At 72.6% G+C, this 111576-nt stretch carries 110 protein-coding genes and 4 pseudogenes (1 of these 114 only partly in view); 69 read left to right on the top strand and 45 right to left on the bottom strand.

The genetic code is table 11. The features are described from left to right. Both ACFYPJ_RS24025 and ACFYPJ_RS24030 read right to left on the bottom strand, forming a co-directional pair. The coding region (locus ACFYPJ_RS24025; protein ID WP_389020701.1) for a maltotransferase domain-containing protein at nt 1-782 on the bottom strand (782 nt) is incomplete at its 3' end. A gap of 69 nt (nt 783-851) precedes the next feature. After that, nucleotides 852-1151: a DUF5133 domain-containing protein gene (locus ACFYPJ_RS24030; RefSeq protein WP_389020704.1), complete on the bottom strand. Its 300-nt coding sequence runs from the start codon at nt 1149-1151 to the stop codon at nt 852-854. 303 nt (nt 1152-1454) lie between these two features. Here ACFYPJ_RS24030 and ACFYPJ_RS24035 point away from each other — a divergent pair, with 303 nt between their 5' ends. Then, nucleotides 1455-1970, top strand: coding sequence for a pep a2 (locus ACFYPJ_RS24035; RefSeq protein WP_389020707.1), 516 nt, complete (start codon nt 1455-1457; stop codon nt 1968-1970). Then, nucleotides 1967-4114, top strand: a complete 2148-nt coding sequence (gene glgX / locus ACFYPJ_RS24040) for a glycogen debranching protein GlgX (protein ID WP_389020710.1) — start codon at nt 1967-1969, stop codon at nt 4112-4114. The genes ACFYPJ_RS24035 and glgX overlap by 4 nt, the downstream gene beginning before the upstream one ends. A gap of 217 nt (nt 4115-4331) precedes the next feature. On the opposite strand, the gene ACFYPJ_RS24045 is transcribed toward glgX, so the two are convergent. Further along, nucleotides 4332-5141, bottom strand: coding sequence for a VOC family protein (locus ACFYPJ_RS24045; protein ID WP_389020713.1), 810 nt, complete (start codon nt 5139-5141; stop codon nt 4332-4334). A 128-nt stretch (nt 5142-5269) separates the two neighbouring features. Between ACFYPJ_RS24045 and ACFYPJ_RS24050 the strand changes: the two genes are divergently transcribed. Then, a complete protein-coding gene (locus ACFYPJ_RS24050) occupies nt 5270-5584 on the top strand; it encodes an ANTAR domain-containing protein (protein WP_389020716.1) in 315 nt (104 codons plus the stop codon). A gap of 47 nt (nt 5585-5631) precedes the next feature. On the opposite strand, the gene ACFYPJ_RS24055 is transcribed toward ACFYPJ_RS24050, so the two are convergent. Next, nucleotides 5632-6420 (bottom strand): RNA polymerase sigma factor SigF, encoded by a 789-nt coding sequence (locus tag ACFYPJ_RS24055; protein ID WP_389020719.1) that lies wholly within the window; start codon nt 6418-6420, stop codon nt 5632-5634. 262 nt (nt 6421-6682) lie between these two features. Between ACFYPJ_RS24055 and ACFYPJ_RS24060 the strand changes: the two genes are divergently transcribed. From ACFYPJ_RS24060 to ACFYPJ_RS24080, 5 genes and pseudogenes are all read left to right on the top strand, one after another. After that, nucleotides 6683-7183, top strand: a complete 501-nt coding sequence (locus ACFYPJ_RS24060; protein WP_389020722.1) for a MarR family winged helix-turn-helix transcriptional regulator — start codon at nt 6683-6685, stop codon at nt 7181-7183. Nucleotides 7184-7212: 29 nt separating this feature from the next. After that, nucleotides 7213-7406 (top strand): annotated as a pseudogene (locus ACFYPJ_RS24065) (ATP-binding cassette domain-containing protein); the annotation flags it as partial. Next, the gene (locus tag ACFYPJ_RS24070; protein ID WP_389021202.1) at nt 7375-7542 is read left to right on the top strand and encodes a hypothetical protein; all 168 of its coding nucleotides are present in this window, start codon (nt 7375-7377) and stop codon (nt 7540-7542) included. The pseudogene ACFYPJ_RS24065 and the gene ACFYPJ_RS24070, both read left to right, overlap by 32 nt. Beyond that, nucleotides 7502-8355, top strand: a pseudogene (locus tag ACFYPJ_RS24075) (ABC transporter permease). Before ACFYPJ_RS24070 ends, ACFYPJ_RS24075 begins: the two are co-directional and overlap by 41 nt. Before the next feature lie 210 nt (nt 8356-8565). Further along, complete coding sequence (locus ACFYPJ_RS24080) at nt 8566-9090, top strand: hypothetical protein (protein ID WP_389020725.1); 525 nt, start codon at nt 8566-8568, stop codon at nt 9088-9090. Between the two features lie 30 nt (nt 9091-9120). Here ACFYPJ_RS24080 and hemC read toward each other — a convergent pair whose 3' ends face one another. From hemC to ACFYPJ_RS24105, 5 genes are all read right to left on the bottom strand, one after another. Then, nucleotides 9121-10056, bottom strand: a complete 936-nt coding sequence (hemC, locus tag ACFYPJ_RS24085) for a hydroxymethylbilane synthase (RefSeq protein ID WP_389020728.1) — start codon at nt 10054-10056, stop codon at nt 9121-9123. 154 nt (nt 10057-10210) lie between these two features. Then, a complete protein-coding gene (locus ACFYPJ_RS24090; protein WP_389020730.1) occupies nt 10211-10987 on the bottom strand; it encodes an NPP1 family protein in 777 nt (258 codons plus the stop codon). Between the two features lie 169 nt (nt 10988-11156). Next, nucleotides 11157-12110 (bottom strand): ATP-dependent DNA ligase, encoded by a 954-nt coding sequence (locus ACFYPJ_RS24095; RefSeq protein WP_389021175.1) that lies wholly within the window; start codon nt 12108-12110, stop codon nt 11157-11159. Nucleotides 12111-12300: 190 nt separating this feature from the next. Then, nucleotides 12301-13107, bottom strand: coding sequence for a DUF2690 domain-containing protein (locus ACFYPJ_RS24100; RefSeq protein ID WP_389020733.1), 807 nt, complete (start codon nt 13105-13107; stop codon nt 12301-12303). Between the two features lie 192 nt (nt 13108-13299). After that, the gene (locus ACFYPJ_RS24105) at nt 13300-13773 is read right to left on the bottom strand and encodes an SH3 domain-containing protein (RefSeq protein ID WP_389020736.1); all 474 of its coding nucleotides are present in this window, start codon (nt 13771-13773) and stop codon (nt 13300-13302) included. Between the two features lie 233 nt (nt 13774-14006). On the opposite strand from ACFYPJ_RS24105, the gene ACFYPJ_RS24110 reads away from it, so the two are divergent. From ACFYPJ_RS24110 to ACFYPJ_RS24120, 3 genes are all read left to right on the top strand, one after another. Beyond that, a complete protein-coding gene (locus tag ACFYPJ_RS24110; protein ID WP_389020739.1) occupies nt 14007-14531 on the top strand; it encodes a MarR family winged helix-turn-helix transcriptional regulator in 525 nt (174 codons plus the stop codon). A gap of 164 nt (nt 14532-14695) precedes the next feature. Further along, the gene (locus tag ACFYPJ_RS24115; protein ID WP_389020742.1) at nt 14696-15163 is read left to right on the top strand and encodes a peroxiredoxin; all 468 of its coding nucleotides are present in this window, start codon (nt 14696-14698) and stop codon (nt 15161-15163) included. A 54-nt stretch (nt 15164-15217) separates the two neighbouring features. Further along, the gene (locus ACFYPJ_RS24120; protein WP_389020744.1) at nt 15218-17560 is read left to right on the top strand and encodes a SpoIIE family protein phosphatase; all 2343 of its coding nucleotides are present in this window, start codon (nt 15218-15220) and stop codon (nt 17558-17560) included. Here the strand turns inward: ACFYPJ_RS24120 and ACFYPJ_RS24125 are convergent, their stop codons facing one another. Further along, entirely contained in the window at nt 17561-18172 is a 612-nt protein-coding gene (locus ACFYPJ_RS24125; RefSeq protein ID WP_389020746.1) for a DNA polymerase ligase N-terminal domain-containing protein, read from the bottom strand. A gap of 195 nt (nt 18173-18367) precedes the next feature. After that, nucleotides 18368-19201 (bottom strand): aldo/keto reductase, encoded by an 834-nt coding sequence (locus tag ACFYPJ_RS24130; RefSeq protein ID WP_389020749.1) that lies wholly within the window; start codon nt 19199-19201, stop codon nt 18368-18370. Nucleotides 19202-19285: 84 nt separating this feature from the next. On the opposite strand from ACFYPJ_RS24130, the gene ACFYPJ_RS24135 reads away from it, so the two are divergent. Beyond that, nucleotides 19286-20260, top strand: coding sequence for a TauD/TfdA dioxygenase family protein (locus tag ACFYPJ_RS24135; RefSeq protein ID WP_389020751.1), 975 nt, complete (start codon nt 19286-19288; stop codon nt 20258-20260). Nucleotides 20261-20400: 140 nt separating this feature from the next. On the opposite strand, the gene ACFYPJ_RS24140 is transcribed toward ACFYPJ_RS24135, so the two are convergent. Then, complete coding sequence (locus ACFYPJ_RS24140) at nt 20401-20787, bottom strand: DUF4440 domain-containing protein (RefSeq protein ID WP_389020754.1); 387 nt, start codon at nt 20785-20787, stop codon at nt 20401-20403. A 261-nt stretch (nt 20788-21048) separates the two neighbouring features. Here ACFYPJ_RS24140 and ACFYPJ_RS24145 point away from each other — a divergent pair, with 261 nt between their 5' ends. Further along, nucleotides 21049-23442, top strand: a complete 2394-nt coding sequence (locus ACFYPJ_RS24145) for a M4 family metallopeptidase (protein ID WP_389020756.1) — start codon at nt 21049-21051, stop codon at nt 23440-23442. Nucleotides 23443-23515: 73 nt separating this feature from the next. Here the strand turns inward: ACFYPJ_RS24145 and ACFYPJ_RS24150 are convergent, their stop codons facing one another. The 3 genes from ACFYPJ_RS24150 to ACFYPJ_RS24160 form a co-directional block, all read right to left on the bottom strand. Next, nucleotides 23516-24715 (bottom strand): glycoside hydrolase family 64 protein, encoded by a 1200-nt coding sequence (locus tag ACFYPJ_RS24150; protein ID WP_389020759.1) that lies wholly within the window; start codon nt 24713-24715, stop codon nt 23516-23518. A gap of 153 nt (nt 24716-24868) precedes the next feature. Continuing rightward, nucleotides 24869-25624, bottom strand: a complete 756-nt coding sequence (locus ACFYPJ_RS24155; RefSeq protein WP_389020761.1) for a dienelactone hydrolase family protein — start codon at nt 25622-25624, stop codon at nt 24869-24871. Nucleotides 25625-25747: 123 nt separating this feature from the next. After that, nucleotides 25748-26368 (bottom strand): L-threonylcarbamoyladenylate synthase, encoded by a 621-nt coding sequence (locus ACFYPJ_RS24160; protein ID WP_389020764.1) that lies wholly within the window; start codon nt 26366-26368, stop codon nt 25748-25750. Between the two features lie 384 nt (nt 26369-26752). On the opposite strand from ACFYPJ_RS24160, the gene ACFYPJ_RS24165 reads away from it, so the two are divergent. From ACFYPJ_RS24165 to hypE, 16 genes are all read left to right on the top strand, one after another. Then, complete coding sequence (locus ACFYPJ_RS24165; RefSeq protein WP_389021178.1) at nt 26753-28279, top strand: helix-turn-helix domain-containing protein; 1527 nt, start codon at nt 26753-26755, stop codon at nt 28277-28279. Nucleotides 28280-28648: 369 nt separating this feature from the next. Further along, a complete protein-coding gene (locus tag ACFYPJ_RS24170) occupies nt 28649-30418 on the top strand; it encodes a hydrogenase maturation protein (RefSeq protein WP_389020766.1) in 1770 nt (589 codons plus the stop codon). Nucleotides 30419-30488: 70 nt separating this feature from the next. Further along, nucleotides 30489-31577, top strand: a complete 1089-nt coding sequence (locus ACFYPJ_RS24175; protein WP_389020769.1) for a hydrogenase expression protein HypE — start codon at nt 30489-30491, stop codon at nt 31575-31577. A 69-nt stretch (nt 31578-31646) separates the two neighbouring features. Then, nucleotides 31647-33431, top strand: a complete 1785-nt coding sequence (locus ACFYPJ_RS24180) for a nickel-dependent hydrogenase large subunit (RefSeq protein ID WP_389020772.1) — start codon at nt 31647-31649, stop codon at nt 33429-33431. Next, a complete protein-coding gene (locus tag ACFYPJ_RS24185) occupies nt 33428-33970 on the top strand; it encodes a hypothetical protein (protein WP_389020774.1) in 543 nt (180 codons plus the stop codon). Before ACFYPJ_RS24180 ends, ACFYPJ_RS24185 begins: the two co-directional genes overlap by 4 nt. Then, complete coding sequence (locus ACFYPJ_RS24190) at nt 33967-34620, top strand: DUF5947 family protein (RefSeq protein ID WP_389020777.1); 654 nt, start codon at nt 33967-33969, stop codon at nt 34618-34620. The genes ACFYPJ_RS24185 and ACFYPJ_RS24190 overlap by 4 nt, the downstream gene beginning before the upstream one ends. Then, complete coding sequence (locus tag ACFYPJ_RS24195; protein WP_389020780.1) at nt 34617-35297, top strand: DUF6084 family protein; 681 nt, start codon at nt 34617-34619, stop codon at nt 35295-35297. The genes ACFYPJ_RS24190 and ACFYPJ_RS24195 overlap by 4 nt, the downstream gene beginning before the upstream one ends. Beyond that, nucleotides 35294-36715, top strand: a complete 1422-nt coding sequence (locus ACFYPJ_RS24200) for a hypothetical protein (protein ID WP_389020782.1) — start codon at nt 35294-35296, stop codon at nt 36713-36715. Before ACFYPJ_RS24195 ends, ACFYPJ_RS24200 begins: the two co-directional genes overlap by 4 nt. Beyond that, nucleotides 36715-37251, top strand: a complete 537-nt coding sequence (locus tag ACFYPJ_RS24205; RefSeq protein ID WP_389020785.1) for a hydrogenase maturation protease — start codon at nt 36715-36717, stop codon at nt 37249-37251. Before ACFYPJ_RS24200 ends, ACFYPJ_RS24205 begins: the two co-directional genes overlap by 1 nt. Nucleotides 37252-37287: 36 nt before the next feature. Next, complete coding sequence (locus ACFYPJ_RS24210; RefSeq protein WP_389020788.1) at nt 37288-37389, top strand: DUF6893 family small protein; 102 nt, start codon at nt 37288-37290, stop codon at nt 37387-37389. A 178-nt stretch (nt 37390-37567) separates the two neighbouring features. After that, on the top strand, nt 37568-37963 hold the full coding sequence (locus ACFYPJ_RS24215) for a hydrogenase maturation nickel metallochaperone HypA (RefSeq protein WP_389020791.1): 396 nt from the start codon (nt 37568-37570) through the stop codon (nt 37961-37963). A 3-nt stretch (nt 37964-37966) separates the two neighbouring features. After that, nucleotides 37967-38719 carry a hydrogenase nickel incorporation protein HypB gene (gene hypB / locus ACFYPJ_RS24220; RefSeq protein WP_389020794.1) on the top strand — a complete coding sequence of 251 codons (753 nt, stop codon included), beginning with the start codon at nt 37967-37969 and terminating at the stop codon, nt 38717-38719. Next, nucleotides 38716-41112 carry a carbamoyltransferase HypF gene (hypF, locus tag ACFYPJ_RS24225; protein WP_389020797.1) on the top strand — a complete coding sequence of 799 codons (2397 nt, stop codon included), beginning with the start codon at nt 38716-38718 and terminating at the stop codon, nt 41110-41112. The genes hypB and hypF overlap by 4 nt, the downstream gene beginning before the upstream one ends. A 35-nt stretch (nt 41113-41147) precedes the next feature. After that, entirely contained in the window at nt 41148-41450 is a 303-nt protein-coding gene (locus ACFYPJ_RS24230; protein ID WP_389020799.1) for a HypC/HybG/HupF family hydrogenase formation chaperone, read from the top strand. After that, nucleotides 41447-42571, top strand: a complete 1125-nt coding sequence (gene hypD / locus ACFYPJ_RS24235) for a hydrogenase formation protein HypD (protein WP_389020801.1) — start codon at nt 41447-41449, stop codon at nt 42569-42571. Before ACFYPJ_RS24230 ends, hypD begins: the two co-directional genes overlap by 4 nt. Next, a complete protein-coding gene (gene hypE / locus ACFYPJ_RS24240) occupies nt 42564-43631 on the top strand; it encodes a hydrogenase expression/formation protein HypE (RefSeq protein WP_389020803.1) in 1068 nt (355 codons plus the stop codon). The genes hypD and hypE overlap by 8 nt, the downstream gene beginning before the upstream one ends. A gap of 19 nt (nt 43632-43650) precedes the next feature. On the opposite strand, the gene ACFYPJ_RS24245 is transcribed toward hypE, so the two are convergent. Next, the gene (locus tag ACFYPJ_RS24245) at nt 43651-44118 is read right to left on the bottom strand and encodes a hypothetical protein (RefSeq protein WP_389021181.1); all 468 of its coding nucleotides are present in this window, start codon (nt 44116-44118) and stop codon (nt 43651-43653) included. A 485-nt stretch (nt 44119-44603) separates the two neighbouring features. Between ACFYPJ_RS24245 and ACFYPJ_RS24250 the strand changes: the two genes are divergently transcribed. The 3 genes from ACFYPJ_RS24250 to ACFYPJ_RS24260 all read left to right on the top strand — a co-directional run bounded on the left by ACFYPJ_RS24250 (nt 44604) and on the right by ACFYPJ_RS24260 (nt 46698). Continuing rightward, a complete protein-coding gene (locus ACFYPJ_RS24250; RefSeq protein ID WP_389020806.1) occupies nt 44604-45044 on the top strand; it encodes an Lrp/AsnC family transcriptional regulator in 441 nt (146 codons plus the stop codon). A 356-nt stretch (nt 45045-45400) separates the two neighbouring features. Beyond that, complete coding sequence (locus ACFYPJ_RS24255; protein ID WP_389020808.1) at nt 45401-46315, top strand: GNAT family N-acetyltransferase; 915 nt, start codon at nt 45401-45403, stop codon at nt 46313-46315. Nucleotides 46316-46359: 44 nt separating this feature from the next. After that, nucleotides 46360-46698: a hypothetical protein gene (locus ACFYPJ_RS24260; RefSeq protein ID WP_389020811.1), complete on the top strand. Its 339-nt coding sequence runs from the start codon at nt 46360-46362 to the stop codon at nt 46696-46698. Nucleotides 46699-46714: 16 nt separating this feature from the next. Here ACFYPJ_RS24260 and ACFYPJ_RS24265 read toward each other — a convergent pair whose 3' ends face one another. After that, the gene (locus ACFYPJ_RS24265) at nt 46715-47602 is read right to left on the bottom strand and encodes a Gfo/Idh/MocA family protein (protein ID WP_389020814.1); all 888 of its coding nucleotides are present in this window, start codon (nt 47600-47602) and stop codon (nt 46715-46717) included. A gap of 167 nt (nt 47603-47769) precedes the next feature. Here ACFYPJ_RS24265 and ACFYPJ_RS24270 point away from each other — a divergent pair, with 167 nt between their 5' ends. Beyond that, nucleotides 47770-48588 (top strand): SAM-dependent methyltransferase, encoded by an 819-nt coding sequence (locus ACFYPJ_RS24270; protein WP_389020817.1) that lies wholly within the window; start codon nt 47770-47772, stop codon nt 48586-48588. Between the two features lie 52 nt (nt 48589-48640). Here ACFYPJ_RS24270 and ACFYPJ_RS24275 read toward each other — a convergent pair whose 3' ends face one another. After that, the gene (locus ACFYPJ_RS24275; RefSeq protein WP_389020819.1) at nt 48641-49561 is read right to left on the bottom strand and encodes a helix-turn-helix domain-containing protein; all 921 of its coding nucleotides are present in this window, start codon (nt 49559-49561) and stop codon (nt 48641-48643) included. Nucleotides 49562-49681: 120 nt separating this feature from the next. After that, nucleotides 49682-49912 (bottom strand): DUF397 domain-containing protein, encoded by a 231-nt coding sequence (locus tag ACFYPJ_RS24280; RefSeq protein WP_389020821.1) that lies wholly within the window; start codon nt 49910-49912, stop codon nt 49682-49684. 311 nt (nt 49913-50223) lie between these two features. On the opposite strand from ACFYPJ_RS24280, the gene ACFYPJ_RS24285 reads away from it, so the two are divergent. The 3 genes from ACFYPJ_RS24285 to ACFYPJ_RS24295 all read left to right on the top strand — a co-directional run bounded on the left by ACFYPJ_RS24285 (nt 50224) and on the right by ACFYPJ_RS24295 (nt 51591). After that, a complete protein-coding gene (locus tag ACFYPJ_RS24285; RefSeq protein ID WP_389020824.1) occupies nt 50224-50667 on the top strand; it encodes a hypothetical protein in 444 nt (147 codons plus the stop codon). A 324-nt stretch (nt 50668-50991) separates the two neighbouring features. Next, a complete protein-coding gene (locus tag ACFYPJ_RS24290) occupies nt 50992-51228 on the top strand; it encodes a DUF5133 domain-containing protein (RefSeq protein ID WP_389020826.1) in 237 nt (78 codons plus the stop codon). Nucleotides 51229-51372: 144 nt separating this feature from the next. Beyond that, complete coding sequence (locus ACFYPJ_RS24295; RefSeq protein ID WP_389020828.1) at nt 51373-51591, top strand: hypothetical protein; 219 nt, start codon at nt 51373-51375, stop codon at nt 51589-51591. A 68-nt stretch (nt 51592-51659) separates the two neighbouring features. Here ACFYPJ_RS24295 and tgmB read toward each other — a convergent pair whose 3' ends face one another. The 3 genes from tgmB to ACFYPJ_RS24310 all read right to left on the bottom strand — a co-directional run bounded on the left by tgmB (nt 51660) and on the right by ACFYPJ_RS24310 (nt 53870). After that, entirely contained in the window at nt 51660-52643 is a 984-nt protein-coding gene (gene tgmB / locus ACFYPJ_RS24300) for an ATP-grasp ribosomal peptide maturase (protein WP_389020831.1), read from the bottom strand. A gap of 15 nt (nt 52644-52658) precedes the next feature. After that, nucleotides 52659-52850, bottom strand: coding sequence for a putative ATP-grasp-modified RiPP (gene tgmA, locus ACFYPJ_RS24305; RefSeq protein WP_389020833.1), 192 nt, complete (start codon nt 52848-52850; stop codon nt 52659-52661). A gap of 543 nt (nt 52851-53393) precedes the next feature. After that, nucleotides 53394-53870, bottom strand: coding sequence for a hypothetical protein (locus tag ACFYPJ_RS24310; protein ID WP_389020836.1), 477 nt, complete (start codon nt 53868-53870; stop codon nt 53394-53396). Nucleotides 53871-54105: 235 nt separating this feature from the next. Between ACFYPJ_RS24310 and ACFYPJ_RS24315 the strand changes: the two genes are divergently transcribed. Further along, nucleotides 54106-55095 carry an alpha/beta fold hydrolase gene (locus tag ACFYPJ_RS24315; RefSeq protein ID WP_389020839.1) on the top strand — a complete coding sequence of 330 codons (990 nt, stop codon included), beginning with the start codon at nt 54106-54108 and terminating at the stop codon, nt 55093-55095. 220 nt (nt 55096-55315) lie between these two features. Here the strand turns inward: ACFYPJ_RS24315 and ACFYPJ_RS24320 are convergent, their stop codons facing one another. Further along, the gene (locus tag ACFYPJ_RS24320; RefSeq protein ID WP_389020842.1) at nt 55316-56047 is read right to left on the bottom strand and encodes an ATP-binding protein; all 732 of its coding nucleotides are present in this window, start codon (nt 56045-56047) and stop codon (nt 55316-55318) included. A gap of 323 nt (nt 56048-56370) precedes the next feature. On the opposite strand from ACFYPJ_RS24320, the gene ACFYPJ_RS24325 reads away from it, so the two are divergent. The 3 genes from ACFYPJ_RS24325 to ACFYPJ_RS24335 all read left to right on the top strand — a co-directional run bounded on the left by ACFYPJ_RS24325 (nt 56371) and on the right by ACFYPJ_RS24335 (nt 58367). Continuing rightward, nucleotides 56371-57246, top strand: a complete 876-nt coding sequence (locus tag ACFYPJ_RS24325; protein WP_389020845.1) for a helix-turn-helix domain-containing protein — start codon at nt 56371-56373, stop codon at nt 57244-57246. A gap of 25 nt (nt 57247-57271) precedes the next feature. Then, nucleotides 57272-57484, top strand: a complete 213-nt coding sequence (locus tag ACFYPJ_RS24330) for a DUF397 domain-containing protein (protein ID WP_389021184.1) — start codon at nt 57272-57274, stop codon at nt 57482-57484. A gap of 67 nt (nt 57485-57551) precedes the next feature. Then, on the top strand, nt 57552-58367 hold the full coding sequence (locus ACFYPJ_RS24335; RefSeq protein ID WP_389020848.1) for an SAM-dependent methyltransferase: 816 nt from the start codon (nt 57552-57554) through the stop codon (nt 58365-58367). An 86-nt stretch (nt 58368-58453) separates the two neighbouring features. Here ACFYPJ_RS24335 and ACFYPJ_RS24340 read toward each other — a convergent pair whose 3' ends face one another. Next, nucleotides 58454-59638, bottom strand: a complete 1185-nt coding sequence (locus tag ACFYPJ_RS24340; protein WP_389020851.1) for a PP2C family protein-serine/threonine phosphatase — start codon at nt 59636-59638, stop codon at nt 58454-58456. Between the two features lie 259 nt (nt 59639-59897). On the opposite strand from ACFYPJ_RS24340, the gene ACFYPJ_RS24345 reads away from it, so the two are divergent. The 3 genes from ACFYPJ_RS24345 (at nt 59898) to ACFYPJ_RS24355 (ending at nt 64192) form a co-directional block, all read left to right on the top strand. Beyond that, on the top strand, nt 59898-62150 hold the full coding sequence (locus tag ACFYPJ_RS24345) for a heavy metal translocating P-type ATPase (protein ID WP_389020854.1): 2253 nt from the start codon (nt 59898-59900) through the stop codon (nt 62148-62150). Nucleotides 62151-62795: 645 nt separating this feature from the next. Further along, entirely contained in the window at nt 62796-63452 is a 657-nt protein-coding gene (locus tag ACFYPJ_RS24350) for a hypothetical protein (RefSeq protein ID WP_389020856.1), read from the top strand. Nucleotides 63453-63736: 284 nt separating this feature from the next. Then, entirely contained in the window at nt 63737-64192 is a 456-nt protein-coding gene (locus ACFYPJ_RS24355) for a tellurite resistance TerB family protein (protein ID WP_389020859.1), read from the top strand. Between the two features lie 75 nt (nt 64193-64267). Here ACFYPJ_RS24355 and ACFYPJ_RS24360 read toward each other — a convergent pair whose 3' ends face one another. Both ACFYPJ_RS24360 and ACFYPJ_RS24365 read right to left on the bottom strand, forming a co-directional pair. After that, nucleotides 64268-65209: a M56 family metallopeptidase gene (locus ACFYPJ_RS24360; RefSeq protein ID WP_389020861.1), complete on the bottom strand. Its 942-nt coding sequence runs from the start codon at nt 65207-65209 to the stop codon at nt 64268-64270. A 5-nt stretch (nt 65210-65214) separates the two neighbouring features. Next, entirely contained in the window at nt 65215-65598 is a 384-nt protein-coding gene (locus tag ACFYPJ_RS24365; protein ID WP_389020864.1) for a BlaI/MecI/CopY family transcriptional regulator, read from the bottom strand. 347 nt (nt 65599-65945) lie between these two features. On the opposite strand from ACFYPJ_RS24365, the gene ACFYPJ_RS24370 reads away from it, so the two are divergent. The 5 genes and pseudogenes from ACFYPJ_RS24370 to ACFYPJ_RS24390 all read left to right on the top strand — a co-directional run bounded on the left by ACFYPJ_RS24370 (nt 65946) and on the right by ACFYPJ_RS24390 (nt 70075). Then, nucleotides 65946-66521: a TerD family protein gene (locus ACFYPJ_RS24370; RefSeq protein WP_389020867.1), complete on the top strand. Its 576-nt coding sequence runs from the start codon at nt 65946-65948 to the stop codon at nt 66519-66521. 99 nt (nt 66522-66620) lie between these two features. After that, nucleotides 66621-67292, top strand: coding sequence for a hypothetical protein (locus tag ACFYPJ_RS24375; protein WP_389020870.1), 672 nt, complete (start codon nt 66621-66623; stop codon nt 67290-67292). 52 nt (nt 67293-67344) lie between these two features. After that, the gene (locus ACFYPJ_RS24380; RefSeq protein WP_389020873.1) at nt 67345-67929 is read left to right on the top strand and encodes a TerD family protein; all 585 of its coding nucleotides are present in this window, start codon (nt 67345-67347) and stop codon (nt 67927-67929) included. 106 nt (nt 67930-68035) lie between these two features. After that, nucleotides 68036-68593: pseudogene (locus ACFYPJ_RS24385) on the top strand (TerD family protein); the annotation flags it as partial. A 795-nt stretch (nt 68594-69388) separates the two neighbouring features. Next, a complete protein-coding gene (locus ACFYPJ_RS24390; RefSeq protein WP_389020876.1) occupies nt 69389-70075 on the top strand; it encodes a lytic transglycosylase domain-containing protein in 687 nt (228 codons plus the stop codon). Between the two features lie 45 nt (nt 70076-70120). Here ACFYPJ_RS24390 and ACFYPJ_RS24395 read toward each other — a convergent pair whose 3' ends face one another. Further along, the gene (locus ACFYPJ_RS24395; protein ID WP_389020879.1) at nt 70121-70342 is read right to left on the bottom strand and encodes a twin-arginine translocase TatA/TatE family subunit; all 222 of its coding nucleotides are present in this window, start codon (nt 70340-70342) and stop codon (nt 70121-70123) included. 231 nt (nt 70343-70573) lie between these two features. Between ACFYPJ_RS24395 and ACFYPJ_RS24400 the strand changes: the two genes are divergently transcribed. The 5 genes from ACFYPJ_RS24400 (at nt 70574) to ACFYPJ_RS24420 (ending at nt 74943) form a co-directional block, all read left to right on the top strand. Next, nucleotides 70574-70975: a cold-shock protein gene (locus ACFYPJ_RS24400; RefSeq protein ID WP_389020882.1), complete on the top strand. Its 402-nt coding sequence runs from the start codon at nt 70574-70576 to the stop codon at nt 70973-70975. Between the two features lie 160 nt (nt 70976-71135). Beyond that, nucleotides 71136-71813, top strand: coding sequence for a hypothetical protein (locus ACFYPJ_RS24405; RefSeq protein WP_389020885.1), 678 nt, complete (start codon nt 71136-71138; stop codon nt 71811-71813). A 218-nt stretch (nt 71814-72031) separates the two neighbouring features. After that, the gene (locus ACFYPJ_RS24410; protein WP_389020888.1) at nt 72032-72277 is read left to right on the top strand and encodes a ferredoxin; all 246 of its coding nucleotides are present in this window, start codon (nt 72032-72034) and stop codon (nt 72275-72277) included. Then, nucleotides 72267-73658, top strand: a complete 1392-nt coding sequence (locus ACFYPJ_RS24415) for an NAD(P)/FAD-dependent oxidoreductase (protein WP_389020891.1) — start codon at nt 72267-72269, stop codon at nt 73656-73658. Before ACFYPJ_RS24410 ends, ACFYPJ_RS24415 begins: the two co-directional genes overlap by 11 nt. Nucleotides 73659-73704: 46 nt before the next feature. Next, on the top strand, nt 73705-74943 hold the full coding sequence (locus ACFYPJ_RS24420) for a cytochrome P450 (RefSeq protein ID WP_389020894.1): 1239 nt from the start codon (nt 73705-73707) through the stop codon (nt 74941-74943). A gap of 83 nt (nt 74944-75026) precedes the next feature. On the opposite strand, the gene ACFYPJ_RS24425 is transcribed toward ACFYPJ_RS24420, so the two are convergent. From ACFYPJ_RS24425 to ACFYPJ_RS24450, 6 genes are all read right to left on the bottom strand, one after another. After that, the gene (locus ACFYPJ_RS24425) at nt 75027-75944 is read right to left on the bottom strand and encodes a PfkB family carbohydrate kinase (RefSeq protein WP_389020897.1); all 918 of its coding nucleotides are present in this window, start codon (nt 75942-75944) and stop codon (nt 75027-75029) included. A 75-nt stretch (nt 75945-76019) separates the two neighbouring features. Next, nucleotides 76020-76997, bottom strand: coding sequence for a hypothetical protein (locus ACFYPJ_RS24430; protein WP_389020900.1), 978 nt, complete (start codon nt 76995-76997; stop codon nt 76020-76022). Nucleotides 76998-77165: 168 nt separating this feature from the next. Beyond that, nucleotides 77166-77858, bottom strand: a complete 693-nt coding sequence (locus ACFYPJ_RS24435) for an alpha/beta fold hydrolase (RefSeq protein ID WP_389020902.1) — start codon at nt 77856-77858, stop codon at nt 77166-77168. 214 nt (nt 77859-78072) lie between these two features. Then, complete coding sequence (locus ACFYPJ_RS24440) at nt 78073-79233, bottom strand: oxygenase MpaB family protein (protein WP_389020905.1); 1161 nt, start codon at nt 79231-79233, stop codon at nt 78073-78075. A 187-nt stretch (nt 79234-79420) separates the two neighbouring features. Next, the gene (locus tag ACFYPJ_RS24445) at nt 79421-80476 is read right to left on the bottom strand and encodes a polyprenyl synthetase family protein (protein ID WP_389020908.1); all 1056 of its coding nucleotides are present in this window, start codon (nt 80474-80476) and stop codon (nt 79421-79423) included. After that, the gene (locus ACFYPJ_RS24450) at nt 80466-80744 is read right to left on the bottom strand and encodes a polyprenyl synthetase (RefSeq protein WP_389020911.1); all 279 of its coding nucleotides are present in this window, start codon (nt 80742-80744) and stop codon (nt 80466-80468) included. The genes ACFYPJ_RS24445 and ACFYPJ_RS24450 overlap by 11 nt, the downstream gene beginning before the upstream one ends. Before the next feature lie 186 nt (nt 80745-80930). Here ACFYPJ_RS24450 and ACFYPJ_RS24455 point away from each other — a divergent pair, with 186 nt between their 5' ends. The 7 genes from ACFYPJ_RS24455 to ACFYPJ_RS24485 all read left to right on the top strand — a co-directional run bounded on the left by ACFYPJ_RS24455 (nt 80931) and on the right by ACFYPJ_RS24485 (nt 87239). Continuing rightward, nucleotides 80931-81542 (top strand): O-methyltransferase, encoded by a 612-nt coding sequence (locus ACFYPJ_RS24455; protein ID WP_389020914.1) that lies wholly within the window; start codon nt 80931-80933, stop codon nt 81540-81542. A 39-nt stretch (nt 81543-81581) separates the two neighbouring features. Then, on the top strand, nt 81582-82127 hold the full coding sequence (locus tag ACFYPJ_RS24460; protein WP_389021187.1) for a kinase: 546 nt from the start codon (nt 81582-81584) through the stop codon (nt 82125-82127). 240 nt (nt 82128-82367) lie between these two features. Beyond that, on the top strand, nt 82368-83183 hold the full coding sequence (locus tag ACFYPJ_RS24465; RefSeq protein ID WP_389020916.1) for a DUF427 domain-containing protein: 816 nt from the start codon (nt 82368-82370) through the stop codon (nt 83181-83183). Between the two features lie 108 nt (nt 83184-83291). Beyond that, nucleotides 83292-84932 (top strand): phosphoglucomutase (alpha-D-glucose-1,6-bisphosphate-dependent), encoded by a 1641-nt coding sequence (pgm, locus tag ACFYPJ_RS24470; RefSeq protein ID WP_389020919.1) that lies wholly within the window; start codon nt 83292-83294, stop codon nt 84930-84932. A 423-nt stretch (nt 84933-85355) separates the two neighbouring features. Further along, nucleotides 85356-86333: a pirin family protein gene (locus ACFYPJ_RS24475; protein ID WP_389020922.1), complete on the top strand. Its 978-nt coding sequence runs from the start codon at nt 85356-85358 to the stop codon at nt 86331-86333. A 368-nt stretch (nt 86334-86701) separates the two neighbouring features. Next, complete coding sequence (locus ACFYPJ_RS24480; protein ID WP_389020925.1) at nt 86702-86995, top strand: DUF6400 family protein; 294 nt, start codon at nt 86702-86704, stop codon at nt 86993-86995. Beyond that, entirely contained in the window at nt 86982-87239 is a 258-nt protein-coding gene (locus ACFYPJ_RS24485) for a hypothetical protein (protein ID WP_389020927.1), read from the top strand. Before ACFYPJ_RS24480 ends, ACFYPJ_RS24485 begins: the two co-directional genes overlap by 14 nt. A gap of 22 nt (nt 87240-87261) precedes the next feature. Here the strand turns inward: ACFYPJ_RS24485 and ACFYPJ_RS24490 are convergent, their stop codons facing one another. Both ACFYPJ_RS24490 and ACFYPJ_RS24495 read right to left on the bottom strand, forming a co-directional pair. After that, nucleotides 87262-88839 (bottom strand): glycerol-3-phosphate dehydrogenase/oxidase, encoded by a 1578-nt coding sequence (locus tag ACFYPJ_RS24490; protein ID WP_389020929.1) that lies wholly within the window; start codon nt 88837-88839, stop codon nt 87262-87264. Continuing rightward, nucleotides 88836-89435 (bottom strand): TetR/AcrR family transcriptional regulator, encoded by a 600-nt coding sequence (locus ACFYPJ_RS24495; RefSeq protein ID WP_389020931.1) that lies wholly within the window; start codon nt 89433-89435, stop codon nt 88836-88838. The genes ACFYPJ_RS24490 and ACFYPJ_RS24495 overlap by 4 nt, the downstream gene beginning before the upstream one ends. A gap of 124 nt (nt 89436-89559) precedes the next feature. Here ACFYPJ_RS24495 and ACFYPJ_RS24500 point away from each other — a divergent pair, with 124 nt between their 5' ends. Then, entirely contained in the window at nt 89560-91167 is a 1608-nt protein-coding gene (locus ACFYPJ_RS24500; protein ID WP_389020934.1) for an FAD-binding oxidoreductase, read from the top strand. 78 nt (nt 91168-91245) lie between these two features. Beyond that, nucleotides 91246-92127: a diacylglycerol kinase family protein gene (locus tag ACFYPJ_RS24505; RefSeq protein ID WP_389020937.1), complete on the top strand. Its 882-nt coding sequence runs from the start codon at nt 91246-91248 to the stop codon at nt 92125-92127. 70 nt (nt 92128-92197) lie between these two features. Here the strand turns inward: ACFYPJ_RS24505 and ACFYPJ_RS24510 are convergent, their stop codons facing one another. After that, nucleotides 92198-92722: a hypothetical protein gene (locus tag ACFYPJ_RS24510; RefSeq protein ID WP_389020940.1), complete on the bottom strand. Its 525-nt coding sequence runs from the start codon at nt 92720-92722 to the stop codon at nt 92198-92200. 238 nt (nt 92723-92960) lie between these two features. Between ACFYPJ_RS24510 and ACFYPJ_RS24515 the strand changes: the two genes are divergently transcribed. Next, nucleotides 92961-94556, top strand: a complete 1596-nt coding sequence (locus ACFYPJ_RS24515; RefSeq protein ID WP_389020942.1) for a M1 family metallopeptidase — start codon at nt 92961-92963, stop codon at nt 94554-94556. A 21-nt stretch (nt 94557-94577) separates the two neighbouring features. Here the strand turns inward: ACFYPJ_RS24515 and ACFYPJ_RS24520 are convergent, their stop codons facing one another. Together ACFYPJ_RS24520 and ACFYPJ_RS24525 are read right to left on the bottom strand one after the other, a co-directional pair. Beyond that, nucleotides 94578-95192: a flavin reductase family protein gene (locus ACFYPJ_RS24520; RefSeq protein ID WP_389020945.1), complete on the bottom strand. Its 615-nt coding sequence runs from the start codon at nt 95190-95192 to the stop codon at nt 94578-94580. Between the two features lie 9 nt (nt 95193-95201). Next, nucleotides 95202-96374, bottom strand: a complete 1173-nt coding sequence (locus ACFYPJ_RS24525; protein ID WP_389020948.1) for a PP2C family protein-serine/threonine phosphatase — start codon at nt 96372-96374, stop codon at nt 95202-95204. Nucleotides 96375-96751: 377 nt separating this feature from the next. Here ACFYPJ_RS24525 and ACFYPJ_RS24530 point away from each other — a divergent pair, with 377 nt between their 5' ends. After that, complete coding sequence (locus ACFYPJ_RS24530) at nt 96752-97927, top strand: abortive phage infection protein (RefSeq protein WP_389020951.1); 1176 nt, start codon at nt 96752-96754, stop codon at nt 97925-97927. 34 nt (nt 97928-97961) lie between these two features. Here the strand turns inward: ACFYPJ_RS24530 and ACFYPJ_RS24535 are convergent. Continuing rightward, nucleotides 97962-98754 (bottom strand): annotated as a pseudogene (locus ACFYPJ_RS24535) (hypothetical protein); the annotation flags it as partial. A 566-nt stretch (nt 98755-99320) separates the two neighbouring features. On the opposite strand from ACFYPJ_RS24535, the gene ACFYPJ_RS24540 reads away from it, so the two are divergent. After that, nucleotides 99321-100217 carry a serine hydrolase gene (locus ACFYPJ_RS24540; RefSeq protein ID WP_389020954.1) on the top strand — a complete coding sequence of 299 codons (897 nt, stop codon included), beginning with the start codon at nt 99321-99323 and terminating at the stop codon, nt 100215-100217. A gap of 54 nt (nt 100218-100271) precedes the next feature. On the opposite strand, the gene ACFYPJ_RS24545 is transcribed toward ACFYPJ_RS24540, so the two are convergent. Both ACFYPJ_RS24545 and ACFYPJ_RS24550 read right to left on the bottom strand, forming a co-directional pair. Next, on the bottom strand, nt 100272-101438 hold the full coding sequence (locus ACFYPJ_RS24545; protein WP_389020957.1) for a S1 family peptidase: 1167 nt from the start codon (nt 101436-101438) through the stop codon (nt 100272-100274). 235 nt (nt 101439-101673) lie between these two features. After that, nucleotides 101674-102438: a GNAT family N-acetyltransferase gene (locus ACFYPJ_RS24550; protein ID WP_389021189.1), complete on the bottom strand. Its 765-nt coding sequence runs from the start codon at nt 102436-102438 to the stop codon at nt 101674-101676. A 180-nt stretch (nt 102439-102618) separates the two neighbouring features. On the opposite strand from ACFYPJ_RS24550, the gene ACFYPJ_RS24555 reads away from it, so the two are divergent. Beyond that, a complete protein-coding gene (locus ACFYPJ_RS24555; RefSeq protein ID WP_389020960.1) occupies nt 102619-102768 on the top strand; it encodes a response regulator transcription factor in 150 nt (49 codons plus the stop codon). A 133-nt stretch (nt 102769-102901) separates the two neighbouring features. Continuing rightward, nucleotides 102902-103684: a maleylpyruvate isomerase family mycothiol-dependent enzyme gene (locus ACFYPJ_RS24560; RefSeq protein ID WP_389020963.1), complete on the top strand. Its 783-nt coding sequence runs from the start codon at nt 102902-102904 to the stop codon at nt 103682-103684. Nucleotides 103685-103866: 182 nt separating this feature from the next. On the opposite strand, the gene ACFYPJ_RS24565 is transcribed toward ACFYPJ_RS24560, so the two are convergent. Then, nucleotides 103867-105051 (bottom strand): AI-2E family transporter, encoded by a 1185-nt coding sequence (locus ACFYPJ_RS24565; protein ID WP_389020966.1) that lies wholly within the window; start codon nt 105049-105051, stop codon nt 103867-103869. Nucleotides 105052-105309: 258 nt separating this feature from the next. Here ACFYPJ_RS24565 and ACFYPJ_RS24570 point away from each other — a divergent pair, with 258 nt between their 5' ends. Next, the gene (locus ACFYPJ_RS24570) at nt 105310-106143 is read left to right on the top strand and encodes a chitosanase (RefSeq protein ID WP_389020969.1); all 834 of its coding nucleotides are present in this window, start codon (nt 105310-105312) and stop codon (nt 106141-106143) included. A 35-nt stretch (nt 106144-106178) separates the two neighbouring features. Here ACFYPJ_RS24570 and ACFYPJ_RS24575 read toward each other — a convergent pair whose 3' ends face one another. Further along, nucleotides 106179-106835: a TetR family transcriptional regulator gene (locus ACFYPJ_RS24575; protein ID WP_389021192.1), complete on the bottom strand. Its 657-nt coding sequence runs from the start codon at nt 106833-106835 to the stop codon at nt 106179-106181. Nucleotides 106836-107028: 193 nt separating this feature from the next. Between ACFYPJ_RS24575 and ACFYPJ_RS24580 the strand changes: the two genes are divergently transcribed. Beyond that, nucleotides 107029-108177 carry an acyl-CoA dehydrogenase family protein gene (locus ACFYPJ_RS24580; RefSeq protein WP_389020972.1) on the top strand — a complete coding sequence of 383 codons (1149 nt, stop codon included), beginning with the start codon at nt 107029-107031 and terminating at the stop codon, nt 108175-108177. Nucleotides 108178-108443: 266 nt separating this feature from the next. Here ACFYPJ_RS24580 and ACFYPJ_RS24585 read toward each other — a convergent pair whose 3' ends face one another. Both ACFYPJ_RS24585 and ACFYPJ_RS24590 read right to left on the bottom strand, forming a co-directional pair. Beyond that, a complete protein-coding gene (locus ACFYPJ_RS24585; protein WP_389020975.1) occupies nt 108444-110732 on the bottom strand; it encodes a PQQ-binding-like beta-propeller repeat protein in 2289 nt (762 codons plus the stop codon). Nucleotides 110733-110902: 170 nt separating this feature from the next. Then, a protein-coding gene (locus ACFYPJ_RS24590; protein ID WP_389020978.1) for an FUSC family protein crosses the window boundary here: on the bottom strand, nt 110903-111576 show its end. It continues 1612 nt past the right edge of the window; only the last 674 of its 2286 coding nucleotides appear in the window; the start codon falls outside the window, past its right edge; the stop codon is at nt 110903-110905.

A 111576-nucleotide genomic window follows, 5' to 3' on the forward strand; every position in this document is an offset into this window, starting at 1 on the left:
GCGGTGAGGGTGTTGTTGCGGCCTTTGCGGTGGGTGGTGCCGATGGGGTGGATGGGTGGGAGGTAGACGACGTCGAAGCCCATGGCGGCGATGGCATCGAGGCGGTGGGTGGCGGTGCGCAGGGTGCCGTGGGGGTGCCTGGGGGTGCCTTCGGAGCGGGGGAAGAACTCGTACCAGGAGCCGTAGAGGGCGCGTTCGCGTTCCACGAGGAGGGGGAGCGGGTCGGAGGCGGTGACCAGGTCCCGCAGCGGGTGGCGGGCCAGGACCTCGTCCACCTCCACCGCCAGCGCCGCCCCCAGCCGTTCCCGCAGCGGGAGCGAGCCGTCGTCCAGGGCCCGGGCGGCGGCCAGCACCAGGGCCCGGTCGGGTCCCTCCGGCACCCCTGCGGCGGCCCGCGCGTACAGCTCCGCGCCCTCCTCCAGGACCAGCCCGGTGTCGATGCCCGCCGGGATCTTGATGCCCGCGGTGCGCCGCCAGGTGCCCACGGGATCGCTCCAGCCCTCCACGTGGTAGGTCCAGTGGCCCATCGCGTCCGGGGTGACGTCCGCGCCCCAGCGGTCCGTACCGGGGGCGAGTTCACGCATCGGCGTCCACGGACCACGCCGGCCCAGCGGGTCGCACAGCACCACGTTGGCGCCGAGGGCGTCATGGCCTTCGCGGAAGACGGTCGCGGAGACCTGGAACGTCTCCCCGACGACCGCTTTCGCCGGGTGCCTGCCGCACTCCACGGCCGGCCGGACGTCGCGTACCGGGATGCGGCCGATGGCCGGAGTCGCATTCATGGGTCTCACCTCCGCCGTGCGTGAAGCCGGGCCCGGGGCCCGGCGGTGGATCCGAAGAACGGGAGAACCTCAGTGCCCCGCCACCTGGGAACGCCGCCTCGCCGGGGGCGCCCGTCTGACTCCGCCGTTGTGCCGCGGACGTGCGCCCTGCTCCCGCGGCTCATCGCCCGGGCCGCCGCGCAGCCGGCGTTCGGCGGCGTTCGCGGCCTCCCGGGCGCAGCGCTTCCCCATGAGCACGCAGAGGGTGTGGCCCGAGTCCTCGAACATGGCCCGCACCGCTCGGTCGGACGGCGCCGCGAGCATCGCGCGTTCCCACGCCCGGTACCGCCGCAACTGCCTGGCCACCTCGGCCTCAGCGGGTAGCAGCATGGCCCTGTTCACCCTCCACGCTCTCGACTGGGCGCGTCTCCCGACGGTCGGGTGGACTCCGGGCACGGTGCGGCACGGGTCCGTTACGGCGATCGAGGCATTTCACTCATGGTGCACGTATGAGCACTCAGCGTCTTGTTGGTTCTTCAACCACCCGGATGTGCTCGTGTTGCACGAATGGCGTAGTGCAGCCACTGTGGATCTGACTCAGAAGCGACCAGCGCTCGACGCTCCGTGACCGGGGCCATGCCCATGGGGGGCGGTGACGAGCGGTAAGTTTCGCCGGCGAGGGAGCAAGCGACGATGAAGACCGCAGTGCCCTGCTACTACCACCTCGACGTGGAAGTCAGCCCCGAGCGTGTGGGGCAGGTCAGCCGGATCCTGGCCGCCCATCTCCGCCACTGGGACCTGGAAAGCCTGGTGGCCCCCGTCCGCAGCGGCGTGGAACTGCTGCTGCGTGCCATCGACGAACACGCCACGGACAAGCGCGCGTCGATCGAGCTGTGGTGGAACGGCCAGCACCTCATCACCGCCGTCGGTGACGACGACCGTGATCTGCGGCCCGACCAGGATCTGCGGGCCTGTCTGGCCCGCATCGCGGCGATGAGCGACGGCTGGGGGTGCTGTGCGTCGGAGACCGGCAGCAAGATCATCTGGTTCTCGCAGCGCGCCCGCGCGGGCGAACGCGTCCCGCTGGTCCCGATCGCCCCGGAACCCAGCCTGCGCCAGGTGCGCCAGGTGCCGCGGCTCGTGCCCGTCGCCGCCCTGGCCACCCCGGCGGCGGTCGCCGCGCAGGCCGCCCTTGAGGGCGCCCGGTGACGGCGAAGCGTTCCCGGAACGGGGTGCCCGTGTGGAGCGGGCACCCCTACCCGTTGGGTGCCGCCTTCGACGGGCAGGGCACCAACTTCGCCCTCTTCAGCGAGGTCGCCGAACGTGTCGACCTCGTCCTGGTCGACGACGCGGGCGCCGAGACCCCCGTTCCGCTGACCGAGGTCGACGGGTTCGTGTGGCACGGCCATGTGCCCGGGGTCGGTCCCGGCCGGCGCTACGGCTACCGCGTGCACGGACCCTGGGACCCGGGCCTCGGCCACCGGTGCAACCCGGCGAAGCTGCTCCTCGACCCGTACGCACGCGCCGTCGACGGGCAGATCGACAACCACCCCTCGCTCTACGAACGCGCCCCCTCCGGCCCGGCCCCCGCCGACAGCACCGGGCACTCCATGCTGGGTGTGGTGACCGACCCGTACTTCGACTGGGGTGAGGACCGCCCACCCGGACGGCCGTACGCGGAGACCGTCATCTACGAGGCACACGTACGCGGACTGACCCGCACACACCCGGACGTCCCGGAACGGCTGCGCGGCACCTACGCGGCGCTCGCGCACCCGTCGGTTCTCGAGCACCTGACCTCGCTGGGCGTGACCGCCGTCGAGCTGATGCCGGTGCACCAGTTCGTGCACGACGGTGTGCTCCAGGATCGCGGACTGTCCAACTACTGGGGCTACAACACGATCGGCTACTTCGCGCCGCACAACGCGTACGCCGCCTTCGGCACCCGCGGTCAGCAGGTCAACGAGTTCAAGGCGATGGTGAAGGCGCTGCACGCGGCCGGGCTCGAAGTGATCCTCGACGTGGTCTACAACCACACCGCCGAGGGCAACGAGCGCGGCCCCACGCTCTCCTTCCGCGGCATCGACAACGCCTCGTACTACCGCCTCGTGGACGGCGACTGGGCGCACTACTACGACACCACCGGCACCGGCAACAGCCTGCTGATGCGGCACCCCTACGTGCTCCAGCTGATCATGGACTCGCTGCGGTACTGGGTCACCGAGATGCACGTCGACGGCTTCCGCTTCGACCTCGCGGCGACCCTGGCCCGGCAGTTCCACGAGGTGGACCGGCTGTCGGCGTTCTTCGACCTGATCCAGCAGGACCCGGTGATCAGCAGGGTGAAGCTCATCGCCGAGCCCTGGGACCTGGGGGAGGGCGGTTATCAGGTCGGCAACTTCCCGCCGCTGTGGTCGGAGTGGAACGGCAAGTACCGGGACACCGTACGGGACTTCTGGCGGGCCGAGCCGGGCTCGCTCGGGGAGTTCGCCTCCCGGCTCACCGGCTCCTCCGACCTGTACGCGCACAGCAGGCGCCGCCCCCGGGCCAGCGTCAACTTCGTGACCGCGCACGACGGTTTCACCCTGCGCGACCTCGTCTCGTACAACGAGAAGCACAACGACGCCAACGGCGAGGGCAACCGGGACGGCGAGAGCGTCAACCGCTCCTGGAACTGCGGCGTCGAGGGGGACACCGACGACCCCGCCGTCCTCGGCCTGCGCGCCCGCCAGCAGCGCAACTTCCTGGCCACGCTGCTGCTGTCACAGGGCATTCCGATGCTGTGCCACGGCGACGAACTCGGCCGCACCCAGCGCGGCAACAACAACGCCTACTGCCAGGACAGCGAGGTCTCCTGGACCGACTGGCGGCTCACCGGCGCACAACGCAGCCTGGCGGACTTCACCCGGTACGTCATCGGCCTGCGCGCCGCCCACCCCGTCCTGCGCCGGCGCCGCTTCTTCCGCGGCGAGACGGCCACCCACGCCGGGCAACCGCTGCCCGATCTGGTGTGGCTGCTGCCCGACGCACGCGAGATGACCGACCGGGACTGGCAGCGCTCGGACGCGTACTCGGTCGGCGTGTTCCTCAACGGCGACGCCATCGCCGAACACGACCCCTACGGGCGCCGGGTGATCGACGACTCGTTCCTGCTGCTGCTCAACAGCTACTGGGAACCGGTCGGCTTCCGCCTGCCCGACCGCACCTACGGCGAGCGCTGGACCACCCTGGTCGACACCGCGGAGCCCGACGGGATCCCCGATGAACGAGAGCACAAGGCGAACACCGGACTACGGGTAGAGGCCCGCAGCCTGATCCTCCTGTCCAGACCCTCCCGCACCCCCACCGCCTGACCCCCACCCCGCCAGCCCACACCCCCGGGTCAAGGGCGCCCCGTCAGGGGCGCGGGGAACTGCGCGACCAACCACGACGGGCCCGCGGCCGTACTGCGGGGCTGATGCCCCCGTTTCGGGGCGCGGGGAACTGCGCAACCAACCCCGGCACACCCGCAGCCGGACAAAAACCCACGCCACCCCCCACCCCACCTGCCCCCCAAAGCGGAGCGCACCGTCATCGCTCACGCCGCGAAGTCACCGTGAACTGCGCACCGTCCGGATCCCGCAAGATCGCCTCGGCCGCGCCCTCGCGCAGCACGCTGCCCCCGTTCCGCTCCGCGTCCCGGCAGCAGGCCGCCACGTCGGTCACGAAGAAGTGGATCTGCCAGTGCGGGCGGACCGTGGGATCGGGCGCGGCCTCCACCGCGCCCGAGTCGATGCGCGCCACGACCGTACCCTGGCTGCGCAGGACGACCTCGCCGCCGTCGTACTCCACCTCGCAGCAGCCGGAGCGGTCCGCGGCCCAGTCGAGGATCTCGCCGTAGAAGAGGGCCGCGTCGAACGCGTTGCGGGTGTGCAGCCGGATGAAGGTCGGTGCCGCCAGGCGCCAGGACTCCCAGTTGGAGACCAGGTCGCCCTCCCAGATCCCGAAGGTCGCGCCGTCCCGGTCCGCGAGCAGTGCCGCCCGCCCCGGCGGCAGGGACAGCGGCCCGACCGCGGCCGTACCGCCGCGCTCCCGGGTCCGGCTCGCGGCCACGTCCGCGTCCCGGACGGCGAAGTACGGCGTCCAGGCCACCGCGGTGTGCCACATGGAGGCGACCGCGGCGATCCCGGCGACCGGCACCCCGTTCACCAGCGCGATCCGGAAGTGTTCGCCGAGCCGGACGCCGCGCCACTGCCAGCCCAGCACCGCCGAGTAGAAGGCAGCCGTGGCCGACAGGTCGTGGCTGGTCAGACTCACCCAGCACGGTGCGCCGAACACGGAGCCGGTGGAGATGACGTTCTTCTTCTGCGGCCTGCCGGGGAGGGTCGTGTCATGGTTCATCGCGGTCGCGTCCTGATCTCGTGGACCGATGGACACCGGTCTGCCACCAGTGTCCAACCGGAAGCTGATCCCGTGCCTGTCGAGCACCCCCGGTGGCAGGGGGCCGGGTGGGTGACGACGATGGATGGATGGGTGACCACGAACCGGACCGGTTCCTGGAGCTGCAGGAAGAAGTAGATCAGCTGAAGGAAGCCGTCACCTCCCACGCCGTCGTGGACCAGGCGATCGGCATGGTGGTCGCGCTGGGCCGGGTCACACCCGACCAGGGATGGACCGTGCTGAAGGAGGTCTCCCAGCACACGAACATCAAACTGCGCCGGGTCGCCGAACTCATCCTCACCTGGGGGCGAACCGGAGACATGCCCGCGGAGATCGGCGCCGAGCTGGAGGAGGCGCTCGACCGGTACGGGCCGACGCAGATCCCGGGGGCACCGGCGGAGTGAGCCCCGGCCCGCGTCCGGCCCGGGCCCGCGGCCCGGTCCGGCCGGGCTCAGCCCGGCTCCGAGAGCAGTTCCTCGCGCAGCCGGTCGCAGCAGCCGCTGATCAGCCGGGAGACGTGCATCTGCGAGATGCCGAGCTGGCTGGCGATCCGGCTCTGCGTCATGCCACGGAAGAACCGCAGGTACAGGATGGTGCGCTCGCGCTCGGGCAGCGCCTGGAGGCAGGGTCGTACGGCCGCCCGGTCGACGACGAGGTCGAATCCCGGATCCGGCCCGCCGAGGGTGTCCCCGAGCCGGTGGCCGTCCACGCCGGGTGTCTCGGCGTCCAGCGACAGCGCCGAGAAGCACTCCAGGGCCTCCATGCCCGTGCGTACCTCCGCCTCCGTCAGCCGGGTGTGCTCGGCGATCTCGGCGATGGTGGGCATCCGCCCCGCCGTCGCTATTTCCTTCACGGCGCCGCGCACCCGGTTGCGCAGATCCTGCACCCGGCGCGGCACGTGCAGGGTCCACATGTGATCGCGGAAGTGGCGCTTGATCTCGCCGGTGACGGTCGGCACCGCGTACGCCTCGAAGGCCCGGCCGCGCGCCGGATCGTAGTGGTCGACGGCCTTGACCAGGCCCAGCGCCGCCACCTGGTACAGGTCCTCCAGTGCTTCACCGCGGCCGCGGAAGCGGACGGCGATCCGTTCGGCCATGGGCAGCCAGACCCGGACCAGTTCGTCGCGCAGTGCCTGGCGCTGTGGGCCCTCCGGTAGCTCCGCGAGCCGTTCGAAGTCGGCGGCGGTGTCCGGAGCGTCATCGTGCGGATGGGATTTCGCTCTGGTGGTGGTACCCGTCATGGGTGCGCACCTCCCTCGGCGTGTGCCGGATGGACGGACAGCGTGGGAGACGCGCGTTCGGACCGGTCGGAGGGTTCCGGGACGGTCTGGTGCACCGTCCCCCACGGACGTGCCTCCTGTCCGAAGCACTTCCCTGCGAATTCCCGTCACCCACCATGACCAAACAAGTCGGCCTAAAGAGTGGCAAAAGGTGCATCTCTCTTGACTTGCTCTTGGAGTTCCCGTGAGAGAAATACCTCTGTAGCAGAGGTAATCTTTCTGCGTGGAAACGGATCGCCCGGAAACGGATCGCGAGCAGGCGGACCGCGCCGCGGCAGAGGCCTTCTCCGAGGAGCTGGGCAGCGCCCTGGGCGGGATCCAGCGACTGATCCGGCGCCGGCTGCGCAGCGGCACGACCGGTCCCCGCCTCCGCGGCGCCGAGGTGGAACTGCTCCGCCTGGTCGAGACCAGGCCGGGCATCGGCATCAAGGAGGCGGCCCGGGAACTGCACCTGGCAGGAAACTCCGTGTCGACCCTCGTCAACCAGCTGGCCAAGGACGGCCACCTGGTCCGGGAGACCGACCCGTCCGACCGGCGGGCCGCGCGCCTGCGGCTCACCGAGGCGGCAGGCAGCCGGCTGCGGGACTGGCAGCGCCGCCGGGCCGCCCTGATCGACCGCCACGTCTCCCGCCTGACCGAGGCGGAACGCGACGCCCTGCGCGCCGCGCTCCCGGCCCTGCGCAGGCTGGCCGTCACCCTGCACGAGGAGGCAGAGGAAACATGACGCGCGACACCACTGCCGGCCCCGCCGAGGCCGTCACCTGCACCGGACCGGCGAGACCAGAGCGGTGGACGGGCTCGACCTGTCCGTGGGGGAGGGCGAGGTCTTCGGGCTGCTGGGCCCGAACGGCGCCGGAAAGACCACGGCGATCCGCTGCATCACCACACTCCTGCCCGTACCCGCCGGCATGGTCCGTGTCTTCGGCCACGACCCGGCCGCCGAACGGAGGCGCACCGGCCACGGACGCGCTGCCCACCCTGGAGGACGTCTTCCGGGACGTCGCGGGCAGCGGTCTCGACGACCAGCCAGGAGGTTTCCGTGATGTCCGAAGCACCCGCCGCACCGCCGGCCGTCTCGGCTGACCGTGCTCTCGACGCCGGCACCAGCCTGCTGCTGCGCCCGCCGCAGCCCCGCGCCGGCTGCTGCCCGCCCGGGTCGTCGCGATGTGCGCCGTCGAACTGCAGAAACTGGCCCACGACCGCACCGAGCTGTACACCAGGGCGATCCAGCCCGCCCTGTGGCTGCTGATCTTCGGCCAGACCTTCACCCGGATCCGGGCGATACCCACCGGCGGCATCCCCTACATCGACTACATGGCGCCCGGCATCATCGCCCAGTCCGCGATGTTCATCGCCATCTTCTACGGCATCCAGATCATCTGGGAACGGGACGCCGGCATCCTGAACAAGCTCCTGGTCACCCCGCCCCCGCGCTCGGCGCTCGTCACCGGCAAGGCGTTCGCGTCCGGAGTGAAGTCCCTGATCCAGGCCGTCGTGGTCATCGTGATCGCCGCGATCCTCGGGGTCGCACTCACCTGGAACCCGCTCAAGCTGCTCGGTGTCGCGCTGGTCGTGATCCTCGCCTCCGCCTTCTTCTCCTGCCTGTCGATGACCATCGCGGGCATCGTGCTCAGCCGGGACCGGCTGATGGGCTTCGGGCAGGCGATCACGATGCCGCTGTTCTTCGCTTCCAACGCCCTCTACCCGGTGTCCGTGATGCCCGGCTGGCTCCAGGCGGTCAGCAAGGTGAACCCGCTCAGCTACGAAGTCGACGCCCTGCGCGGCCTGCTGCTGGGCACCCCGTCGCACGTGGCCCTCGACTTCGGGGTGCTGGCCGTCGCCGGCGCCGCCGGCATCGCGGCGGCCTCGTCCCTGCTGGGCCGGCTGGCCCGCTGATCCGTCCGGCCGCGCCGATCCTGCCGACGACGTGATGTACGGCACGCGCGGCCGGGCGCCCGCAACCCGTCGCGGGGGATTCTTCCTGTCCAACGCTTGATCAGTGATCAAAGGGTGCGAATCCCCTGGCCAGTGCGCATTCCGCTCATTTGACAGTGTGCTCAGCGCACAGATAGACAGCAGCTGTCCGGGGCGGTCGAGAGGGGCGCTGTGTACGAGCCGAACGTGGTCGGTGACTGGCACGAGTACGACGAGCATGCCGGTCTGCGGGTCCGCGTCCACCGTCTGGAGGCGGTGGAGCCCCCGCACGGACGCGACGAGGCAGCCGCCGGGCTGACGTACTTCAGTGTCCGGGTGACCGTCGAGAACCGCGGCGAGCAGCACTGCTCCGTGCAGCTGGAGGACGGGCAGATCGACGTCCGGATCGGCCCCGACGGAGAGGGCGCGTTCGTCGACTGGCGGAACTCGCGGTTCATCGAGGGTTTTGACGTCTATCCGCTGCGCCGTGCCACCGCTGTCCTGTACGCGGCCGGTCAGGAGGCGTGCCTGTCGCAGGTGGACGTCCAGGTGCAGCTGCGGGTCGACGACGAGTGGACCGACCGCCGGCTGTGGACCGGCGGCATCGGTCTGGCGGAGGGACCGGCTGCGGCCCCCGTGGCCGGAGCGGCACCGGGCGGCCTGGCCCATCAGGTGAGCGTGTTCCTGCGGGACCAGGCGGAGCCGGACACGGCCTGAACACCGCACCGGCGGTCCGGTGCGGGGCGGTCAGTGCGGGATGCCGTCGATGATCTCGCGGGCGCCCTGCCGCAGCAGGGACACCGCGACCGAGGTGCCGAGCGTGGCGGGATCGAGCCGGCCGGCCCACTCGTGGGCGTTCAGCCGGGTCTTGCCGTCGGGAGTGAACACGCAGGCTCGCAGGGACAGTTCGCCGCCCCGGTCGGCGTGCGCATAACCGGCGATCGGGCTGTTGCAGTGGCCTTGCAGGACATGCAGGAACATGCGCTCCGCCGTGGCTTCACGGTAGGTGTCCGGGTCGCCGAGCGCGCTGACGGCGTCGATCAGGTCGGTGTCGTCCTCGCGGCACTGCAGGGCGAGGATGCCCGCGCCGATCGGCGGCATCATCGTCTCCGGCGACAGCACCTCGCTGATCACGTCGGACCGTCCGATCCGTTCGAGACCGGACACCGCCAGCAGCAGCGCGTCCGCCTCGCCCGCGGCGAGCTTCGCCAGCCGCCGGTTGGCGTTGCCGCGGAACGGCACGCAGTCCAGGTGCGGGTGGGCGGCGGCCAACTGGGCGACGCGGCGCACCGCGGAGGTGCCGATGCGGGTGCCCGCCGGGAGTTCGTCGAGGGTGAGACCGTCCGGGTGGACGAGGGCGTCCCGGATGTCGTCGCGCTTCAGGAACGCGGCGAACACCGTGCCCGCCGGCAGCGGCCGGTCGGCCGGCACGTCCTTGACACAGTGCACCGCGAGATCGGCCTCACCGCTCAGCAGGGCGGCGTCCACTTCCTTGGTGAACGCGCCCTTGCCCTCGACCTGGGAGAGGGCGCCGAGCCACTTGTCGCCGGTCGTCTTCACCGGTACGACCTCGGTGCGCACCTGCGGATACCGCGCCGTCAGCTCGGTGCGGACGCGTTCCACCTGCGCGAGCGCCATGGGTGAGTCACGGGAGACGATACGGATGAGTTCCGGGACGGCCATGGAGACACGATAGACCCTCCCGGCGGGCCCACAGGCCCACAGGTCCATTCGTCGCCCGGCCGGGTGGAGACGGGCACCGCGTGGAGACGTCCCGCCCGGCCGGGGCCGGGCTCCCGCCCGTGCGGGGCGCGAGCCGGCCCGGCCGGCCGGACGCTCAGGCGTTCGGGTCGAACGCGATGCCGGACGGCTTGGCCGAGGCGAGGTGCGAGGCGAAGGCGCTGTCCTTCAGGCCGAAGTTGGCGCTGCCGAAGTCGTAGGCGCTCAACTTGTCGCGCAGGCCCGCCGGGTAGCCGTTCCAGCCGACCAGCGGCGGGTACTGCCAGGTGCCCTTGTGGTTCTCCGGCGGCTCGTCGTTGGTGTTGGCCAGCCGGAAGCAGTGGGTGCTCGCACCGTCCTTGTGGTAGACGATCTTCGCGTGCGTGCCCTCGAAGCGGACGTCGGATGCCGGGTGCACGGTGAACGAACCGTGGTTGGACGTCGACACGTACTGCACCTGGCCGTTCTGCACCCACACCACGACGTGTTCCCAGTCGTGCCGGTGGCCGCCGAGGCTGATGCCGGGGATCGCCTGGTCCTTCTCGAAGTACAGGCCGTACAGGTAGGCGCACCAGCCGTTGTTGCACTTGTAGCGCGAGTACGTGTTGGTGTCGTCCAAGTCGGAGGCGTCGCGGCAGTTGCCGTTGAGGGCGCCCGTCGGGTTCAGACCGGGGTTGACGGTGCCGTCCGGGCCGATGGCGGCCGTCGAGTAGCAGCCGTCGGTGTCGTAGTCGAAGGCGGGCTGGTACGTGAACTCCGCCGCCTCGGCATTGGCGGGCAGCGCCGGCGGTGGGGCGGCGAAGGCGACGGCGGGGAAGGCGATCACGAGGGCGGCGGCACCGGCCAGCCCGGCCAGCCAGCGCCCGGGCCGGGTACGGAACGTCCGTGACGACACTGGGTCCTCCAACTGCGGTATGAAGTGGGGGAGTTCAGGATCCTGGCCACACGCTGCCTTGCCAAGACGGCCCTGGCGTCCCGGCGGTGAAGCCCCGCCCAACACTTGCCTCCCCGCACTCCCCGCACTCCCCGCACTCCCCGCACTCTCCGTGCTCCCGGCGCTCCCGTCACTCGGCGTCGCCGGGCAGGTCCGCCGCCGACTCCTCGGGCGCGAGGTCCGGCCGCAGCCGGTACCAGGAGGGCTGGCGCAGCAGTCCCGACCGGGTACGGGTGCTGTAGCCGACCTCACCGACCAGCCGGGGCAGCACCCAGCGGGCCCCGGCGATCCGCTGGACGGGGTCGAAGGGGCACACACCGGTCTCCGCGGCCCGCAGCAGCGCGGCCAGTTCCGTCCGTTCGGGGTCGCTCCAGCCGGTGCCCACCCGGCCGACGTAGCGCAGCCGCCCGGCGGCACGCTGGCCCACGAGCACCGCGCCGGGCAGGCCCGTGAGCCGCCCCTTGCCGGGCAGCCAGCCACCGACGACGACGTCCGCGGTGCGCAGGTTGCGGATCTTGATCCAGGCGCGGGACCGCACGCCCGGCTCGTACACCGAGTCCAGCCGCTTGCACACCAGCCCCTCAAGACCGTGCTCCCGGGTGGCGCGCAGCGCCTCGGCGCCGTGTCCGACGACGGCGGCCGGGGTGGACCAGTGCGGTCCGTCGAGTCCCGACTCCGTCAGCAGGCTCCGGCGCTGTGCGTACGGCAGCGCGAGCAGGGGGCGGTCCAGGTGCGGCAGGTCGAACAGCACGAGGTGGACGGGGACCTGGGCCGCCCGCCGCGCCGCCCGGGCCGGGGCGTGCGCCAGTCCCATGCGGCTCTGCAGCAACTGGAAGTCGGCGCGGCCGTGTTCGTCGAGGGCCAGCACCTCGCCGTCCAGGATCGCCGGGGTGGTGCCCAGGGCGGCGGCCAGCGGGCGCAGCTCGGGATAGGCGCCGGTGATGTCCTCGCCCGAGCGGGCGCGCAGCAGGAGGGTGCCGTCGCCGGGCAGGTAGACCATGACGCGCTGGCCGTCCTGTTTGGTCTCGTAGGCCCAGCGGGAGTCCTGGGCGGCGGGCGGCAGTCTGCCGGGAGTGGCGAGCATCGGCGGGATCACCGGAAGGGTCGCGGTCACGGCAGAAGGTGTCGACCGTGCCCGGTGCGCTCACGCGCCTTTCTCCGCCGGTTCCCCTGAACGGACCCGGTCCGGCGGAGCGCCGGAGACGGCACCGGGCAGGGCCCGTGCAGGCGGACCGCCGATCCGGGCACGGCCGGCCGTGCCGGGGCCGGCTCGGTCACCTCGGGGCCGGGAGGTCCGCGTCCTCTTCGGGCTCCTCGGCATCCAGGCCCGTGCAGGCCAGCCTGCCGTCCACCTCCGCGCACGCCTCCACGCCCCGGGCCGACGGCACCGCGAGCATCGGGCTGGTGTACCCGGCGGAGTCCGCGGCCGAATACGTCGCCGACAGCACGTCCTGGCCGGCCCGCACGGACACCTCCCGGGTGTGCGGGGAGCGCACCTGCACCTCCGACCAGGCGGTGCCGCAGGCGGGCGAGTAGCGCAGCCGGACGTCGTAGCCAAAGCCGGTCACGGCGCTCTCGGTGCGGGCGTCCCGCGCGCAGGCCGACGCGTCGGGCAGGACGCCCCGGCAGGACGCCGCGTGGCAGCCGGGAGCCGCCGCCACGTTCCGCGTGCCCGCCGGTCCGGGGCGGCCGGACATGGCGAAGGCGGCGGCCGTCGCGGCGGCCACGGCCAGCAGGGCGAACGCGGACAGCGGCAGTCGCGGCAGCCGGGTCCACGGCGGGCGCGACCGGCCGGCCGTGGCGGGTGCCGCGGGCGGCTCCGGGGCCGACGGGCCGTCGGCGGCCTCCCACAGGGCCACGACGGGTCCGGGGTCGGTGTCGGCGAGCCGGGCGAGCGCTTCGACGGCCGAGCGGGGCGGGCGCTGAACACCGGTCAGGTACCGGTGCCAGGCGGACTTGCTGTACGGGGTGCGGGCGGCCAGCGCCGCCAGGCTCAGACCCGTACGGTCCTTGAGTGCGCGCAGCCGCACCGCCAGCGGCTCGTCGTCGGAGGTGGGTCCGGGGGATGGCGGCTGCCGCATGGTGCGTTCCTCGACTCCCTTGCCGCTATGGGCGGTTCGCCCCTGTTGTCGCAATGGCTTCCCGGACGGGGCCCGGCCCAACCGGTGGTGGAGCAGGAGAACGGTGAGGCCGCGACAGGTCGAAGGCCCGTTCGGGAACGTGCGGTTCCCGAACGGGCCTTGGGGGTCAGGGCCTACGCCGGACCGGACGCGTCAGCACCACGGCACCGCGCCGCGGACCCGCACATAGCGGGCGGAGACGAAGCCCTTGTGGTGCGCCAGCCGGTACCAGGTGCGGGTGCCGAACACCCGCGAACCGTGCGTCCGGCAGATGAGCCGCACGAGCCGGTTGCCGTGGCGGTGGCCGACGACGCGGTAGCCGGTGCCCGGGCCGGAGCGGACGTTCAGCCGGACGTGGTGCGTGATCACGCGTCCCGTGACGGTGGTGCGGCGCGTGATCTTGTGCCTGTGGGCGGCCGGGCCCCGCCGGTGGGTGGCGCGGTGCTTCGCCGGCGTGTGCCGGGTGGGGGCGGGCAGCGGTGCGGGGAGCGCGTACTGGGGGGCTGCTGCGGTGGGCGCGGGGAGTGGTGCGGTCTGGCCCGCCTCGGCGGCAGAGGCCGCCGCGGGCAGGAGCGCGAGCGCCGCGACCGTGGCCAGCAGGCCGTTCTTCACGGTCCGTCGGATCATGGAAACCTCCGGGCATTCGTTCTCGTGACCACGAGGCGTGATCACGACAGCCAGCGTTTCCGCGGCGAGGGGCCGGAAAGCCGTTCCCGCGTCCCGCGGGACACCCGGAACGTGCCCGGGACGGACCGCCCGCCGGCGGCCTGCCTCCGGCGGGTCCGCCGCCCCCGTGGACGGGGTCGGACGGACAGGGTCAAATTACTTGAGTTACGCAACGATATGCTAAAGTGGCTGACATGTCCTCGAAACCGCCGCCCCTCCCTCCGGCCGCCTCTGCGGAGGTCGTCGAGATCGAGCGCGCGCTCTCCCGCATCACCTACCTGAGCACCCGGACCCGGCAGCACGACCGGATGATGGCGATGGCCGGGGTGCCGCTGGACCGTGCCGCGGTGGCGCTGCTGCGGCAGATCGCCGACTCCGAGCCGCTGCGGCCGGGGGAACTGGCCCAGCGGCTGGGCGTCGAGGCATCCCATGTGACGCGTACGGTGCAGCAACTGCAGAGGTTCGGATACGTCAGCCGGGTCCCCGACCCGGAGGACCGCAGGGCGCAGCGGATCGAGCTGACCGACGCGGGCCGGGAGGCCATCGGGCGGGTCCGGGACGCCGGGGCGCGGGGCATGCAGCTCGCCCTGTCCGACTGGAAGCCCGAGGATCTGCGGCAGCTGGCGACCCTCTTCCACCGCATGGTCGACGACTTCCTCGCCCGCTCCCGCGAGGACGAGCCCGGCCGGGAGAGCGGCCGCCCGTCGGCCCCGGCCTGAGCGGGCCGTCGCTTCCCGGCGCCCGCCGCAGCCCTGGGCGGCGGCCCGCAGGACTCGCCGGCTGCCCTGGACCGGCGGCATCGCCCGCACCGCGGAGGGCGACCGGGGAACCGGACCGACAGATGACCAGGGGGACGACCAGTGGGACGACCGAAGGGACGACGATGACCGATCGAGTGCGCGCCGGTGACACCATCGAGGACTTTGCGCTGCCGGACGAAACCGGCACGGTGCGGCGACTGTCCGACCTGCTCGCCGACGGGCCGGTGGTGCTGTTCTTCTATCCGGCGGCCCTGACGGCCGGCTGCACCGCGGAGGCCTGCCACTTCCGTGACCTGGCCGCCGAATTCGCCGCGGTCGGCGCGCGGCCGGTGGGCATCAGCGGCGACTCCGTCGAACGCCAGCAGGAATTCGCCGGACACCACACCCTCGGCATGCCGCTGCTCGCCGACACCGACGGCGCGGTCCGCGAGCGATTCGGCGTCCTGCGCGGCTTCACACTGGCCCCCACCCGGCGGGTCACCTTCGTCATCGCCCCGGACCGCACCGTCGTCGAGGTGGTCCGCAGCGAACTGCGCATGAACACCCATGCCGACCGTGCCCTGGCCGCGCTGCGCGCCCGCCAGGAGTGAGGCCGTCCCGCCCCGCGTTTGATGCGCGGGGACGATGGGATCATCCTGGGGCATATGGAGCATCTCGCGGCCACGGCGGTGGTCGACGCCCTCGGGACGGTGACAGGGTGGAGCGAGGGTGCGCAGAAGCTGACCGGTCATCCGGCTGAGGAGATCGTGGGCAGACCCGCCGTCCGGCTGCTTGCCGAGGAGATACCGCCCGGGACCGTCGAGGCACAGACCGGGGTCGTCGCCCTCCGCCACCTCGACGGCCACCGCGTCGAGGTGGTCCTCACCGCCTGTCCCGTACTCGGCCCGGCCGGGCAGCCCGTCGGGTTCGTGATCACCGCCGACCCTCCCGAGCCGGCCGGTCCGAGCATGGCCGAGCGCGCTTTCCAGCAGGCGTCCATGTCGATGTCGGTCTTCGACACCCGGCAGCACTACCTCCGCCTCAACGACGAGGCGTGCAAATACCTCGGCCTGCCCGAGGAAGCACTGCTCGGCCGGTACTACGCGGACAGCATGCAGGAGTCCGGGTACGACCGCGGCTTCCTGCGCCATCTGCGCGAGGTCGCCGAGACCGGCGAACCGGTCCGCTTCGAGACCTTCGAAAGCCCGCCCGGCCGGGCGGCGCAGCAGGCATGGAACATCCAGATGTGGCCCCTCACGGACGGCGAGGGCGAGCCGACCGGTGTCGCGCTGGCCGCGTTCGACAACAGCGAGGAGTACTGGGCACGGCGGCGGCTGGCCCTGCTCAACGAGGCCGCGACCCGCATCGGCACCAGCCTGGACGTCGTCCGCACCGCCGAGGAACTGGTGGAACTCCTGGTCCCGCAGTTCGCCGACTTCGCCAGCGTGGACCTGCTCGACTGGGTGCTCGGCACGGACCAGCAGCCGCCCGCGATGCCGCGCGGCGCATTCGTGCTGCGCCGCGTCGCGCACACCTCCATCTCGAAAGGCACCCCCGAGGCCGTGGTCCAGCCCGGCGAGCAGGACCCCTGCCCGGAGGACTGTCCGCCGGCCCGCGCGCTCCGCGAGGGCCGGGTGGTGTTCAGCGAGGAGGGCGAGCCGGACCTGGTCCGCTGGCTCGAAGAACGCAACGCGCGTTCCCCCGAGCGCAGCGGCTACCGCCAGGGCGTCCACTCCATGCTCGCGGTGCCGCTGCGGGCGCGCGGCACCGCCCTCGGCGTCGTGGTCGCCGTGCGCCGGCGGCACCCGAGGAACTTCGGCGGCGACGACGCCGCGTTCGGGGAGGAACTGGCGAGCCGCGCCGCCGTCTGCATCGACAACGCCCGCCGCTTCGCCCGCGAACGCAGCACGGCCCTCGCCCTCCAGCACAGCCTGCTGCCCAGCGGCCTGCCCGCCCAGGCGGCGGTCGACGTGGCCCACCGCTATCTGCCCTGCGGGTCGCTGGCCGGCATCGGCGGCGACTGGTTCGACGTGATCCCGCTCTCCGGCAGCCGGGTCGCCCTGGTCGTCGGCGACGTGGTGGGCCACGGCATCCAGTCCTCGGCCAACATGGGCCGGCTGCGTACGGCGGTACGGACCCTGGCCGACGTGGACCTGCCCCCGGACGAACTGCTGACCCACCTGGACGACCTGCTCACCCACCTCGCGGCGGACGAGGACGACGACCAGGCCCCCGAACTGACCGCGACCTGCCTGTACGCCGTCTACGACCCCGTCTCGCGCCGCATGTCGCTGGCCGCTGCGGGCCACCCGGCACCGGCAGTCCTGCGGCCCGGAGCCGAAGCGGAACTCGTGCAGATGACGGCGGGCCCGCCGTTGGGCGTCGGCGGCCTGCCGTTCGAGTCGACGGAACTCGAACTGCCCGAGGGGTCGGTCATCGCCCTCTACACCGACGGCCTCGTGGAGAACCGCGACCTCGACGTGGACCGGGGGACGAGGGAGATGCTGCAGGCCCTGAACACTCCTGCGGACTCGCTCGACACCCTTTGCGACACCCTGGTGAAAGCGCCCCTCGACGAACAGCCCAGCGACGACGTGGCCCTGCTGCTGGCCCGTACCCGGGCACTCGGCGCCGACCGCGTGGCCACCTGGGACGTGCCGCCCGACCCCGCGCATGTGGCCATCGCCCGGCAGGCGGTGACCGGCCAACTGGCCGTCTGGGGTCTCCAGGAAGCCGCCTACGTCACCGAGCTGGTCGTCAGCGAACTCGTCACCAACGCGATCCGCTACGGCGAGCCGCCCATCCGGCTGCGGTTGATCCGTGACCGTGCGCTCATCTGCGAGGTCTCCGACGGCAGCTCCACCTCGCCGCACCTGCGTCGCGCGCACGCCTTCGACGAGGGCGGCCGGGGACTCCTGCTGGTGGCCCAGCTCACCCAGCGCTGGGGCAGCAGGCAGACGGCCGGCGGCAAGACGATCTGGGCGGAACAGCCGCTGCCCGAGGAATGATCAGCGGACCGGGCCGGCGTCCGCGGCGGCGACCTGGGCGAGGGTCCGTCCGGTGCGGACCGAGCGGGCCCGGCGCGGGTCCGGGGTGCCGTGCCCGGCCGAGCGGCCGGGGCCCATCCGGACCAGCAGCCAGGCGTACTCCCCGGCACGGCCCCGGAACCGGGTCAGGGCGTACTCGCCCCGCAGCTTGGCGCCGTACAACCGGAACGTGGCGTGTCCGTCGGCCAGCGACCTGGCGAAGTCGACCGGCCTCCCGGCGTGGTCGTGACTGAGCGGTTCGTACGTCCCCCGGTCCCAGACGATCACCGTCCCGCCCCCGTACTCGCCGCGCGGGATCACCCCCTCGAAGTACTCGTACTCCAGCGGATGGTCCTCGGTCGGCACGGCCAGCCGTCTGTCCCCCGGATCGGTGGACGGGCCCCTCGGCACCGACCAGGACTTCAGCACGTCGCCGACCTGGAGCCGGAAATCGAAGTGCAGCCGGCGCGCGTCGTGGATCTGCACCACGAACCGGGGTCCGCCCGCCGCGCGGGCCGCAGCACCCGACGGCTCACGCGTGCGCCGGAAGTCCCGCTTGCCGCGGTATGTCCGCAGCCGGTCGTCGGTACCCACGTGCGTCTCCCTCCGTACGGCCGTCCCGCGACCCGGGTACCCCGCCCGGCCCGGTCGACGCGCCGGGCGGACGGGCCCAGCTGGGCGGCCCGCCGGGCCGGGGCCGACCGCGGAGGCCCGTGGCGATCCTGCGTGCCCGCGCCAACCGGGGACGCCCCGCAGCAGCAGATCCGGGAGCAGCAGCCGGGCGGCGGCTCAGAACTCCTCGTGGGTCTCGGGGTCCCCGCCCAGGCGCCGGTGCACGCGGTCCGAGAGCGCGGACATCTGGGCGTCGTCCAGCTCGAAGCCGAACACGTCGAGGTTGTCGCGCTGCCGGCCCGGGTCGGCCGACTTCGGGATGGGCACCGCGCCCAGCTGGACGTGCCAGCGCAGCACCGCCCGGGCGGGCGTCACCCCGAGCGCATCGGCGACCGACACCACGGCCGGGTCCGTGAGCAGCAGCCCCCCGTCCCGGCCCAGCGGGCTCCAGCTCTCCGTGACGATGCCCTTGCCCGCGTGGAACGCGCGCAACTCGTCCTGCGGGAAGAGGGGATGCAACTCGATCTGGTTGACGGACGGCAGCACGCCCGTCTGCTCCTCCAACTGCCCGATGTGCCCGGGAGTGAAGTTGGAGACCCCGATGGAACGCACGAGACCGTCCTCGCGCAGCTTGATCATCGCCCGCCACGAGTCGACGTACCTGCCGACGCGGGGGAGCGGCCAGTGGATCAGGTACAGGTCCACGTACTCCACCCCCAGCCGCCGCCGGGACTCCTCGAAGGACGTCAGGGTCTCCTCGTAGCCGTGGTGGCGGCCGGGGAGCTTCGTGGTCACCACGATCTCCTCCCGGGGCACGCCGCTGCTTGCGATACCCCGGCCGACCCCGGTCTCGTTCCGGTAGTTCGCCGCGGTGTCGACCAGGCGGTAACCGGCCGACAGCGCCTCGCGCACCGCCGGTTCGGCCTGCGCGTCGCTCATCGGCCAGGTGCCCAGGCCGACGCCGGGCAGCGCCGTACCGTCGTTGAGCGTGTGCGTCGGAATACTGATCACGATGGGACCTCTCCTCGGCTCTGTCCTGCTCCCAGCGTCACGGATAGGGTGAGCGGTGATCAACCCGACGGGCGGGACGGTGCCATGACGGCGGACAGGGACACGGGACGGCGGGCACAGCCGGTGGCCGGGGTCGAGGTGCGGCCGGTCGCCGGGCACATCGGTGCCGAGATCACGGGTGTCGACCTGGCCGGCGGCCTCGACGACGCGGTGGTCGCCCTGATCCGGGCGGCGGTGCTGCGCTGGAAGGTGGTGTTCTTCCGCGGGCAGCGCCTGGACCACGCCGGTCACGTCGCCTTCGCCCGCCGCTTCGGCGAGCCGGTCGTCCCCGGGCGGCGCGGCAGCGCCTCGCCGGCGGACCATCCGGCGGTGGAGACCACCGCCGACCGGCTGGAACTGGGCGGCCGGTACGGCATGGAGCGCGAGGAGTGGCTGGAGCGCCGCCGGCACACCCTGCTGCGCGGCTGGCACTGCGACCACGGCGCGCGGATCGACCCGCCCGCCGCGACGATCCTGCGGGCCGAGACCGTCCCGCCGTACGGGGGCGACACCACCTGGTCCAACCTGGCCGCCGCCTACGCCGGGCTGTCCGCACCGGTGCGGGCGTTCGCGGACGGCCTGCGCGCCGAGCACCGGCTCGGCGTCGGCTACCAGTCCCGGCCGGGTGACGACGCCTATCAGCGTCATCTGCTGGACCATCAGGTGGCCTCCGTGCACCCGCTGGTGCGGGTCCATCCGGAGACGGGCGAGCGGGTGCTCTCCGTCAACGGCTACTACCTGGAGCGGATCGTGGACGTCTCCCGGCCGGAGAGCGCCGCCCTGCTGGAGCTGCTGCTCGCCCAGGCGGTCCGGCCCGAGTACACGGTCCGCTTCCGCTGGGAGCCGGGCAGCGTGGCGTTCTGGGACAACCGGGCCACCATCCACCTGGCGCCGTCCGACAACGCCCACCTGGACTTCCCGCGGACCATGCACCGGGTCATGCTCGCCGGTGACGTGCCGGTGGGCGTGGACGGCAGGCCGTCCGAGCCGGTCACCGGCACCCAGGCAGGCCGCTGGTGAGTCGGGCGGCGGCCTGCGGTCCGAGCACCGGGCCCAGCAGGGTCGCCCGTCCGGTGCGGATCTGCACGTAGTCCTCGTGCCCGACCGCGCCGGGCTGCTTCCACCTGGTCGTAGCGGTCCGGCGGGACCGCGCGGTCCGCTCAGTCCACGTCGGGCGGTACCCGGGTGGCCTGGTGGTAGTACATGCGGAAGCCCGCGTCCCCGGGGCCCTTGCGCCAGATCGAACTGTGCCTGGTCCGGCGCTCGCCGAGCACGGCCTCGAACGTCAGGTGCACCAGGCCGGGCGCGAGCCGCACCCCGGAGATCTCCCCGGGCTCGTAGCGCGGGCCGTCCGGCGAAGCGCCCGGCAGGGCCGGCAGTTCGGCGAGTGTCGACGCGTAGGTCCAGCGCCGTCCGGACGCGCCCACCTCCACGAACTCCGGGTCGAGCAGCCGCGCGGCACGCTCCCGCGAGGCTCGCACCCGGGGATCCATCAGTTGCAGTTCGCCGGCTATCGCCTGGCGCACCTCGTCCGTCGTGTCGTCCATGGCCGCATTCTCGTCCAGCCCGTGAGGGTTAGGGGTGTCCCGCAGGCCCGCCTTGACCTGCGGATAGGGAAAACCCTCGAATGTCGGGGCCGTAGTGACATGGCTGGGTCAAAGCTGAAATCCTCCCCTCGCCCCGCGCGAAGTCCCCTGGTCCCTTCGTGACCACGGTCGCGCACAGCTCAGCTCTCCCCCGGACAGCACATCCCGTCTGCCCGGTCTGTCACCGGCCGCGAACAGGCGGCCGCAGCAGGAGGAGTACGAGTGAGACCCCTTCCCCACAGACGGTCCACGGTCGGAGCCGCTCTGGTCTCCGCCGCCGCGTTCCTCGCCGTCGGCATGCAGTCCGTCCCGGTGTCCGCCCAGCCCGCCGCCCCACACCCCGGCGGCCTGCGCACGGGCGCCCTGGAGACCAGGCTCAGCCCGGCCCAGCGCACCGCACTGATCAAGGACGCCCAGGACGGGACCGCCGGGACGGCCCGCACCCTCGGCCTCGGTGCCAAGGAGAAACTGGTCGTCAAGGACGTCGTCAAGGACAACGACGGCACCGTGCACACCCGTTACGAGCGCACCTACGACGGCCTCCCCGTCCTCGGCGGCGACCTCGTCGTACACACCCCGCCGGCCTCGCTGGCCGCCGGCACCGTGAGCGCCACCTTCAACACCAAGCGCACCATCGCGGTCGCCTCCACCACACCGGCCTTCACCAAGTCCGCCGCCGAGACGAAGGCGCTCAAGGCCGCCCGCTCCTTCGACGCGCAGCAGCCCAGCACGGACAGCGCCCGCAAGGTGATCTGGGCCGGCAGCGGCACCCCGAAGCTGGCCTGGGAGACGGTGATCGGCGGCTTCCAGGACGATGGCACGCCCAGCCGGCTGCACGTCATCACCGACGCCACGACCGGCCAGGAACTCAACCGGTACCAGGCGATCAAGACCGGCACCGGCAACACCCAGTACAGCGGCACCGTCTCGCTGAACACCACGCTGTCCGGTTCGTCGTACCAGCTGTACGACACCACCCGCGGCGGTCACAAGACCTACAGCCTCAACGGCGGCTCCTCCGGCACCGGCACCCTGATGACCGACGCCGACGACGTCTGGGGCACCGGGTCCGGCTCCAACACCCAGACCGCGGGCGCCGACGCCGCCTACGGCGCCCAGGAGACGTGGGACTTCTACAAGAGCACCTTCGGCCGCAACGGCATCGAGAACAACGGTGTGGGCGCCTACTCCCGCGTCCACTACAGCTCCAACTACGTCAACGCCTTCTGGGACGACAGCTGCTTCTGCATGACCTACGGCGACGGCTCCGGCAACACCCACGCCCTGACCTCGCTGGACGTGGCCGGGCACGAGATGAGCCACGGCGTCACCTCGGCCACCGCGAACCTCACGTACTCGGGTGAGTCCGGCGGCCTGAACGAGGCGACCTCCGACATCTTCGCCACGGGCGTGGAGTTCTACGCGGGCAACGCCAGCGATGTCGGCGACTACCTCATCGGCGAGAAGATCAACATCAACGGCGACGGCAGCCCGCTGCGCTACATGGACAAGCCCAGCAAGGACGGCGGTTCCAAGGACAGCTGGTACTCGGGCATCGGCGGCCTCGACGTGCACTACTCCTCGGGCCCGGCCAACCACATGTTCTACCTGCTGTCCGAGGGCAGCGGCACCAAGACCATCAACGGCGTCACGTACAACAGCCCGACCTCCGACGGCGTCGCCGTCACCGGCATCGGCCGGGCCGCGGCCCTGCAGATCTGGTACAAGGCGCTGACCACGTACATGACGTCCTCCACCAACTACGCCGCGGCCCGCACCGCCGCCCTGAACGCGGCCACCGCCCTCTACGGCGCCAACTCCGTCCAGTACGCCGGGGTGGGCAACGCCTTCGCCGGCATCGGCGTGGGCAGCCACATCACCCCGCCCGCCAACGGCGTCACGGTGACCAACCCGGGCAACCAGTCGTCCACCGTGGGCACCGCCGTGAACCTGCAGATCTCGGCGAGCAGCAGTAACGCCGGAGCCCTCACGTACTCCGCGGCCGGCCTGCCGGCCGGCCTGTCGATCAACAGCTCGACCGGCTTGGTCTCCGGCACGCCCACGACGGCGGGCGGCAACAGCACCACCGTCACCGTCAAGGACTCCACGGGCGCCACCGGCACGGCCTCCTTCACCTGGACCGTGAACTCCGGCGGCGGCGGCAACTGCACCTCGGCCCAACTGCTCGGCAACCCCGGCTTCGAGTCGGGCAGCACCGCCTGGGCCGCCACCAGCGGCGTGATCACCAACGACACCCGGCAGGCCGCGCACACCGGCTCCTACAAGGCATGGCTGAGCGGTTACGGCAGCACGCACACCGACACCCTGTCCCAGTCGGTGACCGTCCCGGCCGGCTGCAAGGCGTCGTTCACCTTCTACCTGCACGTCGACACCGACGAGACCGACAGCACGCAGTACGACACGCTGACGGTGACCGCCGGTTCGACCACCCTGGCGACGTACTCGAACCTCGACGCCGCCTCCGGCTACAGCCAGAAGACCTTCGACCTGTCCTCCTTCGCGGGCTCGACGGTCACCCTGAAGTTCTCCGGAGTCGAGGACCCCGCCCTCCAGACCAGCTTCGTGGTGGACGACACCGCCGTCACGACCAGCTGACCCAGCGCGCACCGGCGCACCGCAACGGGCGTCCCGCACGCGGAACCACTGCGCGTGCGGGACGCCCGTCGCGTCAACTGAGCGGGTCCAGCGTGAGGTACGCCTCCTGCGGGGCGCCGTCGTGCACCAGGGACTCCTGGTTCCCGACGTCGTCGAAGGCGAACGCGTACGCCTTGCCGTCGGCCATCTGTCCGTGGATGACACGGGCGTAGTGGTTGGTCACCGCGTCCCGGTAGAAGCCGGCCGGGTTGTTGTCCGGCTGGTTCGCACTGGTCAGCAGCGTGGAGCGGTTGAACCCCGCGCAGAGCGTGCGGGAGATCGGTCCGCGCACCGCGTCATTGGGCGCGTCCAGCAGCTTGTGGCAGCCGAACACGCTGTCCGCGTCCGGTTTCTGGAAGCTCGTCACCACCGCGCCCGAGCCGTCGGTGAAGTTCATGACACCGCCCGAGACCCGGCCGTAGTACTTGGTGTCCGGCTGGTCGCCGAAGGGCGTGACCGTGAGCGTCTGCGTGCTGTACCTGTCCCAGACCCGGTTCACGTAGTCGTCCATGGCGGACGCCGGCAGTGCCCCGGTCTCCAGGCCGTGCCCGGGTGAGAGCGCCCGCAGCACCGTGCCGTCGGAGCGGTTCTGGATCAGGCCGCCCCAGCCGCCCGACTGCGCGCGCAGCGCGCTGAACGCCGCGCCGTAGCCGCCCGGCTTGAGGTGTCCGGTGGTGCCCGTGCTCCCGTCCGCCCGCCGTACGCCGACCGAGTACGGCACGGAGAACATGTCGACCTGGGTGCTGTTCAGCCACAGCCCCGCGTCGCCCAGCGTGTACTCGGACCAGTTGAAGAGGATGTCCCGGTTGGGGTCGCCGGGATTCTGCACCGCCGGCTGCACCAGCCCGCCGGTGGTCAGCTTGAACACCAGTTTCTGGCCGTAGGAGAAGTAGATCCGGCCGGAGAACTTGGGGATCCGGATCGTCTTCGACTGTCCCGCGGCGGGGCCGGGGATGGCCGCGTCGGGGGCCGGAGTGGGCGGATTGCCGCCGGCGGGCCACGCGTGGAACGTACCGTTCGCGTCGGCCCAGCCCTGCTGCCCGGTGGACAGCTGGGTGCCGATGTCGTAGAGGTACACCGGGTCGCCGCGGCCGGAGTCGTTGGTCACCGTGAGGGCGATCGTGTCCGGCACCGCGGCGTCGGCCGGGTCCGGTGCGCCGAGTGCGAGCAGCGCGCCGGTCAGGGCGGTCGCGGCCGTCAGGGGCAGCGCGCGGCGTGTGAGTCGTATGAGCACTCTCCACCTCCGTGTGGGGGTCGGGGCCGTACGGACCGTGGTCCGTACCTGTCTGAGAGCGCTCTCAGCGTTCCGTCAAGACGCGTGCATGTCAATGTGATGGACGGAGCCCGTGGGGTGCCCGTGGCGGCACGGGCACCCCACGGCGCGGTGTCAGAAGGTGCGCTCCAGCAGGTCGAGCAGCGCGCTCCAGTGCCGCTCGTACGCCTCCTGGTCGTAGGCCGGGGTGTCGGCCTGCGTGTACCCGTGGTGGGCGCCCGGGTAGACCTCGCACCGGTGTCGCACGCCCGCGGCGGTGAGGGCGTCCTCCAGCCGCTGGATCTGCTCCGGCGGCAGCGAGGCGTCCTGGTCGGCGTGGCCGAAGTACACCTCGGCGGTGATGCGTCCGGCGACCAGGTGCGGGCTGTCCGGCTCCTCGATGGCGAGGTGTCCGCCGTGGAACCCGGCGGCAGCCGCGACCCGGTCCGGGTGGGTGCCCGCGGTGAGCAGCGACAGCCGGGCGCCCAGGCAGTAGCCGGTCGTCGCGACCGGACCGCCGGCCACCAGCGGGCTGTCGGCGAGGAAACGCAGCCAGGCGCCCGCGTCACGCATCGCGAGTTCGGGCGTCAGCGCCATCATGACCGGCATGATCTGCTGCCAGATGTTCGGGTGGGCGGCCGGGTCGATGAACTCGGGCAGGTCGAACACGGGCACCCGCCCGTTGCGGTAGAACACGTTCGGCAGCAGGACCGTGTAGCCGGCCCCGGCCAGCCGGTCGGCCATCGACTGCAGATGCGGGCGCAGCCCGAACGCGTCCTGGTAGAACAGGACGGCCGGACGGGGACGCCCGTCACCGGGATGGACGAGGTAGGCGTCGGCGATACCGTCCTCGGTCGGGATCTCCACGGTGGTTCCCTGTACGGCGGTCATGGCGTGCTGCCTCTCTGCGGAGGGCCGTCGGGGAGCGGACGTGCCCTCGGCGGCAGGTGTACGGGCCATGCTGTCACGCAGGATCCGGGCTGCGCACCGGGTCCTTGTGTCCCACAGCCGGCCTCAGACGAAGCGTGCCGGGTCACCCGCTCCGTGCCGTACGATCTCGGCCTCGCCGCCGGAGAAGTCGACGACGGTGGTCGGTTCGGTGCCGCAGTCCCCGGAGTCGACCACCGCGTCCACCACGTGATCGAGGCGGTCCTTGATCTCCCAGCCCTGCGTCAGCGGTTCCTCCTCGTCGGGCAGCAGCAGGGTGCTGGACAGCAGCGGTTCGCCGAGTTCGGCCAGCAGCGCCTGGGTGACCACATGGTCGGGGATGCGGACGCCGACGGTCTTCTTCTTCGGGTGCAGCAGCTTGCGCGGCACCTCCCTGGTCGCCGGGAGGATGAACGTGTAGCTGCCTGGCGTCGATGCCTTGACGGCGCGGAACACGTCGTTGTCCACGCGTACGAACTGACCGAGCTGCGCGAAGTCCCGGCACATCAGGGTGAAGTGGTGCCGGTCGTCGAGGTGCCGGATCGACCGGATCCGCTCCATGCCGTCACGGCTGCCGAGCCGGCACCCCAGGGCGTAGCAGGAGTCGGTGGGGTACGCGATGAGGGCCTCAGAGCGCACGGCATCGGCGATCTGCGTGATGCTGCGCGGCTGCGGGTTCTCGGGGTGCACATCGAAATACTTCGCCATCCGCCGAGCCTATGCCGTCCGGGAGGCGGACGCCGCACGGGTGGAGAGCCGCCGGCCAAGGGGACTGCGCGGTGGGATCGGGGCCCCGGGTGTGCGGTACGCCGTCACCGGCCCCCCGCACACCTCCTGCGGCCGGCCGTCCTCGGGCGGCGCGAATCCGCGGGCATGACCTCGGGCTTTCGGGGAAGCCGACGTCCAGCCGCTCGGCGCCCTTCCCCCGGGTCCGAGCCGGCCGTCACCGTCGGCGACCCGTCCCCCGGGGCCGCCGGCGGTGACCTGCGCCCCCGTGCCGGTGCGGCGGAGGCCGGGCGAAAAGCGGGCCGCGCGTCCGGTAGCGTCGCTCCCCACACCTAGGGCAACCGGATGAACGAGGAGAAGCGCGAGATGGCCGGCCTGGCGGACAAGGGCCCCCGCACCCGGATACTGAGCGCCGCGGACACCGCATGGGCCGAGGAACTCCTCGACCAACTGCGTCCCGGCGCACGCGAACTGCGCAGGGTGGTCGACTGGCTCGCCCGGGCCGTGGACGGCGCCGTGTGCGTGTGGGACGACACGGGAGCCGTACTCGCGGGCGCTCCGGTGCCACTGGCCGACACGCTGGTCACGGACGTGGTGACCGGACGGATCTCCTCGGCCGCCGTGGAGGACGACGGGCGGTACGTCCGCCTGGTCGCGGTGCGCCACTACGGACCGGTCCAGGCGTCGACGGGCGTGCTGGCCGTCGCCCGGGCCGCCCCGTTCGACCGGCGGGCGGCGGAGATCGTGACCCGCACCGCCCCGGTCGTCGAACTCCTGCTGCGCGAAGGCGAACTGACGGCCGCCGGGCAGCGCCTGAGACGGGCCACCGCCGACCTGCGGCTGGCGATCCTGCAACTGCTCATGGTGGAGGACACCATTGCGGCCCGCCGGGTCGCCGCGGGCCTGTGGCCGGGCCTGCTCGACACCGACACCGCCAGCGTGTACGTCGTCGAAGGGGCCGCCGAGACGCGGGACGGGCTCGTCGAGGAGTGCATCGAGGCGACCGGCGGCCGGGCCCTCGTCGTGCGCTGCCCCGCGATGGACCGGCACATCATCGTCGTCACCCCCACCGCGGTGGCCGGGGAGCGGCTGCGCTCGCTCGTCGACAGCCGCCCCGGCATCTATCTCGGCGGCAGCGTCCGGCAGAGCCTCGCCCGCACCTCGCTCGCCTACGGCCAGGCCATCAGCGCCCTCGCCGTCGCCCACTTCCGCCCCGACCAGTCGGCCGTCTACGCGGAGCGCACCCATCCGCAGACGCTGATGGACCTCACCGCCCTGCGCGCCTGGTCCGCCGACGTGCTGCGGCCGCTGGACACCCTGCCCCACCACACCCGGGCCGAACTGCTCGCCACCACCCGGCTGGGACTGGAGTACACCGCGGTCAACGCGGCGAAGGTGCTCGGCGTCAGCCGCAACACCGTCCGGGCCCGCATGGACCGCGTCGAGGCGCTGCTGCGCACCGACTTCTCCGACCTCGCCGTCCGGGCCACCGTCCACCTCGCGCTGAACACCCAGGCGGGCTGTGCCGCACCCGGACCTCAGGGGCCGCCCGCCGAGCCGCCCGCCGTCCGGCTCGGCGGTCTGCTCGCCGGGACCGCGATCCGCACCTGGGCCCACGACCTCCTCGACCGCCTGGTCCACGACGGGCGCGACCTGCGCGGCACGCTGCGTGCCTGGATCGCCGCGGGCGGGAACGCGGAGCGAGCCGCCCAGGACCTCGGGGTCCACGCCCAGACCGTGCGCGAGCACGTCCGCAGCGCGGAACCCGTCCTGGAACGCCAGCTTCTCGCCGCGGGCAGCGATCTCTACGAGGTCGTCCTGGCCCACCTGGTCGTCGGTGATCTCACCGAGCCCGTTCTGCGTCGTACGCAGCGGGGTAATGAACCGGGCTAAACGGACTTGACTGTGCACAGGTGAGTCCTCGTGGTCCGACGGCGGGCATCGGCGCGATACCCCCCCGGGGCGTTACGCACATAGGTTCAGCAGTCGGTGGGGGCACGACCGGTACGGGGGTCCGGTCGCGCCCCCGCGCCGCGTTTTGGACGCGGCCGGCACCGGACGGCCCCGCGCGGACGGAGAGCCGCCCCGGGCAGGGACCGGGCGGGCGCGGGTCCAGGGCGGCGGCAGACGGCCGGGTGGCGGTGCGGGCGTCCGCTTTCGGGTGACCCGGGCAGCCGGTCGCCGGGACGCCGGGCGGCGTGTGTCCGACGATCGCATCGGCCGGTCGGGCCGGCCCGCGTCTCCGTCCGCCGGGAGTACACCGTGCACATTCTGCTCGTGGCCAGCGCCTTCAACAGCCTCACCCAACGGGTCCACGCCGAACTGCGGGACCGCGGGCACACCATCGCGGTGGAACTCGCCCTCCCCGGCCACCAACTGGCCGAGACCGTCCGGCGGCACGCCCCCGGGCTGGTCGTCGCACCGATGCTGACGACGGCGATCCCCCGCGAGGTGTGGACGGCGTGGCCCTGTCTCGTCGTGCACCCGGGCCCTCTGGGGGACCGCGGGCCGTCCGCGCTGGACTGGGCGATCCAGGAAGGCGCCGAGGACTGGGGAGTCACGGTCCTCCAGGCGGAGGAGGAGATGGACGCCGGTGCCGTGTGGGCGTCGGTGCGCTGCCCCGTGCCCCCGGTGGGCAAGAGCGACCTGTACCGGGGCGAGGTCGCCGACGCCGCGCTGGCCGCCGTCGTCCTCGCCGTCGAGCGCTTCGGGTCGGGCTCGTTCACGCCGCAACCGCAGCGGGCCGGGCGGGCCCGCCCCTACCTCGACCAGAGCGTCCGGCGGATCGACTGGAGTGCGGACTCCACCCGGACGGTCGTGCGCAAGCTGCGCGCCGCGGACTCCCGGCCCGGCGTACTGGACGTCCTGTACGGCGAGGAGTGGTACCTGCACGGCGGCCATCCCGAACACCACCTGTACGGCGCCCCGGGGGCCCTGCTGGCCACCCGGGCCGGTGCGGTCTGCCGGGCCACGGCCGACGGCGCCGTGTGGATCCCGGAACTGCGCCGCAGACGGCTGCCCGGCCGGCCGCCCGCCGTCAAGCTGCCGGCGGTGACGGCCCTCGGGGACCTGCTGCCCGACCTGCCCGAATTCGCGCCCGCCCCGACCACCGACGCGAGCCGGTGCGGCTGGACCGACATCGGCTACCGGGAGGACGGCGACATCGGCTTCCTGGAGTTCGCCTTTCCCGGCGGCGCCATGAGCACCGCGCAGTGCCGACGCCTGCTCGCCGCCTACCGCGAGGCGTGCGCACGCCCCACCGGCGTACTGGTGCTGGGCGGCCGGCGCGACTTCTTCTCCAATGGCATCCACCTCGGCGTCATCGAGGCCGCCGCGGATCCCGCCGCCGAGTCCTGGGCCAACATCAACGCCATCGACGACCTGGTGGAGGCCGTCCTGACGACCACCGACCGCCTGGTGGTCTGCGCCCTCGGCGGCAACGCCGCGGCCGGCGGGGTGATGCTCGCCCTGGCCGCCGACGAGGTGTGGTGCCGGTCAGGGACCGTGCTGAACCCGCACTACCGGCTCATGGGCCTGTACGGATCGGAGTACTGGACGTACTCACTGCCCCGCCGGGTGGGAGCGGCGGCGGCCGAGCGGCTGATGCGGGAGGCCCTTCCGGTGAGCGCCGCCGGAGCCCTGCGGATGGGCCTGGCGGACCGGGTCGTCGAGTGCGCGCCCGGGGACTTCGCCGGGCAGGTGGCCCGGCTGGCGGCCCGGCTGGCGGCGGTACCGGGGACGTCGTCCCGGATCGCGGACAAGAAGGCCGAACTGGACCGCCAGGAGGCCGTCGAACCGCTGTCCGTGTTCCGGGACCGCGAGCTGGCCCGGATGCGCCGCACCTTCGACGACCCGGACGCCCCGTACCACGCGCTGCGCCGGGCCTTCGTCCGCAAGCAGCGCCCGGCCGGCACGCCGCCGCACCTCCCCCGCGCCGCGGGCCCGCGCGCGGCCGCCGAGCCCGGCGGCCGGTCCGCACCCCGTGTCACTGGAACGGACCAAACAGACCTCTCACCGCGCCCGGACGCCTGATACGAAGTAACACGAAAAAGGCAGTCGGAATGTCTGCTTTTATCCTCTACCTCCCTGAGGAGGCGGTCGCATGACTCGGGCCAAGCACAGCACTGCCGAGACGACGGACGCCGGCGGCACGACCGCCGACGAGACGCCCACGATCCACATCCTCTGGATCAACGCCGGGCTGAGCTGCGACGGCGACTCGGTCGCGCTGACCGCCGCCATGCAGCCGAGCATCGAGCAGATCGCGCTCGGCGTGCTGCCGGGGCTGCCGAAGATCGAGGTCCACTGGCCGCTCATCGACTTCGAATGCGGCCCGGTCGGCGGCGCCGACACGTTCATCGAGTGGTTCTTCAAGGGCGAGCGGGGCGAGATCGACCCGTTCGTGCTGGTGGTGGAGGGATCCGTACCGAACGAGGCGATCAAGCCCGAGGGCTACTGGTGCGGCTTCGGCGACAACCCGGAGACCGGCCAGCCGATCACCACGAGCGAGTGGATCGACCGGCTCGCCCCCAAGGCCCTCGCCGTCGTCGCCATCGGCACCTGCGCCACCTACGGCGGCATCCACGCCATGGCGGGCAACCCGACCGGCGCGATGGGCGTGCCGGACTACCTCGGCTGGGACTGGAAGTCCAAGGCGGGCATCCCCATCGTGTGCGTCCCGGGCTGTCCCATCCAGCCCGACAACTTCGCCGAGACGCTCACCTACCTGCTCTACCAGGCGGCGGGTTCCGCCCCGATGATCCCCCTGGACGACAAGCTCCGCCCGGCCTGGCTGTTCGGCGCCACCGTGCACGAGGGCTGCGACCGGGCCGGCTACTACGAGCAGGGCGACTTCGCCGAGACGTACGACTCGCCCAAGTGCCTGGTCAAGATCGGCTGCTGGGGTCCCGTGGTGAAGTGCAACGTGCCCAAGCGCGGCTGGATGAACGGCATCGGCGGCTGCCCGAACGTCGGCGGCATCTGCATCGCCTGCACCATGCCCGGTTTCCCCGACAAGTTCATGCCGTTCATGGACCAGCCCCCCGGCGCGACGCTGTCGACCAAGGCCAGCGGCGCCTACGGCGCGGTGATCCGCCGACTGCGCTCGGTCACCCAGCACACCGTCGACCAGGAGCCCAAGTGGCGCCACACCGGCGGCAAGCTCACCACCGGGTACCGCCCGCCGTGGTGATCACCACGAGCAGCCACGCCCCGTCCCGCTTCCCGCACCTCCCGCTCGCAGAAGGGCACGACTGACACCATGGCACCGACGAGCAAAGCGGCCCGCGACGGCAGCGGCCTGATCGAGATGTCCTGGGATCCGATCACCCGGATCGTGGGCAGCCTGGGCATCCACACGAAGATCGACTTCAAGCAGAAGCGGGTCGCCGAGTGCTACAGCACCTCGTCGGTCTTCCGCGGCTACAGCGTGTTCATGCGCGGCAAGGACCCCCGCGACGCGCACTTCATCACCAGCCGCATCTGCGGCATCTGCGGCGACAACCACGCCACCTGCTCGGTGTACGCGCAGAACATGGCCTACGGGGTCAAGCCGCCGCACCTCGGCGAGTGGGTCATCAACCTCGGCGAGGCCGCGGAGTACATGTTCGACCACAACATCTTCCAGGAGAACCTGGTCGGGGTCGACTACTGCGAGAAGATGGTCAAGGAGACCAACCCCGGCGTCCTCGACCTCGCCGAACGCACCGAGGCACCGCACGCAGCGGACCACGGCTACCGCACCATCGCCGACATCATGCGCTCCCTGAACCCCATGGAGGGCGACTTCTACCGCGAGGCGCTCCAGGTCAGCCGCTACACCCGGGAGATGTTCTGCCTGATGGAGGGCCGCCACGTGCACCCCTCCACGCTCTACCCGGGCGGCGTCGGCACCAACGCCTCCGTCCAGTTGTTCACGGACTACCTCAGCCGTCTGATGCGGTACGTGGAGTTCATGAAACGCGTCGTCCCGCTCCACGACGACCTGTTCGACTTCTTCTACGAGGCCCTGCCCGGCTACGAGGAAGTCGGCCGGCGTCGCGTCCTGCTCGGCTGCTGGGGAGCGCTCAACGACCCCGAGTACTGTGACTTCACCTACGCCAACATGACGGACTGGGGACGGCGCATGTTCGTCACCCCGGGCGTCGTCGTCGACGGCAAGCTCGTCACCACCGACCTCACCGAGATCAACCTCGGCATCCGCATCCTGCTGGGCAGTTCCTACTACGAGGACTGGGCGGGCCGGGAACAGTTCGTCACCCACGACCCGCTGGGCAACCCGGTCGACCCGCGCCACCCCTGGAACCAGCACACCATCCCCGCCCCGCAGAAGCGGAACTTCGAGGACAAGTACAGCTGGGTGATGTCGCCCCGCTGGTTCGACGGCAAGGACCACCTCGCCCTGGACACCGGCGGCGGTCCCCTCGCCCGGCTGTGGTCCACCGCCCTGGCCGGCCTGGTCGACACCGGCGGGGTGAAGGCCACCGGGCAGAGCGTCGTCATCACCCTGCCGCGCACCATGACCCGGCCCGAGACGACCTTCGAGTGGAAGATCCCGAAGTGGAGCAACGCCCTGGAACGCAACCGGGCGCGCAGCTACTTCCAGGCGTACACCGCCGCCCTCGCGCTGCACTTCGCGGAGAAGGGCCTCGAAGAGGTCCGCGCCGGACGCACCCAGACCTGGGAGAAGTTCGAGGTGCCGGACGAGAGCATCGGCGTCGGATTCACCGAGGCGGTCCGCGGTCTCCTCTCCCACCACATGGTGATCCGCGACGGCAAGATCGCCAACTACCACCCGTACCCGCCCACCCCGTGGAACGCCAGCGTCCGCGACCCCTACGGCACGCCGGGACCCTACGAGGACGCCGTGCAGAACACCCCCATCTTCGAGGAGAACCCGCCGGACAGCTTCAAGGGCATCGACATCATGCGCGCCGTGCGCAGCTTTGACCCCTGTCTGCCGTGCGGCGTCCACATGTACGTCGGCGACGGCCGGACCGTGGAGAAGATGCACGTACCCACCGGCCTGAGCGGACTCGGCGGATGAGCGCCACCGCGGCACCGGCGCACGCGGAACGGGCCGGCCGGCGCATCGAGGAGGTGCTCGACCGGCTCTCCGCCACCGGGGACCCGGCCGCCGTCGCGGCGGCCGAGGAACTCGTGCGCTCCCTCATGGAGTTCTACGGCGCGGGCCTGGCCCGGATCCTGGAACTGCTCTCCGCCCCCGAGGACCGGACACGCGCCGAGACCCTGTACGGCGACGGACTCGTCGCGAGCCTGCTGCTCCTGCACGACCTGCACCCCGAGGACCTGAACGCCCGCATCGGCCGCGCCCTCGACAGCATCGACGGCGCCGGCCCCGACGCGCTCGAAGTCCTCGGCCTCGACGAGGTGACGGGAACGCTGCGGCTGCGCGCCGTCTCCGGCGGGGGCTGTGGCTGCGCCGCCGGCGCCCCGGACCTGCGGCAGGCCGCCGAGGACGCGCTCTCCTGCTTCGCGCCCGAGGTCACGGCCGTCGAGGTGCGGCCGGGCACCGCCGAGCCCGCACTGCTGCAGATCGGCACCCGTCCCGGGGCCGGTGCATGAGCGCGACCCCGGCCCCCACGACGCACACCGGCCGCGGCCTGCGCCGGTTCCTGTCCGAGCGCCCGCCGCAGCCGGAACGCTGCGGACTGTGCGCGACCCCCGTGGCGGACACGGACCACCGCCACCTCGTCGACACCGAGCGGCGGGCCCTGGTCTGTGCCTGCATGGCCTGCTTCCTGCTGATGGAGCAGCCCGGTGCCGGCGGCGGCCGCTTCCGAGCGGTCCCCGCCCGCTACCTCACCGACCCGGACCACCGCCTCGACGACCGCGCCTGGGACACCCTGCGCATCCCGGTCGGCGTCGCCTTCTTCTTCCGCAACGCCGCACTCGACCGGCTCGTCTCCCTCTACCCGAGTCCGGCCGGAGCCACCGAGAGCGAACTGGAACCGGCCGCCTGGAGCGCGGTGCTCGGCGAGAGCGCCCTCGCCGGACTGCTCGAACCCGACGTGGAGGCACTGCTCGTGCGTCGCACCGACGACGGCTGCGGCTGCTACCTGGTGCCGATCGACATCTGCTACGAACTCGTCGGCCGGATGCGGCTTTTGTGGCAGGGCTTCGACGGCGGGGCCGAGGCCCGGGCCGCCCTGGACGCCTTCTTCGCGCACGTCGAGGACCGGGCCCGGCCCGTCGGCACGGAGGTCCGCCCATGAGCCGGCTCTCCTTCGCCTGCACCGCAGTGCGCGCCGACCGCTACGCGGCCGGCCCCACCCTGGTGTTCCGGCTGCGGATCACCACCCCCGACGACGAACCCGTGCACGCCCTGGCGCTGCGCTGCCAGATCCGTGTCGAACCCGCCCGGCGCGGCTACGACCGCGCGGAGACCGACGGGCTCGTGGACCTGTTCGGCGAGCCCTCCCGGTGGGGCAGCACCCTGCAGCCGGTGCAGTTCGCCGAGGTCCCGCTGATGGTCCCCGGCTTCACCCGGGAGACCGAGACGGACCTGGTCGTGCCCTGCACCTACGACATGGACATCGCCGCCACCCGCTATCTCGACGCGCTCGGCGGGGGAGACGTACCCCTGCTGATGCTGTTCTCCGGAACGGCGTTCACCGGCGCCCGCGGCTTTCGCGTCGAACCCGTCCCGTGGGACCGGGAGGCCGCCTTCCGGATGCCGGTCGCCACCTGGCGCGAGATGGTCGAACAGCACTTCCCCGGCTGCGGCTGGATCCGGCTGCCCCGCGACACCATGGACGCCCTGCTGGCGTTCCGCTCGGGCCGGGCGCTGCCCTCCTGGGAGGCGACCGTACAGGCCCTGCTCGCACAGGCGCGGACCGAGTCCGCACCGGGATCCGTCCTCACCAGCACGACCGGAAGGACCGCTCCGTGAGTGTGACCGCGTTCGCCCCCGAGACCGAGGCACGCCTCGCCGTCGCCCGGAAAGTGGCCGACGCCGTCCTCTTCGAGGGCTACGTGCTCTACCCCTACCGGGCCTCGGCCGCGAAGAACCGGCTGCGCTGGCAGTTCGGCGTGCTGGTGCCGCCCGGCTGGGGCGCCGACTGCGAGGAGCACTCCTTCCAGCACACCGAGTGCCTGCTGGAACCCAAGGCGGGCGCCGCGCTCGCCGTCGAGCTGCGGTTCCTGCGCGCCCGCCGCCGCACCGTCCAACGGGCGGTCACGGGCGGCGGTTTCGAGACCGTCTCCGAACTCCGTCTGGCGGACCGGGTGCTGGTCCCCTGGGACGAAGGGGTGGAGGAACGCGTCACGGCCGTCGTGCCGGTCGCCGACCTCCTCGCCGGGGACGTCACCGTCGCCGTCGAGCGGCCCGCCGGCACCGACCAGGAGACCGTCCTCGACGCCGACGGCCGCACGGCGGGCCGTACCGTCCACCGGTACGAGCCGCTGACCGGCCGGCTGCGCCTGTCGGCAGCCGAACTCGACGGCCCCTACCGGGTGCTGCGGCTGACCGCGGTCGCCGAGAACACCAGCGACTGGAACCCGCCGGCCGGCCGCGCCGCCGACCGGGACGCGGCCCTGCCGCGCTCCCTGGTGGCCGCCCACCTCCTGCTGACCGTGGACCGCGGCTCGTTCCTGTCGATGACCGACCCGCCGCAGTGGGCGAAGGGCGCGGTCGCCGGCTGCCGCAACCTGCACACCTGGCCGGTGCTGGCCGCCGAGCCCGGCCGCACGGACGTGGTGCTGTCCTCGCCGATCATCCTGGAGGACCACCCGGCCATCGCCCCCGAGAGCCCCGGCGCCCTGTACGACGCGACCGAGATCGACGAGATCCTCGCACTGCGCACCGCCGCCCTCACCGACGAGGAGAAACGCGAGGCGCGGGGCACCGACGAACGGGCCGCCGCCGTGATCGACCTGGCGGACTCGCTCCCACCCGAGGTGCTGGAACGCCTGCACGGCACGGTCCGCGGCCTGCGCGAGGCGACCGGGCCGAACGCCGGAGCGGGCTTCCCCGACGAACACGGCGTGCCGCGGCCGGACACCCCGTGGTGGGACCCGGCCTCCGACGCCGGTTTCGACCCCGGTCACGACAGCGTCCTCCTCGACGGCCGGCCGGTACGCGCGGGCAGCCGCCTCGTGCTGCGCCCAGGCGCGCGCCGCACCGACGCCCAGGACCTGTTCCTGCACGGCAGCGGCGCGACGGTCGAGGCGGTGCTGCACGACGTGGACGGCGTGGTGCACGTGGCGGTCACCCTGGACGGCGACCCGGGCGCCGACCTGCGCCGCGAACAGGGCCGCTTCCTCTACTTCCAGCCCGACGAACTCGCCTGGCCGAAGGACGACGACTGATGAGCGCCCCCATCACGGCCGGCCGGATCCTCGTCGCGGGCATCGGGAACGTCTTCCTCGGCGACGACGCCTTCGGCGTGGAGACCGCCCGCGCCCTGACCGGCCGCCCGCTGCCCGGCCACGTCGAGGTCGCCGACATCGGGGTGCGCGGCGTGCACCTCGCCTACCGGCTTCTCGACGGCTACGACACCCTGGTCCTGGTGGACGCCACGGCACGCGGCGGCCCACCGGGCACCCTCTACGTCATCGAGCACGAGGACGCCGGCCGGGCCGAGGCGGCGGGCGCCTCGCTGGACGGCCACCGCATGACCCCGGACGCCGTGCTCGCCCTGCTCGGCACCCTCTGCGCCGGCACCGGCGCAGAGCCCCCGCGCCGCATCCTCGTCGTGGGGTGCGAACCTGCCTCGGTGGACGAGCGGATGGGGCTGAGCGCTCCGGTCGCCGCGGCCGTGCCGCAGGCCGTCCGGCTCGTCGAGGACCTGCTGGCCGCGTCCCCGGCACCCGAACCGTGTCCACCGGCCGACGCCGTGAACTGAACTGCCGAAGCCGCGAAGCGAAGTGAGGAGAGTCCCATGAAGAAGATCGTCGTCGGCGCACTGGCCGCCGCGGTCGCCATGGTCGTCGTGCAGTCCCTGCCCGACCTCCGGCGCTATCTGAAGATCCGCAGCATGTGAGCCCCGTCCCGCGGCGCACCCCGCCCCGGCGGGGCGCTGCGGCAAACGACGTACGCGGCCCGGCCACGGCGGCGTGCCGGGCCGGCGGTCCGGCACCCCGCACCTCTAATGGGAGACGGCCGTTCGCGTACGTACGGCCCGCTCCGTGTGCACGTACGGCCCGCCCGGACGGAGGCAGATGCACGAGATGTCCATCGCGCTGGCGGTGATCGAGCAGGTGGCGGAGGCCGCCGAACGGGCCGGCGACGTCACCGCGGTGCGCTCGGTGCGGCTCCAGGTGGGCGAACTGGCCGGTGTCGTACCCGACGCCCTTGCCTTCTCCTTCGAACTGGCCTGTGCCGGAACCCTGCTGGAGGGCGCCGAACTGGTCACCGAACCCGTGCCGGGGCGGGCCCGCTGCGCGCCCTGCGACCACGAATGGGCGGTCGGCATGCCGCCCCGGCTGAGCTGCCCGCGGTGCCGGGGCGCCAGCACCGACCTGCTGTCCGGCCGCGAACTGCGCATCACCGGGGTGCGCTGGGAGGACGGGACGACGTCGGCACCCCCTTGTGAACCGAGCGTCGAGGAGCGTTGAACCATGTGCCGTGCGGTGGATCTCCAACAGTCCGTGCTCGCCCGCAACGACGAGTCCGCGCAGGCCCTGCGCGCGCGCCTCGCGGCCCGCGGCACCACGGTCGTCAACCTGCTCTCCAGCCCGGGCAGCGGCAAGACCGCCCTGCTGGAGCACGAACTGACCCTGGCCCGTGAGCGGTTCGTGCCGGTCGCCGCGCTCACCGCCGACCTCGCCACCGAGAACGACGCTGCCCGGCTCAAGCGTTCCGGGGTCCCGGTCAGACAGATCCTCACCGACGGGCTGTGCCATCTGGAGGCCGGGATGCTAGCCCGGCACATCGAGGAGTGGCTGCCGGAGCCGACGCGGCTGCTGTTCGTGGAGAACGTCGGCAACCTCGTCTGCCCGGCCTCCTACGACCTCGGCGAGAGCCTGCGGGTGGTCCTGGCCTCCGTGACGGAGGGCGAGGACAAGCCGCTGAAGTACCCCACCGCCTTCGGCCTCGCCCACCTGGTGGTCGTCACCAAGACCGACATCGCCCAGGCCGTGGGCTTCGACGAGGAGGCGTTCCGCGCCCACGTCGAGCAGGTCAACCCGGGCGTCGAGGTGGTGCTGACGTCGGTGCGCGGACAACAGGGGCTCGGCATCCTCCTGGAGCGGGCCCTGGCCGCCGCCGACGGCACCCCGCCGCACACCCCGGTCATGGCCCGCCGCCCGCACGAGCACGCCGGGCACTCCCACGGCGGCCACACCCACGCCACGGTCCCGTCGCACCCGTGAGCGTCACCGGGGCAACCGAGGAGGCGCTGCGCCGCCGGGTCGTCGTCCGCGGTGTGGTGCAGGGCGTCGGCTTCCGGCCCTACGTCCACGGCCTCGCCACCTCGCTCGGCCTGACCGGGCACGTGACCAACACGCCGGACGGGGTGGTCGTCGAGGTCGAGGGCGCCCCGGCGGCCGTGGGCCGGTTCTGCGCGCGGATCGCGCCGGACGCCCCGCCGCTGGCCCGTGTCGACGGCGTCGACCATCAGGACGTGCCGGTCACCGGCGACGGCGCGTTCACGATTCTCGCCTCCCGCACCGGCGGCCCGGCCGGCGCCCTCATCCCCCCGGACACGGCGACCTGCGCCGCCTGCCTGCGCGAACTCGCCGACCCCGCCGACCGGCGCCACCGCCACCCCTTCGTCAACTGCACCCACTGCGGCCCCCGACTCACGATCGTCACCGGCCTGCCCTACGACCGGCCGCACACCACCATGGCCCGCTTCCCGCTGTGCCCCGGCTGCGCCCGCGAGTACGCCGACCCCGCCGACCGGCGCTTCCACGCCCAGCCCGTCGCCTGCCCGGACTGCGGTCCACGGCTGCGCCTGCTCGTCCGCCGCCCGCATCCCGGCGCCGCCCCCGAGGAGGTCACCGACGCGGACCCGGTGGCCGGGGCACGGCGGCTGCTGGCGCGGGGCGCGGTCGTCGCGGTGAAGGGGCTCGGCGGCTACCACCTGGCCTGCGACGCCACCGATCCCCGGGCCGTCGCACTGCTGCGGCAGCGCAAGGCACGGGGCGACAAGCCGTTCGCGCTGATGGTCCGCGGCCTCGACGACATCGCACACCTGGTGTCGCCCGACGAGGCGGAACGCGCACTGCTCGGCGGCCCGGTCCGCCCCATCGTGCTGCTGCGCCGCCGCGCCGGTACCGCACCCGCCGGTCCGCGCCCGGCGGACCAGGTCGCCCCCGGCAGCCCCGACCTCGGCGTGATGCTGCCCTACACCCCCCTGCACCACCTCCTGCTGGGCCTGCCCGGAGACCCCGAGGGCCCCCGGCTGCTGGTCATGACGAGCGGCAACGTGTCCGGCGAACCGATCGTCACCGACGACGGGGAGGCCCTGGAACGCCTCGCCCGTCTGGCCGACGCCTGGCTCACCCACGACCGGCCGATCCATGTGCCCTGCGACGACTCGGTGGTGCGGGTGTGCGACGGGCAGCCGCTGCTGGTGCGCCGCGCCCGCGGCTACGCGCCGCTGCCCCTGGACCTGCCCGTGCCGGTGCGCCCGGCCCTCGCGGTCGGCGGTGACCTGAAGAACGCGTGCTGTCTCGGCGCCGGCCGGCGGGCCTGGCTGTCGGCGCACATCGGGGACATGGACGACCTCGCCACCCAGCGCGCCTTCGGCCGCGCGGTGGCCCAACTGGAGTCGATCACACCGGTGCGGCCCGAACTGCTGGCGGCCGACCGGCACCCGGGCTACCGCTCCGCCCGGTGGGCCGACCGCAACGCCGCCGGACGGCCGGTGGTCCGCGTCCAGCACCACCACGCGCACATCGCCGCCGCGATGGCCGAACACGGACTGGACGGCGGCCGGCCCGTGCTCGGCGCGGCATTCGACGGCACCGGCCACGGCGACGACGGAGCGGTGTGGGGCGGGGAGTTCCTGCTCGCGGACTACGCCGGTTTCACCCGCGTCGGACACCTGGCCTACGTACCCCTGCCGGGCGGCGACGCCGCGGTGCACCGGCCCTACCGCATGGCGCTCGCGCACCTGCGCGCGGCCGGCCTCGACTGGTCCGCCGACCTGCCCTGTGTGGCCGCCTGCCCACCGGTCGAACGAGGTGTACTGGAACGGCAGTTGGAGCGCGGCCTCGGCTGCGTGCCCACCTCCAGCATGGGCCGCCTCTTCGACGCGGTGTCGTCCCTCGCCGGCGTGTGCCACCGGGCCGGGTACGAGGCCCAGGCCGCCATGGAACTGGAGGCCGCCGCGCTGTGCGCCCCCGCCACGGACACCGCCGCCTATGCCTTCGCCGTGCGCGAGGGGGAGTGCGGTGACGGGCGACCGGGTGCCGGACCGCTGCGGGCCGACGCGGCGCCGGTCCTGGCCGCGATCGTCGCCGACCTGCGGGCCGGCGTGCCCGCGGCAGCCGTCGCCGCCCGCTTCCACCGGGCCGTCACCCGCCTCGTGCACCACGTCTGCCTGCTGGCCCGGGACCGGCACGGAACGGACACCGTCGCCCTCACCGGCGGCGTGTTCCTCAACTCCCTGCTCTCCTCGGCCTGCGCCGCGGCTCTGGCGGCGGACGGCTTCACCGTGCTCCGCCACCGCCTGGTCCCGCCCGGCGACGGCGGACTGGCCCTGGGGCAGCTGATGGTGGCCGCCCGGACGGCCGGCCCGGGCGGGACGACCCCCTGAAGACCGACGCACCATCCCACAGCGAGGAGAGGCCCATGTGCCTGGCGGTACCCGGCAGAGTGCTGGACATCGACGAACGGGACGGCACCCGGGTGGCCACCGTCGATTTCGGCGGCGTGGTCAAGGAGGTGTGCCTGGAGTACCTGCCCGACCTGCAGGTCGGCGAGTACGCCATCGTGCACGTCGGTTTCGCGCTGCAACGGCTCGACGAGGAATCGGCCCGCAGGACGCTCGAACTCTTCGCCGAACTCGGCATGCTCCAGGAGGAGTTCGGCGACCCCTGGGAGGCCGCCGCGGACGCGGGCACCGGACACCCGGGCGAGGAGGCACGGCAGTGAAGTACATCGACGAGTTCCAGGACCCGGAGCTGGCCCGCCGGCTCCTCGACGAGATCCACGCGACGGTCACCAGGCCCTGGGCGCTGATGGAGGTCTGCGGCGGGCAGACGCACTCCATCATCCGCCACGGCATCGACCAGCTCCTGCCCGAGCAAGTCGAGTTGATCCACGGTCCGGGCTGCCCGGTGTGTGTCACACCGCTGGAGGTCATCGACAAGGCCCTGGAGATCGCCTCCCGCCCCGAGGTGATCTTCTGCTCCTTCGGCGACATGCTCCGGGTGCCCGGGACGGGCCGCGACCTGTTCCAGGTGCGCGGGCAGGGTGGCGACGTACGGGTCGTCTACTCGCCGCTGGACGCCCTGCGGATCGCCCAGCAACACCCGGACCGCGAGGTGGTGTTCTTCGGCATCGGCTTCGAGACCACCGCGCCGCCCAACGCGATGACCGTCCACCAGGCCCGCAGGCTCGGCATCCGCAACTTCAGCCTGCTGGTCTCGCACGTCCGGGTGCCGCCCGCCATCGAGGCGATCATGCGCTCGCCGAGCTGCCGGGTACAGGCGTTCCTCGCCGCCGGGCACGTGTGCACCGTCATGGGCGTCGACGAGTACCCGGAGCTGGCCCGGCGCCACCGCGTGCCCATCGTCGTCACCGGCTTCGAACCGCTGGACATCCTCGAAGGCGTACGCCGCACCGTGACGCAGCTCGAACGCGGTGAGCACACCGTCGAGAACGCCTACCCGCGGGCCGTGCGGGCCGAGGGCAATCCCGCGGCCAGGGCCATGCTGGAGGACGTCTTCGAGGTCACCGACCGGCCCTGGCGGGGGATCGGCGTGATCCCCGGCAGCGGCTGGCGGCTGTCCGAGAAGTACCGCGCCTACGACGCCGAACTGCGGTTCAGCGTCGACGGCATCCGCACCCAGGAGCCGGCCGAGTGCCGCAGCGGCGAGGTCCTCCAGGGCCTGCTCAAGCCCCACCAGTGCGAGGCGTTCGGCACCCGTTGCACCCCGCGCACCCCGCTCGGCGCCACCATGGTCTCCAGCGAGGGTGCCTGCGCCGCCTACTACCTCTACCGACGCCTGCAGAACACGCCCGCGCCCCGGGAGGCGAGCCCCGTTGCCTGACACCACCGACACCCTGGACGTGACAGGCTGGACCTGCCCGGCCCCGCTGCGCGACCAGCCCCGCGTCGTCATGGGCCACGGCGGCGGGGGCACGCTCTCCGCCGAACTGGTGGAGCACGTGTTCGCGCCCGCGTTCGGCGGGGCGGCCCTCGCCGAGCTGGGCGACGCGGCCGCGCTGTCCCTGGGCGGTGTCCGGCTGGCCTTCTCCACCGACTCCTTCGTGGTACGGCCGCTGTTCTTCCCCGGCGGCAGCATCGGCGATCTCGCGGTCAACGGCACCGTCAACGACCTCGCCATGAGCGGCGCCAGAGCCGCCTACCTCTCCTGCGGATTCATCCTGGAGGAAGGGGTGGAGATCGAGACCGTGGCACGGGTGGCCGAGGCGCTCGGTGCCGCCGCGCGCACGGCGGGCGTGGAGGTCGCGACCGGCGACACCAAGGTGGTCGAGTCCGGGCACGGCGACGGGATCTTCGTCAACACGGCCGGCATCGGCCTGATCCCGGCGGGCGTCGACCTGCGTCCGGCCCGGGTGGTGCCCGGCGACGTGGTGATCGTCAGCGGGCCGGTCGGTGTGCACGGTGTGGCCGTCATGAGTGTGCGCGAGGGCCTGGAGTTCGGCGTGGAGATCGTCAGCGACTGCGCGGCGCTCGGCGGTCTGGTGGCGGACATGCTCGCCGTCACCCCGGACCTCCATGTGCTGCGCGACCCCACCCGCGGGGGACTCGCGGCCGCGCTCAACGAGATCGCGGCCGCCTCGGGCACCGGCGTCGTCATCACGGAACGCGACGTGCCGGTCCCGCCGGCCGTCGCCAGCGCCTGTGCCGTACTCGGCCTCGACCCGTTCTACGTCGCCAACGAGGGCAAGCTCGTGGCGTTCGTGCCGCGCGAGCACGCCGACGCCGTACTGGCGGCGATGCGGGCGCATCCGCTGGGCGCGCAGGCCGCGATCATCGGCGAGGCGGTGGCCGACCACCCCGGCATGGTGGTGGCCCGTACCGGTCTGGGCGGCACCCGGGTGGTCGACATGCCGCTGGGGGAGCAGTTGCCGCGGATCTGCTGAGGGGGCCGGGCCGCCGGGTTCACGCGGAGTCCGGCGGCCCGAGGACGGCCAGGGTGCCGTGCGCCTGGCGCAGGGCGACCTCCACCGCGGTGGGCGTGTGCAGCGCGCCCGAGCCGTCCGGCGGCACCAGCCACTCCATGAGCCCGGCTGGCCGGTACGGCGGCGGCACCGCGACCCACGCGCCCTTGCTCGCGTGCCGCAGCCCGGCCCCGACCCACCGGCTGCCGGGGTCGGGCGGCAGGAAGAACCCGACCCGGCGGGCTCCCCCGTCGGCGAGCGTGGGGCCCGGCACCGGCAGGGCCGGGCTCCACAGCAGGTCGAGGGCGAGCATGCCCAACTCGTCCGGGACGCTGAGCACATCCCAGTAGCGCCCGGCCTCCAGCAGCGCGACACCGTCGCCCTGGTCCCACTCCCGCTTGCAGGCCCGCGGGTTGCAGGAGGCCGCCGCCAGCCACTCCACGCCCCGCATCCACATCACATCCGCCATCTGCGTCTCCGGATGCCGGGCCATGAGGGGACCGCACGGTACGGCACACCAACCCGGCATATGCATACTCGTAGATATTTCTAGGCAGGGAAGGGGCGGTCTGCCCGGCGATTCAACGAACGAGCCGGTTGACACATGGATCGATCCTCTAGCCGATCGATTCAGTCGCAGATCATTGCTGGAGCGACGAATTCGACCGTTCACTCCCCTTTTTCCGTCGCCTTCTCGTTCGGAGTACGTCATGGACCGCACTCGTCTGCTTCACCTCGTCGCGGCGGGGGCGCGCGGAGGCCCGACGGCGCAGTCCGCGGTCCGAGGCGGTGCGTTCGGGCCGGTCACGGTGCCGGCGCCGCGGTCCCGGATGAACCCGCGCTCACCGACATCGCCGTCGTGCCGCCCGAGCCCGGTGGCCGTCACCGAACTGACGGGCTGAGACCCGCCGTTAAGGTGGGCCCGGAGCCGGGCCGACGGGGGAGAGGACGAACGTGGACGAGATCGACCGGGCCATCCTGCGCGAACTGCAGACCGACGGGCGCATCACGTACGCCGATCTCGGCCCCAAGGTCGGCCTGTCCGCCTCGGCCGCCCGGCAGCGCCTGCAACGGCTCCTGGACTCCCGGGCCGTCCAGGTCGTCGGCGTCACCGACCCGATGACCATGGGCGGCCAGGCCATGGCGCTGCTCGGCATCGGCGTGGACGGCGACCCGCGCGCCGTGGCCGACGCGCTGGCCGGACATCCCGAGGTGGCGTACTCGGTGCTTACCTCCGGCGGTTTCGACCTGTTCGCCGAGGTGGTCAGCGCCGGTCCGAAAGAACTGCTCGACTTCGTCAACGACGTCGTACGGCCGATCGACGGCGTCCGGCAGATCCAGTCGTTCCCCTACTTCGGCATCCACACCCACCGCTTCCTGTGGGACGTGGGCTGAAGGCGCCGGGACGGCGCGTGGACGTCGTACGCCGGGCGCCCGTCCGCCGCCGGAGATGGCCGACGGCGGTCAAGGACGACCAGGGTGGTGTCGCGCCCCACGCCCACGCCACCTCCCGGGCCGCAGGACCCGGCCGTCCACGAGCGGGCCGGGGCCGGGGACCCGCCCCGCCGGAAAAGCGGTGGACGCGGACCGGCGTCCCCCTCTAGCTTCGGTCCCGCACGCCCCAGGCGACCACGGAAGGAGGCGAGTGCCATGCGGTTCACCGACACCCAGTGCTCCCTCCCCGTTGCCCCGGCGTGCCACGTCTGACCTGACCGGGAGCGCTAGCTCATCCACGCATCCCGGAGGAATCCATGACCGATCCGGTCATCCAGACCCTCGACGAGCACACCGTCCACCTCTTCGACACCCTCCCCGACCCGCTGCACATGGCCGAGGCGCACCGGCTCACCCGGCACCGCCCCGAGTGGAAGCGGGTGGCCCTGCGCGACGGCACGGTCGTGGCGCGAGCCGCCTGGTGGGGCGGCCCCGACGACCCCAGGCCCCGCACCGTCGACTGGTTCGACGTGGTCGAGGGCGAGGAGGCGGCGGGGGCCGAACTGCTGCGCACCGCGCCCTGGCCGGTCGCCGACCTGGAGTTCAGCCTGCCGGCCGGCTGGCGGGACGTACCCGCACAGCGGGCCGCCGCCGAAACCCGTTTCGCCGCCGCGCGAGCGGCCGGCCACCGGCACCTGGTGGACCGGTTCGTCTACCGCTGGACACCCCCGTGCGGCCTGCCCCAGCGGCCGGGGCGGCTCGTCCACCGTCCCGAAGCCGACGACGCGGTGTTCTTCGACGCCCTGCGCCGTATCCACTCCGTCACCCTGGACGCCCACGCCCGCAGGGCCGTCGACACGGGCGGAGTGGAGCTGGCCGCCCAGGAGGAGATCGACTTCTTCCGGTGGTGCCCGTCGCCGCGCGAGTGGTGGCAGGTCGCGTACACCCAGCAGGGAGAGCCTGTCGGCATCCACATTCCCGCCCACAACCCGGTACGGCCCTGCATCGGCTTCATCGGCGTCCTGCCGGAACACCGCGGCCACGGCTACGGCTACGACCTGCTCGCCGAGTGCACCCACTTCCTCGCCGAGCGCGGCGCCGACACCATCGCCGCCGCGACCGACCAGGGCAACCTGCCCATGGCCGCGCACTTCGCCCGGGCCGGATACCCCGTCCTGCTGGAACGCGTGCATTTCCAGAACGACACCGGAGCCGTTGTCAGAGGCGAGTGAGAGCCTGACGGCGGGCTGATCGGTGACGGACGGCGGAGGCGGGCATGGGGTTCGACGGCGAGGTCTGGTACGTGCGCAGCGGGGACGAGTCCATCGGCGAGATCCTGATCGACGACGCCGACTTCCCGTGGCTGTCCGGGCGGTTCGACCCCGGCCCCGCCTTCGCCCGGGTCCGCGAGCTGTTCGCCCGCGAACTCGCCCTGGCCGACGCGGACGACGCGGGCCACTGGGAGCAGTGGGAGAGCGTCCAGCGGGAGATCCGCCGACAGGTCACCCTCGTCTCCCCGGACGGCCCGGTCCCCGAGTTCCTGCTGCACATCGCGGGTGACCGGGCCTGGTTCCGGTGGAGCGACGAGCCGTTCGCCGCGCAGGACGGCGGCTAGCCCGGGGCCGGGCCGGTCAGCCGGTCCGCTCGCCCAGCAGGGATTCGGCGGTGGTGAGGATCTCGGTCGCCCGGAGACCGAAGGCGGCGTCGCACGGATGCGGCCGGCCCGTGCGTGCCGCTTCGTGCAGCGCGTCGATCGCCCGGCCGAACGCGGGGAGGCCGCCGTTCGCGCTGCTCGGCAACTCGGTCACGCCGGCCTCGCCGCGCAGCTCGACGGTGGTGCCGGCCGCCGCCACCGGAGCCGTGAGGCTCAGCGTCAGCGTGCTGGAGGCGCCACTGAGGTGATCGAGGACCACATGCGCGGTATCCCCCGGCCCGTGGGCCGCGGCGGTCACCTTCCGTACGTCACCCAGCACCGGCAGCAGCACGGACAGGGCGTGCGGCCCGACGTCCCAGAGTGCACCCTTCTCCCTGCGCCAGGGCGACGCCCCGAACGGGCTGTCGGTCGTGAACACCGAACCCAGCCACTGCGCCCGCGCGGTGAACCAGCCGCCCCTGCCCGACTGTTCCGTGATCCAGGCGTCGACCTCGGGCTGGAACCGGGCGGTGAAGAACACCACGGAGGCGACCCCGGACTCCCGGGCAGCCGCCACGACCGCCGCGCCGTCCGCCACCGTGGTGGCGAGCGGCTTGTCGAGCAGCAGATGGCACCCGGCGCGGGCCGCCCGCGCGGCGAGCGGCGCCTGAACGTCCGGCGGCAGTGCCACGGCGACCGCGTCCGAGTCGGCGAACAGGGCGTCCACATCGTCGTAGGCCCGGGTGCCGTGCTGCCCCGCGAGTTTTGCGGCGGCGTCCGCGCGCCGCCCCCACACTCCGGTGAACTCGACCTCGTCGTGTCCGCTCAGGGCGGGGGCGTGGACCATCTGGGCCCAAGGGCCGGTGCCGAGCAGTCCGATGCGCATCGCGGTGCCTTTCCTGGTTGCCGCACGTGACGACCGGCGTGGATCACCGGCCTCGGGCGAGGGTTTCACAGATCGTCCGATCGTGGGCTGTCACGAGGACCGCCCGGTCCCTAGGATGTGTCCCTTGCGGTCACGGCCGTGCCGACGCGGGTACGCATGGGGGAGCGATGAACACCGGAAACCAGCCGTCGAGGGAGATCGACCCCACGGTGCCGACGGCCGCGCGCATGTACGACCACTACCTCGGCGGCAAGGACAACTACGCGGCCGACCGGGCGGCGTGCGAAGAACTCGACCGGGTGGTGCCCAGCACCCGGCGGCTCGCCGTCAACAACCGCCGCTTCCTGCAGCGCGTCGTGCGGACGCTGGCCCGGGACTACGGCATCCGGCAGTTCCTCGACCACGGGTCCGGTCTGCCCACCCAGGACAACGTGCACCAGGTCGCCCAGTCCGTCGACCCCACGTCCCACGTCGTCTACGTCGACAACGACCCCATGGTGCTGGTTCACGGCCGGGCACTGCTGGAGCAGGACGAGCGCACCGCCGTCATACAGGCGGACATGCGGGACACCGACGGGATCTTCGCGCATCCCGACACCCGGCGGCTCATCGATTTCTCCCAGCCGGTCGCCGTGCTGTTCGTGTCGGTCATGCACTGTCTGCCGGACAGCGACACCGACGGACCGCGGGTCCTGTCCCGCAGGGTGGCCGAACGCCTCGCCCCCGGGAGTTTCCTGGTGATGTGCCAACTGGTCAGCGAGGACCCGGAAGTCCGCAAGTTCGTCACCGACTTCATGGACCAGACCACTCAGGGGAACTGGGGCCGGGTGCGGCAGGAGAAGGACGTCGCCGACCTCTTCGAGGGCCTGGAGATCCTCGAACCGGGCCTCGTCGAGGTGTCGACCTGGCGGCCCGACTCGGAGGTGGCGCCCCGTCAGCTCACCCACGAATGGATCGAGTTCGGCGGCCTGGGCCGCATCGGCTAGGCAGCATCGCGGGAGAAGGGCGGGCGGTGCCCGTGCGGTCCGCCCGGTGCACTCAGGTGCCCGGGTAGCGCCGCGCGACTATTCGGCTCAGCAGGTCGACGGACTGCCGCGGCTGCAACGCTTCGTCGGCGAGCCGGTCCAGAGCGACCCGGTACTCCTCGGTCTCGTCCCGGTCCTCAAGGAAGTGTGCGCTCCTGATGTGTTCCAGATAGACCACATCGGGCAGGTCCGTCCCGCCGAACCGCAGATAGGTGACCGGGATCGCGGGCGCCGAGGCGTTCGTCACGTCCAGCGGGACGATCTGCAGGGTGACATGGGGCCGCTGGGCCATCCGCAGCAGGTGCTCCAACTGCTCGCGCATCACCTCGGGGCCGCCGAGGACGCGCAGCAGCACCGACTCATCGATGATCACCCATAACTGGGGCGCGTCCGCACGTTCCAGCAACTCCGCCCGGTGCATGCGCAGTTCCACTCGCCGGCGCACCTCGATCTCGGACGCGGTGGGAAGGCCCCGCTGCATCACCGCGCGGGCATAGGCAGGGGTCTGCAACAGGCCGGGAACGTACTGGATCTCGAACGTACGGATCGCGGCGGCGGCCTCCTGCAGGCCGACCAGCCGGTCGAACCACTCCGGCATCAGCCGCTTGTCGTACCGCTGCCACCAGCCTGGCTCCCCGGCCCGTCGCGCCAGCCTGAGCAGCACCGAAGCCTCATACGTGTCCGTGCCGTACAACGTCAGCAGGGCTTGGACATCGGCCTCGGACGGAGGCCGTCGGCCCTTGCCCGCCTCGATGCGGGACAACTTCGCCGCGCTGAAACCGAGCGCACGTGCCGCCTGGTCCTGGGCGAGCCCCGCGTCCTCGCGGAACCCCGCCAACTGGACGCCGACCAGCATCTTCAGCAAAGTCGGGGCAGGCTCGGACCGGTCCAGATAGGGTTTCAGGCGTGAGACGCGAGGAGACTCGGCTGACATCCATGCTCCCGGCAGACCGGCGGCGGAGACCGCCACAGTAGCGCAGGCGGCACCCCGGGCCCATGTTCACGACATATGTGGGACGCCCGGTTCCGCGCGAAGGTGTGCTGCCGGGAGCGCCTACAGCAGGTGGTCGAAATCGCCGTCCTTCGCGCCCGCCAGGAAGGCCGCCATCTCCGCGGGCGTGTAGACGAGCGCGGGTCCGTCGGGATCGCGGGAGTTGCGGACCGCGACGTCCCCGTCGGGCAGCGCGGCGAACTCCACGCAGTTGCCCTCGGCATTGCTGTGCCTGCTCTTGATCCACCGTGCGTCCAGCGAGCTGGCGCGCACCCCGTTCGGCACTGATGACACCACAGCCTCCTTGCGTGTTCACATCCCCGCGGCGGGGCCGGTGGCTCGCGGGCCGCGAGGACGCCGGGAGGGTCCCCGGTCTCCTACCCACTTTTCGCGCAATTTCTCGTGCAATTGCATCCGGGCGTTGTTGACGTGGATAATAACTAGGACGTCAACACCCTTGCCCTCGTTGTTGTCAGACCGTTGATCAGGGAGATGTGGTGTCCTCGCCTGCGCCCCGGACCGACCTTTCCAGCCCCTGGCGGACCGAACCTGTGCCACGACCGCTGCGGGCGGCCAATGCCGCGCCGCTGACGAGTCTCCGAGAGGTGCCCTGGCACGAGATCAAGGACTCCACCGGGTCCGCCGACGGCATCCCGGCACTGCTGCACCTCATCGCCCGCGGCGACCACGACCGGGCCCGGCAGGCGCTCGGCCAACTGCGGGAGCGGATCTGCCAGTACGGCTTCGTGGTGGAGCAGGCCACGGCCGCCACCGTGCCCTTCCTCTGGGAACTGGCCCAACTGCCGCACATCGGCTGCCGTGCGCAGATCATCGAGCTCCTCGGCAGCATCGCGGCGGCCCGGCAGTGGGAGGACACCGCGGCCGTCTATCCCAAGCTGCTCAACCACCCACAGAACCACGTGGTCTGGGAGCGCGAGGCCCGCGAGGCGGTGCACGCCCGCAAGGGCCTCATCCGCCACCTGGTGCCGGGCGGCAACCCCGAGATCGCCCGTGCCGCCAGGGAACTCGCCCGCACTCTGGGGGAGTAGCCGCCATCCTGCCCGCCGTATCCGGCCCGCGAGCACTGGGCTTCCGCGGACGGAAGACGTAGCTCCCGGCAGCCGGGTGGAGACCGCGCGCCCCTCAACCGGTCACTGTGGGTGAGGTCGGGAGCGGTGCGATACGGAGATCGGCGGGCACGAGGAACTCCTGCACCGGGGCGGCGTCCACGCCGCGCTGCGTCGCGGACAGGTCGCCCGACCGCGCGCGGAGGGGCGGATGGGGGGTGAGGTGCGCCCCGGAAAGCCATGAAGGGGAATGAACTCCTGTTTCCTGGGCATACGCAGCGCATAAAGCGAGAAAGGGGCATACACGTGCCGGTCCTGGACCCCATGGTCGTCAGACAGCTGCTGACCCGCTATGCGTCGTTGCGGATCGCCCAGGCGGAACGGCCGACTCCGTCGGCGGCGCGCGAACTGGCCGACGTGAGCCGCAGCCTGTGCGCGGCCACGGGCACCGCGAACGTCCGCGATGCCATCACCCGGGCCGATGCCCTGCTCTCCCGGGCCCGCCGGGACGGCGACGAGAACGGACTTCCGCTCGCTGGATGACGACGGCGGCAGCCGCCCGTCGCCGCCCCCACACATCGCACGCTGTCAAGTCCTGTCCCGAAGTTCTCCCACCTGCGGCGCGGTTGCTTAGACTCCTCGTCTGTGCCCATGTCCATGGGCCGGGCTCGAAAGGCGCTTTGACGGGTGTTCCAGGATTCCCCCATCTACGACCGGCTCGTCGCGGAACGCGGCGATGTACCCGCAGGAGTGCGGAGAGAGGCCGACCGCCTGCGCAGGGAAGTGGAGGCGGTCATACCGCCGCCGCGGTCGCCGGGGGTGCCCGGTGGCCTGCCGGCGGCGCCCCCGGGCCAGCCCGGGCAGTGGCAGCGGGTGCATCAGCTGCCGGGTGCCGGGGCGCCCTGAGTCCGGTGGCGGGTACAGAGGGAGCCTGTGCCGCCGGGGTGAACCGGGGCCGTGCCACGCAGAGGCCGTCACCGGTCCGGCCCCCGGGTCTCACCGGCCGCCGAGCGCGCCTCGCCGTGCGGGCTCGCCAGCCACTGCGCGATGGAGCGGGCGATGGGCTGGTCGGTGTCCATCTCGACGAAGCCGAACTGGCCCGACTGGTTGCACTCCAGGAACCACCAGACCCCCTCCGTGTCCTCGGCGAAGTCGAACGCCCCGTAGGCGAGTTCGGCCTGCCGCAGATAGGTGTGGACGGCCGTCGCGACCTGCGGCGGCACCGTCACCGGACCCCACGGGGACAGGGACGGGGCGAACCTGACGTCCACGTCGTCCGGGTCGGCGTCCGGCTCGACCGCCTTGCGGGCGGCGAACAGCCGGTGGCCGACGGCGGTCAGCCGGATGTCCGCCCGCTTCGGCACCCGTCGCTGCAACAGGGTCGGACCGAACGCGACGGCCGAGAAGTCGGTGTCCGGCGCGACCCTGCTGGTCGGCACGGCCCGCGGCGGTTCCTGGGGGTGCGTGCCGGAGACCGGTTTGACCACGAGGTCCGGGAAGCGTTCCGAGAACTCCCGGGCGGCCTGCGGGAACGTCGTGATCAGGGTGGCGGGCACGGGCAGCCCGCTGCGCTGGGCGAGCCTCAGCTGCCACGGCTTGTGGCGGGCCCGCTGGGCGGCGTCGGGATGGTTCATCCAGCGTGCGTCGGTGCAGCGCAGCAGGCCGTACAGCGCTTGGGACGCCTCCTCGGACAGCCAGGCGGACGGCTGGGCGGCCCGGGCGGCCGGTACACCCGGTCTGCGCACCCAGACGGAGCGCAGAGTGCTCATGCTCACCAGACGGTCCGCGACGGACAGGTGGCCGTGGCTGACGCCCTGCACGTACTCGCTGGACAGGGCGACCCGGCTGGGGAGATCCGCTGGATCGAGACGCACGACGGGCACGCCGGCCTCGTTGAGCCGGAGGACCACCATGTCCGCCGTGACGTCCTCTTCGCTGGTCAGGATGAGTACGGTCATTGTGGGGGCTCGTGGTCAGTCGTCGAAGTGCGTCTTGGAGCCGGCGGTGGAGGTCGTGGTCCCCAGCGCTCTGAGTGTCGCGTGGTCGGCCGCGGCGATCCGGCCATCGGGGAGCACGTTCAACTGCAGTCCGGAGTCGTACATGTACTCATGGGTGATGTCCAACTGAACTGCCGGTCGGGCGTAGTTGAGCGTGAATGGTTGCATGGTCTCTCCCTGTTTCGGCTTCCATGCACTTATACGATTCGAACGCCTGGTTGGTTTCCTTACTCTCCGTGATCTCGGTCCCCATTAAGGACGTATTGAGGAAATAACGGAGTGTTGTTCCGCTGGCGGCCCGAAGAACGCACATCCATCCGGCACATGGCGACAAGGGGAGCCTTCCCCGTGCGAACCGGGTCAGGCCGTCAGGATCGTCGAGCACCTGGTCCAGCTACGGGCAGCCGAACGGCCGGAGCATCGCCGGGCCTCTCTCGCGATGCCCGCCGGCCGTGGCAGCTGCTCGTAGATCCGCTTCGGCGGGCCGGTCTCCGCCCGGCCGCCAGTGCCGTCGTCGGCGGTGTGCCGCAGGCAGCGGAGCGCCCGGCGCTCGGCGTACCAGGCCGGCCGGCGCCGGGGACGCCGCGCATCGGAGCGAGCCCGATGTACGCGCCCCCGCGACCGCCGGGCGGCGGGGAACCGAGGGCGGGGACGCCGCCGCCCCTGGTCCCTCACCGCTCAGCGCCCTGCGCTCCAGCGCATCCCCGGTGATCAGCTGCCCCAGGTTCCCTGGTCGACGGCGCAGTTCCAGCCGTTTCCCGTCAGGGTGAACCTCGCCTTGTAGGTGCGGGTGTCGAGCAGGCGGGTGCGGACCGTGACGCCGAGGCTCGCCTTCTTCTTCAGCGTCGTCGTCCGGACCGACACCGTCCTCGACGTCTTGTGGCCGATCCTGCCGCCCTTGGCCTTCGCCGATCCGAAGCGGATGTTCTTGACGTTCGTGACGGTGAACGTGACCTTCGTGAAGCTTCTCGTGGTGCTCTTGTTCTTGATCCCGAAATACAGGCCGCCGCCGGTCACCCAGCCGTGCGTGTCGACGGAGAACCGGGACGGATACATGATGGCGAGCGGGCAGTTGGAACTCTGGGCGGTGGGCTGCTGCGCGGAGGCTGCCTGGGGCAGGCCGAGTTGAGCGGCGGTGAGGAGTCCGGTCGTGGTCAGGACCGTGACGCCCGTACGGATGCGGTTCACGCGGTCTTACCTCCCCCTGGCCCTCGACGGGCCGACAAAAAATTGTTAGCACGTGTTCGCGCACAGCAGCACGCGGAGAGCGGCATTCCGCGCATCGGTGACAGAATCCGAACAAATGCGAGCCGGTCCCTGACCCGGGCCGAGTGGGTTTGCCGAACCGGCAACACCACTCGGCCCAGCGGACCCCTCTCCCGCATGCTCGATCAAGCAATCCCGATCGCCCTTGGGAGGAACCATGGCGCAGACCAATGCCTCGGACGGTGTCCACCGACTGGTGCCGTCCCCGGCGGGCCGGATCCACCTGGTGGAACAGGGGACCGGACCGCTGGTGCTCCTCGTGCACGGATTCCCGGAATCCTGGTACTCGTGGCGCCGTCAGCTGCCCGCGCTGGCCGCCGCCGGATACCGGGCCGTGGCCATCGACGTGCGCGGCTACGGCCGCTCCTCCAAACCCGCCGAGACCGGCGCCTACCGGATGCTCGAACTGGTGGCGGACAACGTCGCCGTGGTGGAGGCGCTGGGCGAGCGGTCCGCGGTGATCGTCGGACACGACTGGGGCGCCACCATCGCCGCGACCTCCGCCCTGGTCCGGCCCGACGTCTTCGGCGCCGTCGGTCTGCTCAGCGTCCCCTACACCCCGCCCGGCGGACCGAGGCCCAGCGAGGTCTTCGCGGGGATGGGCGGCCCGGAGGAGTTCTACGTCTCCTACTTCCAGGAGCCGGGCCGCGCGGAAGCGGAGATCGAACCCGATGTCCGCGGCTGGCTGGCGGGGTTCTACGCCGCCCTGTCCGCCGACACCATGCCCGCAGCCGGGGCACCGGATCCGCACTTCGTCGGCGCGGGCGGCCGGCTGCGCGACCGCTTTCCTTCCGGTCGGCTGCCCGCCTGGCTCGGCGAGGACGACCTCGATGTCTACGCGGCGGAGTTCGAGCGCACCGGCCTGACCGGCGCGCTGAACCGCTACCGCACCATGGACCGGGACTGGGCCGACCTCGCGGATTTCCACGGTGCGCCGGTCACCCAGCCGTCGATCTTCGTCGGCGGTGGCCTGGACGCCTCCACCACCTGGCTCGCCGACGCGATCGAGGCGTACCCCGCCACCCTGCCCGGACTGACCGCCTCCCATCTGCTCGACGGCTGCGGTCACTGGATCCAGCAGGAACGCCCCGAGCAGGTCAACGCCCTGCTGACCGACTGGCTGACGAAAGTGGCCCCGCGCCGGTGACCAGGGCGGTGCCGCACCGCCGGGGCCGTCCCAGGCGGTGCGGGCGCGAGTAACACGGTGCTTGCTCCGGTGAGAGGGTCACGCGTGTCTGGCGTCCCCGACCGGGCCCGGGCCCGGCCGGGGACGTGCTCCCGTCCAGGACGGGTCGGCTGCGCGCAGGCGTGTCGTGGCATGGACCGCCGCAGGGGCCGCGGGGCGGGCAGCGCGCCTCAGGTCCGGGTCAGGGCTGGGTGAACCATGGTCCATGGGGCAGACGTCCTTCGGCCGAGTGGGGGATGGACCGATCGGGGTGCGGGGCCGACAGAGCACCGGAGTCCGGGGCCGTGGTCAGCTCGGCCCACACGACGCGTCCGGACCGGTGGGCGTCGGCGACACCCCAGTCACAGCTGAGTGCTTCGACGAGGAGGAGTCCGCGCCCGTTCTGGTCGTCCGGGTCGGGTCGCCGGGGCGTGGGCTGCACGGCGGCACGGTTCTGGTCCTCGACCTCTATGCGGAGCCGGCCCGCGGTACTGCGCAGCCGGCAGGCGACCCGCTCGCTGGCCGAATGGTTGACCGCGTTGGTGACCAGTTCGGAGGTCACGATGACGGCGTTGTCCAGGACGTCGTCACCGATGCCCCACCCGGACAGCAGTCTGCGCACGGCTCTGCGGGCCGCGCCGACCGATTCCGGGGCCGCGGGCAGGTCGAACGCGTCGAGCCGGCCGGCCGGCTGAGCCCCGGGGGCGAGAGGGCCGGGGCCGTCGGGCCCGGGGAGTCGACCGGCGTGCTCGCCTCCGGGTGGTCTGGTGGAAGTCGGCGACAGAGCCGAGCAGCACGGCCGGTCCGCTCCGTACGGGCCGGCGTATTTCTCGCTGCTCGGCACCAGGCCGGGCCGCCGGCTCCCGGGCGGCCCGTCGGGGGATCGGTCGTCGGACAGTCGGTCCAGCGGCTGGGGGAAGGAGGGCGGAGTCATCGCCGTACGCCTTTCGTCCGGCCTCGCAGAGTGGGGGGTGTCGGTCTCACCTCGGCCGGCCGCGCACGACGAACAGGCGGCAACCCGGGCCCGGGGGCGCACGGGTGCAGCCCGATGTCCCCCAACTGGGCTGTCTCGCCTGCTCTTTCGTAGAGCCGGGTCGGTACGCCCACTCTGGCATCTGCCAACATCCGTTCGCAACCAGCAAGTTGAAATTTTCAAGTGGTCACGTGCATGCTGCATACGTCAACGGATGACCGGATGAGGTGCCCTGATCGACTGCGTGAGACTGTGACCCTGGAACCTGGTGTGAGGGGGAAGGCGTGGCCGCGGAGACCGACTGGGGCGGTGTCCCTTCCGTCCTTCGCATGATCCTCGGCAGGCAACTGGAGGAACTGCGCGTCCGGGCCGGCCTGACGTACGACCAGGCGGGCGCGGCCATCGGGGTCAGCCACTCCACCATCCGCCGGATGGAGGCCGCGAAGGTGGCCCGGCTGCGGCTGGCCGACGCCGAGAAACTGCTGCAGATCTACGGCGTGACGGACGCCGCGGAGGTGGCCACCTTCCTGCAGTCCGCGCGCGAGGCCAACAAACGCGGCTGGTGGCACACCTACCGCGACGTCATGCCGGACTGGTTCGCCGCCTATCTGAGCCTGGAGCAGGCCGCACTGCAGATCCGCGCCTACGAGAACGAGTTCGTCCACGGGCTGCTGCAGACACCCGAGTACGCGCGCGCCCTGCTGACCGCCGGCAATCCGCACGCCCCGGAGGAGGCCACGGAGCGGCGGATCGCGCTGCGCCTGCGGCGCCAGGAACTCCTCACGCGCGAGGCGCCGCCGCGGCTGTGGGTCGTGATGGACGAGACGGTGCTGCGCTGGCCGGTCGGCGGTTCCCCGGTGATGCGCGCGCAGATCGACCACCTGATCGAGGTCAACCGGTTGCCGCAGGTGACCGTGCAGATCATGCCGTTCGCCGGCGGTCCGCATCCCGCCATGCGGGCCGGTGCGTACCACCTCTTCCGGTTCCGGGCACGCGAACTCCCGGACGTCGTCTACCTCAACGGCCTGGTGGGCGCGGTCTACCTGGACAAGGCCGACGACGTCGTGGTGTACCGCGAGGCCCTGGACCGGTTGGGCGCCCAGGCGGCGCCCGCCAGAAAGACCGAATCCGTCCTCGGTGCGATACGGAAGGAGTTCTGACGTGTGCGATCCCCTACACAACGGCATGCCGTCCCGTGAACTCGGCACGTGTGGCTGGTCCAAGCCGTGGAGCGACGACGCCGGCGGCGCCTGCGTCGAAGTGAAGCGGCTCGCCGACGGGCGCGTCGCCGTACGCCAGTCGACCGACCCCGACGGCCCGGCGCTGGTCTTCACCCCGCGGGAGGTGACCAGCTTCCTGACCGGTGTGAAGGCGGGTGCCGCCGACTTCCTCCTGTGAACCGCCCTGTTATCGCTGTTGTTCCACCGACCCCTCTGCATCCCCGACTCGAATGGGAGACACGGCGTTGCCCGAACACGGATGGCCGGCCGAGCGCATCGACACCGAGAACGCCCACTCCGCGCGGATCTACGACTACATACTGGGCGGCAAGGACTACTACCCGGCGGACAAGGAGGCGGGCGACGCCATGTCCCGGGAGTGGCCCGCCCTGCCCGTCCACATGCGCGCCAACCGGGACTGGATGAACCGGGCCGTGCGCTGGCTCGCCGAGGAGGCGGGCATACGCCAGTTCCTGGACGTCGGGACCGGGATCCCGACCTCTCCGAACCTCCACGAGATCGCCCAGGCGGTGTCCCCTGAGGCACGGGTCGTCTACGTGGACAACGACCCCATCGTGCTCACCCTCTCCCAGGGCCTGCTGGCCAGCACCCCCGAGGGCAGGACGGCGTACATCGAGGCCGATTTCCGCGACCCGGCCGCCATCCTGGACGCTCCGGAGCTGCGCGAGACGCTCGACCTCGGCAGGCCGGTGGCGCTCACGGTGATCGCCATCGTCCACTTCATGCTCGACGAGGACGACGCGGTCGCCGTCGTACGCCGTCTCCTGGAGCCGCTGCCCCCCGGCAGCTACCTGGCGATGTCCATCGGCACCGCCGAGTTCGCGCCCGAGGAGGTGGGCCGCGTCGCCCGCGAGTACGCGGCCCGCAACATGCCGATGCGGCTGCGCACCCTCGACGAGGCCCACGAGTTCTTCGACGGCCTCGACCTGGTCGAGCCGGGCGTCGTCCAGGTCCACAAGTGGCATCCGGACGGCACGGGCGAGAAGGGCATCCGCGACGAGGACATCGGGATGTACGGGGCGGTGGCCCGCAAGCCGTGACCAGGCGGGGCCGGGGTGCCGCCGGGCCCCGGTCCTGGCACGCCTTTTCGCCCGTCCCCCGCCGGCTCCCGGGTGCGCCGGGCCGGTCACCCGGTGGGGGAGCCGGGCCGGATGCTGAGGCGCAGCGCGTCCGTGGCGATGATCCGCCCGTGGTGCCGTCCGTGCTCGGCGGAGGTGCGCTGCAGGGCGACCAGTGCGGCGTCGTCGTTGAGGAGCCCGCCGGTATGGGCGACCAGATCGCGCCGGACCCGCTGGACGAGGGTGTCGGGCGGCGCGTCGGTCCACCGGGCGATGCGCTCGGCCAGCGGGTAGAACCGGCCGCCGGCGTCGCGGGCCTCGATGACGCCGTCCGTGTAGAGCAGCAGCGTGTCGCCCGGCTCGAAGGGCGCCTCGTACAGCACCCGCTCGCCCGGCCGGGTGGGCTGGACCCCCAAGGGGGGAGAGGGATGAAGGGCCGGCACGGTGAGCGTGCGGCCCTGGCTGACCAGCAGCGGCGGCGGGTGGCCGCAGGAGGCCAACCGGACGATCGGTCGGCCGTCGGGGATCTCCACCAGCAGGGCGGTCGCGAAGCGCTCGCCGGCCTCCTCGGGCGGCTCGAAGTCGGCGGTGTGGCGCTGCACGCTCTGCTCCAGGGCTTCGGCCAGGTCCGTCAGCGCCGGGCTCCGGGGCGCGGCCTCCCGGAACGCCCCCAGCAGGGTGGCCGCCTCACCGACCGCGGGCAGCCCCTTGCCGCGCACGTCACCGATCAGTACGCGTACGCCGTCGAAGGCCCGGGTGGCCGCGTACAGGTCGCCGCCGATCTGGGCCTCGTCCTCGGCGGCCAGGTACAGGGAGGCGATCCGTACGAACCCCAGCTGGTCCGGCAGGGGCCACATCAGGACGCGCTGCGCGGCCTCGGCCACCGAACGGATCCGGGCGAGCTGGGCGCGCTTGCGGTCCCGGATCGCGCAGTAGAGCACGACCAGCACGGACAGCACCGAGAGGGTGATGATCTGCACGATGTTGTTGGCGGTGGGCAGCCCGCCGCGCACCGTACCCATGACGGTCTGCGCCGCCACGGTGAGCGCCCCGACCGCCCCTGTCGTGCGCGGGCCGGCGAAGGAGGCGGTGAGCGCCGGGGCGATGACCAGGGCGGGCCCCAGATGGATGTCCTCGGCGGCCTGGGTGTCCACCACCGTGATCGCGGCGATGAGCGCGAGCGGGAGCACCAGCAGCATCTGACTCGACTGCCATGACTGCCTCAGACCCGCCCCGCCCTGCCGGTCACTCATGACATCAAGCCTGCCCCACCCCCGGGCGGTCGGCCATCGTGGCCCGGCGAAAGGATCTGCCGGATCCAGCACCGGTACCGCCCGGTCCGCGCGGTCCGCCCGGACGAGGGCCCGGCCGCACCCGCGGATACCCCACAGGAGTACAAAAAAATCTCGCGCACCCTTGCGCCACATACCGGGTAGGGGTATAACTTGGATCCATAGAGATACCCCTTAGGGGTATAGTGATCGTGCAGACGGTCCGTGAGGAGGAGCAGACATGACCACCACCGCTTCCGATGCCGCCGAGGTCGAACTCGCCATCGGCGGCATGACCTGCGCCTCGTGCGCCGCGCGGATCGAGAAGAAACTCAACCGCATGGACGGCGTGCAGGCCACCGTCAACTATGCGACCGAGAAGGCCAAGGTCGCCTTCGGTGAGGGTGTCGCCGTGGCGGATCTCATCGCCACCGTCGAGGCCACCGGCTACACAGCCCAGGAGCCGTCCCCCGCACGCGCCGAGGACGCCCCGGCCGACCGTCCGGACGACGAGCTGCGCACCCTGCGGCAGCGGCTGACGACCGCCGCGGTGCTCGCCGTGCCGGTGATCCTCATGGCCATGGTCCCGGCGTTGCAGTTCGAGTACTGGCAGTGGCTGTCCCTCGCTCTGGCGGCCCCCGTGGTGACCTACGCGGCCTGGCCCTTCCACCGGGCCGCCTGGACCAACGCCCGGCACGGCGCCTCCACCATGGACACCCTGATCTCGGTCGGAGTGTCGGCGGCCTTCCTGTGGTCCCTGTGGGCACTGTTCTTCGGTACGGCGGGGACGCCGGGCATGACGCACCCCTTCGAACTGACCATCGCCCGCACCGACGGAGCCGGGAACATCTACCTGGAGGCCGCCGCCGGCGTGACGGCCTTCATCCTGGCCGGACGGTACTTCGAGGCCCGCTCCAAGCGGAAGGCGGGCGCCGCGCTCAGGGCACTGCTGGAACTGGGCGCCAAGGAGGTCACCGTCCTCCGCGACGGCCGCGAACGCCCGCTTCCCATAGGGGAGTTGAAGGTCGGGGACCGCTTCGTCGTACGGCCCGGCGAGAAGATCGCCACCGACGGTACCGTCGTCGAGGGCTCGTCCGCGGTGGACGCGTCCATGCTCACCGGCGAGTCCGTCCCGGTCGAGGTGGGCGTCGGGGACGGCGTCACCGGGGCCACGCTGAACGCCGGGGGACGTCTCGTCGTGGAGGCCACCCGGGTGGGCGCCGACACCCAGCTCGCCCGCATGGCCCGGCTCGTCGAGGACGCCCAGAACGGCAAGGCGGCCGCACAGCGCCTCGCCGACCGGATCTCCGGCGTCTTCGTCCCCGTCGTGATCGCCCTGGCCCTGGCCACGTTCGGCTTCTGGCTCGGCAACGGCGCCGGACTGACCGCCGGTTTCACCGCCGCGGTCGCCGTCCTGATCATCGCCTGCCCGTGCGCCCTGGGGCTCGCCACCCCGACGGCCCTGCTGGTGGGAACCGGCCGAGGCGCACAGCTCGGCATTCTCATCAAGGGACCCGAGGTGCTGGAGAGCACCCGCAGGGCCGACACCGTCGTCCTCGACAAGACCGGCACCGTCACCACCGGCCGGATGACCCTGCTCGCCGTGCACCCGGCCAAGGGCACCGACGAGCCGGAGGTGCTGCGCCTCGCCGGCGCCCTGGAGCACGCGTCCGAGCACCCCGTGGCACAGGCCGTCGCGGCCACCGCGGCGGACCGGATCGGACCGCTGCCCGTACCGGAGGACTTCGCCAACGTCCCGGGGCGCGGTGTGCAGGGCGTCGTCGACGGGCATGCCGTGCTGGTCGGCCGCGAGCAGCTGCTCGCGGACTGGGCGATGTCCCTGCCGGAGGAGCTGGCGCAGGTGAAGGCCGCCGCCGAGGCCGCGGGCCGTACGGCCGTCGTCGTCGCCTGGGACGGGGAGGCCCGCGCGGTCCTCGAAGTCGCCGACGCCGTCAAGGACACGAGCCCGGAGGCCGTACGGCGGCTGCGCGACCTCGGACTCACCCCGATCCTGCTGACCGGGGACAACCGCGCCGTGGCCGAGTCCGTGGCCGCGCAGGTGGGCATCGCACCGGAGCACGTCTTCGCGGAGGTGCTGCCGCAGGACAAGGTGGATGTCGTCAAGCGTCTGCAGGGCGAGGGCCGTTCGGTCGCGATGGTCGGCGACGGGGTCAACGACGCCGCGGCGCTGGCCCAGGCCGACCTGGGCCTGGCCATGGGCACCGGCACCGACGCCGCGATCGAGGCGGGCGACCTGACGCTCGTCCGCGGGGACCTGCGCGTCGCCGCCGACGCCATCCGGCTCGCCCGCAGGACACTCGGCGTCATCCGGTCGAACCTGTTCTGGGCCTTCGCCTACAACGTCGCCGCCCTGCCGCTCGCCGCCGCCGGGCTGCTGAACCCGATGATCGCCGGTGCGGCCATGGCCTTCTCCTCGGCCTTCGTGGTCGGCAACAGCCTTCGGCTGCGCCGCTTCCGGGCCACCGCCGGCTGACCGGCCCGGCCTGTCGGAGCCACGGGGCCGTTCGCTCTGCCCGCGCCGTACCGTTCGGCGCCGGCAGGCGAACGGCCCGGTGGCTCCCTCGTGCGTACGGGCGGCCGGGTCCGTCACGGCGGCCGACGACGCTCGCGAGCCGGGAAGCCGACTGATTCCTGGCCCGCCGCCACTGTGGGCGGCACACCTGCACCGGTGACACGGGCGGTGACGCACCGGGCGTCTCCGTCCCCGCCTCCGTCCCGCTCCCTGGACCGCGGAGGCCCGAAGCGGTCGTTTGCCCGGTGGGAGCCGGGGCGGCGGTGCGGCGCGTCCCAGGCCGGCGGGCCGCGACGCGTCCCGGGCTCGGCGGCACGTTCGGGTACACCCTCGGTCGCAAAGGTGACGCGCACCGCGGAACCGGCCGCGGCGCACGGCGACGGGATCCCCGCCGGACAGGGCCGCCCCGCCCGCTTCCTGGCGTCTCGTCTCTGGCAGATCACGCAAGTGGCGCGCTGTCTCAGCGGTCCGACGTGCGCGTATCCGAATGAGTCTTTAAAGGTTGCGCAATCAGGGAACCATTAGACTCGCCATTCCTCAACCGCCGTCAGGTGCGGCAGTCGCGCATGCCGTGAGCGCCGCCGGCTTTCACTCTTCGGGGGACACATGTCGGATCCCGCGCTGTCGGGTACGGAGATCGGTGTCGTGTTCGAGCGGGCGCTCTCGCAGGCGCTGGGCTCCGCGCAGATCGTGGACGCGCTGAAGCGCCCCGGCGTGACGCTCGACCGGGAGCGGCTGCGCGCCCGGGCGGCGAAGGCGCGTACGGCCATCACCGCCGCGGCGGCGGTGGAATACCAGGACTACCTCGTCGCGAGATCGGCGGACGCGGCACGAGGCGGCCGACCGGAGGGATCGGGGCTCGCGGCGCCGTCGGCCAGCCGCACGGGCGGGCTGCTGGCCCTGTTCGCCGTGATCGTACCGGGCCTGTCGGCCGTGGCCGCCGCCGTCTTCCTGATGTCCGGGTACGCCCTGCGTGCCGTCGGCGGCCGCCCCTATGTCGGCGACGGCCTGATCACGGTCGGCCTCCTCGCCGCCGCGGTGGCCGCCGGTGCGGCGATCGGCGATCTGGTCTGGATGCTGGCGACGGCGGTCCGCAACCACCCCGACGGCGGGCAGAGCACCCTGGCCGACACCGGCCCGGAGGTGGCCGCGACGCGGGCGGCGTGGGAACTCGCCCTGCTGGAGCGGGGGATGGTGCCGTTTCTGCTCGGCCGCATCGAGGAGGCGCGCATGCGCGAGCGGGGCGATCACGCCGTGCGTTGAGTGCCTGCGGTGCGGGGGGTGCTGCGCTGTCGTACGGGTTGCACGGCGTCGTCGTACGGGTCGTACGACAGCGCTGTGGCGCCGGAGGGCGGCCCGTACCTGCAGTGCGGCATCACCGTACGGCTGGACCCGCGCCGGCCGCCTCGCCCGTCCCGCCCCGCCGGGTGGAGGCGGATGCCGGGTCGGACACCGGTCCTGCTATCTTCTACAGAACTGTAGAAGAAAGTGGGTTGCCGGTCCGTCTTCGGGCGCGGCGCGGTGGCCCCGGAGTGAGGGAAGTCGACATGGCCCTGTGGGACCGCATCAAGGACTCGGCGTCACAGATGCAGACTCAGTTGGTGGCGAAGAAGAACGACTTGAAAAGCGGTGCGTTCCGGGATGCGAGCATGGCGATGTGCGCGCTCGTCGCCGCCGCCGACGGGACGATCGACCCGAGCGAGCGGCAGCGGGTCGCCCAGCTGATCGCCACCAACGAGGTGCTGCAGAACTTCCCGGCGGACGACCTGCGGCGCCGCTTCGAGGAGAACCTGAACAAGCTGACCGCTGACTTCGACTTCGGCAAGGTCAGCGTGCTCCAGGAGATCGCCAAGGCGAAGAAGAAGCCCGCCGAGGCCCGGGCCGTGATCCAGATCGGCATCGTCATCGGCGGCGCCGACGGCGACTTCGACGCCACCGAGCGTGCCGTGGTCCGGGAGGCGTGCTTCGCGCTGGACCTGCCGCCGCACGAGTTCGACCTGTGAGGAAGCCCTCTGCGGGCCGGACGGCGCCGCGGAGGCAGGGGATCTGGGCCCGCCCGCGGCGTAACCGGGACCGGGTCACAGGGGTGTGGCCGCGTGCAGGAGCAGCAGCAGGGTGAAGGCCGAGTTGGCCGAGAACATCGCCGACAGGACGGCGCCGGTCGCGGCGGTCCACAGGGCCAGGCCCACCGCGGTGAAGACGGGCGGCCAGGCGCGCACGGCCGGCGCCGGTCCGAGCAGGGCCGCGACCCGGCGGGGGAGCGGCCCGGGCGAAGCGAACTCGGCGAACCCGGTGAACGGGGCGGCCGGCGCGGAGCGCGAGACGAGCGCCGCCCTGCCGATCGCCCGGGCGACCACCCGGCGGCTGCCCACGACCTGGGCCGCCGCCTCGTCCGCCCAGCGCTCCGTCGTATAGGCCACGGCCCGCCGCAACGGCCACAGGAACGGGTTGGCGCAGGCGGCCACCCGGACCAGCAGCAGGTAGCGGTGGTGGCGGGCCGTGAGATGGGTGCGCTCGTGGGCGAACAGGGCCCGGCGTTCCGGCGGGGCGAGGTGGCCGAGCATGCCGGTCGAGACCACGACGCGGTCACGCGGGCCGCCCGGCAGCGCGTAAGCGTACGACTCGGCGGCGGGCAGCACCGCCACCTCCGTACGGGGCAGCCCGGCCAGGGCCCGGTGTGCGCAGCGCCGCAGCCAGTGGTGCCGCAGCAGCGTGCGCAGACCGCTGCCGAGGACCGCGAGCAGCGCGGGGATCGCGGCCTTGCCGACGATCTCGTGGCGCGGCACGCTCTCCCGCACCTCGGAGTCCGACCAGGCGTCCGGCAGCGGATTGCCCGGCAGTTGAGCGGTGCCGACCACCATCAGCAGTGCCAGACACACCGTGCTGCACAGGGCCATGACCGAGGAGACGCCGGTCAGCAGCAGCGTCGCGGTCCGGGGATGGAGGCGGTGTTCGGCCAGGCGGGCGATCGGCCACGCGGTGAGCGGCAGCAGCAACGGGAGGAAGACGAAGATCCCCATGGTGGTCAGTCCTCGTCGTCGGCCTGGTCCAGCAACTCGCGCAGCAACTGTTCGTCGCCCTGCGGCAGCGTGGTGACGAAGCTGGCCAGCACCGCCTTGCGGTCCCGTTCGCCGTCCAGGACCTTGTGCATCTTCAGTGCGGCGAGACCGGCGCCGTCCGCGGCGGGCAGCCACACGAACGAGCGTCCTTCGCGGCGGCGGGTGACGGCGTCCTTGGCCAGCAGCCGGGCCAGCACCGTCATCACCGTGGTGTAGGCGAGGCCGGCCGCCAGACGGTCCTGCACCCAGCCCGCAGTCACCGGGCCCCCTGCCTCGTGGAGCGCCGCGAGCACCTGCGTCTCCAGCGCGCCCTGTGCCCGGCGCGGCCGGGACGGATCCGGTTTCGCCATGTGCCCTCTCCCTTCGGCTCCACCCGTCCGGCCTCGCTGGCCGGCGGCGTCACATCGTATAGAGCCGGAGCGTGAGGCAGTGTCGGGGCGGTGGTCTGTCACTCACCAGGCGCGTGGGGACCGAGCCCGCCGAGAGTCCGACGGTAGTGCGGCGGGCGGGGATCGCTGTCGCCGAAGGCCCCGGCCGCCTCCCGCTTTTCGGCCCACTGCGGTTTCCCGCAGCAACCGTCCGGCTCATTCGACGGTTTCGCACGCGCCGTCCTCCACGAGTACTTCTACAGTGTTGTAGATTCTAACTCGGGTCCCGACACGGACCCGAACCGACCGCGCGTGTGGAGGAATGAAACATGGGTGTTTCCCTGGCCAAGGGCGGCAACGTCTCGCTGAGCAAGGAGGCGCCGGGTCTGAGCGCGGTGCTTGTGGGGCTGGGCTGGGACGTACGGACCACCACCGGGGCCGGCTTCGACCTGGACGCGTCCGCGCTGCTGCTGAACTCCTCCGGCAAGGTCCTCTCGAACCAGCACTTCGTCTTCTACAACAACCTCAAGAGCCCGGAGGGTTCGGTCGAGCACACCGGCGACAACCTCACCGGCGAGGGAGAGGGTGACGACGAGTCCATCAAGGTCGACCTGGCCACCGTTCCCGCCGAGATCGAGCGCATCGTCTTCCCGGTCTCGATCCATGACGCCGACTCGCGGGGCCAGAGCTTCGGCCAGGTCCGCAACGCCTTCATCCGCGTGGTGAACCAGGCGGGCGGAGCCGAGATCGCGCGCTACGACCTCTCCGAGGACGCCTCGACGGAGACGGCGATGGTCTTCGGTGAGCTGTACCGCAACGGTGCCGAGTGGAAGTTCCGCGCGGTCGGCCAGGGGTACGCCGCGGGCCTCGCGGGCATCGCCGCCGACTTCGGAGTCGATGTCTGAGCCGCGGACGCTCGTCCCGGACCCGTGTGAGGGCCGCGCCCCCGGCCCTCACACGCCGGTGCGGCAGGCGGCGGGCCCGGATACCGGCCGGAGCGGTGCGTGAGCGACGGGCCGGGCCTGCGCCCGGAGGATCGGGCCGATTTCACGCAGGTGGTCCTGGCGGCCCTGGACACCGCGGAGATCCGCGGCGCCCTGACCGCCGACCCCACCGGCCGGGCCGCGCCGCGACTGCGGACCTGGGCGCTGGCGGCGGAGGCGGAGATCGCCGCTGCCGTCCCCGACGAATACCGCGCCTATCTGGCCACCCGGGCGGTCGCCGACGGTCGTCGGCCGCCTCCGCCCGCGCGTCACCGGCCCACCGGCCGGGATCTCCGGCTGCCGCCCGCCCTGCTGGTGCCCCTGATCTCCGCCCTCTCCGCAGCGGTCCTGCTGCTCATCGGCCACGGGTCGCGCCTCGCCGGTGCGGCCACCCGGTTCGCGGGCTCGGTCCGTACGGCGGGCTGGACGCTGGCCGTGGTCGCGGTGGCCGCCGCGGGGATCGGCCTGTCGGCGCTGCCTCGGACGGTCCTGCGCACATGCGGAGGGCCGGACACGGGGAACGCGCCCGGGGCGGCGCCTCGACGGAGGGGGCCCGGGGCGCCGGCCGGACCGGGCGGGTCCGGGGCGGCGGCGGAGGTGGAGCGGGCCCGGCAGGCATGGCGGCAGGCCCTCCTGGACCGCGGCGTCCTGCCGTATCTGCGGCGCCGGCTGCCCGAATCCCTCGCCGGCTAGCCGGCACTCCCGCGACAGAAGGCGCGAAACGCGACAGAAAGAGAGACGGCACATGTCGGTCAATTTGAGCAAGGGTCAGCAGATCAGTCTGAGCAAGTCCGACGGCAGCGCATTGACCGCCGTCCGGATGGGACTGGGCTGGCAGGGCATCCAGCGCAAGGGATTCCTGGCCAAGCTGGCCGGCTCCCGGGACATCGATCTGGACGCCTCGGCACTGCTCTTCGGCGGTCGGCAACTCGCCGACGTCGCCTTCTTCCAGCATCTGACCAGCGACGACGGATCCGTACGGCACCTCGGTGACAACCTCACCGGCGGCAGCGGCGCCGGAGGCGACGACGAGGTCATCCTCGTCGACCTCGGCCGGGTCCCCGGGCACGTCGACCAGATCGTGTTCACGGTCAACTCCTTCACGGGACAGACCTTCGCCGAGGTGCAGAACGCGTTCTGCCGCCTGGTCGACGAGAACACCGGGCAGGAACTGGCCCGGTACACGCTCAGCGGCGGTGGCTCGTACACCGCCCAGATCATGGCCAAGCTGCACCGCGGGCCGGGCGGTTGGCAACTGCAGGCCATCGGCGAGCCCGCGGCGGGCCGTACCTTCCAGGACCTGCTGCCCGCGATCGTCGAACACCTGTGATCCGGACCTGGCGTTATTCATTCATTGCGCAATCGGGGAACTGTATGGGCGCGAGCACCGTTGATCACGATGAATACGGGAAGCGGAGCAGCAGCGGAGGACATGCATGAGCGTGCCCCTGACCAAGGGCGGCAACGTGGCACTGGGCCGGCAGGCCCCCGGCCTGACCGAGGTGACGGTCGGCCTGGGCTGGCAGGCGAACACGGGGTGCGACCTGGACGCCAGCGCGCTCCTGTGCGATGCCTCGGGCAAGGCGCCGTCCGAGGAACACTTCGTCTTCTTCAACAACCTGAGCAGCCCGGACGGTTCGGTCCGCCACTCCGGTGCGGGCCGCCCGCCGGGCCCGGACGACCAGCAGATCCACGTCGACCTCGACCGCGTCCCGGCGGACGTGGTGAAGATCGTCTTCCCGGTCTCCCTCTATGACGGCGTGGCCCGCGGCCAGTCCTTCGCACAGGTCCACCGGGCGCACATCCGCGTCCTCGACCGGCACGGCGGCGCCGAACTGGCCCGCTACGACCTAGCGGCGGGCGGCCTGTCGGACGAGACCGCGCTGGTCTTCGGCGAGTTGTACCGGCACGGCACGGAGTGGAAGTTCCGCGCGGTCGGCCAGGGGTACGCCTCCGGGCTCGCGGGCATCGCCGCCGACTACGGCGTGGACGTCCTGCGCGACCGGGCGCCGGACCCGGTGCCCTTCGTCGCGGACCAGGATCCCGCCGTCCCCGTCCCGCCGCCGGCCGTGCCCGCGCCCGTACCACCCCCGGCTGCGTACGCATCACCGCCCGCCTTCGTGGCACCGACGCCGACCGCCGGCTCCGCGCCCGCCCCGACGTACCCCGTGTCATCCCCAGGGAGTTCCTCCGTGACCTGCTTCTTCGACCCCGACCACGGCCCCGGTGCGACGACGGTGAGCTGGTCCCCGCAATGGGGCGTGCCGCGCCCGGTCCAGGTGTGCGGCGGCTGCGCACAGCGCGTGCAGACCACCGCACCGCCGTTCTACACACCGCCGCAGCCGGGATACCCGCAGCCGATGCAACAGGGGTATCCGCAAGCGGGCCCCGTCCAGCAGGGTTATCCGCAGCAGGGCTACCCGGCTCCGCACGGCGACCACTACCAACAGGGTTACCCTGCTGCGCACGGCGACCAGCACCAGCAGGGCGGCCGCCGCTTCGGTACCGGCGCGCTCATCGGTGCGGGCGCCGCCGGCCTGGTCGGCGGCGCCCTGCTGAACGAGGCGTTCTCCGATGACGAACCGGACGTAGTCGTCAACAACTACTACGAGGAGTGACCGGGCGCGGCGATGAGTGACCGGATGCCATGAGCGGCGACCGGCCGGACCACCGCACCCCACGCCGGCGCGGGGTGCGGCCGGGACCGCCCGGCGCCGCCTCACCTGGCTCCTGGCCCCGGTGGGGTACAAGGGTGCTGGTCGCGGGAGGGACGCGAGGAAGGACGGCACATGTCCGATGCCCGAGTGCGAAGGCGCCTGCGCTGGCTGCTGCCCGGGGTGGTCTTCGCCCTCGCCGTGTATGTCATCGTGCGCGCGGCCAACACCTCGCAGGGCGACGCCTCGCAGGGCGGTACCCCGCCGTCGCCGCGACCGTCGGCCTCCGCCTCGGCCACCCAGGCGGGCCGGCCCACCGCCCCCGCGTCCCCGGCCACCTACGACCCCGCCGAGTACGCCCCCCAGGTCCGGGACTGGGCCCGGCGCACGGGGGTCAGCGCCCAGTTGCTGATGGCCATCCTCTACAACGAGGCGTACAAGCCCCACGACCCGAGCCTGGAGCGGGCCTGGCAGAAGGTGAAACCGGACGCGGCCTTCGGGCTCGCGAACATGCACCGCGCCACCTTCGACGAGGTCAAGAAGGGCCGCGACTTCGCCGGCCGCCGATGGGAGGAACTGCCCGACGACCGGGACCTCGCCATCGAGTCCGAGGCGTGGTACCTGCACGACCTGGGCGCCCGGCTCCCCGCGCAATGGCCCGCCTCCTACGACAGGGACGAGCTGCTGGCCCTGGGATACAACACCGGCCAGGGCAACATGCTGGCCTTCGCACGGGGCACGTCCCCGGGCAGCCAGGCCCGGTCCTACCTCGCCGAACTCCACGCCAACTGGAACAAGGCGGGCCGGGCGGTCGGCACCTGAGACCCCGACCGGACACCGGGGCCGGACCGGCCGGCAGGGTGCCCGTCAGTTGCGGGGGGTGTCGTCCCGGTCGACCACGCGGCCGGTGATCACAGTGCCGTCGGCGGACGAGCCGTTCGGCGGGTCCTGCTCCCTGAGCGCCTTGGCCTCGCTCTTGAAGATCCGCGTCGCCTTGCCCGCCGAGCGCGTCAGCTCGGGCAGCTTCTTGAAGCCCAGGACCGCGATGACGACGATGAGGATCACGGCCAGTTCACTCAAGCCGAACATCAGAGAAGCCCTCTTCCAGGTGACGGAGCCGACCGGCACGGTGCACCGGTGGCACCCAGCAATCTACACTTCTGTAGAAGTCTCTCCCGGAGGGAGACCGTTCAACAAGTCCGCCTGCCGGATGCGACGGCCGCCGGCGGTCACCGGCCCCGTGACGGAGCCCGGGCTGACTGCTAAAATCGCGGGTCGGTTCGTTTCCGGGCAGGTGGCCCGGGTTGTTTGGGGGTTGGTGTGGCAACAGGTCGTGTGGTGAGGTTCGACAGCACTCGCGGATATGGGTTCATCTCTCCGGATCATGGGGACGAGGACGTCTTTCTGCACGTGAACGACCTCAAGATCGCCGAGTCCATGGTGCGTACCGGACTTGAGGTCGAGTTCGAGATCGAGGAAGGGGAGCGCGGCCCCAAGGCGTCGTTCATCCGGCTGGCGCCGGGAGCGACCGCACGGGTCGGCTCCGCGTCGGGAGCCGTCGGTGACGACTCGCTCTGCGACGTCCTGCAGACGGTCGAGTTCACCAATGAGATCACGGAACTCCTGCTCCAGGCGGCGCCGACCCTCACGGGTCAGCAGATCGTGCAGATCCGCCGCGAGTTCCTCTCGTTCGCGAAGAAACACGGCTGGACCGAGGACTGATCCTCCGGCCGGCCAGGACGGACGCCGGGGCGGCACCCGCCCCGGCCATTCCGTAGGGTTTCACCCGCGGCGGTTCCGTTCGGGTGTCCTCCGGTGGCGCCGGGGCCCGCGAAGCGGCTTGCTGGTGGCATCAGCCGCCGGACAGGAAGCGAGCCGCGGGATGCAGACAACGGTGCCGGGCAAGCCGGTGCTGCGGACGCCACGGGCCGCCGGCGTCGCCGGGATCGTCTTCGCGCTGCTGCTCGCCGCGGCCATGGTGCTCATCCGGCTCGGCATCCCCGAAGGCGCCGAGGCGGTCACCTCCGTCGGTTTCACCGACACCACGCGGCGCAACGCGGTGCACGCCGCACTCGTCCTCGTCCCCTTCGCCGGGATCCTCTTCCTGTGGTTCGTCGGCGTCGTCCGCACCCACGTGGGCGAGGCCGAGGACCGGTTCGTCGCCACCGTCTTCATCGGCAGCGGCCTCGTCTTCGTGGCGACCCTGTTCGCGGCGGCAGCGGCGGCCGACGCCGTACTGGTCACCGTCCACACCCCCGGCCCGCCCCCGGCGCTGCCGGCGTGGGACTTCGGCCGCCACCTGGCGTACACACTGATGACCGGCTACGCGATGCGCATGGCGGCCGTCTTCGCCTGCTCCCTGTCGGTCATGGGTCACCGGTTCGGCGTCCTGCCGCGGTGGCTGACCCTGCTGGGCTTCCTCACCGCCCTCATCCTGGCCTTCGTCTCGTCGAACGCCCCCTGGGCCGAGCTGGTGTTCCCGGCGTGGGCGCTGGTCGTCAGCGTCCACATCCTCGTCGTCGGCGACCGCCCTCGCCCGGACCCGACGGCGGGGGCCTGACCGGTACCCGACCGCAGTCCCGCGACCCGTACGTCGCCCCGGGCCGCAGCCGCGCCGCCCGGAGACGTCGGGCCGCGGCCTTCACCCGATCGAGCGGCGCCGCCGCGCGGAACCCGTCCTGCTGCTCCCATACTGGCGAGGGGAGATGACCGCCGTCCGGAACTTGCCGTCGAGCCGGCGGTGCGCGACGGACCTGGCCACCGGAGGGCCGAGCGCCGATGAGGCTTGTCGTCGATCTCAACAAGTGTCAGGGATACGCTCAGTGTGCGTTCCTCGCGCCGGACGTCTTCGCCATGCACGGTGAGGAATCCCTCGTCTACGACCCGCGGGCCGAACAGGAACAGCACGAACGAGTCGCCCAGGCCGTCACCGCCTGCCCCGTACAGGCGATCACGGCCGACGGACCGGACGGCCGGACGGGCAGGCCCGCCGGTGCCGCCCAGGAGGCGACACGTGGCCGCTGACTACATCGAATGGCTCCGCCGCGAGGGACGGATCGTAGTCGTCGGCGCCTCGCTCGCCGGACTGCGGGCCGCCGAGACGCTGCGCGCCGAGGGCTTCGACGGGTCGCTCACCATGATCGGTGACGAGCCCTACGACCCCTACGACCGGCCGCCGCTGTCCAAGGCGGTCCTGCTCGGCATGGCCTCCGCGCACCACACCGAACTGCCCAGGCGCCAGGAGATCGACGCGAAATGGCGACTCGGCGTCGCAGCGACCGGCCTCGACCTGACCGGAAAGAAGGTCCGGCTGGCGGACGGGGACGAGGTCGAGTACGACCGGCTGCTGATCACGACCGGCGTCCGGGCGCGGCCCTGGCCCGACAAGTCCGAGGCATCCCTGGACGGCGTCTTCCTGCTGCGCACCCGCGACGACGCGGCCCACCTCTACCGCCGGCTCAAGGCCGGCCCGCGCCGGGTGTTCGTCATCGGCGCCGGTTTCTCCGGTTCGGAAATCGCCTCCGCCTGCCGGGAGATGGGCATTCCGGTCACCGTGGCGGAACGGGCGGGCGGCCCCCTGGTGGGTGCCCTCGGCGGGGTGATCGGCGCGGTCGCCGCCGAACTGCAGCGCGAGAACGGCGTCGACCTGCGCACCGGTGTCACCGTCACCTCCCTGGAAGGCGACTCGGGGGGCCGGGTGCGGGCGGCGCATCTGTCCGACGGGAGCGTCGTCGAGACGGATGTGGTGATCGTCTCGCTCGGCGCGATCCGGAACACGGACTGGCTCACCGGATCGGGGCTCGCCGCGGGCCCACGGGGCATCGCCTGCGACGCGGGCTGCCGCGCCTTCGACTTCCGGGGCATCGTCACCGACGACGTCTTCGTCGCCGGTGACGTCGCCCGCTCCCCGCACGCCCTGTTCGACTACCAGTTCCTCTCCCTCGAACACTGGGGCAACGCCGTCGCCCAGGCCGAGGTCGCCGCGCACAACATGGTCAGCCACGGCGCGGACCGGCGGCCGCACCTGTGGGTACCCGCGTTCTGGTCGTCGCAGTTCGGTGTGAGCATCAAGTCGGTCGGCGTACCGCCGATGGGCGAGGAGATCATGATCACGCAAGGGTCGCTCGCCGAGCGCCGGTTCGTCGGCGTCTACGGCCACCAGGGCCGGATCATCGCGGCCGTCAGCTTCGACAACACCCGGTGGCTGGAGTTCTACCAACGGAGGATCGAGGAGGGCGCGCCGTTCCCGGTGGAGTTCCCGACCGTCGACCACCGCCCCGAGGGCCGCAGGCCGGTCCCGGCCGACTTCCCCGATCCGTCCCTGCCGACCCACGCCGCGACCGTCACCCTCACCGGCTACTCACCGTCGGACCGGCGGCTGGTCTTCAACGTGGCCCGCCACTGACGGACCCCGGCCGCCGCCCCGACATCCCACGCCCGAAGGACGCGTCATGACGCATGCCTCGCTCCTGCGCCAGATCACCGACTACGCCAACCGTGCCAACCCGTATCCGCTGTACGAGGAACTGCGCAAGACCCCGGTCCTGCACGAGGAGGAGGGCGGCCCGTACGTCATCAGCGGGTACTACGACATCGAGAGCCTCCTGCACGATCCGCGCATCAGCTCCGACGCCACCAACCTCGCCGCGAGCGGCGACGACGAACCGGCCGGGCCGGAGGCGACGGGACTGCCGCCGAGCTTCATCCGGCTCGACCCGCCGGAACACGACCGGCTGCGGCGGATCGCCAACAGCTCCTTCGGCCCGCCGCACCGTCCGCGGCGGCTGGACTCCATGCGCGGCGAACTCCTGCAGATCGTGACCGGCCTCATCGACGGCTTCGGGGACGCCCGTCGGATCGACGCGGTCGACCAGTTCGCCTATCCCTTCCCGGTGACCGTGATCTGCCGGCTGCTCGGCGTCCCGCGCGAGGACGAACCGCGCTTTCGCACCATGGCCGACCAGGTCGTCGCGGGCCTGGACCCGGCCGTCCGCGCAGCGGAGAACGCCGACCAGCGCAAGGCGGCGCAGGAAGCGCGCGTCCAACTCGGCATGTATCTGGCCGGACTGGTCGAGCAGCGCGCCAAGGACCCCCATGACGACATGCTCTCCGACCTGGTGACCAGCCACGGCGAGGACGGCGCGATGACGATGATGGAGGTGCTCAGCACCTCGGTGCTGCTGCTCATCGCGGGCCACGAGACGACGGTGAACCTGATCACCAACGGCATGCTCACCCTGCTGCGCCACCCCGAGTACCTGCACCGGCTGCGCGACGACCCCGGCCTGGCCCCCAGGATCGTGGAGGAACTGCTGCGCTACGAACCTCCCGTGCAACTCGTGACCCAGCGCACCTCCCTCACGGACATCGACGTGCACGGGGTGACCATCCCGAAGGGCTCGCGCATCTGGCTCGTCCTCGCCGCCGGCAACCGCGACCCGGAACGCTTCCACGAGCCCGACCGGTTCGACCCGGACCGCGGGGACATCCAGCACCTCGGCTTCGGCAGCGGCGTCCACAGCTGCTTCGGCGCACCGCTGGCCCGGACCGAGGCCCAGATCGCCCTGGCCGAACTGGCCCGGCGCCTGGACAACCCCCGCCTCGTCGAGGACCCGCCGCCCTACCGGGAGAACGCACTGCTGCGCGGCCCGCGCCAGCTGGACATCAGCTTCGACAACCTGCGGCCCTGACCGGTACCGGTACCGCACCATGGCGGCGATCAACGAACCCGGCCGGCCGATCCACGGGGCGCGGACCCGCTACGGCGGCCACCTCACGTCCTGACCATCCAGGACCGGGTGCCGAACGCCGTGCACGACTGTGACGCCACCTCCGCGGCCCGCGCCAGCGCCAGGGCGAAGTGACCGGCGCGGTCCCGTGTACTCTCCGCGCCGTCCCGCCCGGCCGACGCCCAATGGTAGGCGAACGCCCCGTGCAGGAAGTCGCCCGCGCCGAGGGTGTCCACCACCGCCGTGGGCGGCACCTCGACCACGCCCTCTCCGTCGGGACCCGACCAGACGAGGGGCTCCGCGCCCCTGCTGACGGCGGCCCAGGTCACCCCCGACTCATGCAGGTACGCCAGCGTCCCAGCGGGCGTCGTCGCGCCCGGCGGCCGGAAGTCGGCCGAGCAGACCGCCACGTCGACGAAGGGCAGCAGGGTCTGCGTGCCCTCCTTCCAGCTGCCGCCGTCCAGCACGGTGGGACGGCCCGCCGCCCGCGCCGCCCGCGCGGCGGCGATGGCCAGCTCCATGTGGTGACCGTCGAGTTCGACGACGTCGCATTCGGCCACCAGGGCGTCCAGGCCGTCCGGCGCGACCAGCCGGTGGCGGACGGCGTTGGTGGAGGCCACCGCCCGCCTGCCGGTCGAGGCGGTCACCAGGACCGACGAGACCGCGGGCGGCTCCGGCGTGTCACCCGCCAGGTCGTCCACCGTCACACCCAGGGCCGCCAGATCGGCCGCGGCCGTCAGCGCCAGCGGATGGCGGCCGAGCCCGGTCAGGAGCCTGGCCCGGCCGCCCAGATGGCCGAAGACGGCGGCTGCGTTGGCGGCGGGACCGCCGGCGGCCACCGTCTGGTCGAGGGCCGTCAGCTTCTCGTCGGGTTCGGGTACGCGGTCCACCAACTGGACCACGTCCAGGGTGCACAGGCCGACGAACAGCCCCGCGGGGCGCCGCTGTGTGCCGTGTTCCATCCGTCGGCCTCTCCTCCCGCCGTGGCGCCGGACGATCAGTGTACGAACGTGCCCGGCCCGCCGCGGGGTACCCCGCTACCTGCTGAAGTGCCGCCGCAACTGGGCGACGAGCAGGTTCGGGTCCTTGCGGGTGGAGCGGGCGGCGCCGGGCACGTACACGGTGCGCCCGCGCACCGCCACGGAGGTGGGGTCCGACAGGCCGTCACGCTGCGCGAGTACGACCGTGTGGGTGCCGTCCGGGCGGACCAGAGCGACCCGGTTGGTCTCGGACAGCGCCGCGAAGACGGTCGTACCGGGCCCGGGGAAGGCGAAGTCGTCGATCCCGCCCAGCCCGGTCGCCCGGGTCTCGATCGCACCCGCCGAACCGTCCGGCCGGACCGGGATGCGCAGCAGCGTGCCGCGGTCGGCATTGGACACCCACACGGCGTCGCGGTGCACCTTGATCCCGTCGGCGCCGAAGCCGTCCGTCCGGCGCGCGGCGGCCGGCCGCAGCGCGGACGCCCTGGCCCAGGCCGTCGGCGTGCCGCCGTCCCGCGGAATGCGCCACACCGTGCCCAGCACCGAGTCGGCCGCATAGAGCACGCCCCGGCGCTCGTCCAGGGCCAGGCCGTTGGGCAGACCTTCGGGGGGCAGCTGGGCGATCTGCCGGGGTGCGGAGCCGTCACGGTCGATGCGCCAGACGCCGGTCCTGGCGGTCCCGGTGGCGTAGCTGACGTACAGCGTGCCGTCCTGGGCGCGGACGATGCCGAACACCAGGGCGTCGTGCACGACGGGCGTGTCGGGGCGGGCCTCGGCGGGCAGGGTGGCCAGTACCCGGGTGCGGCCCTGCGGGGTGACATTGGCGACCTGCCGGGCGGACGCGAAGGTCAGATCGGCCGAGCCGTCGGGCTCCAGCGCGATGTTCTCCGGCGTCTGGCCGGCGGCCAGGTCGAAGTGGGCGACGACCCGCGGAGCCGACATCAGCGGCTCGCCGCTCACCGCGGGGGCCGACGCGAGCACGCTGAGGCTGACCGCGGCCGCGGCGACACCGGCCAGGCGGGGGAGTCGGGGCATGGGTACCTCTCTTCGGGCGGAGGGTGGCGCGGCGCCTGCGTGCGGAGCGGCGCGACACCAACATGGCGGCGGCCGTCCCGGGCGACGGCAGCCGTGGCCGGAATGTCGCCCGGGCGGCCCATGCCGGTCGGCTGCTTGCCACGCGCGCGGGTGACGCCTCGACCGTGCTCAGATCCAGCCGTTCAGCGCCTTCATGAAGCCGTCGAAGTCGTCGCGGTGGAGGGTGTGGCCGGCCCCGCTGACCGTCCGCACCTCGAAGCCGCGCCGCGTCAACTGTCCCTGCAGGGCAGCGGTCACCAGAGAGCTGGGATCGGCCGTCAGTACCAGCGAGGGCACCACGGCACGCGCCGGGGTCCGGCTGACCGCGTACACGTCGGCGATCGCGTACGCGGTCGTGGGATCCCAGTCGGCGAGGGTGGCCAGTTCCACCTCCACGTCGGCCTCCTCCCAGCGCGGGTTGAGGCCGGAGATCACCTCCCGGGTGGCGTGCTTGAAGGCGGAGAACCGCGCCGCCCCGGCGCCGGCCGCCGGCCTCATCTCCCAGGCCGGGTCGCAGTAGACGGCCCGGGCCGGGGCGAGCCGTTCCACGGCGCCGGCCAGCGCCATCGCCCCCAGCGAATGCCCGATCGCCAGCTCAGGAGCGGCCGGGAGGCTGTCGACCAGATCGTCGGTCCAGTTGTCGGCGCCGTACTCGCCCCGTCCGCTCGCGCCATGTCCGCGCAGGTCCACCGCGACCACCCGGTAGCCCCGGTCGGCCAGCGCGGGGCCGACGCGGTGCCAGGTCCTGTGGTCCGCCATGATCCCGTGGACCAGTACGGCGACCCGGTCGCCGTCGCCCCACTCACGGGTGTGCAGCTTCATCGGCATGTCCCTTCCGCCCCGGTCCGCCACGAACCTGGCACCGGGTTTCGCCGATCCTGTCACCGCAGGGACGTCCGGAGCGGGAACGGCGTCACCGACGGCCTCCGCCCGCGAGGCGCGGGCGCGTTCGGGCATGCCGGGCCCGTACGGCCGGCTGACTTCCGCTGCTTCAGGTCCCCTCGGCAGTGTGCATACGGGCCCGGGGCCTGGCGGCTCAGCCCAGCGTGGGGGCCGGTGGGGTCCAGCGCCGGTTGCGGGCCGGGCCGGTGGAGACGCCGTAGTCCTTCTTCAGCTGTTCCGGGATGGCGTAGTGCATGACGCGGCCCCGGGTGAGGGAGGACAGCTCGAAGACGGTGGTGAGATGGCCCAGCCGGTCCAGGGCCCACGCGCCGAGCGGGGAGCGGTCCTCGATGGCCTCCAGGACGCCGAGCAGGTGGGGGACCGCCCTGACGACGGTGTCCCATGAGGTGCGGGGCACGTCCAGCCAGTCGGCGCAGGTGTCGCCGACGAGGTGGCGGATCAGGGCGGAGACGATCGGGTCGAAGAAGGTGCCGGGCACGACCTCCTCGTACAGGTCGATCAACTGACGGGTGAGCTCGGCGCCTTCCTCGGACGGGCCCATGTGGGTGACCATGTACAGGTCCAGGAACGCGCGGGCCTCGGCCAGGTTCTTCGGCACGGCGTCCTGGTCGACGCCGAGGATCGCGCCGACCACGCGCCAGGCGTAGAAGTACGCCTCCGCGCCCTCCGTACTCATGTGGATGCCCAGCCGGTGCAGGCTGTCCAGGACCAGCAGGGAGAAGAACATCTGCCCGCCGATCATGTCCTCCTGGCAGATCGGCGTCCCCCACTGTGCGACGTCCCAGTGGTTCTCGCGCTTCAGGTGGTGGCGGATGGACGCGTGCAGCAGGCGGACCTTCTGTGCCGCCGGGATGAACCGGCTGCCGGCCTCGAACGCGTCGGGCTGCATGAGGTAGACCGTGAACTGTCCGGTCTCCGCCATCCGCTTGGACGGGTAGCGCAGCGAATGCGTCGCCGACAGCAGCTTGGCCACCCGAGGGACGACGTAACACGCGGGCATGGAGGCGAAGGACAGCGCGGTGGAGATGTGGACGTTGTTGTCGATGAAGAACAGGCGTGCCTTCTCCATCTCCGTCCAGTCCACCCAATCCGGCGGGGCGCTGGTCGCCGCCAGGTACTCGCGGGCCACCTCGGGCAGCCCGTCGGGCATCGGGGCACCGGCCGTGGAGACGTACCGCATCAGGGTGTTGAACTTTCCGACCTCCCCGCGCTCGAAGAGTGCGGCCACGGTGGCGTCGGCGAGTTCGTCGCCGCGGTGCCGCAGCGCGTGCATCGACGCCTCGGTGTAGGTCATCGCAGGGCTCCTTGTCTCACCGGGACGTACCGGTCCTGGGCGAATCGGTGCTGCAGGAATGGGGGGCGGGAGGAATGGCGCGGGGGAAGGTGCGCTGGCGGAACCAGCGCTGGGGAACCGGTCCCGCATGGGCCCGGTTCCGGCGGCCGGGGGACGGGCGGGCCGCCCGGGGCAGGCAGGCGGGCGGTCAGTGCCGGCGTACCGTCGCGGTGTGCGCCAGGACGGTCAGGGCGTCGGCGGCATGGGCCGGGACATCCATGTCGTGCACGGCGCGGACGGCCTCCTCGACCCGGGCACCGATCATGTTCTCGACGCGGTCGGGTGCCTTCAGCCGGTCCATCACCTCGCGCACCGACCGCAGCCGGTCCGCGTCCGGGCCGCGCCGGCCCAGCGCGGAGCGCAACTGCGCGCGCTCGGCCTCGTCCGCGAGCCGCCACGCCTCGGCCAGCACCGCGGTCGGCCGGCTCGCCCGCAGGTCGTCCGCGCTGGCCTTGCCGGTACGGGCGGGATCGCCGAACAGCCCGAGCAGATCGTCCCGTAACTGGAACGCCTCGCCCAGCGGCACCCCGTACGCCGAGTAGTCCTCGCGCAGCCGGCGCGAGGCGCCGGCCAGTGCGCCGCCGATCAGCAACGGCTGCTCCACGGTGTACTTGGCCGTCTTGTACCGGATCACCTTCAGCGAGGCCGACGTGTCCGGCGCGGACCCGGTGCGCAGGATCTCCAGGCACTCACCGGCGACCAGGTCACGAGCCAGCGCCGCCCACAACGGGCGGGCCCGCGCCAGATACGCGGCGGGCAGCCCACTGGCCGCGAACAACTGCCCGGCCAGCGACATCAGCAGGTCGCCCACCAGCATCGCCAGCGAGCGGGCCGCGCTCGCCGCCCGCGGCCGTCTGCGCAGCGCCTCCCGCAGGGCCACATGGGCGGTCGGCCGACCGTGCCGCAGCGGACTGTCGTCGATGAGGTCGTCGTGCACGACGGCCGCCGCGTGCACCAGTTCCATGGAGGCCGAGGCCCGCAGCAGCGCCTCGCTGTCGGGCTGGCCGGCGGCCCGCCAGCCCCAGTAGCAGAAGGCTGACCGCAGCCGTTTGCCGTCCGCGACCGCCGTCTCCACCTGCTCGGCGACCGGGCCGAGGTCGGCGTCGATGGCCAGCAGTTGGTCCGTCTCCTGTGCCACGAACCGCGTGAGCACCTCGTCGACCCGGGCCTTGAACGCGGCCGGTTCGTAGCGGTCACCCGTCATTGCGCGCCTGTCGGGCCACGACGTGCCGGGCCAGCACCTCCAGGTGGGCCGGCGGGACGACCGCGTACCGGTCGAGGGCCAGTCGGCCGCGTGCTGCCAGATCCCGTTCCGCGTCCGACACCAGATCCGCCGCGTCCGAGCGGCGCAGCAGCCCGCGCACCGTCCCCACGGCCGAACCCAGTGTGCTCACCGCCAGATCGGCCAGTCCCGCAGCCAGCAGCACCGCCTGCCGGTCCAGTGCCCCGCCGTGTCCAGACTCGCGCGTCATGTCCCTCCCCGCCCACAGGCCACCGGGTCGGCCCCGGTCGTGCGCCGCCCCGCCCAGCGTCGCCCCGTCCGCCCGGGCGGGGCGGTCGAATTCACCAACGAGTGAAATCACGTACGTGTGTACGAATATTTTCCGGATGGCCGGGCCGGAAGCCGGTTCCGGGACCGGGACCGGGAGACTGAAGCCATGTCGATGGAGGGCACTGCCGCCTACCGCGCCTGCCGCGGACCACTGCCGGGTCTCGTCGAACGGGCCGTGCGGGCCGCCCGCGCGCACGACTTCGGGTTCTCCTGCCGGCCCGAACAGGGACGGCTGCTCCAGGCGCTGGCGGGGGGAGCCCGCGGGCGGATCGCGGAGACCGGGACCGGGTGCGGAGTGGGCCTCGCCTGGCTGGCCGAAGGTGCCGGACCGCACGTGGAGTTGGTCAGCGTCGAACGGGACCCGGTGCGCGCGCGGGTGGCCGCCGAGGTGTTCGCCGGTGTGCCCCGGGTGCGTGTGCTGTGCGCGGACTGGACGGTGCTGTACGAGCACGGTCCCTACGATCTCCTGGTGCTCGACGGCGGCGGCCAGGCGAAGGCGGACGGTGCCGCCGACCCGCGGCTGCTGCTGGAGCCCGGCGGGGTGCTGGTCGTCGACGACTTCACTCCCTCCCGGTCCTGGCCGCCCACCCACGGCGGCCGGCCCGACGCCGCACGGCTGCACTGGCTGGCCCATCCGGCGCTGCGCACCGTCGAACTGCCGCTCGCGGCCGATCTGAGCGCGCTGGTCGCCGTGCGCCGTGCCGACGGGGACGGCTGACGCCCGTCCGGGTGACCGGCGCGGGAGCCGCTGGGTAGCCTGACGGCCGTGAAAGTGGGCACTGCGGGGACTCGGCTGATCGTGCTGCGCGGCAACAGCGCCTCCGGCAAGTCATCGGTGGCGGCGGGTCTGCGGGACCGGTTCGGCCGCGGCCTGGCCCTGGTCGGCCAGGACAACCTGCGCCGCGTCGTCCTGCGCGAACACGACCTGCCCGGCGCGGCGAACATCGGCCTGATCGACCTGACGGCCCGCTATGCCCTGGACGCCGGGTACCACGTGGTGGTGGAGGGCATCCTCTACGCCGACCACTACGGCGACATGCTCGCCCGGCTGCGCGCCGACCACCGCGGCCGGACCCACGGCTACTACCTCGACGTGCCGCTTGAGGAGACCCTTGCCCGGCACGCCTCCAAACCGATCGCCGACGAGGTCGGCCCGGCCCGGTTGCGCGAGTGGTACCGGCCGTTGGACCTCCTGCCCGGCGGTGCCGAGACCGTCGTCGGCGGCGACAGCGCGCTGGCCGCGACCGTCGACCGCATCATGCTGGACACCGGTCTCGCGGGACTCCCGGCCCGGGACCGCTGACGGCCTGCCGTGCGTCGCCCGCGGCCCGGTCACGTTCCGGTCGCGGTCCGGGGCATCCGGGTGGGCGCCGCGCTGCCGTGCCCCGGAATCACCGCGTCGCCCGGCCGCGGTGCGCGGGCCGTCGTACGCTGCCGGAGTCGGCTCCCGGAACCGTCCGAGGAGACTTCGCAGGGCGTCGAGGGGCACAGCGGGGCGTCGAGGGGCATCGCGCAGCAGCGAGGGAAGCCAGGGGAGTCAGGCATGAGCACACTCCGCACCGCCGCATCGGTCCGCGTCACGCCCGAGGGTCTGCGCTGGGAGCCCAGCGGACGCTGGGTGCGGGGCCGTACGAAGGGCGTCACCGTCGTCGACAGCCGGCACCCCGTGCTCGTGTGGGAGCCCAGCGTCCCCGTGCCGCTGTACGCCTTCCCGCGCGAGGAGGTCCGCGAGGATCTGCTGCGTCCGGCGCGGCACCCCCGCACCGGCACCCACACCGGTTCGCAGCACTTCTACGACCTCCGCGTCGACGGCGAGTGGCTGGAGAACGCGGCCTGGACCTTCCCGGCCGCCGACCTTTTTGGCCACCTCGCCTTCGAGTGGTCCGCGCGCACCGGCCGGGGCCTGGACCACTGGTACGAGGAGGAGGAAGAGATCTTCGTCCACCCCCGCGACCCGTACAAACGGGTGGACGCCCTGCCCAGCAGCCGGCACGTCCTGGTCGAGATCGACGGCACGGTCGTGGCCGACACCCGGCACCCGGTCCTGCTGTTCGAAACGGGCCTGCCGACCCGCTACTACATTCCCCGCGAGGACGTCCGCCTCGACCTGCTCCGCCCCACCCGCCACCGCACGGCATGCCCGTACAAGGGCACCGCCGAGTACTGGTCCTGGCGGGGCGGGGCCGACGTCCCGGCCGGCATCGTCTGGAGCTATCCCGAACCCCTGCGGGCGGTCGCGGCGGTCAAGGGCCTGCTCGCCTTCTACAACGAGGCCGTCGACATCACCGTGGACGGCGAGCGTCTGACCCGCCCCGACACGCACTTCGGCGCGGCGCTGCGGGGACGGCCCGCGGACTGAGTCCGCTCCGGCGCCGCGCTCCGGACGGGGGGCCGCTCGCGAACCGGGGCCGCGGGGAGGAAAGATGGGACGCCGAGCGATGGATCAACGACGCGGAGGAACGGACCCATGCCGCACGAGCGAGCGGGCACGCCGGCCCGGCCTGAGGACATGGTCGACGTGGCCCGGCTGGTCACGGCGTACTACGCGCTGCACCCCGACCCCGCCGAGCCCGCCCAGCGGGTGGCGTTCGGCACCTCGGGACACCGCGGGTCGTCCCTGGCGACCGCGTTCAACGAGGACCACATCGCCGCCACCAGCCAGGCGATCTGCGAGTACCGCGACAGTCAGGGCGTGAGCGGCCCGCTGTTCCTCGGCGCCGACACCCACGCGCTGTCGGAGCCCGCGAAGGCCACCGCGCTGGAGGTGTTCGCCGCGGGCGGCGTGGACGTGCTGATCGACGAGGCGGACGGCTACACCCCCACACCGGCCGTCTCGCACGCGATCCTCACGCACAACCGGAACCGCTCCTTCGGCCTCGCCGACGGAGTGGTCATCACCCCCTCGCACAACCCGCCTGCCGACGGCGGCTTCAAGTACAACCCGCCCAGCGGCGGCCCCGCCGCCTCCGCCGCGACGGCCTGGATCCAGGACCGCGCCAACCAGATCATCGCGGGCGGCCTGAAGGACGTACGGCGCATCCCCTACGCACGGGCGCTCGCCGCGGACACCACCGGGCGGTACGACTTCCTCGGCCGCTACGTCGCCGACCTGCCGAGCGTGCTGGACCTGGACGCGATCCGGGCGGCGGGCGTGCGCATCGGTGCCGATCCGCTGGGCGGGGCGTCGGTCGCCTACTGGGGCCGGATCGCCGAGGCGCACCGGCTGGATCTGACGGTGGTCAATCCGTACACCGATCCCACCTGGCGGTTCATGACGCTGGACTGGGACGGCCAGATCCGCATGGACTGCTCGTCGCCGTACGCGATGGCCTCGCTCATCGCACAGCGGGACCGCTTCGACATCGCCACCGGCAACGACGCCGACGCCGACCGGCACGGCATCGTCACTCCGGACGCGGGTCTGATGAACCCCAACCACTATCTCGCCGTTGCCATCTCCTACCTCTACGGCCACCGCCCGCAGTGGCCCGCGGGCACGGGGATCGGCAAGACGCTGGTGTCGTCCTCGATGATCGACCGGGTCGCCGCCGACCTCGGCCGTCGGCTGGTCGAGGTTCCGGTCGGGTTCAAATGGTTCGTGGACGGGCTCTCGGACGGGACGCTCGGCTTCGGCGGCGAGGAGTCGGCGGGCGCCTCGTTCCTGCGCCGGGACGGGTCGGTGTGGACGACGGACAAGGACGGCATCCTCCTGGCCCTCCTCGCCTCGGAGATCACGGCCGTCACCGGTCGAACGCCCTCCGAGCACTACTCCCGGCTCACCGCCCGCTTCGGCGAGCCCGCGTACGCCCGTGTCGACGCGCCCGCCTCCCGCGAGGAGAAGGCCCTCCTGGCGAAGCTGTCCCCGGCACAGGTCACGGCCGAGACCCTGGCTGGGGAACCCGTGACCGCGGTCCTCACCGCGGCTCCGGGCAACGGCGCCGCCATCGGGGGGATCAAGGTGACCACCGAGCACGCCTGGTTCGCGGCCCGGCCCTCGGGCACCGAGGACGTCTACAAGGTCTATGCCGAGTCCTTCCGCGGGCCGGACCACCTCCACCAGGTCCAGGAAGAGGCCAAAGCGGTGGTCCTCGCCGCGCTGAAGGGCTGATCGGCCCGCCCCGCGTCATGGGCCGGCCGCGCACCCGCGGTCCGGGTCCGCCCCGAAAGGGCCTTGGTCACCGCCGCCTTCGCCGGATCGATTCCGTACCGGGCGGCGGACACGGCCTGACTCACGCCGCAGGTATCGGGTTCGTCGGCCGGGGCGGACCACAGCGGTCAAGAGCCCACGTGGGCGAGTTGTGGGCGGCAGGCTCCGTGTGCGGATCACGCACCGTCGCGGACCGCGGCACCGGCCTCCGGTCCCGGGACGGCGGCGTGCGGTACGCGCCCGGGCTCTGCTTGTCCACGTAGACCCGCCGGTCGGTGGCCGCCGCTGCCGTCTCTGTCACGGGTACTCCTGTTTCCAGATCGCACTTGGCGCATCTCGTCGGTTCTTTGCCTGATCGATCGTTGTCCGTCCTATCATCGGCCCATGGCTGTTGAAAGTGGAACTATCCTTCGTGGGAGTGACGGGTCCGGCGCGCGCGTCGAGATCCTCGGCGCGCGGAACGTACCGCTCGGCGGCCCGCGGGCGATGACCGTACGGCGTACCCTGCCGCAGCGGGGCCGCACGCTCATCGGGGCGTGGTGCTTCGCCGACCACTACGGTCCCGACGACATCGCCGCGACGGGCGGGATGGACGTCGCGCCCCACCCGCACACCGGCCTGCAGACGGTGAGCTGGCTGTTCAGCGGGGAGATCGAGCACTGCGACAGCCTGGGCAGCCACGCGCTCGTCAGGCCCGGCGAGCTGAACCTCATGACGGGCGGATCCGGGATCAGCCACTCCGAGGTGTCGACGTCCGGCACCACCACCCTGCACGGGGTGCAACTGTGGGTGGCGCTGCCCGACGAACACCGGAACACCGCACGGGACTTCCAGCACCACGTTCCGGACCCGGTGTCCCTGGACGGCGCCGAACTGCGTGTCTTCCTCGGCTCGCTCGCCGGCGTCACGTCCCCCGTGCGCACCTTCACCCCGCTGCTGGGCGCCGAACTGGCCCTGGCCGCGGGCGCCTCGGTGACCCTCCGGCTCGACGCCGGCTTCGAGCACGGGATCCTCGTCGACGCGGGCGACATCCACGTCGACGGGACCGCCGTGCGGCCCGCCGAACTCGCCTACGCCGCCCCGGGACGCACGACGCTGACCGTGACGAACGGAGCGCGCGAGTCCGCCCGGCTGATCCTGCTCGGCGGTCCGCCGTTCGGCGAGGAGATCGTCATGTGGTGGAACTTCGTCGGCCGCACCCACGAGGACATCGTCCGGGCCCGGGACGACTGGCAGAACGCGTCGGAGCGGTTCGGCCACGTCGAGGGCTACGACGGAGAACGCCTCCCGGCGCCCGCCCTGCCCCATGCCACCCTCACGCCGCGCAGGAACCCGTCCCCTCCCGGCGGCCAGGTGCGGTGACGCCGACTCGCACGACCCCGCTCGCGGCCGCGCCCCGGCCAGGGGCGAGTGCGGAGCCCGCAGTGGAGCAGGTCGATCCGGCGCGCGGCCTGCTCCCGCTGGTCCGGTGTGTCCGCGGCCCGCGTGATGCCGGTGAGTGACATCAGCACGTCGTCCGCGGGGGCCTCGGGCCGGGTCGGTCCTGCTGCGGTGGTCTCGCGGCGAGCGGCGTGTCCGGCGCGGCGTCCAGGCGGTCCCGGCTGTGCGCGAAGTGACGTCCGCCCGCGGCCACCGCCGCGCGGATCGCGTCCCCGAGGCCGACCCTCGCCCCTGTGACGTCGCCCACCTACTCTTGCCGTAGTGGGGAAGGTAAACCTAAGTTCGACCACATGTCCGCTTTTGAACCCCCATCTCCCGCCGGTCCCGGTGAACCAGCCCGGCACCCGGGCGGCTCCGCTCTCTTCGATTTCGATGTCGACCTCACCAGGCACGAGGTGCTGCGGCGGGCCCACGTCCTGGAAGCCCTCGGCCCGGACTGGGATCCGGTCGAGGCGCTGCGCGGCGAGGAAGCAGCCAGGGACCTGCTCTACTCGGATCTGGACGAGGAACAGCAGCGCGTCTACGACGACATGGTCGCGGCCGGTGTGCTGCCGCCGCGCGGGGGTGGCCGTGCTGCCGCTTGATCCACAGGCGGACATCGGCCGCCGCGCCTGGGTGCCCTGCCCGCACTGCGACGACAGCCGCGGCTGCGCGACCTGTGAACAGGGCCGCACCTGCGCCGACCACTGGCGCTATCTGCTCTCCCACACCGGCAGCCTGCTGCATCTGCAGTGCCCCGCGTGCGCCCACGTCTGGGACCACGAGACCGGTTTCGGCGCCACCCGCTCCGGCTGGCGGCGCACCACCAGCGGCCTGCCCCGCGCCTGATCCCGGGCGCCGCCCCGCGACGTCAGGCGGACGTGGCCGCCGCCCGGTCGAGCGCGTCCCGCGCCGCGCCCAGCGCGGCGGCCCGGTCCTGCGGCACGAGCCCGATGCGGGTACGCCGGTCGAGCAGGTCGGCCACGTCGAGCGCGCCCTCGTGCCGGACGGCCCACACCAGGTCGGCGCGGGTGACGGGATGGCCGGGCAGGACGGGCTGGGCCAGGTGCGGTTCGCGCTCGGCGAGTGCGTGCACCGCGGGCGCCTCGGTGCCATGCCGGCGGACGAGCCGGGCCGGTGCGGGCAGCGTGCCGAGCAGGTCCGGCGGTGCCGCGCCGACCAGCGGCAGCGACGCGGTGCAAGGCGGCCCCGCGGGCAGCCGGCGGGTGGCCACGGCGGTGTCGACCGCGTCCTGCGCCATGCGCCGGTACGTCGTGAGCTTGCCGCCCACCACCGTGACCACGCCGTCCGCCGAGGTCAGCACCGCATGCCTGCGTGAGATGTCCGACGTACGGACGGGCCCGCCGGAACCTGAGGCGTCCAGCAGGGGCCGCAGCCCCGCGAAGGCGCCGACGACGTCCGCGCGCCGGACAGGCACGTCCAGGACCGATCCGAGCACGTCCAGCAGGAACCCGACGTCGGTCTCCGGCACCTCGGGCACGTCGGGGACGCCGCCTTCGACCGGCTCGTCGGTGAGACCCACGTACACCCGCCCGTCGCCCTGAGGCAGTACGAGCACGAAGCGGTTCGTCTCGCCGGGGACCGGGACGTGCAGGCCCGCGGGGAGCGCGCCTGGACGGTCCGAGCGCAGTACCAGATGGGTTCCCCGGGAGGGGCGTATCCGGATGCCGTCCACCAGCCCGTCCGCCCACACACCGGCGGCGTTGATCACTGCACGGGCGCGGATCTCGCCCTCCTCGCCGGTGAGTTCGTCACGGACCCGGGCGCCTGTGCCGGTCAGCTCCAGCGCCCTGACCCGGGTGAGGACCTTCGCGCCGTGGGCGGCGGCGGTCCGGGCCAGTGCCGTGACCAGGCGGGCGTCGTCGATGACCCGGCCGTCCCAGGAGAGCAGCCCGCCGCGCAGCCCGGCGGCCCGTACCGACGGCGCCAGCCGGCGGGCCCTGACGGCGGACAGCCGGCGGGGCACGGGCAGCGTCGCCCGGGACGTGCGGGCGGCCCGCCGCAGGGCGTCCCCGGCCAGGAAGCCGGTCCAGGCCAGGGACGCCTGGCCGCGCGAGACCAGCGGGGTCAGCGGCAGCACGAAGGGCTGGGCGCGTACGAGGTGCGGGGCGGTGCGCTCCATCAGCACCCCGCGCTCGACGGCGCTTTCGTGAGCGACGTCGTACTGCGCGGCGGCCAGATAGCGCAGCCCGCCGTGGATGAGCTTGGAACTCCAGCGCGAGGTGCCGAAGGCCAGGTCGTGGGCGTCCACGGCGACGACGTCCAGGCCGCGGGCCGCGGCGTCCAGTGCGGCCCCGGCCCCGGTGGCACCGAGGCCGACGACGAGGACGTCGGCCGTGCCGTCGGCCGCCGCCGCGAGTTCACGGACGCGGCGGGCCGCGGAGAGGGACGAACCAGGGACAGGGGCGGAGGTGCGGGCCGGGCTCATGGCGTCAGGATCCTCTCCAGGACGAGGCGCAGTTCGGCGAGGAACGCGGCGGCGGTCAGGTCGGCGTCGGCCTCGTCGGTCATGGTCCGCAGGGACAGCGTGAAGGACTGGACGATCAACAGCAGGGAACGCGCCTGCCGTTCGACGGGGGCGGGGCGCACCGAGCCGTCGGCGTGTCCCTCGCGCAGGGCCTCGGCCAGCAGGCCCAGCAGGGCGTCCTGGCTCGCCCCGCGGCGGTCGAGCACATAGGGGAGGAGCAGTTCGGGATCGACGTCGACGATCTTGCGGAACAGCGGGTGCGCGCGAAAGGCCCCGACCCCCGTGACCAGTCCCTCGACGATCAGCGCGCGGGCCTCCCGCCTGGGCCGCCGCTCGGGCAGTGCCGCGGTGGCCACGCCGATCCACTCACGGGTCATCAGATCCCCCACCAGGGACCGGATGTCGGGCCACCGCCGGTACAGCGTCATCCGCGAGACGCCGGCGCGGCGGGCCACGTCGGTCAGGGTGGTGCGCCGGACCCCGACCGCCAGAACGCAGTCGCGCACCGCGTCCAGGATCGGATCGCTGTCCGAGTCATTGTGACGAATGGGCGTCATGTGTCACAGTGTAACGGCGTTATCGCCGGTCCGTGGGGCGCGGGGGAGAAGCGGCCTCGCGGGCCGGTCCGACCCGGTCGCGGACCGGCCGGCACCGCGATCCGATCGATGAGGACGACCGTTCATGGACATGTTGTGGAACGGCTGGGGCGACCCGGCGAAAGCGGCCCCGCTGCCCGATGCTGTGACCGGACTGCTCGGCCAACTGCTCGGCGTCGTACCGCGTGGCACCCGCGCGCTCGCCCTCGACGACATTCGCGTACCGGGCTCCCCGCTCGATGCCGCCGCCTCCGGGGCCCTGGCGGACGCCGTCGGCGGTGCGGCCCACGTGCGCACCGATGCGGACAGCCGCATCCGGCACACCCGGGGCAAGTCCACCCCGGACCTGCTGCGGATGCGGGCCGGCGACGTCGCGGACGTCCCGGCGGCCGTCGTCCTGCCCGCGAGCCACGACGAGGTGCTGGCCGTGCTGCGTGCCTGCGCCCGCCACGGCCTGGCCGCGGTCCCGTTCGGCGGCGGCACCTCCGTGGTGGGAGGGCTCGCCCCCGCCCGCCACTGCGAGGTCGTCGCCGTCGACCTGCGCCGCATGAAGGGCCTGCTCGACCTCGATCCGGTCTCCCGCACCGCCACCCTGCAGCCCGGCCTGCGCGCCCCGCAGGCGGAGGCCCTGCTCGCCGAGCACGGCTTCACCCTCGGTCACTTCCCCCAGTCCTACGAGTGGGCCACCATCGGCGGCTTCGCCGCGGCCCGCTCCAGCGGCCAGTCCTCCGCCGGGTACGGCCGGTTCGACGACATGGTCCTCGGCCTCACCGTCGCCACGCCCGAAGGCACCCTCGACGTAGGCCGCGCCCCGCGCTCGGCGGCCGGTCCCGACCTGCGTCAGCTGATCCTCGGTTCCGAGGGCGCGTTCGGCGTCATCACCGCGGTCACCGTACGCGTCCGTCCCGTCCCCGTGGCCCGGCACTACGAGGGCTGGCGCTTCGCCTCGTTCGAGGAGGGGGCCACCGCACTGCGCCGGCTCGCCCAGGACGGGCCGCTGCCCACCGTGCTGCGGCTGTCCGACGAGACCGAGACGCTGATCGGACTCGCCGAGCCCGCCGCCATCGGCTCCGCCGGTGCCGAGCGGAACACGGGCTGCCTGGCCGTCGCCGGCTACGAGGGCACCGAGGAGGAGACGGCGCACCGGCGTGAGCGGGCCGCCGCCGTACTGAGCGCCTGCGGCGGCACCCACCTGGGCGCCGGTCCCGGCGAGCGCTGGGCCCATGGCCGCTATGCGGCCCCGTATCTGCGCGATGCCCTGCTGGACGCGGGCGCGTTCGCCGAGACGCTGGAGACCGCGGCCTTCTGGTCCCGTGTCCCCGGGCTGTACACCGCCGTCCGGGAAGCGCTCACCGGCACCCTCACCGAGGCGGGCACCCCGCCGCTGGTGATGTGCCACATCTCGCACGTCTACGAGAACGGCGCGTCCCTGTACTTCACCGTGGTCAGCGCTCAGGGCGAGGATCCCGTAGCGCACTGGGCGCCCGCCAAGCGCGCCGCGAACGAGGCCGTCCTCGCGGCGGGCGGCACGATCAGCCACCACCACGGTGTGGGCACCGACCACCGCGACTGGTATGCCAGGGAGGCGGGTCCGCTCGGCGTCGCGGCGCTGCGCGCGGTCAAGCGCCGACTCGACCCCGAGGGGCTGCTGAACCCCGGCATCCTGCTGCCCGTCGACGGGCCGGCGGGCTGACCGGCGGTCCCGCCGCACCGCCCGTCCCGCCTGTACCCCGTCCGGCCCGTACCACCGTCCCCGCCCGGAGGCTCACCGATGCGACAGTTCACGGCCGTCGTCAACCCCGCCGCGGGCGGCTCCTCGGGAGCGGCGGCCCTGCTGCGGTTGGGCCGGCTGCTGCGCGAGGCCGGGGCGGAACTGGAGACCGAGTACAGCCGCAGCCTGGCCCACGCCCAGGACCTCGCCCGCCGGGCGGGCGAACGCGACCGGGTGGTGCTCGCGGTGGGCGGCGACGGCATGGCCGGATGCGTCGGCGGCGCGCTCAGCGGGACCGGCAGCGTGCTCGGCCTGGTCCCCGCGGGCCGTGGCAACGACTTCGCCCGCGCTCTCGGCCTGCCCGCCGACCCCGCGGCGCTGGCCCGGATCCTGCTCGACCACGCCCCCCGCGCCGTCGACACCATCGAAGTGGAGTCGGCCGTCCACCGGCGCACCGTGGTGCTGGGCAGCGTGTACGCGGGCGTCGACGCGCTCGCCAACCGGCACGCCAACAACGCGCGGCTGCTGCGCGGCGCCGCGTCCTACTACGCCGGCGGGCTGCGCGCGGTGACCACCTGGCGGCCGGCGACCTACCGCGTCACCGTGGACGGGCGGGAGCACCCCCACCGCGGCTACACCGTGGTGGCCGCCAACTCCGCGTACTACGGATCCGGCCGGGCCATCGCCCCCGCCGCCCTCCTCGACGACGGACTGCTCGACGTCGTGCTGATCCGCGAGGCCCCGCGCCGGCTGTTCTTCGCCCTCATGAACGAGCTGCGGACCGGTGCCCATGTCGACCGGCCCGAGGTACGGGTGCTGCGCGGCCGGGAGATCCGTATCGAGGCCGACCGGCCCGTCCCGTACGGCGCCGACGGGGAGGTCGAGGCCACCCTGCCGGTCACGGTCAGGGTGCGGCCCGGCGACCTCGCGGTGCTGTGCTGACGCCGCGGGCGCAGCGGCCGGCCCGACGCCGCACCCCCGGCCCGCGAGGACCGGCCACCGGCCGCCGCAGCTATGCGTCCCGCGGCGGCCCGGTGACCCGCGTGTACGTCACGTCGAAGTCCGGGATCCACAGCCTGCCGTCCTGTGACCGTTCCCAGCCACCCTCGATGGTGTCGCCCCCGGGGCCCACGACGGCGGTGAAGCGCTGGTGGAAACCGGGTGCTGCGCGCCACTGCCGCCACACTCCCTCACTCAGGCTCGTCCGGTAGGTGCGGGCGACGCCGCGGCCGTCCGCGTACAGCGTGGTGAAGGTGCCCGAGGTGTCGTCGTAGCCGGTCAGCGTCACGGTCGGGAACGGCGCGTGCGCGCTCCACTCGGCGGGCAGGACGGTGTCCGGTCCCACGTCCGCGCGCTGTACGAGGAAGGTGCCGCCTTCCAGCCACGCGAATTCGGTCCGGACCGGTCCGGCACGGTGGCCGGCGGCCCGCATGTCCCACGCGCCCACGAGGACGTCGAGCCGCCGTAGTGCCTCGTGGGGTGTCGGCAGCCGCATCGGGCCCTCCTCCGTCTCGTCGAAACCCTGCCGACAGGTCATGACCGGGGGCCCGCGCCGAACTCATCGGTCCGAACTCATCAGTCCGAAGTCCTTATGGCATGGCCGCGACAATTCTGTCAGGCTTCCGGCAGCCGTCGCCCCCACCACCAGGACGCGGCCGGCACCGCACTCCGATGAACGCGCAACCGAACCGCGTCACCCACGGTCGCCCGCCGGCCCACCCCGCCGGACGGCCGACGAGCAGGCCGCAATCCCGGTCTGGGCAAAGGAGTTCCCCGTGAGACCAACCCCCCACAGCCCCCTGGCCGCGAGCGTGGTCGCCCTCGCGGCACTGGCCGCCGTCGCGCTCCCGGTCTCCGCGGCCGCCGCCGCGCCGACCTGGTCCGCGCCGCCGACCGCCGTCTGCGCCCCCGCCCCGCCGATCGCCAACGGCGTTTCCAGGAGAGGCACTTCACCCGGGTCCCGGTCGGCGTCCGCACTGCTCACCGGCTCGGCCCGGACCGCCCACAGCGGCACCGGCCTCATCCGGCCGAACGGGACCGGCGACGCCCGCACCGACACGCTCACCCGGCGCTCCACCGACCCTGCCGGGTGCGCCACGGCACTGCCGGCGGACTCCACACGCACCCCGTCCGCACCCTCGTACACCGTCAGCCTCAGCAGCGACACCACCGGCTCCGTCTGGACCGGCCAGGAGAGCGTGACCTTCACCAACTCCTCCGCCACCGCGCTCGGCGAGGTGTACCTGCGGCTGTGGGACAACTCCCACGGCACCTGCTCGGCGATGCCGATCAAGGTCAGTGACGTCACCGGCGGCACGGCGGGCGCCCTGTCGGCCGACTGCACGTCCCTGCGCATCACCCTCCCCGCGCCGCTGGCCCAGGGGCAGAGCGCCACCATCGGCTTCGACCTGGGCATCACCGTCCCCGCCGGCGCCGACCGGTTCGGCCGTGACGGGGCCTTCAGCTTCGTCGGCAACGCCCTGCCCGTCCTCGCGGTCAAGGACACGACCGGCTGGCACCTGGACCCGTACACCGACAACGGTGAGTCGTTCTACTCCCTGGCCGCCGACTTCAAGGTGAGCCTCGACCACCCCAGCACCCTGCTGGTACCGGCCACCGGCCGCTCGACCGACACCCCGGGCACCGCCGGACGCACGGTCACCACCGCCACCGCCACCCAGGTCCGCGACTTCGCCTGGGCGGCCGGACCCTTCACCCGGATCTCCGGCACCTCGGCGGCCGGCACCCCGGTGAACGTCTACTCCGTGACCGGCATCAGCTCCTCCAGCGCCCAGTCGATGCTGGCCACCGCGACCTCCGCCGTCGACGCCCACGCGGGCCGGTTCGGCGCCTACCCCTACGGCGAGCTGGACGCCGTGATCGACAACAACTTCTGGTTCGGCGGCATGGAGTACCCCGGATTCGTCCTCGACGTGGTGAGCACCACCGCGCTCACCCATGAGATCGGGCACCAGTGGTGGTACGGGATCGTCGGCGACGACGAGTACACCAGCCCCTGGCTCGACGAGGCGTTCACCGACTACGCCACCGACCTGGCCCTGGGGAAGAGTGGCAGCGGTTGCTGGAACAGTGTCTCGTGGGCGTCGTCCGCCGAGAAGATCACCAACTCGATGGCCTACTGGGACGCCCACGCATCCCGCTACTCCACCGTCGTCTACGGCTACGGCAAGTGCGCGCTGCATGAGCTGCGGCGCGTCCTCGGCGACACCGCCATGGCGAAGCTCCTGAAGGACTACGCCACCGCGCACTGGTACGGAGTCTCGACCACCGCCGAGTTCAAGGCCGCCGCCCAGGCCGCCACCGGCACGGACCTGACCTCGTTCTGGACCCAGCACCGCATCGACGGCTGACGACGGCGCGCGGGAGGCGGGTCAGCGCGATCGGCGGGGCCAGTCCCGGTACCGGATCCGGGCCATGGCACGGACCTCGCCGATCGTGCCCCACTCGTTGCCGCCCAGCCGGGACAACGGGCGCAGCCGCCCGATGTCCGGGTGGCCGTCCACCAGGACGTCCTCGCTGACCACGGCATGCACCACCCGGCCCAGCACCAGGGTCGAGTCGCCGAGACCCAGCGTCGCGTGCAGGGTGCATTCCAGTGCCACGGGCGAGGCCGCCACCCGGGGCGGCCGCACCCGCAGCGACGGCTCGCGCGCGATGCCCACCGCGTCGAACTCGCCCTCCGCGCGGGGGAAATCCGTCGCGGTCGCGTTGACCTGCTCGACGAGCGGCTCGGGCGCGAAGTTGACCACGAACTCGCGGGTCGCCTCGACGTTGCGCAGCGAATCCTTGCGTCCCACCGAGGTGAACTGCACGATTGGCGGGTCGGCGCAGGCGACGGTGAAGAACGAGTGGGGCGCCAGGTTCGCCGTCCCGCCGTCCTCGGTGAGAGTGGAGACCCAGGCGATGGGCCGGGGTACGACCACCGCGGTGAGCAGCCGGTAGAAGGAGCCCGGACCCAGGGCGTCCGGTGCGTAGTCGACGCGCATGCCAGCACGTTATGCCCCGGCGCGGGCGGATGCACCGGCAGCCTCTTCGTGCGGCAGGAGGACCACCGCGAGCGCGGCGGTGTCGTCCCGCAGCTGATGGCGGCTGTACTCCAGCAGATCCCCATGGAGCCGGTCCAGCAGTTCCCTGGGCGGCAGCGGCCCCCAGGAACGCAGGCGCTCCACGAGCGGGTAGAAGGCGCCGTCGCGGTCCCGGGTCTCCGTGACGCCGTCCGTGTACAGCAGCAACAGGTCGCCGGGCAGGAAGGGATGGACGTCCACGTGGTACGGCTCGCCGACCAGCATGCCGAGATTGAGCGGCGGATCGGACCGCCCCGTGTCCAGCTCGTGCAGCTCGCCGGGCCTGATCAGCAGCGGCAGCGGATGACCGCAGTTGACGACGCGCACGACGTGCTCGTCGGTGCGGATCTCCGCGAACACGGCGGTGACGAACCGTTCGCCCATGTCGCTCGCGGAGAGCTGCTCGGCCCTGCGCGTCATGCTGGTCTCCACCCGGCTCACCAGCCCGGGCAGACCGGACTCGTCGTGGGCCGCCTCGCGGAACGCGCCGAGCAGGGCAGCCGCGGACTCCACCGCGGGCAGCCCCTTCCCGCGGACGTCGCCGACGAGCAGGCGTACCCCGTGCGCGGTGGGCACGGCCTCGTAGAGGTCGCCGCCGATGCGTGCCTCGGCTGCGGCGGAGAGGTAGAAGCTCTCCAGACGGAGGTCCCCGATCCGGTGCGGGACCGGTTTGAGCAGCACCTGCTGGGCGATGTCCGCGACGAAGCGCACATCGGCGAGCGTGCGCTCCCGCCGGGTCCGGTGGGCGGCCAGGACCGTACCGAGGGACCCCACCAGGGCCGTGCAGAGATATGCGGTCATGTAGTACTGGTCCCACCGGTAGCGGACCTCCCGTCCCGCACAGCACGGGCTGTCGGTCAGCAGCCATTCAAGGAGCACGGCGAACACGGTGAGGCCGGCCACCACGGCCGGGCTGTGGGCGAAGGCGGCCAGCAGCGGCAGCGCGACGAGCACGAAGCTCACCGGCCACTGCCCAGGGGTGAAGAGTTCCAGCACCACGACCAGGGCGACGTAACCGGCCGGGAGCCAGCGCAGCCACGGCGCCGGCCCGGACCCGGTCCGGCCGCTGTCGCCCGCCCGCGGGGCACGACCGGGAAGCCTCACCGCGCGCTCCGCCGCGTCGCTGCGCGCTCGGCACGGAACGCGGGAGCGGAACGCACGGGTGGACGGCACGGCTCGCACAGCCTGGACACACCCGACTCCCGGCAAAAAGTGACCACAAGAGGCCAAGCCTGGTGCGTCCGGCCGCGGCGCACCGTTCATTGCGCCACTCCACGGCATGTCCGCACGACGTTCGTCGGACCGTGCCCGCCGGATCCCGCTCGCCGGCCACACCGTCCGGCACCGGCCTGCCGGGCGGAGCGGGCGTGCGGTCGTGCGGCGCCCGGGCTGACTTTCGCCGCCGGATCGCCTCCCTTGGTCGCGGCACCGTGGACCATCGGCCGACGGCGCGGCGGCGGGCTGCCCGGCACAGTGGCCGCATGGAGAACACGAAGGGGATGGGCCGGGCCCAGTTCCTGGCCGCGGCGGCGTCCGCCGCCCTCGCGGGCGCGCTGCTGCCGGCCGGACCGGCGCGAGCGGCCGGCAGCGGGCGCGGACTGCGGCACCGGGGTGTCGTCTACACGGTGGGCGCGGGCGAGACACCGGGCACGGCCTTCAGCACCGCGCGGATGCGCGAGGACATCCGGGCGATCCGCGACGACCTGCACGCCGACGCCGTGGAGGTCACCGGCGACGGCGTGGAGCGCCTGACGGCCACCGCCGCCGAGGCCGCCGAGCGCGGACTGCACGTCTGGCTCCAGCCGACCCTCGGCGACGTGCCGGCCCGGGACGTACTGGAACACCTCGCCGAGACCGGCCGGTTCGCCGAACGGCTGCGCCGGCACGGCGCGAGCGTCGACCTCAGCGTGGGCTGCGAGTTCTGGCTGTTCGTGCCGGGGATCGTGCCGGGTGACACGGCCGTGGAACGCATCCGGAACCTGCTGGCCGGCACGGTCGACCCGGTCCGGATGCAGCGCCGCCTGGACCGCTTCACCGCACGGGCGGCGCAGACCGGCCGCTCGGTCTTCCAGGGCCGGCTGAGCTACGCGGCGGCCCAGGACGACGAGGTTGACTGGGGTCTTTTCGACATCGTGGGCATCGACTACTACTCGTACTTCCGCCGGCGCTCCGACTACACCGCGGAGCTGACCCGGTACCTGCGCTGGGGCAAGCCGCTGGCGATCACCGAGTTCGGCACCTGCGCCTATGAGGGTGCCCCCGAGACCGCCGGGATGGGCTGGGACATCGTCGACCAGGACAAGGACCCCGCCGAGATCAAGGGCGACCTGGTGCGCAGCGAACGCACCCAGGCCGCCTACCTGGTGGACCTGGTGGACGTCTTCTCGGCGATGGGCCTGTACGCGGCGATGGCGTTCGAGTTCGTCACCCCGGACGCCCCGCACCGGCCCGGTGACCCGCGCCACGACCTCGACCTGGCGAGCTACGCCATCACCAAGACGATCAAGGACCGCCCGGACGACCCCGCCTCGGACTGGCACTGGGAGCCGAAGGAGGCGTTCCACGCCCTGGCCCGCCGGTACGCGACCGAGGGACGGTGCCGGGAAAACCCGTGGAAGGCACAGCTTTCCGGCGCCCGCACGCCACCAAGGAAGTGACGCACATCCCCCGATCACCCGTCCACGCGACAGGGGCGGTCGGGCAGGGCGCCCCAGTACCGACACCTCTCCCGGCGCGTGGCGATCGCTTCGGCGACCGCCCTGCATACGGCGCGGGGCGGAAACCGGTGTCGTAGAAGCAGCCCGTGCCGTACACCCGGTCGTAGGCGCCGCAGGCCGCCGCGATCGACTGCGGGGTCGGCTTCCGGCCGGTGCGCACCCAGGAGTCCAGCGCGGCCAGGGAATTGGCGTACTCCGCGGCGCTGAGCCCGCTGTGCTCGTGCTCGTCGGTGGACGTCTGCACCAACTGCCCGCCGCGGTGGGCACCGGTCAGGGTGGCCCGTTAGGCGGCCTCGTGCTCCACGAACGCCGTCGGGTCGTCGATCGCGTGCAGGGTGAGGACGGCCAGACCGACCCGGCCCGTCAGATCGCTGTCCCAGGAGAGGTCCCGCACGGCGGTGGGATCGGGGGAGAAGCGCTCCACTCCCGCGTTCAGGGCCTCGTCGTCGCGCGCACCGGAGTGCCGCACGCCCCCCGTTGCCGAACGGAGTGCGGCCGCCGAGGCGACTGTGCACCAGGTCGCGGAAGGTGAACGTCGCGAAGCGCAGGTGGGATTCGAGGGTGCGTTCCGAAATCCTTGTGACGCCCAGGACGTCGTCGAGGTTGCGCTGCTGTGCCGCCGTCCGCTCCTGCGGTGCGGACGCGTAGCCCGTGCACTCCTGGAGGCGGGCGCGCAGCCCGGCGGCCGTCACCGGGGAGTCGGTGCGCAGCCCCTGCCACAGCGGATACTGCGGTTCGGTGGGCCGGGGATGGCTGCGGCAGTAGTAGGGAGCGGCCGTCGGGACCGCGGCGGCGGGCGCCGCCCCGGTGCCCGCCGCGACGACCAGCCCCGCCGCCGCGGCGGTCACGGCCCCGCGCAGCCGCCGCAGTCTCCCGCCGGTCCGCGCCGGTGGCCTGCGTTTGATCACGATCCGCTCCCTCGCCGTCGCCGATGCGCCTTCGCACCGCGCGCAGCGATGCCAGGAACGGGCCGCCTGCCGGGCCACGACCCGACGGCTTGCGGTCAAAGTGTTCGCACGGCCCGGCCGGCCGTCGCTCCTTGACCGCGCCCGCGTCGGCCGTACCCGGCGCGGCGCGGGCCGCCCGGCGCCGCTGTGGCCGACGGCCCGTCCGCCGCGTCCGTCGGTACGGACCGCACCCGGTCTCCGCCCGGGGGAGCGCCGGGTCCGCCCGCAGCGGGACGCGGCGCGGCCCGCGGTCGCTGCTGTGTCCTTCCCCACAATGGCCGGGTGAAGCGGCCCCGAGGTGGCGGCCGTCACTTCGCAGGAGGGGTGTTTTGTTTAAGTTCGCTGTGTTCTGACCGGTCCCCGAGGAACTGCCGAGGTCCCGCACCATGCCCCATGAGCCGTCACCCCCGTCCTCTCCGCGGCGGGCGGGAAAGCGCAGGTGCGCAGCGGCCGGCGCCACCGCCCTCGCGGCGTCGGTGGCGTCCCTCTTCTCCCTCGGTGTCCTGGTCTCGGAACCGGCGACCGCCGCGACGGCCACGGCGCGGTCCGACTCCGCCGCCGCCCGGTTCCTCGCCCGGGTGAACCCGCAGGGCAAGGAGCGGGTCACCGCCGCGGTGCTCGACCTGGACACTCCGGCCCGCACCCCCACGGTGTACGGCTCCGACGGCGCGTACGACACCGCGAGCATCGTCAAGGTCGACATCCTCGCCGCGCTGCTGCTGAAGGCGCAGGACGCCGGGCGTGCCCTGACCGCGCAGGAGCGCGCCCTGGCGGAGCCGATGATCGGGCGCAGCGACAACGACTCGGCCGACGTGCTGTGGCGCAGCATCGGTCTGGCCCCGGGCCTGGACGCCGCGAACAAACGCCTGGGGCTGACCTCGACCCAGGGCGGACCCGGAGTCAAGTGGGGGCTCACCCGGACGACCGCCGGCGACCAGATACGGCTGCTGCGGGAGGTGTTCGCCCCGTCCTCCGGCACGTCCGCGAGGGCCGGAGGACTGAGCGAGGATTCCCGGAGCTACCTCCGCACGCTGATGTCCCACGTCGTGGGCGAGCAGTCCTGGGGTGTCTCGGCTGCGGGAACCTCCTGGAAACTGAAGAACGGCTGGCTGGAGCGGGCGACGACCGAACTGTGGGACGTCAACAGCATCGGCTGGATCACGGCGGGCGGGCGCCACTACCTCGTCGCGGTCCTCTCCGACGGCAGCGCCTCGATGGACGAAGGGGTCGCGCTCGTGGAACGCGCGGCCCGCACCGCACTCGCCCCGGCGAGTGCCGCCTGACGCGAGGAGGACGGGCCCCGGCCGGCGGCCGAGGCCCGCTGAGTGCCCGGTGGATCAGGCGGTGTGCAGGGTCAGGCCGTACCGGCTGAGGATCTCGTTGACGGGCTGGAACCAGGTCTCGCCGCCGGAGCTGCAGTTGCCCCAGCCGCCGGAGGTGACCCCCTGCGCCTGGTCGCCGCTGATGAACGAGCCGCCGGAGTCGCCCCCTTCGGCGCAGACGTTGGTCTTGGTCATCTGGTGCACCGCGCCCTGGCTGTAGTTGACGGTCTCGTTCTTCGCGAGCACCGTGCCGCAGTGCCAGTGCGTGGTCGATCCGGACCGGCAGATGGAGGCGCCGACCGGTGCCTCGGCCGAGCCGCGCACGAGCTGGTCGGAGACGGTGCCCCAGCCGAGCACGACCGGGACCGTCCACCAGCCGCTGCCCACGTTGACCCAGGCGTAGTCGTTGTCCGGGAACGACGAGCCCTGGAAGTTGCCGATGAAGCTGCCGTCCCAGCCGCTGACCCCGGCGCTGGGCTGTCCGCAGTGTCCGGCGGTGACGAACCCGCCGTACACGGAGAAGCCGATCGAGCAGCGGACGTTGCCGGTGTAGTACGGGTCGCCGCCCACGGTGCCCGCGGCGAGGGTCGCCGGTGCGCCGGGTATCGACTCGACGGTGACCGGACCGGCCTTGCGAGCCTGGTCGACGAACGACCGGACATCGTTGTCAGACTGCTTGCCCTCGGCGACGTTCACGACCACCGTGCTCGCCTGCGGGTCGACGTGCCAACTGGTGACTCCCGCAGGCGCGGTGAGTTTGTCGAGGCGGGCGAGGGTGGCGTCCAGCTGCCGCGCGCTGTGCTCGACGGTGGTGACACTCGCGCCGGTCGCCCGGATCGCCCGGCGGGTCTCGTCGGCGGTGCCGGGGGTGATGCCGACGGTGAGGGTGCCGCTTGAGGCGTCGAACCAGGAGCCGCCGAACGACGTCCCGGCCGCCCGCCGTGCCGCGGGCTCCGTGGTCGTCGCCCGCTGCTCGGCGGCGAGCCGTGCCTCCGCCTGGGCCTTGGTCAGGCGCAGGTCCTGCTGCATGGCGGTGAGCAGCGCGGCCGAGGCGGGCGCCTTCGCGGACTGGCCGGCGGCGGGTGTGTCGTTGGCGGAAGCGGGCAGGGTGCCCGCCGTCACGCCGACGCCGAGCATGAGCAGGACGGCGAGGCCGGCATGCGTGAATCTGGTACGTCTCATGGGGGTTTGCCCTTCGTCGTTCCAACGGGGTGGGGGTGGAACAGCAGAGTCGGTGAGAGCGCTCTCAGCCGCGTGGCGGGGCAGAGCCTAGCCGCTGATCATGGTCAGGTCCATGCCAATGCGGGGCCGTTCGTGACGGAGCGTCGGACGCCGACGGCACCGGGGGAGGCCAGGGCGGGCACGGCGCGTCGGCGGCGCCCGGGGGTGCGGGGCGCCCTCTTGGGGCGCCGGGCGGTCACGGATTGACGGCGTGTTCGGTGAACCGGCCGCAGGCCCGGAAACCCAGCCGGCGGTAGACGGGTTCACCGTCGCCGGACGCTTGCAGGACAGCGACGCGCAGCCCCTCGGCCCGCGCCGTGTGCAGCGCGGCGAGGGTGACCGCCGTGCCGTAGCCGCGCCGTCGGTGACCGGCGAGGGTGGAGACGTTGTAGAGCCCGGCGACGCCCGCGTACGTGAAGACCTCGGCCGAGCAGACCGGACCGCCCGCCGCGTAGCCGACCAGGTAGCGGGCGGAGCAGTCCGCGGCGAGCGCCCGGAGCGCGGTCCGGGCGGAGAAACGGCGGACGGTCTCGGCGGGCGGACTCCAGTTCGCGGCGAGAACCGCCGCGTGGTCGCGAAGCTGCTCGGGCGTGGACACCAGTCGGATGTCGAGCCCTTCGGCGGCGGCCGGCGGCAGGGAGTCGTCCAGCCGCGCCCACATGGCCGTCTCCTCCTCGGCGACCGGCAGCCCGGCGGCGGACAGCCGCTCGGACAGGTCGGGCGGTGTCGAGTCGGGCCCCACCCACCAGGAGAAACGGCGCCCGGTGGCGGCCAGCGTCCGTACGGTGTCGGCGATGCGCGGGGCGGCGTCGTCCGGCGTGAAGCGCGCCGAGGTGACGATGTTGAATGTGTCGTCGTCCAGGCCGCTGTCCGCGACCAGGAGATCAGCGGCCTGTGTGACCGTGGCGCCGGCCAGCCCCCGGTGCAGGTGGCAGGCGTGCTCGGCGAGATTCCGCGCCATGCGGGAGGTCAGGTCGGCGGGGTCGGTGAAGTGAGCGTCCAGCGAGGTCACGGCGGTCGACTCCATCACGATCGCGCCGCAGGCGCATCCGATTTCCGGGTGCCGGACCGTGTGCCTCTTGCGCGCCTGACCGGGTGCCTTCCGGGTGCCGGACCGGGCGTCCTCCGGGTGCCGCGCCGTGTGTCTCCGCGGGTCGCCGCCCGGCTGTGCCTCGGCGAGACGACCGTCAAGACCCATCTGGGCCGCATCCTCGGCAAGCTGGACCTGCGGGACCGCGTGCACGCGGTGAGCTTCGCGTACGAAAGCGGTCTGGTCCGGGTGGGCGGCTGACCGGTCGCCGCGCGGGTGCCCGCCGGGGTGCGGCCGGGCAACGCGGGCCGCTACCGGCCACGGACGCGGTGGCCCGGCAGGTGCGCCGGAAAAGGGCTGCGGCCACGGCGGCCCGGTCTCGTAGTCTGACCCCATGCCTCGCTGGGATCTCCACCGCTACCGGGACGAAATCCTCACCCAGACCGATCTGTTGCGGGATCTGCTGGCCGGTGCCGATCCCACCGTCCACGTGCCCACCTGCCCGGAGTGGAACCTCGGACAGCTGGCGCGGCACGTGGGCGGTGCCCACCGCTGGGTGGAGACCATCGTCCGCACCCGGGCCACCGAACCGGTGTCCGACGCGCTCGTCAACGACGTCTTCGGCTACGGCGACGAGGACACGGTGCAGCTCGACGCCTGGCTCGCCGACGGGGCACGCCGGCTCGCGGACGCGTTCACCGACGCCGGTCCCGACACCCGAGTGTGGACCGTGGTGCCCGATCAGCCCTTGGAATTCTGGGCCAGGCGCATGCTTTTCGAGACCGTCGTCCACCGCGCCGACGCCGCCCGGACCCTGGGCGTCGGCCATGAGATCGACGCGGCCGTGGCCCGGGACGGCCTCGACGAGTGGATGTCCTTCGGCACGGTCCCCGAGGCGTACGACCCCGGAACCGACGAGCCCCTGCTCGGGGCCGGCCGTACGCTGCGCTGGTGCGCCGGCGACGATCCCGCCGGGGACTGGTTCGTCGACCTCACCGGTGACGTTCCCCGGTGGCGGCACGGGGGCGACGAGGCGGCGGTCACCGTCCGGGGGCCGGTCGCGGACCTGCTGCTGCTCGTCTATGGCCGGCCCGTCGATGAGCGGACCGAGGTGCGGGGCGACCGGGCCCTGCTCGACCTGTGGCTGCGGCGGACGGGCTGCTGGCTGCACGAGTGATCCGGCGCGGTCGAACCGGTGCCGGCCGCGCCGACCGACGTGTGCGACGTGCCGCGGACGTCCAGCCCGTCCGCACACCTCACGGGCACGACTTGGAGCAGCGCCGGGCGCCGGGCCGCGTAGGCGGTCCCGTACGGAGCGCGATCGGACCGCGGCACCGGCCCGCCGCAGGGGAGCGGCCGCTACGGCGGCGGTGTCGCCCGCAGCGCGCGCAGCACCGCCCAGACCACGGAGACGAGCGGGACCGCCACGACCGCACCGATCACGCCCGCGACGATCCCGCCTGCGATGACGGAGACGGCGACGGCCAGCGGGTGCAGCCGGACCGCCCAGCTCATCACCAGGGGGTGCAGCACATGGCCCTCCAACTGCCCGATGACGACGATGAGCACCAGGACCGCCGCCGCCGTGACGGGGCCGCGCCCGGCCAGCGCGACCACGGTGGCGACACCGAGCGCGACGGGCGAGCCCACCAGGGGCACGAACGCGGCGAAGAATTCGAGGAGGGCCAGCGGCAGCGCGAGCGGCACCCGGAGCAGGAGCAACGCGGCGCACACCAGTACCGCGTTGGTGGCGGCCACGATGATGATGCCGCGGGTGTAGCCGGCGAAGGTGTGCCACGCCGCCCGGCCCGCCAGGTCCCACCCGTCGCGGGCCCGGGAGGGCAGCAACTGGTCGCGCGCCCAGGCCCACAGCCGCTCGCCGGAATGGATGAAGAAGACTGACGAGAACAGCGCGAGGGCGATCCCGGTCACCACCTCGATGACCCTGCCGAGACCGCTGACGGCGCGGCTGAGCAGGCTCCCGCGGTGGGTGCTGAGGTAGTTCATCACCTGGCGCTGCAGGTCGGCGAGGCGGCCCCGGCCGAGCCGGAACGGGGGGTGCTGGAGCCACTCCTCGATCCGGTGGATGCCGCCGCGGAACTCGCCCGCCAGCTTCGCCGACTCGCCGGCCACCGCGTTTCCCACGAGCGCGAACAGCCCGAGTACGACCAGCGCGCTGCCGATGAGCGCGACGGCCACGCTCAGCGGACGCGGGAGCACCCGGCTCAGCAGGTCGGCGATGGGGCGCAGTACCGCGGTGAGGACGCACGCGACGAACAGGGCCACGGCGACGAGCTGGAAGCGGCCGAGGACGGTGAACAGGCCGTAGACGGTGAAGCCGACGAGGATGAGCCGCCAGGCGTAGGCGGCGGCGACCCGCAGCCACGGCACCGTCCACTCGGCCGCCGCGGTCGTCACCTCCCGCGGCCCGGACCGGGCGCGCAGGGGCAGCCGCACCGACCGCGCCGGCCTGTTGCCCAGGACCGCGCCCCGCGGCCCGCGCTCGCGGCCCGCGTCGCCCCTCCGTCTCTGATGACCAGTCATATCCAGAGCACGGTAAGCGCAAGCGGGACCGCTGACGGGGTGCAACGCGCCCGGACGGACCGGGCGGCACCGGCCCGGACGCCTGCCCGCACCGTGGGCTTGCCCGTATGCGTCACGACTTCGCCTCGTCCGATCCTACGAACTTCTCGCGCCGGGGCTTCCCCTCCCAGGTCTAATAGGAAACCTTCCTATCAATGCGTGGCAGGCGCCGAACCAGGCACCGAACCCCCCTACCCCCACCCTCGGTTGGAGTCCCTGATGCATCTCGGCCATGACGCAGCATCATCGACCGGCGTGTCCCGCCGGACGTTCGTCGCCCTGACCGGAGCCGCGGCGATCGGCGCCCTCGTCGCCGTACCCCGCGCCACCGCGGCGCCGGCGGCGACGGGCCTGGACGACCCGGCGAAGAAGGAGATAGCGATGAAGCTCGTGTCGAGCGCGGAGAACTCCTCGCTCGACTGGAAGGCCCAGTACAAGTACATCGAGGACATCGGCGACGGCCGGGGCTACACCGCGGGCATCATCGGGTTCTGCTCGGGCACCGGCGACATGCTCGACCTCGTGGAGCTCTACGCCGCGCGCAAGCCCGGCAACGTCCTCGCCAAGTACCTGCCCGCCCTGCGCGAGGTCGACGGCACCGACTCGCACGAAGGGCTCGACCCGAACTACCCGCGGGACTGGCGCACCGCCGCCCAGGACACGGTCTTCCAGCAGGCTCAGAACGACGAGCGGGACCGCGTCTACTTCAACCCCGCGGTGAGCCGGGGCAAGAGCGACGGGCTGCGGGTGCTCGGCCAGTTCGCGTACTACGACGCCATCGTCATGCACGGCGACGGGGGCGACGCCACCAGCTTCAGCAGCATCCGCAACCGGGCGCTGCGGTCCGTGAAGCCGCCGGCGCAGGGCGGCGACGAGACGGTCTACCTCGATGCCTTCCTCGACGCCCGGGTGTGGGCCATGAAGCAGGAGGAGGCGCACAGCGACACCAGCCGGGTCGACACCGCGCAGCGCGTCTTCCTGCGCGCGGGCAACCTGGACCTGAACCCGCCGCTGGACTGGAAGGTCTACGGCGACAGCTACCACATCGGCTGACCTTCGAGGGAACTGAGTGCGCTCGGAACGGGCACTCAGTTCCCTCTCGGGGCGTGGTCGTCCCGGATGCCCTCCAACTGCTGCACGATCTGCCACATGGGCGTGCTGCTGCGGGTGACCACGACGAGGGTCTCCCCGGTGTCGCTCCAGGTGCGGTGGACGAGGTCGAGGGCCCGGTCGATGCCCGCGGCGGCGTCGCCGCGGGCACCGGAGCGCAGCCAGGCGCGCAGCCCGTAGTTGTGCGCGGCCACCACGCTCGCGGCGACCGTGTACGCCCGGACGTCGCCGTCCGGCAGCGTCGCGAAGCGTCCCTTGAGGTAGTCGGCGAGGGCCCGCTCGTAGCGCCACACGACGGAGGTCTCGTGGGCCTTGAGCGCCGGCACCTTGCGGGTGAGCGCGTACCGCCGCACCGAGAACTCGGCGTTCTCCGCGTACATGCGCATGACCAGCCGGGCCGCCCCGCAGGCGCGCGCGACCGGATCGGGGTCCCGGGCCCCGTCGGCCAGATACGCGACCAGGTCTGCGAGGGCCCGCTCGTGGTCGGGGAAGACGACTTCCTCCTTGGTGGGGAAGTACCGGAAGAAGGACCGCCGGCCCACCCCGGCCCGGCGCGCGATGTCGTCGATGGTCGTGCCGTCGTAGCCGCGCTCCGTGAACAGGTCGAACGCGGCGGAGACGAGGAGGTCCCTGATGGGGGCCTTCTCCTGGTCGTCGGGGGTCCCGGCGCCGTCCGTCCCGGCGCGCGCCGGGACGCCGTCCGGGGTGTCGTCGCGCGTCGTGCCCTCGTGCTGCTGCTCCGCCATGACTCGAACGTACCTCTTCCCTTCCGACGTGGCACTCAATATGCATAATGAGGGTACTGAGTGCCACTCCAGGGGAGAGCTGATGTCGGACTTCGACCTGTACCGCCCGTCCGAGGAGCATGGGATGCTCCGTGACTCCGTGCGTTCGCTGGTGGAGGCGAAGATCGCGCCGTTCGCGGCGGCGGTGGACGAGGAGGCGCGTTTTCCGCTGGAGGCGCTGGAGGCGCTGGTGGCGAACGATCTGCACGCGGTGCATGTCCCGGAGGAGTACGGGGGTGCGGGTGCGGATGCGTTGGCGACGGTGATCGTGATCGAGGAGGTGGCCCGGGGGTGTGTGTCGTCGTCGTTGATTCCGGCGGTGAACAAGCTGGGGTCGCTGCCGGTGGTGCTGTCGGGGTCGGAGGAGCTGAAGCGGAAGTACCTGGGCCCGCTGGCGCGGGGCGAGGGGATGTTCTCGTACTGCTTGTCGGAGCCGGAGGCGGGTTCGGACGCGGCGGGGATGCGGACGCGCGCGGTGCGCGATGGTGATCACTGGGTGTTGGACGGGGTGAAGCGGTGGATCACGAATGCGGGGGTGTCGGATTTCTACACGGTGATGGCGGTGACGGATCCGGAGGCGCGGTCGCGGGGGATTTCGGCGTTCGTGGTGGAGAAGTCGGACGCGGGGGTGTCGTTCGGGGCGCCGGAGCGGAAGCTGGGGATCAAGGGATCCCCGACGCGTGAGGTGTATCTGGACGGGGTGCGGATCCCGGCGGACCGGATGATCGGCGCGGAGGGCACGGGGTTTTCGACGGCGATGCGGACGCTGGACCATACGCGGATCACGATCGCGGCGCAGGCGCTGGGCGTGGCGCAGGGGGCGTTCGACTACGCGAAGGGCTACGTGCGGGAGCGGCGGCAGTTCGGCAAGCCGGTGGGGGATTTCCAGGGTGTGCAGTTCATGTTGGCGGATATGGCGATGAAGATCGAGGCTGCGCGCCAGTTGACGTATGCGGCGGCGGCGAAGTCGGAGCGCGGGGACGCGGATCTGACGTTCCAGGGGGCGGCGGCGAAGTGTTTCGCGTCGGACGTGGCGATGGAGGTGACGACGGACGCGGTGCAGCTGCTGGGGGGTTACGGGTACACGCGGGACTATCCGGTGGAGCGGATGATGCGGGACGCGAAGATCACGCAGATTTATGAGGGGACCAACCAGGTCCAGCGAGTCGTCATGGCCCGCAACCTTCCGTGACCGGACCGTGGTAGCAGCAAGACGAGAGAAGATCGTAAAGCGGCCCTCCCCACGCCAGGGGAGGGCCGCGTCGATCTGCCTGTCAGACTGTGGGAGACGCTTGGGAGACCAACTTTCACAATCGCCGGACCGGGGACGGGACCGTACTCGCGCCGATCCGAGCCCGCCCGCAGCGATACCGCCCACGAACAGTCGGGTCAGCCAGCAGAAATGGTTGCTTACCTGTCAGGTCCCACAGGTCCCACAGGTCCCACAGGTCCCACAGGTCACACCTTCACCGCCCACACCGTGCCGCTGCCGTCGAGGAGCACGATCGAGTCGCCGCTCACGGCGGGAGCGCTCATGGACGTGCTGTCGAACCGGCCCGTCCAGAGCGTGCGGCCGTGCTCCACTCCGACGATCCGCGCACTGGTCCAGTGCTGGAACACTCGTGCCCGCTCGGTCCTCGCGAGCAGGGCGTATTTACCGGTGGTCCGCACGCTCGGCGCATCGGCGTGCCACCGTTCCTTGCCGTCGGCGGCGGCCAGGCACACCGGTCCCGACCCCGTTCGCAGGACGAACCCGCCCGGCACACTCGTCGTCCCCTGGGCCGGCAGGCCGGCCTCTTGGTACGTACGGCCGTAGGTCCAGAGCTGCTCACCGGTGAGTCCGTTCAGTGCGGTCGGCTTCCGGCGGGACCCCGCGGCCAGCGGAAGGAAAACCGTGGTGCCCGACACCAGTTCGTCGAGCGGCTGGAAGGTGTCGGTGCTGAGGAATTCCGGCAAGGTCTGCTGGAAGGGGCTCCGCCACATCACCGCGCCTGTGTCCGCCTTGCGGCAGACGAGGTCGACCGCCACTGTCTTGCCGGCCTCGTAAAAGAGCAGGCCCCCACCCAGGGGCTGCGCCAGGTCGCCATTCGGCTGGAATCCGGGGCGCGTCCACATCTGCTTGCCCGACTTGCCGAGAAGTGCGATTCCGTTCCCGCAGACGATCAGGTCGCCGGCCGGCATCCACGTGGTCTCGTACGGGGAGGACACGTCGGTCGCCCAACGCTGGCTGCCGGTGCGGGGATCGATTCCGACCACGTAGCCCTCCTCTCCAGTGATCAGCAAGCCGCTGGGGCGGTGCACATCCAGCCCCATGGCGCTGTTGGAGACCGACTTCTGCCACCGGCGCTCGCCGGTGGCAGCGTCGAAGGCGTCCACCTGTCCGCCTTTGTTGTCGGAGTCCCGGGTCAGGGCGAGCAGCGTGCCGCCGACGACCGTGAAGCGTGCTTCCCGGGCCCAGGCCCGGTTGAGGGACACCTTCCACAGGGGCTTACCGGTGGCAAGGTCAAAAGTGTGGAGCGCAGCCGTCTCCTTGTAGTAGTGGCCTGCGGCCACATGACACCGGCCGTCGGCCAGGACGGTGCTCGGGCCGTCGGAGTTGATCAGGTCGACGTCTGCGATCTTCTGCGACCAGGCGACCGGGTCCCGCTTGGGTTCGCCGGTCAGGTACACGGCCGACACCCCTCCGGCGACCGTGACCGCGGCGAGACCCGATCCCCTCATGAGCAGGCTGCGCCGGCTCATGCCTGTTCCATCGGACGGCCCGGCCGGCGCCTGAACCGTAGGTGCCGCCGCGACATCGTCGGACACGGAGGCAGCCGCAGGCGCCGGGCTCGCCCCGTGCTCCTCTCGGGCGGCCACGGTGGGCGTGTAGCGAGGGGCCGCGGGTTGGGCCTGCCGCACACCACCGAGGCGCCGCAGCTCGTCGGCAAGAACGGCGGCCGATTCGTATCGCTCACCCGGGTCCTTGGCCAGCAGCCGAGCGACCAGGCGGTCCCACGAAGCGGAGACACCGGGCACGCGGCTGCTCGGCGCCGGTGGCAGATCGTGAAGGTGCGCCGTGACGTACCCGAGGGTGTCCGGGGCGTCGAACGGCAGCCGCCCGGTGAGCAGTTCGAACAGCACACACCCGAGGGAGTACAGGTCACTGCGCTGCTCTGGGCGCCCGCGGGCTTGCTCCGGTGCCATGTACGCGGCCGTGCCCACCATGAACCCGGTGTGGGTCAGCCGGTCACCGGTGGCCGAGGCGTCGGCGGCGCGGGCGATCCCGAAGTCGAGCACCTTCAGGTGGCCCGAGGCCGCGACGAAGAGATTCGCGGGCTTGATGTCGCGGTGCAGGATGCCGGCGGCATGCGCCTCGCCCAGGGCGTCGCACACCTGCGCCCCCCAACGCGCCACCTCCTCCTCGCCGCTGGGTCCGCGCCGGACAACGGCGTCCAGACCCTCGCCCCGGAGCAGTTCCATCACGAGGAACGGCGTCGTGCCCTGGCCGGTGGCTGCCTCACCGAGGTCGTGGACGGTCACGATATGCGGATGCTGCAGAGCGGCGGTGATCCGCGCCTCCCGCAGAAACCGGGCCCGCGCCTCGTCGGCCCGACTGCCGCCGCCCGCAAGGACCGAGATCACCTTGACCGCGACCGGCCGCCGAAGACTGGCGTCCTGCGCCTCCCACACCTCCCCCATCCCGCCGCGCCCCAGCGGGCGCACCAGGCGGTAGCGGTCAGCAAGTATCAGATCCCGGTCGTCCACAGCCCAAAATCCCCCGGCGGTAAGCGGTTTTCACTTGGCAGCGCTGATCGTAGACCGCGCCCGCCGATGGCACATGACCCGGGCGACGGTAGACAACGCCGGTCAGTTCTCTTGCAGGAACGCACTGGGCCCACCGTCTGACAACACACCCGGAACAGCCGAACGTGACGTCAGCCCGCGTATCTCTTCGCGGCGGCGGCCAGCCCGGGCTGGAGGCGCCGGGCCGCCGCCAGATGGTCGGCTGTCCAGATGACGCGGACCGCCGTGTCGGAGGCCCGCCCGTGCTCGTCCAGCAGATCGCCGCGCACGGACTCGACCAGACCCGCCGCGACCTCCCGGCCGGGCGGCAGCGGTTCGGGCACCGGGTGCCCGTCGTCCAGGCCCGCGGCCAGCTCCCGGTACCAGCCGGTCACCCGGTCGGCCGAACGGAGCAGCACGAGCCGGGTGGCGGCCCGGTCGGTCCCGGCGGGCGGGTCGCCGGCCCGCCGCCACAGCCCCAGCACCGCGTCCGCGGCCAGGCGCAGTCCGACGATGCCGGTGACCAGCGTGGTCATGTCGGCCAGCGGGACCGGTTTGGGTCCGCGCTCGGCGAGATAGCTGCGGAAGGCGTCGTCGAGCCGCCGGGCCGACGCGGCCGCCCGGCGGCCCGCATCCAGCGGGGCACCGGAGGCGACCGCCGGCCTGCCGCACCTGCCCACGGCGTACTCCACCGCTTTCGCCAGATAGCGGGCGCTGTCCGTGTACGCGGTGGCGAGTGCCCGGTCCACGGCGGCCGCGGCGCCACGCGGCCAGAAGAACAGCCCCACCAGCACGCTCACCGTGCAGCCGAGGGCGATGTCCTGGG

The organism is Streptomyces sp. NPDC006012 (assembly GCF_042871185.1).
In the GTDB taxonomy this organism is placed as follows: domain Bacteria; phylum Actinomycetota; class Actinomycetes; order Streptomycetales; family Streptomycetaceae; genus Streptomyces.

Bases quoted from the DNA above. Each gene is read 5' to 3' on its own strand.
- ACFYPJ_RS24330 (WP_389021184.1), top strand. From the start codon at position 57,272: ATGCCGTCCCGTGAACTCGGCACGTGTGGCTGGTCCAAGCCGTGGAGC.
- ACFYPJ_RS24510 (WP_389020940.1), bottom strand. From the start codon at position 92,722: ATGACCTGTCGGCAGGGTTTCGACGAGACGGAGGAGGGCCCGATGCGG.
- ACFYPJ_RS24055 (WP_389020719.1), bottom strand. From the start codon at position 6,420: ATGACGGGTACCACCACCAGAGCGAAATCCCATCCGCACGATGACGCT.
- ACFYPJ_RS24500 (WP_389020934.1), top strand. From the start codon at position 89,560: ATGGACATGTTGTGGAACGGCTGGGGCGACCCGGCGAAAGCGGCCCCG.
- ACFYPJ_RS24030 (WP_389020704.1), bottom strand. From the start codon at position 1,151: ATGCTGCTACCCGCTGAGGCCGAGGTGGCCAGGCAGTTGCGGCGGTAC.
- hypB (WP_389020794.1), top strand. From the start codon at position 37,967: ATGTGCCGTGCGGTGGATCTCCAACAGTCCGTGCTCGCCCGCAACGAC.
- ACFYPJ_RS24190 (WP_389020777.1), top strand. From the start codon at position 33,967: ATGAGCGCGACCCCGGCCCCCACGACGCACACCGGCCGCGGCCTGCGC.
- ACFYPJ_RS24495 (WP_389020931.1), bottom strand. From the start codon at position 89,435: ATGACGCCCATTCGTCACAATGACTCGGACAGCGATCCGATCCTGGAC.
- ACFYPJ_RS24505 (WP_389020937.1), top strand. From the start codon at position 91,246: ATGCGACAGTTCACGGCCGTCGTCAACCCCGCCGCGGGCGGCTCCTCG.
- ACFYPJ_RS24185 (WP_389020774.1), top strand. From the start codon at position 33,428: ATGAGCGCCACCGCGGCACCGGCGCACGCGGAACGGGCCGGCCGGCGC.
- ACFYPJ_RS24195 (WP_389020780.1), top strand. From the start codon at position 34,617: ATGAGCCGGCTCTCCTTCGCCTGCACCGCAGTGCGCGCCGACCGCTAC.
- tgmA (WP_389020833.1), bottom strand. From the start codon at position 52,850: ATGCAACCATTCACGCTCAACTACGCCCGACCGGCAGTTCAGTTGGAC.
- ACFYPJ_RS24360 (WP_389020861.1), bottom strand. From the start codon at position 65,209: ATGGGGATCTTCGTCTTCCTCCCGTTGCTGCTGCCGCTCACCGCGTGG.
- ACFYPJ_RS24140 (WP_389020754.1), bottom strand. From the start codon at position 20,787: ATGGACGACACGACGGACGAGGTGCGCCAGGCGATAGCCGGCGAACTG.
- ACFYPJ_RS24035 (WP_389020707.1), top strand. From the start codon at position 1,455: ATGAAGACCGCAGTGCCCTGCTACTACCACCTCGACGTGGAAGTCAGC.
- ACFYPJ_RS24430 (WP_389020900.1), bottom strand. From the start codon at position 76,997: ATGCCCCGACTCCCCCGCCTGGCCGGTGTCGCCGCGGCCGCGGTCAGC.
- ACFYPJ_RS24420 (WP_389020894.1), top strand. From the start codon at position 73,705: ATGACGCATGCCTCGCTCCTGCGCCAGATCACCGACTACGCCAACCGT.
- ACFYPJ_RS24465 (WP_389020916.1), top strand. From the start codon at position 82,368: ATGAGCACACTCCGCACCGCCGCATCGGTCCGCGTCACGCCCGAGGGT.
- ACFYPJ_RS24275 (WP_389020819.1), bottom strand. From the start codon at position 49,561: ATGTCAGCCGAGTCTCCTCGCGTCTCACGCCTGAAACCCTATCTGGAC.
- ACFYPJ_RS24565 (WP_389020966.1), bottom strand. From the start codon at position 105,051: ATGACTGGTCATCAGAGACGGAGGGGCGACGCGGGCCGCGAGCGCGGG.
- ACFYPJ_RS24475 (WP_389020922.1), top strand. From the start codon at position 85,356: ATGGCTGTTGAAAGTGGAACTATCCTTCGTGGGAGTGACGGGTCCGGC.
- ACFYPJ_RS24110 (WP_389020739.1), top strand. From the start codon at position 14,007: ATGTCCTCGAAACCGCCGCCCCTCCCTCCGGCCGCCTCTGCGGAGGTC.
- ACFYPJ_RS24265 (WP_389020814.1), bottom strand. From the start codon at position 47,602: ATGCGCATCGGACTGCTCGGCACCGGCCCTTGGGCCCAGATGGTCCAC.
- ACFYPJ_RS24580 (WP_389020972.1), top strand. From the start codon at position 107,029: ATGTCGGACTTCGACCTGTACCGCCCGTCCGAGGAGCATGGGATGCTC.
- ACFYPJ_RS24545 (WP_389020957.1), bottom strand. From the start codon at position 101,438: ATGAGACGTACCAGATTCACGCATGCCGGCCTCGCCGTCCTGCTCATG.
- ACFYPJ_RS24570 (WP_389020969.1), top strand. From the start codon at position 105,310: ATGCATCTCGGCCATGACGCAGCATCATCGACCGGCGTGTCCCGCCGG.
- ACFYPJ_RS24155 (WP_389020761.1), bottom strand. From the start codon at position 25,624: ATGACCGCCGTACAGGGAACCACCGTGGAGATCCCGACCGAGGACGGT.
- ACFYPJ_RS24115 (WP_389020742.1), top strand. From the start codon at position 14,696: ATGACCGATCGAGTGCGCGCCGGTGACACCATCGAGGACTTTGCGCTG.
- ACFYPJ_RS24230 (WP_389020799.1), top strand. From the start codon at position 41,148: ATGTGCCTGGCGGTACCCGGCAGAGTGCTGGACATCGACGAACGGGAC.
- ACFYPJ_RS24445 (WP_389020908.1), bottom strand. From the start codon at position 80,476: ATGACGGGTGACCGCTACGAACCGGCCGCGTTCAAGGCCCGGGTCGAC.
- ACFYPJ_RS24210 (WP_389020788.1), top strand. From the start codon at position 37,288: ATGAAGAAGATCGTCGTCGGCGCACTGGCCGCCGCGGTCGCCATGGTC.
- ACFYPJ_RS24560 (WP_389020963.1), top strand. From the start codon at position 102,902: ATGCCTCGCTGGGATCTCCACCGCTACCGGGACGAAATCCTCACCCAG.
- ACFYPJ_RS24105 (WP_389020736.1), bottom strand. From the start codon at position 13,773: ATGATCCGACGGACCGTGAAGAACGGCCTGCTGGCCACGGTCGCGGCG.
- ACFYPJ_RS24355 (WP_389020859.1), top strand. From the start codon at position 63,737: ATGGCCCTGTGGGACCGCATCAAGGACTCGGCGTCACAGATGCAGACT.
- ACFYPJ_RS24380 (WP_389020873.1), top strand. From the start codon at position 67,345: ATGTCGGTCAATTTGAGCAAGGGTCAGCAGATCAGTCTGAGCAAGTCC.
- ACFYPJ_RS24345 (WP_389020854.1), top strand. From the start codon at position 59,898: ATGACCACCACCGCTTCCGATGCCGCCGAGGTCGAACTCGCCATCGGC.
- ACFYPJ_RS24340 (WP_389020851.1), bottom strand. From the start codon at position 59,638: ATGAGTGACCGGCAGGGCGGGGCGGGTCTGAGGCAGTCATGGCAGTCG.
- ACFYPJ_RS24095 (WP_389021175.1), bottom strand. From the start codon at position 12,110: ATGCTCGCCACTCCCGGCAGACTGCCGCCCGCCGCCCAGGACTCCCGC.
- ACFYPJ_RS24370 (WP_389020867.1), top strand. From the start codon at position 65,946: ATGGGTGTTTCCCTGGCCAAGGGCGGCAACGTCTCGCTGAGCAAGGAG.
- ACFYPJ_RS24260 (WP_389020811.1), top strand. From the start codon at position 46,360: ATGGGGTTCGACGGCGAGGTCTGGTACGTGCGCAGCGGGGACGAGTCC.
- ACFYPJ_RS24455 (WP_389020914.1), top strand. From the start codon at position 80,931: ATGTCGATGGAGGGCACTGCCGCCTACCGCGCCTGCCGCGGACCACTG.
- ACFYPJ_RS24315 (WP_389020839.1), top strand. From the start codon at position 54,106: ATGGCGCAGACCAATGCCTCGGACGGTGTCCACCGACTGGTGCCGTCC.
- ACFYPJ_RS24215 (WP_389020791.1), top strand. From the start codon at position 37,568: ATGCACGAGATGTCCATCGCGCTGGCGGTGATCGAGCAGGTGGCGGAG.
- ACFYPJ_RS24410 (WP_389020888.1), top strand. From the start codon at position 72,032: ATGAGGCTTGTCGTCGATCTCAACAAGTGTCAGGGATACGCTCAGTGT.
- ACFYPJ_RS24435 (WP_389020902.1), bottom strand. From the start codon at position 77,858: ATGAAGCTGCACACCCGTGAGTGGGGCGACGGCGACCGGGTCGCCGTA.
- ACFYPJ_RS24425 (WP_389020897.1), bottom strand. From the start codon at position 75,944: ATGGAACACGGCACACAGCGGCGCCCCGCGGGGCTGTTCGTCGGCCTG.
- ACFYPJ_RS24120 (WP_389020744.1), top strand. From the start codon at position 15,218: ATGGAGCATCTCGCGGCCACGGCGGTGGTCGACGCCCTCGGGACGGTG.
- pgm (WP_389020919.1), top strand. From the start codon at position 83,292: ATGCCGCACGAGCGAGCGGGCACGCCGGCCCGGCCTGAGGACATGGTC.
- hemC (WP_389020728.1), bottom strand. From the start codon at position 10,056: ATGGCCGTCCCGGAACTCATCCGTATCGTCTCCCGTGACTCACCCATG.
- ACFYPJ_RS24100 (WP_389020733.1), bottom strand. From the start codon at position 13,107: ATGCGGCAGCCGCCATCCCCCGGACCCACCTCCGACGACGAGCCGCTG.
- ACFYPJ_RS24245 (WP_389021181.1), bottom strand. From the start codon at position 44,118: ATGGCGGATGTGATGTGGATGCGGGGCGTGGAGTGGCTGGCGGCGGCC.
- ACFYPJ_RS24530 (WP_389020951.1), top strand. From the start codon at position 96,752: ATGGAGAACACGAAGGGGATGGGCCGGGCCCAGTTCCTGGCCGCGGCG.
- ACFYPJ_RS24440 (WP_389020905.1), bottom strand. From the start codon at position 79,233: ATGACCTACACCGAGGCGTCGATGCACGCGCTGCGGCACCGCGGCGAC.
- ACFYPJ_RS24365 (WP_389020864.1), bottom strand. From the start codon at position 65,598: ATGGCGAAACCGGATCCGTCCCGGCCGCGCCGGGCACAGGGCGCGCTG.
- ACFYPJ_RS24160 (WP_389020764.1), bottom strand. From the start codon at position 26,368: ATGGCGAAGTATTTCGATGTGCACCCCGAGAACCCGCAGCCGCGCAGC.
- ACFYPJ_RS24350 (WP_389020856.1), top strand. From the start codon at position 62,796: ATGTCGGATCCCGCGCTGTCGGGTACGGAGATCGGTGTCGTGTTCGAG.
- ACFYPJ_RS24270 (WP_389020817.1), top strand. From the start codon at position 47,770: ATGAACACCGGAAACCAGCCGTCGAGGGAGATCGACCCCACGGTGCCG.
- ACFYPJ_RS24550 (WP_389021189.1), bottom strand. From the start codon at position 102,438: ATGGCGCGGAATCTCGCCGAGCACGCCTGCCACCTGCACCGGGGGCTG.
- ACFYPJ_RS24045 (WP_389020713.1), bottom strand. From the start codon at position 5,141: ATGAACCATGACACGACCCTCCCCGGCAGGCCGCAGAAGAAGAACGTC.
- tgmB (WP_389020831.1), bottom strand. From the start codon at position 52,643: ATGACCGTACTCATCCTGACCAGCGAAGAGGACGTCACGGCGGACATG.
- ACFYPJ_RS24390 (WP_389020876.1), top strand. From the start codon at position 69,389: ATGTCCGATGCCCGAGTGCGAAGGCGCCTGCGCTGGCTGCTGCCCGGG.
- ACFYPJ_RS24450 (WP_389020911.1), bottom strand. From the start codon at position 80,744: ATGACGCGCGAGTCTGGACACGGCGGGGCACTGGACCGGCAGGCGGTG.
- ACFYPJ_RS24540 (WP_389020954.1), top strand. From the start codon at position 99,321: ATGCCCCATGAGCCGTCACCCCCGTCCTCTCCGCGGCGGGCGGGAAAG.
- ACFYPJ_RS24205 (WP_389020785.1), top strand. From the start codon at position 36,715: ATGAGCGCCCCCATCACGGCCGGCCGGATCCTCGTCGCGGGCATCGGG.
- ACFYPJ_RS24175 (WP_389020769.1), top strand. From the start codon at position 30,489: ATGACTCGGGCCAAGCACAGCACTGCCGAGACGACGGACGCCGGCGGC.
- ACFYPJ_RS24320 (WP_389020842.1), bottom strand. From the start codon at position 56,047: ATGACTCCGCCCTCCTTCCCCCAGCCGCTGGACCGACTGTCCGACGAC.
- ACFYPJ_RS24165 (WP_389021178.1), top strand. From the start codon at position 26,753: ATGGCCGGCCTGGCGGACAAGGGCCCCCGCACCCGGATACTGAGCGCC.
- ACFYPJ_RS24395 (WP_389020879.1), bottom strand. From the start codon at position 70,342: ATGTTCGGCTTGAGTGAACTGGCCGTGATCCTCATCGTCGTCATCGCG.
- ACFYPJ_RS24490 (WP_389020929.1), bottom strand. From the start codon at position 88,839: ATGAGCCCGGCCCGCACCTCCGCCCCTGTCCCTGGTTCGTCCCTCTCC.
- ACFYPJ_RS24135 (WP_389020751.1), top strand. From the start codon at position 19,286: ATGACGGCGGACAGGGACACGGGACGGCGGGCACAGCCGGTGGCCGGG.
- ACFYPJ_RS24180 (WP_389020772.1), top strand. From the start codon at position 31,647: ATGGCACCGACGAGCAAAGCGGCCCGCGACGGCAGCGGCCTGATCGAG.
- ACFYPJ_RS24480 (WP_389020925.1), top strand. From the start codon at position 86,702: ATGTCCGCTTTTGAACCCCCATCTCCCGCCGGTCCCGGTGAACCAGCC.
- ACFYPJ_RS24405 (WP_389020885.1), top strand. From the start codon at position 71,136: ATGCAGACAACGGTGCCGGGCAAGCCGGTGCTGCGGACGCCACGGGCC.
- ACFYPJ_RS24520 (WP_389020945.1), bottom strand. From the start codon at position 95,192: ATGCGCGTCGACTACGCACCGGACGCCCTGGGTCCGGGCTCCTTCTAC.
- ACFYPJ_RS24255 (WP_389020808.1), top strand. From the start codon at position 45,401: ATGACCGATCCGGTCATCCAGACCCTCGACGAGCACACCGTCCACCTC.
- ACFYPJ_RS24050 (WP_389020716.1), top strand. From the start codon at position 5,270: ATGGGTGACCACGAACCGGACCGGTTCCTGGAGCTGCAGGAAGAAGTA.